We start from the raw sequence: 111,304 nt of genomic DNA on the forward strand, positions 1-111,304 counted from the left end.
GCGGGAGAAAATGATTTTATGGGGGCGATTTACGCCCGGCGCCCGATTATGGCCGGCGCAAGGCGCCGCTTGCGATCACCGGACCGGTCGCCTGGCCGGTCGGCGAGCCGCCGAAGGGTTCAAGGCTGACGGCCAGCGTTGCACCATCGGCGAGATGGCTGCGCAGATCGGCTGATATGACGAGTTCGCCGCTCTCGCCCGGCTGGAAGACGCCGAGCGATTTGGGCAGGCCGCTGCCCGGCACCAGCCAGAGTTCCAGCGACTTCTCCTCCGGCTTGCCGGCGGCGACCGGCACAATCTTCAGCCGGCCGCTCTGCAGCTCGTAGGAGGCAAGAAGGTTGATGGCGCTGTTTTGGCCGGAAAGCGAGGCCACCAGCGGTGTCGGCCCCTGCGGCTCAGGCACCACGCCGGAGGCGAAGATGACGGCGCTGACGGCGACGATGATGCAGGCGAAGGCGAATGAACGCCAGAAAACCGCCGAATTCCAGAGGCCTTGCGAAAAGGATGCAGGTTTCGCCGCATCGCCGAAAAGCCGCGCCTCGATCTGCTTGAAGGTTTCCCGGTTTGGAGAGGCGGTTTCATACTCGTCGTTGAAGGCGGAAAGGTTGGTCTCCCAGCGGCTGACGATCGCCGCAAAGGGCCGATCGTGGCGCATGCGCTCTTCCACCACCCGCCGGTCCTGCAGCGACAGAACGCCAAGCACATATTCGCCGGCGAGAACCTCGTCGCGGGAGCGGTCTCCCTTGCTTTTGTCGGGCGATGTCATCGTTCCATGCACTCTCTCAGTTTCAACAGGCTGCGCCTGAGCCAGGTCCGCATCGTGTTCAGCGGGACACCAAACTGATCGGCCAGTTCCTGATAGCTCAGCCCTTCGACATAAGCCCGTTTCACCGCGACCGCACGATCAGCTTCCAACTCTTCCATGCAGGTGTCAATCCGCCTTCCTTCATCCTTCGTCACCGTCTGCATTTCCGGGTCGGGTGCGGCATCGGCAAGATCGTAGGCACTGTCGAGTTCATCGGCGATAGGCTTGCGTGCCCTCAGCGCATCGATCGACCGGTTGCGGGCAATCGCCGAAAGCCACGCCGAGGACGAACCTGTGGCTGCCTGGAAACTTCCGGCCCTTTGCCAGATGCTGATATAGACTTCCTGCAGGGCTTCTTCGGCTTCCGGGCGATCCTTCAAGATACGCAGGCAGATGGCAAAAAGTTTCGGTCCGGTCTGATTGTAAAGGGCAATAAAAGCCCTGCGGTCGCCGAGCGCGACACGGCCGATCAGGTCTGCAATCTCATCGCCTTGCATGCCGTTCCTCATATCATGCTTAGGTGCGCCGGACGCTAAAGACCACCGGCTCCGCGCCAGATACGAAAAACTATTGCCCTCTGGATTATTCCCTCTGTCAGAAACTTGCGATAAAAGGCCGCGAACAATTCCGCGGGGTCCCCATGAACGAGTCCGAAAGCGAACTGCAGGCACGGCTTCTGGCCAAGGCACTGCCCTTCATGCAGCGTTACGAGAACAAGACGATTGTCGTCAAATATGGCGGCCACGCCATGGGCAATCCCGAGCTCGGCAAGGCCTTTGCCAGCGACATCGCGCTCTTGAAGCAATCGGGCGTCAACCCGATCGTCGTTCACGGCGGCGGCCCGCAGATCGGCGCCATGCTGAGCAAGATGGGCATCGAATCGAAATTCGAGGGCGGGCTTCGCGTCACCGACCAGAAGACGGTCGAGATCGTCGAGATGGTGCTCGCCGGCTCGATCAACAAGGAAATCGTCGCGCTCATCAACCAGACCGGCGAATGGGCGATCGGCCTTTGCGGCAAGGACGGCAACATGGTGTTCGCCGAAAAGGCGCGCAAGACCGTGAAGGATCCGGATTCCAACATCGAGCGCGTGCTCGATCTCGGCTTCGTCGGCGAGGTGGTCGAGGTCGATCGCACGCTGCTCGATCTGCTCGCGCGCTCCGAGATGATCCCGGTGATCGCCCCGGTCGCGCCCGGCCGTGACGGCGCCACCTACAATATCAATGCCGATACCTTTGCCGGCGCCATTGCCGGGGCGCTGAACGCCACCCGCCTGCTGTTCCTGACCGATGTGGCCGGCGTGCTCGACAAGAACGGTCAGCTCATCAAGGAGCTTTCCGTCGCCGAAGCACATGCGCTGATTGCCGATGGCACGATCTCGGGCGGCATGATCCCGAAGGTCGAGACCTGCATCGATGCGATCAAGGCCGGCGTCCAGGGCGTCGTCATCCTGAACGGCAAGACCGCCCATTCCGTCCTGCTCGAGATCTTCACCGAGCACGGGATCGGAACGCTGATCGTTCCCTGATCGAGGCGGCGCCCTTCACCAGTGAAGGGCGCATCTTCCAAGAAGAACCGAAATCAGAGCGGGCTATAGATTGCCGACGCGGCTTCCTTCAGCTTTTCCATCATCGCCCGGTATGGCCCAGGGCCGTAGCTGATGCGCGAGACACCGAGCTTTGCCAGCGCTGCCGGGTCAGGCGCGCCTGGCTTCATCATGATATTGACCGGCAAGCTGGAGGCGGCGCAGATTTTCTCGATCAGCGCCGGTTCGATGAGGCCGGGCACGAAGAAGCCGCTGGCGCCTGCCGCCGCGTAGGCCTTGCCACGCTCGATCGCCTCCCCCACCAGACCCGCATGCCTGGAACCGTCGCCTTCCTGAAGGAACAGGTCGGTGCGGGCGTTGATGAAGAAATCGATGCTCCTTGCCTCGGCCATCTCGCGGATGGCGCGGATGCGGGCTGCCTGTGCCTCCTGCGGATGAAGGCCGCCGTCGGCAATGTTTTGATCCTCGAAATTGATGCCGACGGCGCCAGCCTCGATCACTTTCGCCACATTGGCCGCGGCACCTGAAGGATCGGTCGAATAGGCGCCTTCGAAATCGACCGACAGCGGCAGTTCGTTGACGGCGGTGATCGAGCGCGCCGTCTCGAGCAGCACCGCCATCGGCAGTTTCTGGCCGTCGCCATAGCCTTGAGCGGCGGCGACCGACCAGCTTCCGGTCGCCAGCGCCTTGGCGCCGGCTTCCGTCACCGCCTTGGCCGTTCCGGCATCCCAGATGTTGTAAAGAATGACAGGATTGCCCTTGCGATGCAGCGCACCGAATGCCTTGGCCTTCTCAGTCTGGTTCATGCTGTCTCCTCCATCGTTGCTTGCATGCTGATCTTCTCTTCATGCCGCAGCAGCCATTGTTTGCGCCAGAGCCCGCCGCCATAGCCGGTCAACGATCCATCGGCCCCGAGCACGCGATGGCAGGGCACGATGATGGCAAGCTGGTTGGCGCCGTTGGCGCGGCCGACGGCACGCACGACTTCCGGCCTTTCCATCTGCCTTGCGAGATCGCCATAGGCGCGGGTCTGACCGACAGGGATATCGATGAGCTTTGCCCATACATGTTTTTCGAAGGGCGTGCCACTGAGCGCCAACGGCGTCGTGAAGACGGTGCGCCGCCCATCGAAATATTCGCGGATCTCCGCCTCGATCCGGTCGATCGCCGGTGTGTGGCCGATCGCGACCGAGGAGCGGACACGTTTCTGCAACGCCTCGAGCTCGCTCGAGAGCGCCTTGCGGTCGTGAAATTCGAGCAGATGCAGATACGTCTGATCGGCAACCGCGATCATCGGCCCGAGCGGCGTGTCGAACCAGTCGGCAAAGAGCAGTTGTCGATTCTGCGAAAACGCCGGCGCTTGGCCGACAAGCCGCTGGAAAGCCGTGCGAAAGCCGCTCGGAGACTCGTATCCGGCGTCGATCTGCGCATCGATGACGCGGGCGCCATCGGCAAGTTGCCGGGCGGCTTGCCCGAGCCTGATATAGCGGACGATGTCATGGAAGGTCATGCCGAGCGCCCGCTTGAAGGCGCGCCGCACCGTCGAGGGATCGTGGCCGCGGCGCATGAGTTCCTCCTCGGTCCAGCGAACCTGCGGCTCGCCGTCGAGCGCGGAAAGCAGTTGGTCGACGATCGGCTCGCTGCCCGGCTGCTCCAGCGGCCGGCAGCGCCGGCAGGGGCGAAAACCGGAATGCATGCAGGCCGCGATCGTCTCGAAGAACAGCGTATTCTCCCGCTTCGGCTTGCGCGCCGGGCAGGTCAGACGGCAGAAGATGCCTGTCGTCTTGACGCAGACATAGGCCTGGCCCTCATAATCGGCGCTGCGCGCGATCAGGGCATCATAGAGTGTATCATCGTTTGGGCGTTCGAAAAGCATGTCCGTTTTCTAGCATTCCGGGCCTGCCGCGTCCGCCGAAAATCGGGCGTCTATTTTATTCTTGTCGATTTCCTTGCGGCCGCACCCGTGCCATAAGTCCGCCATGACCAAGATCGACCGCACACCTGATAAAGCCGACTTCGCGCACGTCACAGACTGGGTCTTCGACCTCGACAACACGCTCTATCCGCATCACGTCAATCTCTTCGCGCAGATCGACAAGAACATGACCGCTTATGTCGCGGCGCTCCTGCAGATGGAGCGGGAAGAGGCGCGCAAGCTGCAGAAGCAATATTACCTCGAGCATGGCACGACGCTGCAGGGCCTGATGATCCATCACGGCATCGACCCGAACGACTTCCTCGAAAAGGCGCATGCGATCGACTACACGGCGCTGACGCCGCAGCCGGAACTCGGCGCGGCGATCAAGGCGCTGCCGGGGCGCAAGTTCATCTTCACCAACGGCAGCGTCAAGCATGCGGAAATGACGGCCGAAGCGCTCGGCATTCTCGAGCATTTCGACGACATCTTCGATATCGTCGCTGCCGACTATGTGCCGAAGCCGGCCCAGGCGACCTACGACAAATTCATGGCGTTGAAGCGCGTCGAAACCAGCAAGGCGGCGATGTTCGAGGATCTGCCGCGCAATCTGACCGTGCCGAAGGCGCTCGGCATGCAGACCGTGCTGCTGGTGCCGCGCAATCTCGAAGAGACGGTCGTCGAATGGTGGGAGAAGACCAGCGGCGAAGAGGATCATATCGATTTCGTCACCGACGATCTCGCCGCGTTTCTCGGCAGGATTACCGCTACGGGCTGATTTCGCCCGGGCTGACGGCATTACCAAAGTTTCATTCAGCTTACCGATGTTTAACTGGGTCTTTCCGGCCCGTTGCCATAGCTTTCTTCGTGAGGGGACACCTCACGAAAGGCAAATACGATGTACCGCAACAAGCTGATACTGGCAGCGCTTTCCTCAACCCTGATCTTCGGCGCAGCCGCCGGGGCAGGCCATGCCGCTCCCGGTGACGGGCCGCGTCAGCACGCCGGCATGCACGGTCCAGGGCCTGCCGCCTTCCGCGAAATCACCTACGTCAGAATGCTCAAGCAATTCGACGCGAACAAGGACGGGCAGGTTACCAAGGAAGAGGCAACCGCCGGCCTCGACAAGGTTTTCGCTGCGATCGACACCAACAAGGACGGCTCGCTAACCCCTGGCGAGATCCACGAATACCAGAAGACGCAGATGCAGGCGATGAAGGATCAGCGCAAGCAGGATGCCGGCGAAACCAAGAAGGCGGATACCGCAGCCGCGACACCTGAGGATAACGACCAGGCACGGCCGCCCCGCGGCGGGCACGACGGCCATGACGGACATCACTGGATGCGCCATGGCGGCAACTTCATGCGCGCCTCGATGATGATGCACCGGGTCGACACCGACCAGAACGGTCAGATTTCCAAACAGGAAGCCGTCGCCGCCTTCGACAAGCTGTTTGCGCGGATGGACCGCAATAAGGACGGCGTCATCTCGATCGACGACATGCCGGACCGGCCGCTTCTGTAAACCAGGACGAAGCATTGCTTCCCGCTCTTTCCCGCCCGATGGGGAAGGAGCGGGAATTCCAACCGCATTGCTGCGGGCGCTGCGCCCGGCCCTTACTCGCGATGTTCGTAGAAATCCTGGACGATCTTCCATGCGGCTTCAGCCGTGTCGACGAAGCTGATCAGCTTGACGTCGTCGGGCGCGATCGTGCCGAATTCGGCCAATGCGTCGAAATTGATGATGCTCCTCCAGAATGTCTCCCCGAAGAGGATCAGCGGCAGACGCTCCATGCGGCCGGTCTGGATCAGCGTCAGGCATTCGAAGAATTCATCGAGGGTGCCAAAACCGCCGGGAAACACCGCGATCGCCTTGGCGCGCACCATGAAATGCATCTTGCGGATGGCAAAATAGTGGAAGTTGAAGCTGAGTTCCGGCGTCACATAGGCGTTCGGGGCCTGCTCGTGCGGCAGCACGATGTTGAGGCCGATCGACGGGGCGCCCTCGTCGGCCGCGCCGCGGTTGCCCGCTTCCATGACACCGGGGCCGCCGCCGGTGACGATGACATATTCGTGGAAATCGAAGCTTGCCGAATATTTCGAGCAGAGCCGGGCAAATTTGCGCGCCTCGTCATAGTAGACCGAGGCCGCTTCCAGATTGACGCGCTGGACATCGTTGCGGGCGGCCCAGGCGCTCTGCCCGGGGGCGGGAATGCGGGCGCCGCCGAACATAACGACGGTCGACTTGATGCCACGTTCGGTCAGCATCATTTCCGGCTTCATCAGTTCCAGCTGCAGGCGGATCGGCCGCAGCTCCTCGCGGCAAAGGAAATCCTCGTCGACATAGGCAAGCCGGTAGGCAGGCGACATCGTCTGCGGCGTCTTCGGCACGGCCTCGGCGCGCTGCCTGTCGGTCGAACTGCTCTTCAGCGGGTCCCATACGCCATCCTTGCGCCGCGAACCGCCGTTCCGTCCCTTCGCCATCTCGAAATGCCTTTCAGTATTGCCGGCTACAAAGCCGGATATGTCGCTATAACGCCTTGAATCCAGATAGGATCTTGTCGGAAAAATCATTCCGTTCTACGGCTGCATGCTGTAGAGCAGGGAAAACCCCCGCCAACCGCCTTCCGGAGACTTCGCCGTCTCCACGATAAAGATCGAAGTTTAAGGAATTCTCATGAGCGCCACCGACCTCGCATCCCTCGAAAAGACCATCGAAGCCGCCTTCGACAATCGCGACAATGTGAACACGTCGACGAAGGGCGAGGTCCGTGATGCGGTCGAAGCCGCGCTCGATCTGCTCGACGCCGGCACGGTCCGCGTTGCCACGCGCGGCGCCGACGGCGCCTGGACGGTCAATCAATGGCTGAAGAAGGCCGTGCTCTTGTCCTTCCGCCTCAACGACATGGATGTGGTCAAGGGCGGTTCGGGCAATTCCACCTGGTGGGACAAGGTTCCCTCGAAATTCGAAAACTGGGGTGAGAACCATTTCCGCGCCGCAGGCTTCCGTGCCGTGCCGAACTGCGTCGTGCGCCGCTCGGCCTATATCGCCCCGAACGCCATCCTGATGCCCTCCTTCGTCAATCTCGGCGCCTATGTCGGCGAAGGCACGATGGTCGATACCTGGGCGACGGTCGGCTCCTGCGCCCAGATCGGCAAGCATGTGCATCTGTCCGGCGGCGTCGGCATCGGCGGCGTGCTGGAGCCGATGCAGGCGGGCCCGACGATCATCGAGGACAATTGCTTCATCGGCGCGCGTTCGGAAGTGGTCGAGGGCTGCATCGTCCGCGAGGGCTCGGTGCTCGGCATGGGCGTCTTCATTGGCAAGTCGACCAAGATCGTCGACCGCGCCACCGGTGAGGTGACCTTCGGCGAAGTGCCGCCCTATTCCGTCGTCGTCGCCGGTTCGATGCCGTCGGGCAATGCGACCATGGGCAACGGGAAGCCGGCGCCGCATCTCTACTGCGCCGTCATCGTCAAGCGCGTCGATGAACAGACCCGTTCCAAGACCGGCATCAACGAGCTGCTCAGAGATTGATGACACCAGGACATTGATCCGGTAAACAGACGGCGTCTTTTACGCGAGGCGTCGCCGCCTTGCCATGTCTTTGCCATTCCCGCCGGATAGTTCGACCGCCATGACCGCTACCGATCCCGTCGCCAATCTCCAGACGCTGATTCGCTGCCCCTCCGTGACACCAGCCGAAGGCGGCGCGCTGTCGGCGCTCGACGCCATGCTTGCGCCGCTCGGCTTCACTGTCGACAAGGTGAAGGCGAGCGAAGAGGGCACAGCCGATATCGAAAACCTCTATGCCCGCCTCGGCAAGGACGGCCCGCATCTGATGTTTGCCGGCCATACCGATGTCGTGCCGGTCGGCGACGAGGCCGCCTGGACGCATCCACCCTTTGCCGCCGAGATTGAGAAGGGCGAGCTGTTCGGCCGCGGCGCCGTCGACATGAAGGGCGGCATCGCCTGTTTCGTCGCCGCCGTCGCCCGCCATATCGAGAAAAACGGATCGCCCGCCGGCTCGATCTCCTTCCTGATTACCGGCGATGAAGAAGGCCCGGCGATCAACGGCACGGTCAAGCTCCTGCAATGGGCCACCGAGCGCGGCGAGCGCTGGGATGCCTGCCTGGTCGGCGAGCCCACCAACCCGGACAGGCTGGGCGACATGGTCAAGATCGGCCGGCGCGGCTCGCTATCTGGCCGGATCACAGTGCACGGCGTCCAGGGCCATGCCGCCTATCCGCATCTTGCCGACAATCCGGTGCGCGGCATGCTGCAGCTGACCCAAGCGCTGATGGACCCACCCTTCGACGGCGGCACCGACGACTTCCAGCCCTCGAACCTCGAAGTGACCACGGTCGATGTCGGCAATCCGGCAACCAACGTCATTCCGGCGAAGGCATCGGCAAGCTTCAACATCCGCTTCAACGACAGCTGGACAGCCGAGACGCTGCGCGCCGAAATTCTGCGCCGTCTGCAAGTTGCCGCCGGAGACGGCCGACTCCGGCCGGGCCGGGCGCCGGTAAAATACGATATCGTCTGGGCCGACCGGCCAAGCCACGTGTTCCTGACGCGTAACAATGGCTTGATCGCCTCGCTGTCATCGGCCGTCGAGAGCGTCACCGGCCAGTCGCCGGCACTTTCGACCACCGGCGGCACGTCGGATGCGCGCTTCATCAAGGATTATTGCCCGGTCGTCGAGTTCGGCCTCGTCGGCCAGACGATGCACATGGTCGATGAGCGCGTCACTGTCGCCGATCTGGAGATGCTGACGGCAATCTACGAGACCTTCATCGCGCACTGGTTCGCCAATGCCGGGGCTTAGGGAAGTCCAGTACTATCTGGCCGGCCTCTGGCTGCTGATCCGGCTGGATCCGCGCGGGTTCCGCTACCTCGACATGTCCGAGCGCGGCGTCAACCGCTCGTTCTGGGCGATGGCCTGGTGCCTGCCGCCGATGGGCATTTCCTGGCTCTGGTGGCGACAGGCCTTTCTGCTGTCGATGCCGCCGGAAGCCGATGTCGGCTTTGCCTTCTATATCAGGCTCGGCCTCGTCGAGGTTGCTAACTGGTTCGTGCCGCTGGTCTTTGCCGGGCTGCTGCTGCTGGCCTTCCGCATGGGTGAGCGTTTCGCCCCCGTCGTCGTCAGCGTCAACTGGCTGGGCGTGCCGCTCTCCTATATCAACGGGCTGATGCTGGCGCTGGTGTTCTTCCTTCCCGGCTCCGTCGGCTTCGTCTCGCTGCTGCTGCTTGCCTTCATGCTGGCGCAGGTCTTCGCGCTGGCGCGCATTATCCGGATGATCTGCCATGGTCACGCGCTGATGGTCGGGGCGCTGACGCTGGTGCTGCTGGTGCCGTCGATGATCCTTTCGGAATATCTGCAGCACTTCCTCGGCATCTATCCCGTCTGATCAACTTTACGACAGATCATCACTCTCATCGGTATCGGCATCGGGGACCGGCCTGCGGCGATCCGGGATCACGTTTGGATAATCCACCTGCATGAAATAGAGCCCGTCAGGCGGCGCCACCGGGCCGCAGGCCTTACGGTCGCGCGCTTCGAGGGCTGCCTCGACATCTTCAGGCGTCCATTTGCCTTCGCCGGCGAGCTTCAGCGTGCCGGCAAAAGAACGGATCTGGTTGTGAAGGAAGCTCTGCGCTGTGGCGCGGATCTCGATCAGCTCGCCGTTGCGGGTCACATCCAGCCGGTCGAGCGTGCGCACCGGGCTGTTTGCCTGGCAATGGGCGGCGCGGAAGGTGGAGAAATCGTGCCGTCCGACCAGCTTCTGGGCGGCGGCGTGCATGACCTCGTGATCGAGCACCTTCGGCACCCACCAGGCCCTGCCGGCTTCAAGCGCCAGCGGCGCCCGGCGGCTGAGGATGCGGTAGAGGTAATGGCGCCGCAGCGCCGAGAAGCGGGCGTCGAAGAAGTCGGGGGCCTCCAGCACATGGAGAATGGAGACAGGCTCGCCGGCGAGCCTGAGATGTGCGTTCAACGCGTTCTGCAGCTTGTAGGGCGACCAGTCCTTGGAAAGATCGGCATGGACCACCTGCCCCATGGCGTGGACGCCGGAATCGGTACGGCCGGCGCCGCGGACCAAAACCGTCTCGCCGGTCAGCGACCGTACCGCCGCTTCGATCGCGCCCTGCACCGAGTGACCGTTCTCCTGTCGCTGCCAACCGACATAGGGGCCGCCGTCATATTCGACGGTCATGCGAAAACGCGGCATCAGGAAAGCCTCGTGCCTGCGCCAAGCGGCGTGCCTCTGAGGAAATCGGCTGCCGCCAGCGGCTTGCCGCCGGCCTTCTGCAGCCGTGTCAGCCGCACCGCGCCCGACGCGCAGGCGACCAGAAGATCGTCGGTCAGCAATTGCCCGGCTATCCCCTGCCCTTCGGCCAGCTCGGAGCCCAGCACTTTCACCCGCTCCGGCTTGCCGCCGATCGCAAGCTCGAACCAGGCCCCCGGAAATGGCGCCAGGCCGCGGATGTGATTGTGCACATCGCTGGCATCCCTGGCGAAATCGATGCGTGTCTCGGCCTTGTCGATCTTGGCGGCATAGAGCACGCCTACTTCCGGCTGCGGCGTCAGCGGCAGGTCGTTCATCTCCAGCTTGACCATCGCTTCCGCCATTGCCTTGGCGCCGACCTGCATCAGCCGGTCATGCAACTCGCCTGCAGTCATGTTGCGGCCGATCTCGACTTTTCGGGTCAGGGCGACGGCGCCGGTATCGAGACCCTTGTCCATCTTCATCACCATCATGCCGGTCTGCTCATCACCGGCCATGATCGCCCGTTGGATGGGCGCGGCCCCTCGCCAGCGCGGCAGCAGCGAGGCATGGCCGTTATAGCAGCCATCGCGGGTTCCGTTCAAAACTGCCTCCGGCAGCAGCAACCCGTATGCGACCACGACGGCGACATCGGCATCGAATGCGGCAAATCTCTCGCGCTCGTCGGCATCCTTGAAATTGACCGGCGTGAAGACCGGAAGACCGAGCAGTTCGGCTGCCTGATGCACCGGCGATTTCTGCAGATCGAGCCCGCGCCGCCCGCCCGGCCGCGGCGGCTGCGTATAGACGGCGGCGATCCTGTGGCCGGCATCGACGAGCAGGCGCAGGGTCGGGACCGAGAACTCCGGTGTTCCCATGAAAATGATGCGAAGAGACATTTTATCTCGCCAATTGAGGATCAACCGTCTTCAAACGGGTTTACGAGCTTGAGATCAAGCCCCTCGAAATCTCTGGTGTTGCGGGTGGCGAGCGTCGCGCCGTTGGCAAGGCAAATGGCGGCAATCATTGCATCCTGGACCGAAATCGGCCGCCCTAAGCTTTCGCGTTTTGCCCGCAAGCGACCGGTTGCCATGGCCGTTTCCAGATCCCAGCCGGCGATACGGTCACGAAATTCGCCTTTCACTAAATTCTCGATAGCGCGAAAGAAGCGGTCCGATCCTGTCTTCAAAAGAACTCTTTCGGCCCCGTAAATCTGCTCCATTAAGCCAACGGTGCAAAGCCAGATTCTCGAGCCGTCCTGCCGCAATATCCAGGCCTTCACATTTTCGTTTGGCGATGGCCGAGCGAACTCGGAAACGACATTCGTATCGAGAACAATCATTCGAAATCCTCGAACGGCCGGCCGAAATCCTTTTTCCGAGCGGCCTCGATTTCTTCCATGATCGCAGCAAATTCATCGCCTACGGCGTCTTCTCTTTCGAAAGCGTCGCGTATTGCTGCAAACGCCGAGACAGCCTCAGGCTTTGCGTCGGTTTTTCTTTGAAGCGCTTCCCGCAAAAGCTCCTTGGCCTCGTCGGAAAGACTGTTTCCGCTCCGCTGCGCTGCTTCAGCAATGTCTCGCTTCATTGCGTCGGAAATATTTCTGATCAGAAAATCACCCATTCGGCGCCTCCATGATATCGGTGATATCATAGTGCCTTTCCGGTGAATTTTCAACGCAATGCTCAGAGCGCCTTCGACTTCGCCGCCTTGGTGAACTTCTTGATCACCATCTCCCGCTTCAGCCGCGAGATATAATCGATGAACAGCACGCCGTTCAGATGGTCGATCTCATGCTGCAGGCAGGTGGCGAGCAGGCCGTCGGCTTCCACCGTCTGCTCCTTGCCGTTGCGATCGAGATATTTGACCGAGACGATCGCCGGGCGCTCGACCTCGGCATAATAATCCGGGATCGACAGGCAGCCTTCCTCATAGACCGAGCGCTCGTCGGAGGATGTGACGATCTCCGGGTTGATGAACACCTGCGGCTGCCTTTCCTCGCCCTCGCGCGCAATGTCGATGACCAGCATGCGGCGCGGTACGCCGATCTGAACTGCCGCAAGGCCGATGCCCGGCGCGTCGTACATGGTTTCCAGCATGTCGTCGGCAAGGCGCTGCAAGTCGGCGTCGACCCGCTCGATCGGCTTGGAGCTCTGGCGGAGAACGGGATCGGGAAGAATGATGAGTGGCTTGATGGTCATGGCGTTCCCATAACCCATCTTTTCCGACTATGGAATTATCCGGCAGGCGGGGAAGACGCTTTTTTGCATCCCCGCCTGGAATTTCGCCATATTTGCCTCAGGCAACCGACAGGCAGCGGTGCCCGAACGACCGCACACAGCAGCAGGTGCCACGGCGTGCGAGGATATTGGCGTCGCCAATTTTGTTCATGCTTTGATCTATTTATTGCCGTCTCTTCTGGTAAGTTGCGGCATGACCGTCAATTCCGATTCGTTCACTGTGTCACTTACCTCGATCAGCCCCGCCATGCTGGCGCTTGCCGGCGGGGTCCTCTTGGCGTTTGTCCTGTTGGTGATCGTGCTGTTGCTGCGGGGCGCGAGCCTTCGCCGCGAGCAGGCGGAGGAGGCGAGCTTTCGCGCAGATGAAAGCGAAGCGCGCATGGCCGAGCTTCTCAGGATCCAGGCGGAGATGCAGGGCCGCATCGCGGCGATGACCGAGGTCTTCGGCGCGCGGCAGAGTGAACTCAACCAGACGATCAGCCAACGCCTCGACGGCATGTCGCAGCGCGTCAACTCGACGATCACCGAGCAGACCAAATCGACACATGAGAACCTGCAGCGGCTGCAGGAGCGGCTGGCAGTGATCGATGCCGCGCAGAACAATATCCAGACGCTCGCCAAGGATGTCGTCGGGCTGCAGGCCATTCTGTCCAACAAGCAGACACGCGGCGCCTTCGGCCAGTCGCGAATGGAAACCATCGTCGCCGACGGCCTGCCGATGGGTGCCTATGCCTTCCAGCAGACACTCTCGAACGGCTCACGGCCGGATTGCACGATCCGCATGCCGAATGGCGCGCCGCCGCTGGTGATCGACGCAAAATTTCCGCTCGAGGCCTGGAACGCAATCCGCGACGCCGGCAGCCCCGAGGCCGGCAAGATCGCCGGCCAGCAGTTCCGCCGCGACATGGAGGTCCATATCAGGGATATTTCCGAGAAATATCTGATTCAGGGCGAAACCCAGGATACGGCCTTTCTCTTCGTGCCGTCGGAATCGATCTTCGCCGAGATCCACGAAAACTTCGAGCCGGTGGTGCAGAAGGCGCATCGCGCGCGCATCGTCATCGTCTCGCCGTCGCTGTTGATGCTGTCGATCCAGGTCGTCCAGGCCGTGCTCAAGGACCAGCGCATGCAGGCGCAGGCACATCTGATCCAGGGCGAGGTGGCGATCCTGATGGACGATCTCGGTCGCCTCGACGAGCGGGTGCGCAAGCTGCAGGGTCATTTCGCCCTGGCGCAGAAGGATATCGACATGGTGGTCACCTCGGCCGACAAACTCACCAGGCGCGGCGCCAAGATCGAAGCGCTGGAATTCGAGGCAGGCGGCGAGGCCAAGCCTGCCCGCGACAGCGAACCCGCCGCCAAATCGGTGGAAAGCCGCACCGGCCTTCTCAAGCTCAGGGTGGTTGACGAGGAGTGACGGCTTCGGGCAGTGTCTCGCCCGCATGAAACAGCAGGAGCATGACGTCGCCCGCATGCCCCAAAAGACGGGACACCCCTGATGATCACAGTTTTTGGGTCCATCAACATGGACCTCATCGCCACGACCGAGCGCCTGCCGAAGCCCGGCGAAACGGTGGCCGGTAACGGTTTTGCCACAGCCGCAGGCGGCAAGGGCGCCAACCAGGCGCTGGCAGCGCGGCGCGCCGGCCGCTATGTGCATATGGCCGGTGCCGTCGGCAAGGATAGTTTTGCCGCCGATGCCCTTGCCCTGCTCGATGATGCGGGAACCGATCTTTCTCTTGTCAAACACGTCGACGGGCCCACAGGCACGGCGCTGATCCTTGTCGGCGGCGACGGCGAAAACATGATCGCCGTCGTTCCCGGCGCCAATGGCCTGGTCACACCTGTCGATGCCGAGACGGCGATCGGCGGCATGAAGGAAGGCGATATCCTGATGCTGCAGCTCGAAGTGCCGGCTGCTTCAGTCGAACGCGCCCTGTCGGCCGCCCGCGCCAAGGGCGTCACCAGCATCCTCAACCTTGCTCCTTTGATCCCCGATGCGCCGCGTCTCGGCCGGCTTGCCGATATCGTCATTGCCAACGAGACCGAGTTCGAACGGCTCGCCGGCCAAGACGGCATGGACGCTCAGGCGCGCGAGGCAGCCCTTACCCGCCTGCATGCCGAAACCGGCCAGACGCTGATCGTGACGCTTGGCGGCGACGGCGTCGTCGCCATCCGCGACGGGGCGATTTCAAGAGCGCAAGGTCTGAGGATCGAACCCGTCGATACGGTCGGCGCCGGCGACACCTTCTGCGGCTATTTCGCTGCGAGCCTCGACGAGGGCCTCGATTTTACCTCGGCGCTGCGGGGTGCGGCCGTTGCCGGCTCGCTCGCTTGCCTCAAATCAGGGGCGCAGCCATCGATCCCTTCGGGTGCGGACGTCGCAGCCAAGATATAGAGGCGTCTCTTTGCGAAACCGCCGGCGGAACTCCCTGTAATTCAGGCTGTTCCGGCGGTTTTCCCGGCCTCAATCGTTCGAGTTTCATTCAAATTTAAGAGATCTCCGGCGATGTTGCTGGTGGTCGACGGCTGCTCCTGGTTTGAGGTCCGCCGCCCACCACATATTCAAAGTGCTACGGCGTCGTTGCGCGTCTGAAACGACACGTGGCGCTGTAAGCGGCGGCTCCATGACGGGGCGATGCCTTTGCTCCTGTGCCGGAGAATGCCCGTTCGGCGCATCCTTTCCCGAGGATCCCATGCTCATTTTTCGAATGAAATCGCTTGCCGCGAAACTCATCGTCATCACCGGCATTGCCATCGCGCTTGTCCTCATCGTTTCGAACTTTTTCCTCATCGGCCAGACCCGGGATCGCGTTCAGACGCTGACGATGGATCAGGCCAACCTCGAGGCAAAGTCGATCGCCAATGAAATCGCCGCCAATGTCGGCGAGCTCGCCAGCGCGGCGCGCACCATGTCGGGCGTCGTCGGCCGCGGCCACGAAGGCAAATCGCTCGATCGCAAGGGCATGATCAACGTGCTGAAGGCCAACCTCGAACAGAACGCTTTCGCCTTCGGCAGCTGGTTCTGCGAGCAGCTCGGGGCGCTGGACGGCAAGTCGGCCGAGATCGCCAACAACAATGACGAAGGCACGAACAAAAACGGCGCCTTCACGCCCTACTGGTCGAAGACCAAGGACGGCGGCATCCAATATTCGACCTTCGACAATGACTACACCGCCGCATGGTGGAAGCTTGCGGCCGAGAGCGGCAAGGGGGCGATTACCACGCCTTACATGGCCGAGGGAACCGATGTTCCGACGCTCCTGACCTCGATTGCCTATCCGGTCATGTCTGATGGCAAGATGATCGGCGTCGCCGGCGTCGACATATCGCTGAAGTCGCTGACCGACAAGCTGCAGGCGCTGCATCCCTTCGGCTCCGGCCGCGTCACGCTGCTGTCGCAGGCCGGCAACTGGATCGTCGCGCCGATCCCCGACCTGATGACCAAGGAATATGACGGCGAAGGCGCCGACGTCGTCAAAACGGCGCTGTCAGCCAAGCAGCCCGGCCTCGTCAGAAACCTCACCTATGACGGCCTCGATCCCTTCGACCGGGTCGTCTATCCATTCGCGGTTCCGGGCGTCAACGCCACCTGGGTCGTACTCGTCGACGTGCCGCACACGGCGATCAACGCGCCGGTGCGGGACCAGACCTATATGATGATCGTCAACGGCCTGATCGTGCTCGGTGCCGTCATGCTCGCGCTCTATTTCGCTGTCCGCTCGTTCGTGCAGCGGCCGCTCGGCGGGCTCGTCGCCAGCGTCAAGGCGCTCAGCGACGGCAAATACGCAGAACCGGTCGCCGCCCAGGATCGCAGCGACGAAATCGGCTCGGTCGCCAAGGCGCTCGAAGGTTTCCGTTTCACGCTCGCCGACAGCCGGCGCCTTGAAGACGAGGCCGCAGACCAACGGCTGGCCGCAGAGACCGAGCGCAGCCGCTCCGAATCGGAACGCCAGGAATCGGTGTCGCTGCAGCGCCATATCGTCTCGATCGTCGGCGCTGGCCTTTCGGCGCTGTCGCAGGGCAATCTCAGTCACCGCATCACCGACGAATTCCCCGGTGAATACGGCAAGCTGAAACAGGACTTCAATGCCGCCCTTGCCAGTCTCGAAGAGACCATCCACACGATGAACCTTAGCGTCGCCAATATCGGCCTTGGCACCGGCGAGATCAGCAACAGCGCCTCCGACCTCGCCAAGCGTACCGAACAGCAGGCGGCAAGCCTCGAAGAGACGGCCGCCGCACTCAACGAGCTCACCGCGCAGGTCGATTCCAGCGCCGGGAATGCGCGCACGGCCGCCGACAACGTCAACCTTGCCTGCCAGGATGCCGAGAAGTCCGGCGAAGTCGTGCAGAAGGCGATCGCCTCGATGCACGGGATCGAGCAGTCTTCGACAGAGGTTTCGCGGATCATCGGCGTCATCGACGAGATTGCCTTCCAGACCAATCTGCTGGCGCTGAACGCCGGTGTCGAGGCGGCGCGGGCCGGGGAAGCCGGCAAGGGTTTTGCCGTCGTCGCCCAGGAGGTGCGTGAACTGGCGCAGCGCTCGGCCAATGCCGCCAAGGAAATCAAGACGCTGATCAATACCTCGGCGCTCCAGGTCAAGGAAGGCGTCGATCTCGTCGGGCGCGCCGGCGGCACGCTGCACAAGATCGCCGAACAGGTGATGGGCATCAACGACCTGATCCGGCAGATCTCGGCATCGGCCAGCGAACAGGCTGTCGGCCTGAAGGAGATCAACCAGGCCATGAACCAGATGGACCAGGTGACGCAGCAGAACGCGGCGATGGTGGAAGAAGCGACAGCAGCCAGCGTTGCCCTCAACGACGAGGCACAGACGCTGAAGGCGCTCGCCACACGCTTCAGGATCTCTGGTTCCGGCAACGCCGCGGCACTGACCTCGATGGCGCAGCGGATGCGTGCGCCGGCGGCCGCAGCCCCCGTGCATCGCGCTGCCACCCCGGCGGTCCGCCGCCCAGCTGCGCCATCACGCGGTTCGGCTGCCGTGGCGCAGGAGAGCTGGGAAGAGTTCTGACCGTTCAGTCCCTCATCACGTAATAGGCGCCAGGAAGACCCGGCGCTTTTGCATTTCAGGGATAAATGTCGCTTAGGCGGCGTTCGACGTCTGCTCTTCGTTGAGGAAGGCGTAGATCGCCGAAGCGGAATCGGTGGCGCGCAGCTTGGCGACCAGATCGTGATCGCGCAGCACGCGAGCAATCCGCGACAGGGCTTTGAGGTGATCAGCACCCGCGCCCTCCGGCGCCAGCAGCAGGAAGACGAGATCGACAGGCTGGTCGTCCAGGGCTTCGAAATCGACAGGCTGCTCCAGCCGGGCGAAGATGCCGACGATCGAATGAATGTTGATCAACTTGCCGTGAGGAATGGCGATGCCGTTGCCGACGCCGGTCGAGCCAAGGCGTTCGCGCTGCAGGATGACGTCGAAAATCTCCCGTTCGGAGAGCCCGGTGATCCTGGCAGCTCGTGCGGCCAATTCCTGAAGCAGCTGTTTCTTGGAATTTACTCTGAGGGCGGGAATGATTGCATCCTGATGGAGCAAATCTGCCAATGCCATTTCTTTTTCCTTCTGTCGCCTTGATCAAATGCAAGGAGCGGCGGCAACACCGCCGCTCACCGCCCTGATCTCAGCCTTTGATATTGGCTGAATCGATCCAGCCAATATTTCCGTCATGCCGACGGTAAACGATGTTCAAGTGTTCCTTGCCGGGGCTGCGGAACAGGAGAAGTGGCTCGTCGGTCATGTCGAGCGCCATCACGGCGGTGGCGACCGACATGGTCTTCAGCTGCTTCGTGCTTTCGGCGACGATCGCGGGCGCGAAATCGTCGGGGATTTCATCCTCGTGGTCAGGAACGGAATCCATGACCGTGTAGGCGACTTCTGCAAAACCGTTCAGATGGTTTCCGGCATGATGGTCCTTTAGCTTGCGCTTGTAGCGGCGCAGCCGTTTTTCGATGCGCTGGGAAGCGGCGTCGAAAGCCAGCTGCGGGTCCGTCGCCTCGCCCGCCGCATGCAGCACCACCCCACTGTCGAGATGAAGCTTGCAGTCTGCCGAGTAACGAGAACTCGCCTTTTCCACGGTCACCTGACCCGAATATCCCCCGTCGAAGTATTTCGTGATGGCCATACCAATTTGGTCCTCGATCTTTTGACGGAACGAGTCACCAATTTCCATATGTTTACCGGACACACGCACACTCATGGAGTTTCCCTTCTTATCGTCGTTTGCGGGTATCAGTTTACGCCAAGCCTCAGGTTCATCCAAGCACTTCGCGCAATCTCAAGCAAGATCGGCGTCAGCCTGCGGGTCCCTGATGCCCTTCTGATGCTGGGGATAACTCCAGACGCCGTTTGCGGCATCGATTGCGGCGGGCTTCTAGCCAGCCGTTGCCGAAAAGTCAATAGGGCGAAAAACTGCGATTGCTAATACGCGTACTGCGTGTGACAGGCGCCCGCAAACACAGTAACTGCCACCGGCCGCCAACCAATAACTTCTAGACACTTCTCGCCTTGATTGCACTCGCCCTTGCCGGGATGGTCATGGCTGCGACACCGAGGATGACGCAAACGAGTCCAATCCAGGCCGTCGGGCTCAGCCTTTCGCCGAGGAAAACGATGCCGATCGTGACTCCGATCGGCACCCTGAGGTAGGCTTGCGACGTCGTTCCGACCGAACCCAGCGTTTGGACGAGACGGAAATAGATCGCAAAGGCAAGGGCCGTCGAAAAGGCGGAGAGAGCCAGCAGCGCCAGAATCGATGCGGCCGAGGGATCGAGCGCCCACGGCCGGTCGACGACGAGGCTGACCGGCAAGAGAATGACCGCGCCTGAGATCAACGAGCCGGCCGCCGGCACGGCGGGATCGAGACCCTTGAAGTTCTTGCTGAAAATCGCCGCACCTGCATAACAGGCGGTCGCCAGGATGATGGCGAGCTGCGCCATCAGGCTTTCGCCGAGACCGCCGAGCACCTCGACGCCGATGACCAGGCAGATACCGGCAAGTCCTGATATAACGCCGAAAAGCTTTCGCGCCGTCACCTGCTCATGGCGGGCTATCAGTACGGTCAGCAGGAAGGTGAAGATCGGCGTTGCCGAATTGAGAATAACCGCCAGCCCGGCATCGACGGATTGTTCCGCCCAGGCAATCAGCGTGAAGGGAATGACGCTGTTCAGACAGGCCTGAACGAAAAACCGCCGCCACGTCGCGCGGTCGCTGGGCAGGCGGATTCGTCGGTAGCGGAGGACGACCAGCAGGATGCCGCCGGCAATCAGCGTGCGGACGGCGATCAACGTCACCGGCGGGATCGTCTCGACACCGATCTTGATGAAAGTATAGGAGGCCCCCCAAAGGGTCGCCAGCACCAGCAGCAGGAGAAGCTCCCTGGCAAGCTTCGGATTTGGCGGGGTCATGGTCGGCTTTCCCAAATTCGTTCAAGACGTCAGAGAAATAGCGGGGATCTGGAGCTGGATGCTTCGATCAAGACCGAAGCATTGCGGCGTCAGAAGCCGGCGACCTTGGCGAGCGCCCGCTTTTCGCGGCGCCGCTGGACCGAGGAGGCGATGTTCATTGCCTCCCGGTATTTCGCAACCGTGCGGCGGGCGAGATCCACGCCGCCCTTCTTCAGCATGTCGACAATATCGTCGTCGGAGAGCACTGCGTCAGGGCTCTCCTGCATGATCAGCACGCGGATCTTGTGACGCACGGCCTCGGCCGAATGGCTGTCGCCACCGGCGACAGCGCTGATCGAGACGGTGAAGAAATATTTGAGTTCGAAGAGGCCGCGCGGCGTCAGCATGTATTTGTTCGAGGTGACGCGGCTGACGGTGGATTCGTGCATCTTGATCGCCTCGGCGACCGTCTTCAGGTTCAGCGGACGCAGGTGGTCGACGCCGTACAGCAGGAAGGCGTCCTGCTGGCGGACGATCTCGCTGGCCACCTTCATGATGGTCTTCGCCCGCTGGTCGAGGCTGCGCGTCAGCCAGTTGGCGCTCTGCAGACAATCGGAGAGGAAGGCGTGATCCTCGCCATTCCGGGTCACGCGGGAAAAATAGGACTGGTTGACCAGTACACGCGGCAGCGTATCCGGATTGAGCTCGACCAGCCAGCCGGTATCCGAGGAGGCTCTGACGACCACATCAGGCATGATCGCTTCGGAAACACCGGCTTCGAAACCGCTGCCAGGCTTGGGATTGAGCTGGCGGATTTCGCCGAGCATGTCGAGAAGATCTTCCTCGTCGACGCCGCAGAGCCGCTTCAGCGTGGCAAAATCGCGCCGCGCCAGCAGTTCGAGGTTTTCGACGAGCGCCTGCATGGCGGGGTCGTATCGGTCCTTCTGCCTGAGCTGGATCGCCAGGCATTCCGAGAGACTGCGAGCGAAAACCCCCGGCGGATCGAGCGTCTGGAGGGCGGCAAGCACGCGCTCGGCCGCAGTCAGGCTGGTGCCCAGCCGCTCGCCGGTTTCGACGATATCGGCTTGAAGATAACCGGCGTCGTCGAGCTGATCGACGAAATTCTGCGCGATCAGCCGATCGGCGATGTCAGGCAGGACGAAGGGGATCTGCTGGGCGAGATGATCGCGCAGCGACACCTGGCCGGCGACGAAATCGTCGAGATCGTAATCGGCGCCCTCGCCACCGCTGCCCGGCATCGATTTCCACTGGCCGACGAGCTCCGGCGCATCGAGGCGCTGCGGCGCGCTGTCATCGGGAAAGACATTGGTATAGTTGGCGTCGAGCTCGTCGTTCAGCCGACTGGTGCTGGCGCTGCCGCCATTGTCGTACCAGTCGCTGGAGAGCGCTTCGGTGCGGTTGTCGTAGCCGTCGTCCGAGCCTGCATCCTCCGGCGGATGACCATAAGGCTCGTCTTCGGCTTCGCCGCGTTCGCCGCCTGCCTCGCCGTCATTCGACGGAAATTCGAGCAGCGGGTTCTTCTCCACTTCCTGGGCGATGAACTGGCTGAGTTCGACATGCGTCATCTGCAGCAACTGGATGGATTGCATCAGTTGCGGAGTCATCACCAGGGATTGGTTCTGGCGCAGGAAAAGACTGGCGGACAGTGCCATGACGGACGCGAAACTCCCTCAATTCCTCCGGGAAACCGCGTCCGATCAAGGCTTCAGGCCGCGGAAATCCAACTGGCCCAAAAATTGCTTTTTTATCTCATTTGGTCAAGCGGAACTGTGTCAGCGCGGTTAATTTCTGCGATGGGACAGGTGTCGCCGAAAGGCCTGCGCCGTTTCAGGACGACTGGGCGCACCTTCTCTATCTTGGCATCGTCCCCGTTCAGAGGCTGAAATTGTCGCCGAGATAGAGCCGGCGCACTTCCGGATTGTTGACGATGTCATTTGCCCGGCCATGGGTCAGCACCTCACCGGCATGGATGATGTAGGCCCGGTCGATCAGACCCAGGGTCTCGCGCACATTGTGGTCGGTGATGAGGACGCCGATGCCACGCGCGGTCAGGTGGTGGACGAGATTCTGGATATCGGCGACCGAGATCGGGTCGACGCCGGCGAAGGGCTCGTCGAGCAGCATGAAGGTCGGATCGGTCGCAAGGGCGCGCGCGATTTCGAGGCGGCGACGCTCACCGCCTGACAGGGCGACGGCGGCAGTCTTGCGCAGCTTCTGGATATGAAACTCCTCCAGCAGCTCGTTCAGCTTCTGCTCGCGCTCGGCCTTGTCCTTGACATGCACTTCGAGCACGGCGCGGATATTCTCTTCCACCGTCAAGCCACGAAAGATCGAGGCTTCCTGTGGCAGATAACCGACGCCGAGCCGCGAGCGGCGGTACATCGGCATGGTCGTGACATCGTTTCCGTCGATCTCGATCGTGCCTTCGTCCACCGGCACGAGGCCGGTGATCATATAAAAACAGGTGGTCTTGCCGGCGCCGTTCGGTCCGAGCAGGCCAACGGCCTCGCCGCGGCGCACCACCAGCGAGACGCCGTTGACGACCCGACGCGTCGCATAGGTCTTCGTCAGACCGCGTGCGATGAGCGTTCCCTGATAGCGGCTCTTGTCGGCGGCACCCGCAGCTTGTGGCCCGGGCTTGCCGAACATGGTGGATAGCGATGTTAATTTCACGTGGGAGGCCGGCTTCTCAGTTCTGCTTCTGCTGTGCATTCGGCTGCGATTTCGGATCGAGCTGAATCTGGACACGACCGCCGCAGCTTTCAAGCTCCGCCTGGCCGGTCTGCATGTGAACCGTCAATTTGCAGCCGGTAAAAACGTTCGGCCCATCCGACAGAATGACCTTATTGCCCTGATCCGCCGTCAGGATGAAAGTTTGCGAGGCCATGTCGAAAGCGCCGTCATCGGCGGTCGCGGTCTGCGTACCCGAGGTCAGCAGGACCTTGTCGGTGACGAGGATCTTGTCGATATCGGCATTTCCCGATGCGAGCGAGGCCGACTGCGGCGGCGGCGTTGCGGGCTGGGCTGCAGGTTGCGCCCCGTCCGCGGCCGGCTTTGCCGCCTTGTCCTTGTAATAGACGGTCATCTTGCCGGACTGCATCGTCGTCGTCCCCTGGACGACCTTGACCTTGCCGGTAAACAACGCGGTGTGTTCCTGGTCGTGGATCTCCAGCTTGTCGCTTTCGATCTGGATCGGCTGGTCGTTGGAAAGCTTCATGCCCGACATCGAGGCCGTCGCCTGCTGCGCGCCCGCGCCCGATGCCGTCAGAATAAGGGCAAATGCGCCGGCAATGAACGCCAGGCCAGTCTTGCAAGTGGAAATGCGACAATCTTTTGTCATGGATGACCCGGCTGGTTAGGTGCCCTGTTTATGGATGGTGGATGGATCGACATTCATGCGAACATTCCCCTCGAATGTGATCACCCGCCCCTTATCGGTTATCTCCAGCGTCTTCGCAACAATGGAGGCATTGTCCTTGGTGATGGTGACGGGGTCGTCGCTGCGCATGTTTCCGCCCTTGATGTCGAGATGGGCGGACTGGAAATTCGCGTTGAGGCCGCTGCTCAGCACCAGGGTGAAGGGGGCCGTCATATGCAGGCTGTCGGTGGCGCGATTGTAATCGGCCGTCGAGGCGACGACGCGGGCGATCAACCCGTCATTCATCGGCACGGCGGCCTTGATGGTCTCAAGCGTGATCAGATCGGGATTGCGGATATCCTGCAACGCCCTTTCGGCGAGCATCGAATAGTTGATGCCGTCGGAATTGCGTCCAGCGATCGCCGGCTTTTCCATCACGACCTTGCCGTTCTCGATCTTGGCACCTTCCATCTTGATGTTCTCGGGCAGATAGATGCTGACCAACGCTACCGCCGTAAGGCCAGCCGCGATGATGACGGCCGCCACCGGCAGCAGGATCTTCAGCCGCCGCACGCGGGCGGAATGGAACAACGCATCGCCATAAGCGCTCTTGCCGGACCCGGCATAGGCGGCATGTCCGTTGTTCTTCAGGGTATCGAGCATAGGCCTCGTCCATGTGCGGTGATCGCCGCGCCTTCATAACAAAGGCGGCCCGCCAATCACAGTTCGTTTCGCATTATTACATTGGCTTGCCAATATGGAATTTTTTCTGCAACAAGCAACAAAATGCAAAAACATCAAAAAGTGGCATTCGTGCACGCCGCTGCCACCTTTTCACCGGATCCATCGGCGGCAAGCCGAAGCCGGTGCCAGCGCTGGAGGTTTCTATGGACAGTTCGATGATTGCCGATCGCCGGCGGCTGCGCCGCAAGCTCTGGTTCTGGCGCCTGATCACGGTGGCGCTCGTCGTGGCACTCGGTTTCGCCTTCTACCGCTTCGCCCTCGGCGATGCCGGGATGGAGCGCCCGCACATCGCCCATGTGACGATATCGGGACTGATCGTCGACGATGACGAACTTCTGGAGCGGCTGAAGAAGGTCGAGACCAGCGACCAGGTAAAGGCCGTGGTGATTTCGATCTCCTCGCCGGGCGGCACGACCTATGGCGGCGAAAAAATCTTCAAGGCGATCCGAGCGATATCAGCCAAGAAGCCTGTCGTCTCCGATGTGCGCACGCTTGCTGCCTCGGCCGGCTACATGATCGCCACTGCCGGCGATACGATCATTGCCGGCGACAGCTCGATTACCGGCTCGATCGGCGTCATCTTCCAGTATCCGCAGATCCAGCCGCTGCTCGACAAGATCGGCGTCTCGCTGCAGGAGATCAAGTCCTCGCCGCTGAAGGCCGAGCCTTCGCCCTTCCACGAGGCGAGCGAGGAAGCCAAGGCGATGATCCGCAATATGGTGGTCGACAGCTATAATTGGTTCGTCGACCTGGTCGCCGACCGGCGTAAGCTGCCGCGCGACGAGGTGCTGAAGCTCGCCGACGGCACGATCTATACCGGCCGCCAAGCGCTGAAGGTGAAACTCGTCGATACGATCGGCGGCGAGGCGGAAATCCGTGCCTATCTCAAATCGCGCGGCGTCGACGCCGACCTGCCGATGGTGGACTGGGACAAGAAGAGCAATACGCCCTTTCTGCTCGCTGGGGCTGTTTCGCGGTTGATTACGATCTTCGGTTATGATGATCTCGTGAAAGGCCAGGATATCAACGGAATCCTGCCCCCAAAGTTGCTTCTTGACGGGCTGCTTTCAGTTTGGCAGGTTGGCCACGATTGATAAGAAATCAATAATTTAAGGGGGCGAACGTGATCAAGTCCGAATTGGTGCAGATTGTTGCGGCACGCAACCCGCATCTCTATCATCGCGACGTCGAGAATATCGTCAACGCGGTTCTCGACGAGATCACGGATGCACTGGCTGCTGGCAACCGCGTCGAATTGCGCGGCTTTGGCGCGTTTTCGGTGAAGAACCGCCCTTCCCGCTCCGGCCGCAACCCGCGCACCGGCGATACCGTCTTCGTCGAGGAGAAGTGGGTTCCCTTCTTCAAGACCGGCAAGGAGCTGCGCGAGCGGCTCAATCCCGGCCAGGCCGACGAAGAGGATTGAGTCTGAGCCGCCTGCGGCGAATCCGCACTTGAACTCGAAGGCCGTTTTCCTATTCTGCTTGCACATCGACCCCGAAAATCGGAATCGATTTTCGGGGTCGATGCGTCGATTAAAGGCTTGAAACGCGCCTGGAAAGACCGGCGCAATCTGGCATGTGGAGACCTCAAATGGCCAAGAAGATCGTCAACCTGTTGATTTTGCTGCCACTCGGCGTCATCCTCATCGTCTTTTGCGTCGCCAACCGGCAGAGTGCGACGCTCGCCTTCAACCCGTTCCGGCCTGACGATCAGGTGCTTGCGGTTTCCGCGCCCTTCTTCGTCTTCCTGTTCATTGCCCTGATCGCCGGCATGCTGATCGGTTCGGCCGCCACCTGGTTCAGCCAGGGCAAACACCGCAAGCGCGCCCGCACCGAAGCCAAGGAAGCTATCCGCTGGCAGGGTGAAGCCGACCGCCACAAGAACCGCGCCGAGGAAATCGCCGGGCAGCTGCCGTCGCGGTAAAGCCGGCTCGGTGTCGGGGACGCTTCGGCGGTCGCTCAATCCGGAAAAAAGCTCAGTTCCTGGTAGTCGCCCTCCGGCGACGTGCCGTTGCCGGTCACCTGGAAACCGTGGGCGAGGTAGAAGGCTTTCGCCCTGCCGTTCTTCACCAGGCATTTCAACCGGTACCGATGATGCGGCCATTCGGGCAGCGCCCGCAGCAGCGCCGTACCGGCACCAAAGCCCTGGAAGTCCGGGCTGATATAGAGCATGTGGATGAAATCATCGGCCGGCCAGAGCGACAGGAAGCCGGCTACTCCACCGTTTTCATGCTCGCAGACGAAAACCGTCTCACCATTGGTATGGGCGGCAAAATCCTCGCGGTAGAACTTGCCGGGATCGACCCAGACGAATGTTTGGCGGCGCACGGAAAGATAAATCTCCGCGAGCATTTCCTGGTCTTCCGCCCGCGGCGGCCTGATTGTCCACGTCATGACGTCGATTTAACCCAAGCCCCTATCCCCGCCAAGCCCAAAGCGCCCGATCAGCCGGCTGCCATCTTCGCGATGACGGCGGCATTGATATCGGAAAAGAACCGCTCGGCGAGCTTCTGCGAGGTCGAATCGAGCAGGCGTGCGCCGAGCTGGGCGAGCCTGCCGCCGAGTTCGGCTTTTGCCCGATAATGCAGGATGGTCTCGGCGCCGCTTTGCTCGAGCACGATATCGGCGCTGCCTTTGGCGAAGCCGGCAAGCCCCCCCTTGCCCTCGGCCGACAGCGTGTAGCTCTTCGGCGCATCGACATTGGAAAGCGTCAACAACCCATGGAAGGTGGCCGACAACAGGCTGAACTTGACCTTGACCGTCGCCTCGAAGGCATCCGGCGAAAGCCGCTCGATGCCCTGGCAGCCTGGAATGCAGCCGCGCATGATTTCGGGATCGTTGAGCGCTGCCCAGACGACGTCCCGCGGCGCGGCGATGCGTTCTTCGCCGGTGAAATCCATTCGATAGCCCCATCTCCGATTCGCTCATCTTATCCCAGTGGAAAAGCCTTTTGCCAAGGCGGGGAGGAATGTTATCTCGCTGGTTCCCAATCCGAGCGAGCGAGAAATTGACCGTGCGGCATTCTCCAACGCACCTCATACACGCCTCAATGCTGCTCCTTGCATTCATCCGACATCTGCGCACCCGCCTCGTCCTTCGAGGCCCCTGCGGGGCACCTCAGGATGAGGCTCTCTCTTGAGCCGCAGTCTGCATCTGCTAGGCTTCCAGCCACAGCTATCTACTGATCTTTGGCTTCGCAGGCAGTCGTCCGAAGGCTTGAAATGAATGCCATGCCGGCGCGCAGTTGATCCGGCACGGTTTTCTGGGCTACTGCATACTGCAAAGGGCGCTGTGAAGGACGCAGACCCAATTGACATACCCCGACAGAGACGCGGAAGAGCACGTTGAGACAGAGAGAACGCCGGCCGGGCCAGAAGAAGACGTCAGGTTCTTCCGGTGAAAGCCGCAGGGACGATCGGGTCAGCCGGCCACCGAAGCCGGTCGCGCAGCCTGCGGCCAGCCGCGAGATCGTGCGCGAGGCGGCTGTGCCTGCCGCTATCGAGCGTCCGCTGATGACCCGCAGCGGCGAGCGTCCGACCGAGCGCGTGCCCATCATCCTCGAATCGCTCGGAGCCGGCGACTTCCACCTGATCGACAGTGGCAACGGCGAAAAACTGGAGCAATACGGCCCTTACCGTATCATCCGTCCCGAGGCCCAAGCGCTGTGGCGGCCATCGCTACCGCCCCATGTCTGGGAAAAAGTCGATGCCGCCTTCACCGGCGATACCGACGAGGAAGGCACTGGCCGCTGGCGCTTCCCCAGGGAGGCGTTGGGCGAGGCCTGGCCGCTCAATCTGCTCGGCGTCGATTTCCTCGGCCGCTTCACATCCTTCCGCCATGTCGGTGTCTTCCCCGAGCAGATCGTGCACTGGAGCTGGATGAAAGAGCAGGTCGAAAAAGCCGGCCGGCCACTGAAGGTGCTGAATCTTTTCGGCTATACCGGCGTCGCCTCGCTGGTTGCCGCCGCGGCCGGCGCCGAGGTCACCCATGTCGACGCGTCGAAAAAGGCAATCGGCTGGGCGCGCGAAAACCAGGCGCTCGGGCGCATGGAGAAGCTGCCGATCCGCTGGATCTGCGAGGATGCAATGAAATTCATCCTGCGCGAAGAACGTCGCGGCAGCCAATACGACATCATCCTCACCGATCCACCGAAATTCGGTCGCGGCCCGAACGGCGAAGTCTGGCATCTCTTCGAGCATCTGCCATTGATGCTCGATGTCTGCCGCGAGATCCTGTCGCCCAAGGCGGTCGGCCTGGTGCTGACCGCCTATTCGATCCGCGCCAGCTTCTATTCGATCCACGAGCTGATGCGTGAGACGATGCGGGGCGCCGGCGGGGTGGTCGAATCCGGCGAGCTGGTGATCCGCGAAGCCGGCCTCGACGGCAGGACGCAGGGCCGCGCGCTTTCCACTTCCCTCTTTTCCCGCTGGGTGCCGAAATGAGCAAGGACTTCCACGATCAGGGACCGCGCAGGGTCGGACAGGTGAAGGAAGTCACCTCGCTTGCCAATCCCATCATCAAGGACATCAAGGCGCTGACGAACAAGAAGTCGCGGGAGGAAAGCGGGACTTTCCTGGCCGAAGGACTGAAGCTCGTCATCGATGCGATCGAACTCGGCTGGACGATCCGCACGCTGGTCTATGCCAAGGCGGCCAAGAGCAAGCCGCTGGTCGAGCAGATGGCGGCGAGGACCGTCGCCTCGGGCGGGCTGGTGCTCGAAGTCAGCGAAAAGGTGATCGCTTCAATCACCCGCCGCGACAATCCGCAGATGGTCGTCGGCATCTTCGAGCAACGCTGGAAGCCGCTGCGGGACATTCGGCCCAGGGACGGCGAGACCTGGGTGGCGCTCGACCGGGTGCGCGATCCCGGCAATCTCGGCACCATCATCCGCACAGCGGATGCAGCCGGCGCTTCGGGCATCATCCTGATCGGAGAGACGACCGATCCCTTTTCGCTCGAAACGGTGCGGGCCACCATGGGCTCGGTCTTCGCGGTTCCGGTCGCACGGGCGACGCCGGAGGAATTCGTCGTTTGGCGGAAATCGGCCGGCGTTTCCGTGGTCGCGACGCATCTTGCCGGCGCGGTCGATTACCGCACGATCGACTACCGGAAAAAGCCCGTCGTGCTGTTGATGGGCAACGAGCAATCCGGCCTGCCGGACCAACTGGCCAGAGAGGCCGATGCGCTTGCCCGCATTCCGCAGCAGGGCCGCGCCGATTCTCTGAACCTCGCCGTCGCCACCGCCGTCATGCTTTTCGAAGCCCGCCGCCATCTCCTCTCACTTGCCGAGGGCAAATGACCGAACAGATGTATGCCCGCCCCGCGCTGTTTTCGCGCCCGGCGCCGATCCTCTTCTTCATCGTCGTCGCCGTTCTCATCGACCAAGCCGTCAAGATCACTGTCGATCATTACCTGCCGCTGCAGGAGGCCGTGCCGGTTATTCCGATGCTGGCGCTCTACCGCACCTACAATCTCGGCGTCGCCTTTTCGATGCTGTCGGGGATGGACGGCTGGTTCATCGTCGGCATGCGGCTCATCATCGTCGCCTTCGTCATCTGGCTGTGGTACCGCACGGCGAAGGACCGCTGGCTCGCCCATCTCGGATATGCGCTGATCATCGCCGGGGCGATCGGCAATCTCGTCGACCGCTTCGCCTATGGCCATGTGATCGATTACATTCTTTTCCACACCGAAAGCTGGTCCTTCGCGGTGTTCAACCTCGCCGACAGCTTCATCACCATCGGCGCCGGCTGCGTCATTCTCGACGAGCTGCTGCTGCCGAAAAAGACCGGCCGCTAAAATCTTATCGAATTCCTGAAGGCATTCGGAAGAGGCCTCATGTTATCAAAATAGCATGCACAACCTGGGACAGTTGCAGGAAAGATTGTCCGCCGCCTTCGGCGGACCCACCGCCAAGCCGCATGAAGAGCGGATGGGGGGCTCCTCCTCGCGACCGGTCGCAACGGCGCCTCAGGCAGCCGATGACAGCAAGCTGAGGCCTGCAACGACACGGCGCCTGCTGTTCTACTGGCTTGGTGGCGCCGGCCTTATTGCCGCGATGATCCTGACGCTGCTTGCCCATGCCGGCGATCCGCTGCTGTTTTCGGGTGGCCTGGTCGTTCTCGGCCTTGCCGTCATCGCCAGCTACGCCGTCCTGATGGTTCGCCGGCGTATAGCCCGGCGCGGCGGCAAATCCCTGCCGGAATGGAACGATGGCGCAAAGCTGTTTGCCGACGTGCACGACGTGCTCGGCGACATCACCGTCAGCCGCAGCATGGACCGGCGCATCATCTCCGCCAACGACACGTTTCGCCGGCTGACCGGGCGGTTGCGTCCGGAAGGACGGAGCTGCGAGGAGATCGGGCTTGCCTTCCGCCCCGGCCCGATACCGCACTGCTTCGACGTCGAGATCTCGACGCCGGACGGCCAGCGCATCTTTCTCTGGCGCGACGTCGTCACCCGCGACCCGGCAAACGGCCGTCTGCTGCTGCAGAGCGTGGCGCGTGATGTGACCGACGAGCGGCTGATCGCCCAGAGCCGCGAGGCGGCTCGCCAGAAGGCCGAATATAACAGCGCCGCCAAATCGAGGCTGCTTGCCACCGTCAGCCACGAAGTGCGCACGCCGCTTTCCGGCCTGCTCGGCATGACGCATCTGCTCGCCGAGACGCGGCTGACGCAGGAACAGCAGAATTATCTCGCCAATATCCGCCAGTCCGGCCACGCGCTGACGCAGCTCGTCGAGGACCTGCTCGATTTCTCCACCATCGAGGTCGGCCGCTTTGCACTGCACCCGCGCTCGGAATCGCTGCGTAAGCTTCTGGAAAGCGTTGTCGAGATGCTCGCCCACCGGGCGCATGAAAAAGGGATCGAGATCGGCGCCACGGTGTCTTCAGACGTGCCGGAGAATATGAGCTTCGATCCGGCGCGGCTGCGCCAGGTGCTGTTCAACGTCATCGGCAATGCCGTGAAGTTCACTCAGGTCGGCGGCGTCTTCATTCGCGTGACGCTCGACGCGGACGACTTATCGATCACCGTCACCGATAGCGGTCCCGGTATGACGGCTGAGGAGCAGGCGCGCGTCTTCGGCGAGTTCGAGCAAGGCGGGACGGTTGCCGACAAGAGCAGCGGCACCGGGCTCGGCCTTGCCATCTCCGCCCGCATCATGCGCGAATTCAACGGCACGCTGACGATTGCCAGCGAAAAGGGCAGAGGCAGCGAATTCACCATCCGCTTCCCTGTCGATATCGGCAGCGAGCGCCCCGACAGGCGAAATACGCTGCTTGCCGGCAACAGCGTCGTGCTTTTGGCGCCGGCCGGTGCGGCGCGCACCGCCATCGCCGAGACGATCACCACGCTCGGCGGCCTCTGCCATCTCGTCGCCGACGGCGAGAGCGCGCGGGCAGCGCTGCTCGGCTTGGCAAACGGCGGACAGCGGCCGACCGATATCATCATCGACCATCGCATGTCGGCGGAATTTTCCGATCATCTTGCCGATCGCGCCGAGATCGCCGCCCTTGGCCTGCGCAAGGTCCTGCTCGTCAATCCGGAAGAGCGCAGCGCCCATCCGCTCGACCTCTTCGATGCCTGGCTCATCCGGCCGCTGCGCGAACAGTCGCTGATCGACGTGCTGCGCGGGCGCATGCGCGGCATGGAGAAGCGCGACGCGCTGAACGACAATCAGCCGGGATTTGGCCTTTCGGTGGCGGAGACGCTGGTTACAGCCAGCGGGCTCAACATCCTGCTTGGCGAGGACGATCCGATCAATGCCATGCTGGTGCGCGTCGTGCTCGAAAAGGGCGGGCATAAGGTGCGCCATGTCGAGGATTTCGAGGCGCTGCTCGATTGCGCTCTCTGCGAGGCGAATGCCCGGCCCGATATCATCATCAGCGACCTGTCGATGCCCGGCGGCAACGGCATCGACATGCTCGGACGCCTGCGCGGCCACGAAAGGCGGCTCGACCTTGCTCCGGTGCCGGTGATCGTGCTCACCGCCGACAAGAGCGACGAATCGCGTCGCCAGGTCTTGTTGAACGGCGCCAACCGCGTCATGGTAAAGCCCGTCGACCCGGTGCGGCTGCTGACCGAAGTTCAAGCGGTCGCCGCACTTTCCGCCCGCCGGGCAGAGGCGCGGTAACGTGCCGCGGGGCCGGCATGCGTCTTGCGCTGGGAAATCCAATATGTCACTTTCCTGTCGCAGAGAAGTGTTTTATGGCGTCGATAAGCCGGCAACGGGAGAATCGTCATGTCCGCCATCGACATCCTGAATCGTGACACCGCCGAGGCTGCACCGCCCCCGACGGCGGCTGCGCAAAAGCACGGCGATATCCTCGGCCGCATCGGCAATCTGGAAACCCGCCTTGCCCGCACGGCGCGCGAGATCGATGCCGCCCAGGCCGTGCGCTACCGCGTCTTCGTCGACGAAATGAAGGCGCAACTGCCGCTTGACGCCATGCGCCGCCAGCGTGATGTCGATGCCTATGACGCGGTCTGCGACCATCTTCTCGTTCTCGACCGCACGATCGAGGGTGACGCGGAAGACCAGATCGTCGGCACCTACCGGCTGCTCCGCCAGGATGTTGCCATTGCCAATGGCGGTTTTTACTCGGCTTCCGAATTCGAGATCGAGAGCCTCATTGCCAAACATCCGGACAAACGCTTCATGGAGCTTGGCCGTTCCTGCGTGCTGCCGGAATATCGCACCAAGCGCACGGTCGAACTCCTATGGCAAGGCAACTGGGCCTATGCGCTGAAGCACGGGGTCAGCGCCATGTTCGGTTGCGCCTCTTTCCCCGGCGTCTATCTGGAAAGCCATGCGCTGGCGCTGTCTTTCCTCTACCATAATGTGCTGGCGAAGAACGAGTGGGCCGTCAGCGCACTGCCGCATCTCGCCCGCAACATGGATCTGATGCCGGTCGAAGCGGTTAACCCGAAGCGGGCGCTGATGGCGCTGCCGCCGCTGATCAAGGGTTATATGCGCCTTGGCGCGATGGTCGGCTCCAGCGCGGTCGTCGATCATGCCTTCAACACCACCGACGTGCTGATCGTGCTGCCGATCTCCAGCATTTCCGACCGCTACCTCAACTATTATGGCGCCGACGCTGGCCGCTTCGCGAGCTAGCCTTTGGTTTCTCGCATGTCTTAGCGCAGACCCGCTGCACACCGATGGCGTGCCGTCATCTATTAAATCGCCTTCTCGTGTCCGACGGGTTCTCTCCGTAAGCCGCCCGATAGGTTGCCGCAAAACGGCCAAAGTGAACGAATCCCCACTTCAAGCAGACGTCCCGTAACGGTTGCCGGTTTGAAGGATCGCGTAGATCCTCTCGGACCGCTTGCAAGCGGATCGTCCTGAGGTAACCAGACGGTGTGGTTCCCTTGAAAGCACGAAAACCGACTTCAAGAGCGCGAATGGAAATGTCCGCTGCCTCCGCGACACTCTGCATTGTCAACGGCTGTGCGATGTTCGCATGCATAAATTCAATTGCGCGACGGACATGCCGCGGCGCGATCAGATGGATTTTCCTGTCAAGGAGATGCGAGAGCCGATGGGGAACCAAGCGCACCACCAGATCGGCAAACGCCTGCATCAGGTTCGACATGGCAATTGGCGAGTGAAGCAGCGGGCCGTTGTTGCGCATGCCGATGATCATCGTTTGGGCGAGATTGCCGATCAACTGTCCCGCTGCCGTGGAACGATCAACGACCGGCACCAGGTCCATCGGCCCGATCAGCGGGGTCTCCAACACGGCGGCGACGGTCTGAGCTATGATCGTCCAGTTCAGACTGAGTGTGTCTGACCGGTGAGGCGCCGCCCTCACGGAAACCCGTTCCAGCTCAAGATTGTTCGTCAAAAACAGGCGCCCGGGCGTAGCTTCGGCCACAGTCCGACCAAACGCTACATCGAGAGCACCCGTGCGCGGAACGATGATTGCCAGAGTTTCCGGCGTTCCATGTGTCGTTCTTGCACCCCAGCCGCCGGAATCCTGGTTGCTGACCAGCGACACCCTTTCATCGCCCCAAAACCCGACCTTCCAGTCGAGTGGTTTTTCTCGACCATTGCGCCATGCGTCGAACGAACCAAATCCCTCGGTCAGAGCCTCGACCATATCGTCGAAAGTTGCCCCCTGAAATCGGGCGATGAAATTGGGGGATGCATTTTCCGGCATGGGAACCCAAACGGCTGATGAAATATTAAGTTATGCCGCGCGTATGAGGCTATTGTATCAAAAGTATGACTTATCAGATCAACCCTTTCAACCATGCCCTCGGTGAGTAAGCCACAAAAAGCTGCGGCCGGCCGACGTGTTGTCGGCCGGCCGCAGAATGCCGACTCATATGGGAGGCGAGTTTACGAACCCGCGCCATAAGCAGCGATTGCCGCCATGTTGACGATGTCGCTGTCCTTGGCGCCCATCGAAGTGATCTGCACCGGCTTGTCGACGCCGACAAGGATCGGGCCGATCACCGTGGAGCCGCCGAGTTCCTGCAGCATCTTGGTCGAGATCGAGGCCGAGTGGAAAGCCGGCATGACCAGCACGTTGGCAGGACCCGAGAGACGGCAGAACGGATATTGCTCCATCACCTTGCGGTTCAGCGCGACATCGGCGGCCATCTCGCCGTCATATTCGAAATCGACGCGGCGCTTGTCGAGGATCTTCACTGCCTCGCGCACCCGCTCCGAGCGTTCGCCGGAGGGGTGGCCGAAGGTGGAATAGGCCAGCAGGGCGACACGCGGCGGATAACCCATGCGCCGCGCGAGACCAGCCGCCTCTTCGGCGATATCGGCAAGTTCCTCGGCCGTCGGCATGTCGTGTACGGCGGTATCGGCCACGAAGACCGTGCGGCCGCGGCAGAGCGCCAGCGATACGCCGATAATGCGATGGCCGGGCTTCTTGTCGATGCAGCGGCGCACATCTTCGAGCGCCGTCGAATAATTGCGGGTGATGCCCGTCACCATGCCGTCGGCGTCGCCGAGCGCCACCATGGTGGCGGCGAAATGGTTGCGGTCGTTGTGGATCAGCCGCTGGGCATCGCGGTAGAGATAACCCTGGCGCTGCAGCCTGGCATAGAGATAGTCGATATAGGCCTCGACCCGCGTCGAGATACGGGCATTGACGATCTCGAGGCCCGGCCGGTTGAGATCGATGCCGGCGCGTTCCGCCGTTGCCCGGATCAGGTCCTCGCGGCCGAGCAGGATGGCGGTGCCAAGCTGCTGGTTGGCGTAGGACATCGCGGCGCGCAGGACCTGTTCCTCCTCGGCCTCGGCAAAGACGATCCGCTTCGGGTGCCGGCGGACACGCTCGTAAAGCCGTGCCAAGGTCGAGGCGATCGGATCGCGGCGCGCCGAAAGCTCGCGGGCGTAACCGGCCATGTCGGTGATGACCTTGCGGGCGACGCCGCTTTCGATCGCGGCTTCAGCGACCGCGACCGGGATCGCCGAGATCAGCCTGGGATCAAAGGGAACGGGGATGATGTATTGCGATCCGAAACGCGGCCGGTTGCCCTGATAGGCCGCAACCACGTCATCGGGCACATCCTCGCGGGCAAGGTTTGCCAGCGCCTTGACGGCGGCGATCTTCATCGCGTCGTTGATTGTGGAGGCACGGACGTCGAGAGCGCCGCGGAAGATATAGGGAAAGCCGAGGACGTTGTTGACCTGGTTCGGGTAGTCCGAACGGCCGGTCGCCATGATGGCGTCATCGCGGATGCGGGCCACCTCTTCCGGGGTGATCTCGGGATCGGGATTGGCCATGGCGAAGATGATCGGCCGCTCGGCCATCGAGCGGATCATCTCGGCCGAGAAGGCGCCCTTCTGCGACAGGCCGAAAACGACGTCGGCGCCCTCCATCGCCTCCTCAAGCGTACGCGTGTCGGTCTTTGCCGCATGCGCCGACTTCCACTGGTTCATGCCCTCGGTGCGGCCCTGGTAGATGACACCTTTGGTGTCGCAGAGGATGATGTTCTCAGGCGCAAAACCCATCGCCTTGATGAGCTCGATACAGGCGATCGCCGCAGCACCGGCACCATTGCAGACGAGCTTCGTCGACTTCAGGTCGCGGCCGGTCAGCTCCAGCGCATTGATCAGGCCGGCGGCGGCGATGATCGCCGTTCCATGCTGGTCGTCATGAAAGACGGGAATATCCATCAGCTCGCGCAGCCGGCTTTCGATGACGAAACAATCCGGCGCCTTGATATCCTCGAGGTTGATGCCGCCGAAGGAGGGGCCGAGAAAGCGCACGCAGTTGATGAACTCGTCGACATTTTCCGTATCGATCTCAAGATCGATCGAATCGACGTCGGCGAAGCGTTTGAACAGCACCGCCTTGCCTTCCATGACCGGCTTGGAAGCCAGTGCGCCGAGATTGCCGAGACCGAGGATCGCCGTGCCGTTGGAAATGACCGCGACCATGTTGCCGCGCGCCGTGTAATCATAGGCCGTCTGCGGATCGGCAGCGATCGCCTTGACGGGAACGGCAACACCCGGCGAATAGGCAAGCGAGAGGTCGCGCTGCGTCGCCATCGGCTTGGTCGGGACGACTTCCAGCTTCCCCGGCCGGCCCATGGCGTGAAATTCAAGCGCCTCCTGGTCGGTAACTGATGTCGCCGGCCGGTCGTTCTTATCGATATCGGGCATAAATCCTCCAACGTCCTGTGGGCGACGCTTTGCTCTTCCTCAAATGCTGTTGTCATCTATAGCGGCGCGCGGATAGGGTTGGCACCTGTTTTTTTGGGAAAAACTCCACCTCCGTGAACGCACGAATAGACACAGAGAATGAAGCCTTTTCGGCTGCCGAGCTTGCCACGGCGGAAAGCCGTGCCTCGGCAACGCCGATGATGGAGCAATTCATCGAGATCAAGGCGAACAATCCGGGTTCGCTGCTCTTCTATCGCATGGGCGACTTCTACGAGCTGTTCTTCGAAGATGCGCTGGAAGCTTCCCGCGCGCTCGGCATCACCCTGACGAAACGCGGCCAGCACATGGGCCAAGATATCCCGATGTGCGGCGTTCCGGTGCATGCGGCCGACGATTATCTGCAGAGGCTGATTTCCCTCGGCTTCCGCGTCGCCGTCTGCGAGCAGATCGAGGATCCGGCCGAAGCGAAAAAACGCGGCGGCAAATCCGTCGTCAAGCGCGATGTCGTCCGCCTGGTCACACCCGGCACGATCACCGAGGAAAAGCTGCTTTCGCCCTCGGAATCCAACTATCTGATGGCGCTGACCCGCATTCGCGGCGGAGCCGAACCCTTGCTGGCGCTGGCCTGGATCGATATTTCCACAGGCGTCTTCCGGCTTGCCGAGACCGAAGCCTCGCGGCTGCTTGCCGATATCCTGCGCATCGATCCGCGCGAACTCATCCTGCCCGACACGATCTTCCACGATCCGGAACTCAAGCCGGTCTTCGACGTGCTCGGCCGCACCGCGGTGCCGCAGCCTTCCGTGCTGTTCGACAGCGCCAGCGCCGAAGGCCGGATCGCGCGTTATTTCGGCGTCGCGACGCTCGACGGATTCGGCACCTTCTCGCGCGCCGAATTGGCGGCAGCGGCCGCGGCGGTGGCCTATGTCGAGAAGACGCAGATCGCCGAGCGGCCGCCACTTGGAAAGCCGGAGCGGGAAAGTGCGGCGTCGACGCTGTTCATCGATCCCGCCACCCGCGCCAATCTGGAACTGGCCCGGACGCTGTCTGGCGACCGCAACGGCTCGCTCCTGAAAGCGATCGACCGCACCATTACCGGTGGTGGGGCGCGGCTTCTTGCCGAGCGGTTGATGTCGCCGCTGACCGACCCCGCCCGCATCAATGCGCGGCTCGATTCGATCGGCTTCCTGATCGACGAGCCCCTGCTCTGCGGCAATCTGCGCGACACGCTGAAACATGTGCCTGATATGCCGCGGGCGCTGTCGCGCCTGGCGCTCGACCGCGGCGGCCCACGCGATCTCTCAGCGATCGGCCAAGGCCTTCAAGCGGCGAGCGAAGTTGCGGCCATGCTTGCAAGCGCGATGCTGCCCGACGAGCTTGGCCAGGCGCTGTCCGAACTGCAAGCGCTTCCCGCGGGCCTGGACAAGCTGCTGGCCGAGACCCTTGCCGAGGAACTGCCGCTGTTGAAGCGCGACGGCGGCTTCCTGCGCGACGGCGCCAGCGCCGAGCTCGACGAAGTCCGGGCACTGCGGGACCAGTCGCGCCGGGTGATCGCCGGCCTGCAATTGCAATATGCCGAAGAGACCGGCATCCGGTCGCTGAAGATCAAGCACAACAATATCCTCGGCTATTTCATCGAGGTGACGGCCGGCAATGCCTCTCCGATGACCGAGACGGCGGAAGCCAAGGCCCGCTTCATCCACCGCCAGACGATGGCGAGCGCTATGCGCTTCACCACCACCGAACTTGCCGATCTCGAAAGCCGCATCGCCAACGCCGCCGATCGAGCGCTGACGATCGAACTCGCCGCTTTCGAGAAGATGACGGCGGCCGTGGTTGCGGAAGCCGAAGCGATCAAATCCGGCGCCCGGGCGCTTGCCATAATCGATGTCGCAGCAGGCCTGGCGCTTCTCGCCGAGGAGCAGGCCTATTGCCGCCCGCAGGTCGACGGCTCGAAGATGTTTGCCATCGAGGGCGGGCGCCATCCGGTCGTCGAGCAGGCGCTGCGGCGGCAGGCAGGCGGCCCCTTTGTCGCCAACAATTGCGATCTCTCGCCGAAATCAGGCGACAGGGACGGCGCGATCTGGCTGCTGACCGGGCCGAACATGGGCGGCAAGTCGACCTTCCTGCGGCAGAACGCGCTGATCGCTATCCTGGCGCAGATGGGCTGCTTCGTGCCGGCGACATCAGCCCATATCGGCATCGTCGACCGGCTTTTCTCGCGCGTCGGCGCCTCCGACGACCTGGCGCGCGGGCGCTCCACCTTCATGGTCGAGATGGTCGAAACCGCTGCGATCCTCAACCAGGCAAGCGACCGTTCGCTCGTCATCCTCGACGAGATCGGCCGCGGCACTGCCACCTTCGATGGCCTGTCGATCGCCTGGGCCTCCGTCGAGCACCTGCATGAAGCCAACCGCTGCCGCGGCCTCTTCGCCACGCATTTCCATGAGCTGACCGTGCTTTCGGAAAAGCTTGGCCGGCTATCGAACGCCACGATGCGGGTCAAGGAATGGGACGGCGACGTCATCTTCCTGCACGAGGTCGGGCCGGGTGCGGCGGACCGCTCCTACGGCATCCAGGTCGCGCGCCTTGCCGGGCTTCCGGCCTCGGTCGTGACACGGGCCCGCGATGTGCTGACCCGCCTGGAGGATGCCGACCGCAAGAACCCGGCGAGCCAGCTGATCGACGACCTGCCGCTCTTCCAGGTGGCGGTGCGCCGCGAGGACACGGCCCGCGGATCGTCCAAGGTCGAGGAGGCGCTGAAGGCGATGAGCCTTGACGACATGACGCCGCGCGAGGCAATGGATGCGCTTTACGACCTCAAGAAGAAACTGAAATAGGGCAGCGGTACGCGATGTTCATGGAAAAGCTGGTTCGCGAAACGGAGCGCCTCTCGCTCATCTGCTCGATGCTCGATACGATGCGGCGCGCCGATGCCGACCGCAACGCGCGCGGCTGGACGTCGCCGATCGGCATGCTGAAAATTACCCGCTGCTGCGCTATGATCTCGGAGCTCGGCACGTCGATCGCCAAGGCAGGCTATCGCGAATGCGACCGGCAGTCGCTTGAGGAGATCATGAGAGAGACACGGCAGGTGCTGCATTTGCTGAATGCGCGGGCCGCCCTTTGAGCTTTTCGGGAAAGCCGTCGTGCGGGCTTACCAACACCATTTCGCCAAATTTAAAGGTTCATGCAGTATGAAGGCCCGTGTCAATCGCGGGGCAAAGGGATTATAGCGCATGCAGACGAAACACGAGGCGAGCCAGGATCAGGCCGTCCGGCATGAACAGGAAACCGCCCCGGCGGCAGCGATGCGCGACCTCGATTTTTCCCATATCCTCGACGTCGAACTCTTGCAGAAGCAGTGCGACGCCGTTGCCGAGGCCAACCGCAACCGGCCCGACGTGCTGCGCGCCGATCTTCTGGCGGCCCTGAAAAAGGCAAGCGCCGAAGGCCGGCAGAAGGCGCGGGCCGCACTGATGGCCGATGGCGGCGGCCTGAATTGCGCCTACCGGATTTCCTGGCTGCAGGACCAGATCATCACCGTCCTCTACAATTTCGCCACCGCCCATATCTTTCCGCAGCAGAAGGACAAGTTCGCGGTCACCGCCGTCGGCGGCTATGGCCGCGACACGCTGGCGCCGGGCTCGGATATCGACCTGCTTTTCCTCTTCCCGCCGAGGCCGGCTGAGGAGACGCACAAGGCGGTTGAATTCATGCTCTACGTGCTCTGGGACATGGGCTTCAAGGTCGGCCACGCCACCCGCACGGTGGAGGAATGCATCGCGCTTTCCAAGTCGGACATGACGATCCGCACCGCCATCCTGGAGATGCGCTATATTTGCGGCCTGCAGCGGCTGGAAACCGAGCTCGAGACCCGCTTCGACAAGGAAATCGTCACCGGCACCGGCCCGGAATTCATCGCTGCCAAGCTTGCCGAGCGCGACGAGCGCCACCGCAAGGCGGGTGATACGCGCTATCTCGTCGAACCGAACGTCAAGGAAGGCAAGGGCGGGCTTCGCGACCTGCACACGCTGTTCTGGATCTCGAAATATTATTATCACGTGCGCGACCAGGCGGAACTGGTCAAGCTCGGCGTGCTGTCGAAGCACGAATATCGCCTGCTTGAGAAAGCCGACGATTTTCTCTGGGCGGTGCGCTGCCATATGCACTTTCTGACCGGCAAGGCCGAGGAGCGGCTGTCCTTCGACATCCAGCGGGAGATCGCCGAAGCCTTCGGCTATCACACCCGCCCGGGCCTTTCGGCGGTCGAGCGCTTCATGAAGCACTATTTCCTCGTCGCCAAGGATGTCGGCGATCTCACCCGCATCCTCTGCGCCGCGCTCGAAGACCAGCAGGCGAAGTCGATCCCCGGCCTCACCGGCGTCATCAGCCGCTTCACTCATCGCAATCGCAAGATCGCCGGCAGCGTCGAATTCGTCGAGGACCGCGGCCGCATCGCGCTTGCCGACGCCGAGGTGTTCAAGCGCGATCCGGTCAGCATCCTCCGGCTGTTCCACGTCGCCGACATCAACGGGCTGGAATTCCACCCGGATGCGCTGAAACGCGTCACCCGTTCGCTGGCGCTGATCGATAACAATCTGCGGGAAAACGACGAGGCGAACCGCCTGTTCATGTCGATCCTGACCTCGAAGCGCGATCCAGCGCTCATCCTGCGGCGGATGAACGAGGCCGGCGTGCTCGGCCGCTTCATTCCCGAATTCGGCAAGATCGTCGCGATGATGCAGTTCAACATGTATCACCACTATACGGTCGACGAACATCTGATCCGCACCGTCGACGTTCTCGCCGAGATCGACCAGGGACGCTCCGAGGATCTGCATCCGCTCGCCAACAAGCTGTTCTCAGGCATCGAGGATCGCGAGGCGCTTTATCTCGCCGTGCTGCTTCACGACATCGCCAAGGGCCGCCAGGAGGATCATTCGATCGCCGGCGCCCGCGTCGCCCGCAAGCTTTGCATCCGCTTCGGCCTGTCGCAGAAGCAGACGGAAATCGTCGTCTGGCTGATCGAGGAACATCTGACGATGTCGATGGTGGCCCAGACCCGCGACCTCACCGACCGCAAGACGATCACCGATTTTGCCGACCGCGTCCAGTCGCTCGACCGGCTGAAGATGCTGCTGATCCTGACGATCTGCGACATCCGCGCCGTCGGTCCGGGCGTCTGGAACGGTTGGAAGGGCCAGTTGCTGCGCACCCTCTACTACGAAACCGAGCTGCTGCTCGCCGGCGGTTTTTCGGAGGTCTCCCGCAAGGAGCGCGCCAATGCCGCTGCCGAGGCGCTGCATTCGGCACTCGCCGACTGGAGCCAGAAGGACCGCAACACCTATACCAAGCTGCACTATCAGCCCTATCTGCTCTCCGTGCCGCTGGAAGACCAGATCCGCCACGCCCATTTCATCCGCCAGGCCGACAAATCCGGCCAGGCGCTCGCCACGACGGTGCGCACCGACAGTTTCCACGCGATCACCGAGATCACCGTACTGTCGCCGGACCATCCGCGCCTGCTCGCCGTCATCGCCGGAGCGTGTGCCGCGGCCGGCGCCAACATCGTCGACGCGCAGATCTTCACGACATCGGACGGGCGGGCACTCGACACCATCCATGTCAGCCGCGAATTTACCGACGATGCCGACGAGCTGCGCCGTGCCGCGACAATCGGACGGATGATCGAGGACGTGCTGTCCGGCCGCAAGCGGCTGCCCGAGGTGATCGCCACGCGCGCGCGCCACCGCAAGAAGAACAAGGCCTTCGTCATTCCGCCGTCGGTCAACATCACCAACAGCCTGTCGAACAAGTTCACGGTCATCGAGGTCGAATGCCTCGACCGGCCGGGGCTGCTGTCGGAGATCACCGCCGTGCTATCCGATCTGTCGCTCGACATCCAGTCGGCCCGCATCACCACCTTCGGCGAGAAGGTGATCGACACTTTCTACGTCACCGACCTTGTGGGACAGAAGATCTCCGGCGACAGCAAGCGCGCCAACATCACCGCCCGGATGAAGGCCGTCATGGCCGAGGAGGAAGACGAGCTGCGCGAGCGCATGCCTTCCGGCATCATCGCGCCGGCCGCTACCGCCCGGACATTGCCCTCAGCCGAAAAGAAAGCCGATTCCCCCGCATGAGCGACCAAGCATGAGCCCCCACGAATGAGCCTCGTCAAGAAATTCGCAACCGTCGGCGGCGCCACCCTCGGCAGCCGCATCTTCGGCTTCGCCCGCGAAACGCTGATGGCGGCCGCACTCGGCACGGGACCGATGGCCGACGTCTTCTATGCCGCCTTCCGTTTTCCGAACCTCTTCCGCCGGCTGTTTGCCGAAGGCGCCTTCAACGCCGCCTTCGTGCCGCTTTTTGCCAAGGAGATCGAGGCGAACGGCACGGATGGCGCCAAGCGCTTTTCTGAGGAAGTCTTCGGCGTCCTGTTTTCGGTGCTGCTGCTCATCACCATCGTGATGGAGCTTGCCATGCCGCTCCTGGTGCGCTTCGTCATCGCGCCGGGTTTTGCCGACGACCCCGAGAAATTCTCGATCACCATCCGCATGGCGGCGGTGATGTTTCCGTATCTGATGTGCATGTCGCTGACGGCGATGATGAGCGGCATGCTGAATTCGCTGCATCATTTCTTCGCCGCCGCAATCGCGCCGGTTTTCCTCAACGTGGTGATGATCGGGGCCCTGTTTTATGCACTCCATACCGGTGCCGATCCGCTGACGACGGCCTGGTATCTCTCCTTTGGCGTTCTTGCCGCCGGCGTCCTGCAGCTCGCCGTCGTCTATGTCGGCGTGCTTGCTGCCGGCATGAGCATCGGCTTCCGCTTCCCGAAGATGACCCCGAACGTCAAGCGGCTGCTGATCCTGGCGGTGCCGGCTGCGGTGACCGGCGGCATCACCCAGATCAACCAGCTGATCGGCCAGGCGATCGCCTCCTCTCGCGAGGGCGCGATCGCAGCGCTGCAATATGCCGACCGGATTTACCAGCTGCCGCTCGGCGTCGTCGGCGTCGCCGTCGGTGTGGTGCTGCTGCCGGAACTTGCCCGGGCGCTGAAGGGCGGCAATCTGCGCGAAGCCGGAAACCTGCAAAACCGCTCGATCGAATTCGTGCTGTTCCTGACGATCCCCGCCGCCTTCGCGCTGTGGATCCTTTCCGACGAGATTATCCGCGTGCTCTACGAACGCGGCGCCTTCCATCAGGAAAACACCGCCGTCGTCGGCTCGATCCTGGCGATTTACGGCATCGGCCTGCCGGCCTTCGTGCTGATCAAGGCGCTGCAGCCGGGCTTCTACGCGCGTGAGGACACCAAGACGCCGATGCGCTTTTCGGCGATCGCAGTTGCCACCAACTGCGCCACGGCGCTGACCCTCTTTCCCTATATGGGCGCCCCCGGCATTGCCGTTGCCGAAGCCACCGCCGGCTGGATCAGCACCGTGCTGCTGTTCACCACGCTTTTGCGCCGCGGCCATCTGACATGGGAATGGGCGCTGGCAAAACGTACCGCCCTGTTGATCGTCGCCGCAGCCGTCATGGGTGGCGCCATCGTCTTCCTCAAGCAGCACTTTGCGCCTTCGCTGGCTTCCGGCGCGCCGCTTCTGACCAAGATCGGCACCCTCGGACTGCTGATTGCGATCGCCATGCTGGTCTATTTCGCAGCCGCCTTCCTGATCGGCGGAGCAAATCTCGGCATGATCCGGCGCAATCTGAACCGCAAGCCGGCGCCGGCAAAGGACGGTTAAGGCTAGGGAGATTGCTGAGAGAAGCCCCTCATCCGGCTGCCGCCACCTTCTCCCCGCGCGCGGGGCGAAGGGGATATGCGGCGACCTCTCCGTCCCTCGCAAACGTCTTGCGGGCACGTCCCCTCTCCCCGTTTTTTACGGGGAGAGGGTTAGGGTGAGGGGCAACCTTGAGGGCAAAACCCGGACAACCATTGCACACGGCCGAGCAGCGCTTGCATTAACAATCGACCCATCGCCGCTGCGGTCCGACGTCGACATGGACGATACCGTTGCAATAGGTGCCGATGCCGCCGATGCCCGGCGCGCTTCTGGCGGCTGCGATGATGGTGCGCTCGGAGAGGCCGGGCATCCTGATATCGGCCGCCAGGCATTTTCCGTGCAGGGACCCGTGACGGCGGGGATGCGGCCGGAGGCCGGAGGTGATCATCGGCCGGCGTCCGGTTTTTGCGGCAATATGCGACAGGACCGCCCGAAGACGCTCGGGAAAACAGCCGGCACGAACGCTGACGGTCTGGACTGTATAGGCAAGGCGGGCCTCATGCTTGGAAAGATGAAGGACCGGTCTTTTGCTGTCTTGACCGAAGGCGCTGGTTGCGGATTGTAGGGCGAAAAGGCCTGCCATGGCGAGCAAACTGGCGTTCTGCATGGTCCCCTCCGGGCGGTTGACACGGCGGCCATTGGGCCGATGCCGCGCGGTGGAGGATTCTCAGTTCAATAAAAGCTTTTCTGTGAAATTTTATACTCAATTGTGAGTAAGAAGCTTGATCACTTTGGCTTAAAATCAGAGATATGGCCGATCAAACTTGGAATAAACGTCTCAATCGGGAGATAGACCATGACGATCCAGTCGCTTTTCCTCGTCACCCTTGTGGTCGACGACTACGACCGCGCCAAGGCTTTCTATTGCGATTGCCTCGGTTTCGACTGCCTTCAGGATGAGACGCAGCCGGAGGGAAAGCGCTGGGTGGTGGTGAAGCCGAAGGGTGGGGCCAGGGTTGGAGACGGCGCCGCGTTTCTGCTGGCGCAGGCGGCAGATGCGACGCAGCGCGCGGCGATCGGCAACCAGACGGGCGGCCGTGTCGGCTTCTTTCTGAAGACCGACGATTTCGCCCGCGACCATGCCGCAATGCTTGCGGCCGGCGTACGCTTTCTCGAAGAGCCGCGGCATGAGGTCTACGGCACGGTTGCGGTGTTTGCCGATCCCTACGGCAATAGCTTCGATCTGATCCAGCATCACGCTGCCTGAACCTCTTGATTGCGGCCTGTTGCCCGTGCATAAGCCGCGGCGTTAGCAACATGGGCGAAAAGCCCTGCTGCAATGCAGCCATTTAAAGCTGTGGGCCCTCCACCAGCCTATTGAGGACGACATGAGCGAATTCAAGAAACTCGTATTCTCCGGCGTGCAGCCGACCGGCAATCTGCATCTCGGCAATTATCTCGGCGCGATCCGGCGGTTCGTGGCGCTGCAGGACGGCAATGACTGCATCTACTGCGTCGTCGACATGCATGCGCTCACCGCCCAACTCGTGCATGAGGACATGCCGAGCCAGACGCGCTCGATTGCCGCCGCTTTCATCGCCGCCGGCATCGATCCGGAAAAGCATATCGTCTTCAACCAGTCGGCCGTGCCGCAGCATGCCGAACTTGCCTGGATCTTCAATTGCGTCGCCCGCATCGGCTGGATGAACCGCATGACGCAGTTCAAGGACAAGGCCGGCAAGGACCGCGAGCAGGCATCGCTCGGTCTTTACGCCTATCCGAGCCTGATGGCCGCCGACATTCTCGTCTACCGCGCCACCCACGTGCCGGTTGGAGAGGATCAGAAGCAGCATCTGGAGCTTGCCCGCGACATCGCGATGAAGTTCAACCTCGATTATGCCGAGCACATCAGCAGGACCGTTTATGGCATCGACATCACCGTCGGCAACGAGCCGGTGCATGCCTATTTCCCGATGGTCGAGCCGCTGATCGGCGGGCCGGCGCCGCGCGTCATGTCGTTGCGCGACGGCACCAAGAAAATGTCGAAATCCGATCCTTCCGACCTCTCGCGCATCAATCTGATGGATGACGAGGACGCAATCTCGAAGAAGATCCGCAAGGCAAAGACCGATCCGGACGGCCTGCCGAGCGAGATCGACGGGCTGCAGGGCCGCCCGGAAGCCGATAATCTGGTGGCGATCTATGCCGCACTTGCCGACAAGTCGAAGGCCGACGTGCTTGCCGAATTCGGCGGCCAGCAGTTCTCGATCTTCAAGCCGGCACTGGTCGATCTCGCCATCCATGTGATGGCGCCGATCACCGGCGAGATGCGCCGGCTGATGGACGATACCAGCCATATCGACGCGATCCTGCGCAAGGGCGGCGAACGCGCCAGGGCACGCGCCGAAGTGACGATGAGCCAGGTGCGCGACGTCATCGGCTTCCTCTATTGAGGGTGATCTCTTCTTCCCCCGCTTGGGGGCGAAGGGAACCTTCTCCCGGGGGGAGAAGCGGAAAAACTGGGCTTGCAAATTTTCCGCTTCGGGTGTCAGAGTCCGCGCCATGGTATCGAAGCGACTCTCACGGCTCGAAGGTCATCGCCGCAAATTCATGGCGGTGATCGACGGTACACCCGAATGCCAACGCGCCGTTCATTATGCCGGCCGGCGCGCGAAGAATTCCAATGGCGGGCTGGTGCTGCTCTACGTCATCCCCGACGGGGATTTCCAGCAATGGCTCGGCGTCGAGGCGATCATGCGGGCCGAAGCCCGCGAAGAGGCCGAAGCCGTCGTTGCCAAGATCGCCCAGATCGTGCGCGAGACGATCGGCATCGAGCCTGAGGTCGTCATCCGTGAGGGCAGTGCGGCCGAACAGATCAACGCCGTGATCGAAGACGACCGCGATGTGGCGATCCTGGTTCTGGCTGCCGGTTCGGCGAAGGAAGGTCCAGGGCCACTGGTTTCGTCGGTTGCCGGCCGCGCGGCGGCGTTTCCGATCCCGGTGACCGTGCTGCCGGATACGCTGACCAACGAGGAAATCGACGCCCTCTGCTGATAATTTCTTGAGTAAAGATCTCTTGAATGGAACTGGCAATGGGCTTATCTTCTTTTGAAGAATTCTAAAGACGGCGAAGCCATGGGCCAGCCGCATGGAGACCCCGATGTTCATTCAGACCGAAGCCACGCCGAATCCCGCCACGCAGAAGTTCCTGCCGGGCAAGGTGGTGATGGAAAACGGCACCGCCGAGTTCCGCAGTGCCGAGGAGGCGGAGGCTTCGCCGCTCGCTGCCCGCCTGTTCGAAATCCCTGGCGTCACCGGCGTCTATTTCGGCTATGATTTCATTTCCGTCTCCAAGGACGATGCCGAATGGCAGCATCTTAAGCCGGCTATCTTAGGTTCGATCATGGAGCATTTCATGTCCGGCAAGCCGGTCATGGGCGATGCCTCCATCCTCTCGGAAGACGTCGATGCCGGCGACGAATTCTTCGACGAGGGCGATGAATCGATCGTGCTGACCATCAAGGAGCTTCTCGAGACCCGCGTGCGCCCCGCCGTTGCCCAAGATGGCGGCGACATCACCTTCCGCGGCTTCAAGGACGGCAAGGTCTATCTGAACATGAAGGGGTCCTGCGCCGGCTGCCCGTCTTCGACGGCAACGCTGAAGCACGGCGTCCAGAACCTGCTGCGCCATTTCGTCCCGGAAGTGCAGGAAGTGATTGCCGCTTAAAAAGCTTGGATCCGTCCGGCCGTTCATCTCTCGTTCGGCCGGACGGATTTATGATCAAGCGACAATAGATTTTTCGGAAATTGATGGCATGATTGTTCTGGCGCTCGACACGGCAGGTGTAGACTGCGCTGCCGCCGTTTACGACAGCGGCAGGAATACGATGCTGGGGGAGGCATCGGACATGATCGGCAAGGGGCATGCTGAGCATCTGATCCATATCGTCGATCGCGCGCTCGATCAGGCGGGGCTGGCACTTTCTCATATCGACCGCATTGCCGTCACCATCGGTCCCGGCTCGTTTACCGGTATCCGCGTCGGCGTTGCCGCAGCCCGCGGTTTTGCGCTTTCCCTCAATGTGCCTGCCGTCGGCGTCACCACGCTCGAGGTCATGGCATCAGCCCAGCGCCAAAAGACGCCCCATCGTGCCGTGCTGGCAGCAATGGATGCCAAGCGAGACGAAATCTACCTCCAGTCCTTTTCAGCCGACGGTTCATCCCTCGACGCACCTCGGGCGTTGAGCGTTGCGCAAGCGCAGGCTTTTGCCAGAGGCTTCGACGGCGAGATCACCGGTTCGGCGACGCCGCTGCTGAAGGCCGATGCCGGCGGCGATCACACCAACAGTTTCCCGATCTCCGTCGTGGCGCGCCTCGGTGCTGCCGCCTCCCCCGATGCCGGAAAGCCGAAGCCCCTTTATCTGCGCGGACCCGATGCCAAGCCGCAGGCCGGGTATGCGATCGCCCGACGAGTGTGACCATGCTGGAATCCTATCTGACGCTGAAGCCGGAATTCGAGATCATCGCCATGGAGCGCGAGGATTGCCGCGATGTCGCCGTGTTGCACGGGGAGCGCTTCGCCCGGCCCTGGGGCGATGGTGAATTTCACGGCCTGCTTATGCAGGACACCGTGTTCGGTTTCGTCGCGCGCCAGACCAATGCCTTCCTGAAGAAGCCGCTTCCCGGCTTTATCCTTGCCCGCCATGTCGCCGGCGAGGCGGAGATCCTGACGATCGCCGTACAGGCGAAAGTCGCCCGTGCCGGGCTCGGCTGGCGGCTGATGCAGGCGGCGATCAGGGAAGCCCGCGCGCGCGGCGGCGAGAGCATGTTTCTCGAAGTCGACAACGGCAATACCGCAGCCCTTGGCCTCTATCGCAAGCTCGGCTTCGAAAAGGTCGGCGAACGCAAGGGTTACTACAAGCAGGACAACGGCGCCCTCTCCACGGCGCTTGTCATGAAGCGCGTTCTTCGGTAGTTGCCTTGCAGCGAGATGACATGCAGGCCGGCGCAAGCGCCGTGCGGCGTTGTCGAAACATGGATATTTTACAGGCGGGCCATGTCTGATGTAGCCAAGACCCTTGAGGAGCTTTGCACCGAACGCGGCATGCGCATGACCGAGCAGCGCCGCGTGATCGCGCGCATCCTCGAAGATTCCGAAGACCATCCCGACGTCGAAGAACTCTATCGCCGCTCGGTGAAGGTCGATGCGAAGATCTCGATTTCGACCGTCTATCGGACCGTGAAACTGTTCGAGGATGCCGGCATCATCGCCCGCCACGATTTCCGCGACGGCCGCTCACGCTACGAAACGGTACCGGAAGAGCATCACGACCACCTGATCGACCTGAAGACCGGCACGGTCATCGAATTCCGCTCGCCGGAGATCGAGGCGCTGCAGGAACGCATCGCCCGCGAGCATGGCTTCCGGCTGGTCGACCACCGGCTCGAACTCTACGGCGTTCCGTTGAAGAAGGAAGATCTCTGAAGCAATGGCCGCCCGGGAGACCAGCATTTGATCGCCTGGCTGCGCATCACGCTTGCCGCGATCGTCATCTTCACCGTCAGCATCGTGCTCATGCCGCTGCAGGTGCTGGCGCTCAGTTTCGACTGGCGGCTGCGCCGCAGGCTGCCGCGCGTCTGGCACCGTATCGTCTGCTATTGTCTCGGTATCCGCGTTCGCGTCAGCGGCAGGCTGGAAGAGCGCCGGCCACTGATGCTCTGCTCCAACCACTCGTCCTGGCTCGATATCATGGTGATGTCGGCGGTTGCCGACGTCGCCTTCATCGCCAAGATCGAGGTGGCCGACTGGCCGATCTTCGGCACGCTCGCCAAGCTGCAGAAGAGCGTCTTCGTCGTGCGCGAGGAGAAGCGCAGGACCGGTCACCAGGCCAACGAGATCGCCGGGCGCATGGCCGACGGCGAGATCGTCGTGCTTTTCCCGGAAGGGACGACTTCCGACGGCAACCGGCTGCTGGAGGTCAAATCCTCGCTGTTCGGCGCCGCGGCGATGGCCGTGCCCGCTTCGCCGACGGGAACCGTCGTGGTGCAGCCGGTGGCGATTGCCTATACCAGGGTGCACGGTATCGCCATGGGCCGCTATCACCGGCCGCTCGCCGCCTGGCCGGGGGATATCGAGCTGCTGCCGCATCTGATCGATATCGTGCGATGCGGCGCGATCGACGCCGAGGTTTGCTTCGGCGAGGCGGTGGATTACCGCGCCGACACCAATCGCAAGGAAGTGAGCGGTACGATCGCATTGCGCATCCGCAACCTGTTGAACAGCTGCCTGCGCGGGCGGGAAATCTCTTAGCTCGCTGCTAAAACAAGATTTCGATTTTCTCGGACGGCAAAAACCACTAAATAGCGCGCCATGACACAGGACAGCGCCCTTTTCCAAGCCCCGGAGCCGATCGTCGCCGACGGCAGCAACAGCCGCAAGGTCTTCATCAAGACCTATGGCTGCCAGATGAACGTCTATGATTCGACGCGCATGAGCGATGCGCTCGCCCGCGACGGTTACGAACCGACGGAAGATATGGAAGAGGCGGACCTGGTCCTGCTCAACACCTGCCATATCCGCGAAAAGGCGGCCGAAAAGGTCTATTCGGCGCTCGGACGGCTGCGCGACATGAAAAAGAGGAAGGCAGCGGACGGAAGGGAGATGATGATCGGCGTTGCCGGCTGCGTTGCCCAGGCCGAAGGCGAGGAGATCCTGCGCCGCGCGCCTGCCGTCGACGTCGTCATCGGCCCGCAGACCTATCACCGCCTGCCGGAGGCGCTGCGCCGGGCCAAAGAGGGCCAGCGCGTCGTCGATACGGAATATGCGCTCGAGGACAAGTTCAAGCATCTGCCGATCGCCGAGAGCCGCAAGATCCGCGCCCGCGGCGTCACCGCCTTCCTGACGGTGCAGGAGGGCTGCGACAAGTTCTGCACCTTCTGCGTGGTGCCCTATACGCGCGGCTCGGAAGTGTCGCGGCCGGTTTCTCAGATCGTCGAGGAAGCCGAAAAGCTCGCCGACAGCGGGGTGCGCGAAATCACCCTGCTCGGACAGAACGTCAATGCCTGGCACGGCGCCGGGCCGCAGGGCGAGGCATGGAGCCTCGGCGATTTGCTCTACCGCCTTGCCGAGATCCCCGGCCTTGCGCGGCTGCGCTATACCACAAGCCATCCGCGCGACATGGACGACCGGCTGATCAACGCCCATCGCGACCTCAGGGCGCTGATGCCCTATCTGCACCTGCCGGTGCAATCGGGCTCCGACCGTATCCTCAAAGCGATGAACCGACGCCACACGGCAGCCGAATATCTGACGCTGATTGCGCGCATCCGTGCGGTGCGGCCCGATATCGCGCTGTCGGGCGATTTCATTACCGGCTTTCCGGGGGAGACAGACGCCGATTTTGAGGATACACTCCGGCTTGTGGAGGAGGTCCGTTATGCACAGGCCTTCTCGTTCAAATACTCGACACGGCCGGGCACGCCCGGCGCGGAGCTGAAGGACCAGGTGCCGGAAGAGATCAAGGCAGAACGGCTGGAACGCCTGCAAGCGCTTCTCGTGAAGCAGCAGCAGGAATTTGCCGAATCCTGCATCGGCAAAGAGATCGATCTGTTGCTCGAAAAGCCCGGTCGCATGCCGGAACAGCTAATCGGCCGTTCTCCCTGGCTTCAATCCGTGAATGTTGATGCAAAAGCATCGCAAATCGGTGACATTATTAAAGTGCGAATCACCGGAACCGGAAACAACAGCCTGTTTGCCGAACGCGCAGAGGCTGCGGTTTAACCCAAGGAGCCCGACCGCTTGAACGGACAAGAATTGGTTTCTTCTTCACCGCGCCACCCCCGCACGCCAAGCGACTCCAATCACTTTGTCCTGACGTTCGAGAACAACCGCTTCGCCAGCGAGCTTTTCGGTCAATTCGACCAGAACCTCAAGCTGCTCGAGGAACGGCTCAACATCGATGCGCGGGCGCGCGGCAATTCGGTCGTCATATCAGGCGATGTCGTGACCACCAACCAGGCGCGGCGCACGCTCGACTATCTCTACGAAAAACTTCAGAAAGGCGGCAGCGTGGAACGATCCGACGTCGAGGGCGCAATCCGCATGGCGGTCGCCGCCGACGATCAGCTCAGCCTTCCCACGATGGAGCGCAAGGCCAAGTTGACGATGGCACAGGTTTCCACCCGCAAAAAGACGATCATCGCCCGCACGCCGACGCAGGACGCCTATATCAGGGCGCTGGAACGCGCCGAAATGGTCTTCGGCGTCGGCCCGGCCGGCACCGGCAAGACCTATCTCGCCGTCGCCCATGCCGCCCAGCTGCTGGAGCGCGGTGCCGTCGAAAAGATCATTCTGTCGCGCCCTGCCGTCGAAGCGGGCGAGCGCCTCGGCTTCCTGCCCGGCGACATGAAGGAAAAGGTCGACCCCTACCTTCGCCCGCTCTATGACGCACTCTACGACATGATCCCCGCCGACAAGGTCGACCGGGCGATCACCGCCGGCGTCATCGAAATCGCGCCGCTCGCCTTCATGCGCGGCCGCACCCTGGCCAACGCCGCCATCATCCTCGACGAAGCGCAGAACACGACATCGATGCAGATGAAGATGTTCCTGACGCGTCTCGGCGAAAATGCCCGGATGATCATCACCGGCGACCCGAGCCAGATCGACCTGCCGCGCGGCATCAAATCCGGTCTCGTCGAGGCGCTGCAGCTGCTGAACGGCGTCGAGGGCATCTCGATCGTGCGCTTCAAGGATACCGACGTCGTCCGCCATCCGCTGGTCGGGCGCATCGTCAGGGCCTATGATTCGACCTATGCCGTCGAAACCGAAGCAGTCAGCCGGCAGGACTGATGGCCGACCTCGACATCCAGATCAGCGTCGAGGACATCGGCTGGCCGGGCGAGGAGACGCTGCTGTCGTTTTGCGAACGCGTGCTCGGCGCAGCCGTGGTCTATCTCCGCGACAGCGAGAAGCAACCGTTCCCGACGATGCCCCCCGAGGTTTCGCTTGTCTTCACCGACGACGCCTCGATCCAGGACATCAACGCCGAATGGCGCGGCAAGGACAAGGCGACCAATGTGCTGTCGTTTCCGGCCTTTCCGGTTCAGCCCGGCAAGATGCCCGGTCCGATGCTCGGCGACATCATTATCGCCCGGGAGACGGTGGAGCGGGAAGCCGACGAGCTCGAAAAGAGTTTCGACGACCACCTGACCCATCTTCTGGTGCACGGTTTCTTGCATCTTCTCGGCTACGACCATATGAATAGTGCCGAAGCCGAAACTATGGAGGGGCTGGAGACTCGCATTTTGGCGCAGCTCGGCCTATCTGATCCCTACGAGGGTCAAGACCTTAAAATGGAACCATGAGCGACTTTACGACGAAGCCGGCGGCAGACGCCAAGGACTCCGAGCCATCCTCCTCTTCGGACGAGGCAGGCAGTAGTCGGCCATCTGGCCGATCCCAATCCTTCTGGTCGCGCGCCGCGCGCATTCTCCGTCCGCAGCAGGGCTCGCTGCGTGAGGATCTTGCCGACGCGCTGATGACCGATGCGCATGGCGACGACGCCTTTTCGCCCGACGAACGGGCAATGCTGCACAACATCCTGCGCTTTCGCGAGGTGCGCGTCGCCGACGTGATGGTGCCGCGCGCCGATATCGAGGCGGTCGACCAAAATATCACCATCGGCGAACTGATGATCCTGTTTGAGGAATCCGGCCGCTCGCGCATGCCCGTCTATGCCGATACGCTCGACGATCCGCGCGGCATGGTGCATATCCGCGACCTGCTCTCCTATGTCGCCAAGCAGGCGCGCAACAAGCGCCGCGGCGCGACGAAACCGGCCGTTAGCCTGCCGGCGCTACCGGCGATCGAGGTTGCGCCCGAAAATATCCAGAAGACCACACGTGCGGCCAAGACCAATCTGGATCTCGCCCGCGTCGACTTGCAGAAGACGCTGACGGAAGCCGGCATCATTCGCAAGATCCTGTTCGTGCCGCCATCGATGCTGGCGTCCGACCTGTTGCGGCGCATGCAGGTGAACCGCACGCAGATGGCGCTCGTCATCGATGAATATGGTGGCACCGACGGGCTCGCCTCGCATGAGGACATCGTCGAAATGGTGGTCGGCGACATCGACGACGAACATGACGACGAAGAGGTGATGTTCAAGCGGGTCGCCGAAGACGTGTTCATCGCCGACGCCCGCGTCGAACTGGAAGAGATCGCCGCGGCGATCGGGCCGGATTTCGACATCAGCGAGCAGGTCGACGAGGTCGATACGCTGGGCGGCCTGATCTTCTCCGCGCTCGGCCGCATCCCGGTGCGGGGTGAGGTCGTCCAGGCGCTGCCGGGCTTCGAATTCCACATCCTCGACGCCGATCCGCGCCGCATCAAGCGGCTGCGCATCACCCGCAAGCGCCATGCAATCCGCCGCCGCGCCAAGGCGGATGGCGACATCACGCCCGGCTCCGACGCCGGCGACGACCGGTCGGCGGAATCGACCGCCAACTAAAGTTGGTTGTTTTGTGCATGTCGTTATCCCGGAACGGCTGCACACTTCAGGGCGATCTGTTCTCAACTAAGGAGTCAGAGCATAGTGTCGCCCGAAAACCGCTCACACTTTTCGGCATCATGCTCTAGCAGGACAAAGAGCCGCTTTTTTGAAAGACTGCGGATGGGTTGATTCGCGGTTTGATGGGAGTGCGCATGGAGCGGCTTGCGGACAGGGTTATCCTCGTCTGGGGTTTCAAACGGTCGCTGCTGGCCATCGCCGCCGGGGCATTCGCGGTTCTGGCGCTGCCGCCCATCGGCTTTTTCGCGGCGATGTTCGTTTCCTTCACCCTGCTCGTCTGGCTGATCGACGGGGCGGCGGCTTCGCCTGAAAGCGGCCTGATGGGCAGGCTGTGGCCGGCCTTTGCCACCGGCTGGCTGTTCGGCTTCGGTTATTTCGTCGCCGGCCTCTGGTGGGTTGGCCATGCGCTTCTGGTCGATCAGGAAGAATTCGCCTGGGCGCTGCCCTTGGCAATTCTCGGGCTGCCGGCCTGTCTTGCGATTTTCTACGGACTGGCGGCCGCCCTTGCCCGCATCTTCTGGTCCGATGGCATGGGACGGATCGCCGCACTTGCGGCCGGCTTCGGGCTGATGGAATGGCTTCGAAGCGTCATCCTGACCGGCTTTCCCTGGAACGCCATCGGTTACGGCATGATGCCGGTTCCGCTGATGATGCAGTCGGCGCATCTGATCGGGGCAATGGGGGTGACGGCCCTTGCCGTCTTCGTCTTTTCCGCACCTGCCCTTGCCGGGACGCGGCAAGGGGCGCGGCCGGGCATCGCGTTCGCCGTCCTGCTCTTTGCCGCCCATCTCGGTTATGGCGCTTACGCTCTCCATCTTGCGCCGCGACCGGACATATTGCCTGAGGACAAGCGGCCGGTGGTGCGGCTGGTGCAGCCGGCCATCGACCAGACAGCCAAGATGGACAACGACGTCGACCGCAACGCGATCTTCGAGACGCATCTGAAGCTGTCGGCCGAAGCGCCCAGGAATGGCGGGCGCAAGCCCGATATCATCGTCTGGCCGGAAACCGCGATCCCCTTCATCCTCACCGACAATCAGGATGCGCTGACGCGGATCGCCGACACGCTCGACGACAGTCAGATCCTGATTGCCGGCGCCGTCCGCGCCGAAGAGATGGGACCGGGTACGCCGACGCGCTATTATAATTCCATCTACGTCATCGACGGCCGCGGTCAGATCATCGCCGCCTCCGACAAGGTGCATCTGGTACCCTTCGGCGAATACCTGCCCTTCGAGGACCTACTCTCCGAATTCGGCATCCAGAACATCGTCGAGATGCCGGGCGGGTTTTCGGCGGCGGCGAGCCGGCATCTGCTGGCGCTGCCCGGCGGGCTCAATCTCTATCCGCTGATCTGCTACGAGATCATTTTCCCCGATGAAATGACCGGCGACATAAAAGACGCCAATGCGATCCTCAACATCACCAATGATGCCTGGTTCGGTGCGACACCCGGCCCCTATCAGCACTTCCAGCAGGCGCGGATCCGGGCGGTCGAAACCGGTCTGCCACTGATTCGCGACGCCAATAGCGGCATTTCAGCAATTGTGAATGCACAAGGGGAAGTAATTGCGGGCCTCGGTCTCGAAGAAACCGGCTTTATTGATGCAACTCTCGATAGGTTAGGGGGAGAAGCTGGAACGACATTTCCCCTGCAAACACACTTCTGGTTGACCGAGGCGCTGCTCATTTTGATTGCGCTGGTTTCTCGTAGAGGTTTTATTTCCGGGTTGAATTGACCAAAAACCCCTAAAATTGCATAGTGATGACAATCGGCGTTCCGAACGTATGTTCAAAGGTGGGTTCTCACTGCTTGCAACGTGGCGTTTGGGATGGATCAGGGGCATGCCGGTTAAACAGGTTGAAATTCTTAGCTAGGGCACGACCATGATTGAAAATAAAAAGAAGCCGAATCCGATCGACATCCACGTTGGCAGCCGTATTCGCCTTCGCCGAACAATGCTGGGCATGAGCCAGGAAAAACTCGGGGAAAGCCTCGGCATCACCTTCCAGCAGATCCAGAAATACGAAAAGGGCACCAACCGCGTCGGCGCAAGCCGTCTGCAAAATATCTCGAACATCCTCAATGTTCCGGTTTCCTTTTCTTCGAGGACGCGCCTGGCGAAAATTCTGGCGCCGCCGGCGGCATGGAAACCTCCAGCTCGAATTACGTCGTCGATTTCCTCTCTTCCTCGGAAGGCCTGCAGCTCAACCGCGCCTTCGTCAAGATTTCCGATCCCAAGGTTCGCCGCAAGGTCGTGGAGTTGGTGAAGGCTTTGGCCGCTGAGGCCGACGCCGACTGAACCAGCTCCGTCGCAGAATCCCAAAGGCGGCCGAAAGGCCGCTTTTTTGCGTTTTTGGGGCAAAATTTGTCACTTTGCCGCAGATATAAAGATATATTTATGTCCTTCTGCGCTTGTCATGGAGCCTCGAACTGAGTACCTACTAGCGAGATTTTGTTCTTTGAGGGGAATCCCGGAATGCGCGCGAATTATCTCTTTACCAGCGAATCTGTTGCCGAAGGTCATCCTGACAAGGTCTGTGACCGCATCTCCGACGAGATCGTCGATCTGGTCTACCGCGAAGCGGCCAAGACCGGCGTCAATCCGTGGGGCGTGCGTATTGCCTGCGAAACGCTGGCAACGACCAACCGCGTCGTCATCGCCGGTGAAGTCCGCCTGCCGCCGAGCCTGATGAAGAAGGATAAGGATGGCAAGGACGTCATCAATCCTTCCAAGTTCAAGGCCGCTGCCCGCCGCGCCATCAAGGATATCGGCTACGAGCAGGACGGCTTCCACTGGAAGAAGGCAAAGATCGACGTGCTCTTGCACTCGCAGTCGGCCGACATCGCGCAGGGCGTCGACAGCGCCGCCGACCAACAGGGTGACGAAGGCGCCGGCGACCAGGGCATCATGTTCGGTTACGCCTGCCGCGAAACGCCGGACCTGATGCCGGCTCCGATCTATTACTCCCACAAGATCCTGCAGTTGCTCGCAACGGCCCGCAAGAAGGGCGACGGCGACGTCGCCAAGCTTGGTCCCGACGCCAAGAGCCAGGTGACGGTGCGCTACGTCGACGGCAAGCCGTCGGAAGCAACCTCGATCGTACTTTCGACCCAGCATCTCGACGAGAGCTGGGATTCGAAGAAGGTCCGCGCCGTCGTCGAGCCCTATATCCGCGAAGCGCTCGGCGAACTGAAGATCGCTGACGATTGCAAGTGGTACATCAACCCGACCGGCAAGTTCGTCATCGGCGGACCGGACGGCGATGCGGGCCTGACCGGCCGCAAGATCATTGTCGACACCTACGGCGGCGCGGCTCCGCATGGCGGCGGTGCATTCTCCGGCAAGGACACGACGAAGGTCGACCGTTCGGCTGCCTATGCCGCCCGCTATCTTGCCAAGAACGTCGTCGCCGCCGGCCTTGCCGATCGCTGCACGATCCAGATCTCCTACGCGATCGGCGTTGCGCAGCCGCTGTCGATCTATGTCGACCTGCACGGCACCGGCAAGTTCACCGAAGATCAGGTCGAGGCGGCGATCCGCAAGAATATGGACCTGTCTCCGACCGGCATCCGCCGCCATCTCGACCTCAACAAGCCGATCTATGCGAAGACCTCCGCTTACGGCCATTTCGGCCGCAAGGCCGGCCGCGATGGTTCGTTCTCCTGGGAGCGCACGGACCTCGTGAAGGCGCTCAAGGAAAGCGTGAAGGCCTGAGATAAAGCATGACGGATATGGAACGCCGCGGCCGCGCGACCGAAGCCTTCTTCGGTCGCCGTAAGGGCAAGGCCCTGCGCGAACAGCAGGCCGAGACGCTGAACAGTCTGCTGCCGGCCTTCCTTATCGATCTTTCAGCGGCTCCCCCGGAGCCGCTGGCATCGCTCTTCCCGGTTCCGGTCGAGAGATTGCGGCTGGAAATCGGTTTCGGCGGCGGCGAACACCTGATCCACCGCGCCCTCGAGACACCCTCGACCGGCTTTATCGGCGTCGAGCCCTTCGTCAATTCCATGCAGAAACTGCTGTCTCGCGTCGACGAGACCGGCGCGCGCAATATCCGCGTCTATAATGACGACGCGACGCAGCTGCTCGACTGGCTGCCGGCCGCTTCGCTCGATCAGATCGATCTGCTCTATCCCGACCCCTGGCCGAAACGGAAACACTGGAAGCGGCGCTTCGTCTCGAAGACCAATCTCGACCGCTTCCATCGCGTGCTGAAGCCCGGCGGCCTGTTCTGCTTTGCCTCCGACATCGACACCTATGTGAACTGGACGCTGCTCAAATGCCGCGACCATGGCGGCTTCGACTGGATGGCCGACAATGCAGCCGACTGGCTGACGCCCTATCAGGGTTGGCCGAGCACGCGCTACGAGGCCAAGGCGCGCCGCGAGGGCCGGTCCTCGGCCTATCTGACGTTCAGGAAGATCTGAGTTTCAGCGAAGTCGGCAAAGGCGCTCATAAACGGCGTGCCGTGTGGCCCCCTCATCCGACCCTTCGGGCCACCTTCTCCCCGCTTGGGAGAAGAGGGAGCAAGCTGCTTCGTTATCGATCCCATTGGATGCCGTGCTTTTGAACAGCCGGGTTCATTTGGGCAGCATCGGCGCGGCATTCTCCCCTCTTCTCTCCAGCGGGGAGAAGGTGGCCCCCATGGTCGGATGAGGGGGGCCACAGGCACAGCACCAAAGGCGATTAACCTATCCTGAAGCAGCGTCCGACAATTAGGCACTCTCAGTGCAGGCTGACCGTCTTCAACTCGTCCTCGGCGGCCTTGAAGAAGGTGCTGGAGCGATTGTCCGTCAGAAGAATCGGCGTGCCGTCGGCGCCGAAGAGTGCCCAGAGGTCGACGTTCGGATCGATATCCGGCGCCTCGGGAAAGCACTTGGCGACCTCTTCGGTGCGCATTTTTCTGATATAGGCGACCTCGCCGCTGCCGATGTGGGCAAGCTCGGATTTGGTCAAGTGAGACGTGGCTTCTTTCATCAACATTCCTGTTCCTCCGGAAGAAGGGACCAACGGTTCGACACACCGTTGTGCTACTGTGAGACCGAAATGTTAATTTTCTTGACCATGCGCGCGGGTTCCGGACGAATTAGATCGACGGAGAGCAGACCGTTCTTCAGGCCGGCTCCCAGCACCTGCATGCCATCGGCCAGAACGAAGGTGCGCTGGAACTGGCGGGCGGCGATGCCGCGATAGAGATAATCCCGTTCACCCTGCTCCACCTGGCGGCCGCGGATCAGAAGCTGGTTTTCCTCGATGGAGACATCGAGTTCCTCCTCGCCGAAACCGGCCACCGCAAGCGTGATGCGCAGACGTTCCGGCGCGGCGCTATCGGCGCCGATGCGTTCGATATTATAGGGCGGATATCCGTCGCTCGCCTTGGAAATGCGCTCCAGCGTCTTTTCCATGGCATCGAAGCCCAGAAGCAACGGGCTGGCGAAAGGGGTAATGCGGCTCATCTTTTTTCAAGTCCTTGATGCAAGCGACCTTCCCGGACCTTACGGGCAGCATCCGGATGCCGCTAATATGGGGACAGCATCCCGGCGCTGCAAGACGCAGGCGACGTCCCGGCCGCACCCTCAATTTTAAGGTGGTGGCGGCCGGCTGCTTGACAAAGCGCCTGCTGCCTCGCATCAAAACGTGCCGGCGCTGAATGTGCCGATTTGTGACGAGAAATGAAGAAAACGGTGCATCGGATGGCAAACGCAAGAAAGATCATCATCGACACGGATCCCGGTCAGGACGACGCGGCCGCCATCATGCTGGCTTTCGGCAGCCCCGAGGAGTTGGAGGTACTGGGCATCACCACCGTCGCCGGCAACGTGCCGCTTTCGCTCACCAGCCGCAATGCACGCATCGTCTGCGAGCTCTGCGGCCGGACGGAGACGAAGGTTTTCGCCGGCGCCGACGCGCCGATTGCCCGCAAGCTGGTGACCGCCGAACATGTGCACGGCAAGACCGGCCTCGACGGCCCTGAGCTCGCCGAGCCGACGATGGCGCTGCAGCCCGGCCATTCCGTCGACTTCATCATCGAGACGCTGCGCCTGGAGCCGGAAGGCACGGTGACGCTCTGCACGCTTGGGCCGCTCACCAATATCGGCATGGCCTTGCAGAAGGCACCCGATATCGCCCCGCGCATCCGAGAGTTGGTGATGATGGGCGGCGGCTTCTTCGAGGGCGGCAACATCACGCCGGCGGCCGAATTCAACATCTATGTCGACCCCGAGGCAGCCGATATCGTCTTCCGCTCGGGCGTACCGATCGTGATGATGCCGCTCGACGTGACGCACCAATTGCTGACCCGCAAGGACCGGGTCAAGCGCATGGCCGAGATCGGCACGGCGCCGGCAAAGGCCATGGTCGAGATGCTGGAATTCTTCGAGCGCTTCGACATCGAGAAATACGGCTCCGACGGCGGGCCGCTGCATGACCCCACAGTCGTCGCCTACCTGCTGAAGCCGGAGCTTTTCCAGGGCCGAGACTGCAATGTCGAGATCGAAGTTCAGTCCGAACTCACCGCCGGCATGACGGTGGTCGACTGGTGGCATGTCACCGAGCGCAAGCGCAATGCGAAAGTCATGCGCCACGTCGATGCGGACGGCTTCTTCGATCTGCTGATCGAACGCTTCGCCCGCATCTGATTTTTTGAATGTCCTTCTCCTGACGAGAGGACAACGGCAGCCTCAGGCGTCCTTCTCGTCGAAGACCGAATTGGTCTCGGCTTCGGCCGCCTTCGGGCCGCCCTTGGCAACGCCGACCATGGCCGGGCGCAGCACGCGCTCGCCGATGGAAAAGCCTGCCTGCACGACCTGAACGACGGTGTTGTTCGGCACGTCGGGGTTCGGCACCTCGAACATCGCCTGATGGAAATTCGGGTCGAATTTCTGGCCGACCGGCTCCAGCTTGCGAACGCCATGGCGTTCGAGAGCCGACAGCATGGCGCGCTCGGTCATCTCGACACCCTCGATCAGCGTCGTCAGGCCGGCATCGGCCGCGTCCTTGAGCTCTGGAGGGATGGCGTCCAGCGCCCGGCGCAGATTGTCCGAGACGGCAAGCATGTCGCGCGCGAAACCGGCAACGGAATAGGACTTGGCATCCTTGACCTCGCGCTCGGTGCGCCGGCGCAGATTGTCCATCTCTGCAGCAAGGCGCAGATAGCGGTCGCGCAGTTCGCCGTTTTCGGCTTTCAGAAGCTCGAGCGGGTCCGGCTGGGTGGCCTCTTCCTGCGCAATATCGTTCTCGACGTAGGCGGCAGCGTCGGCTGCGGCATCGGCCACAGTTGCGTCAGGTCCGTTTTTCGTCGTGTCATCGGTCATGACGGTCTCCGGTTGGTGTCTTCAGATGCGCCCGATATCGAGGTTTGACCGAAAAAAATCAAGCCTGCGTGACAAAGAAGCGAAAATTCCGCCCCTGTACAGCGCCGCTCCTGTCAGATGCATAAGGACGCCGTCGCACTTCAGGGCTTCGGCATCAAAGCGGATTGCGCGAAAGCCGGGAGACGAGCTGGGCGGTGTAGTCCACCATCGGCACAATGCGGGAATAATTCAGCCGCGTCGGACCGATGACGCCGACGGCACCGACGATCCGATCGTCGTCGTCACGATAGGGCGCGACGATAAGCGAGGAGCCGGACAGCGAGAAGAGCTTGTTTTCCGAACCAATGAAGATACGCACGCCCGAACCGGTTTCGGCGAGATTGAGGATCTCGATCAGGCTGTCCTTCTTTTCGAGATCGTCGAACAGCAGCCGCAGCCGGTCGAGATCCTCGGCGCCGGCAAGTCCCTCGAGCAGGTTGGCGCGGCCGCGGATGATCAGCTGCGTCGGCTTTCCCTCGTCCGGGCTGCCGGCCCAGACCGCGATGCCGCGCTCGACGAGATCGCGCGACAAAGCATCGAGTTCGTGACGAACGTTATCCTTCAGCTGGCTCAATTGTTTGCGGAGTTCCGGCAGCGTCTGGCCGGACATGTGGGCATTGAGAAAATTCGCCGCCTCGGCCAGCTGCGAGGAGGTGACGCCCGCCGGCAGCTCGATGATGCGGTTTTCCACCTGGTCGTGGTCGCCGACGAGCACGGCCAGCGCCTTTGTCGGTTCGAGCCGGATGAACTCGACATGTTTCAGCACCGGATCGCTTTTCGAGGTGATGACCAGGCCGGCGCCGCGCGAAATGCCGGACAGCATGCGGCTGGCCTCGTTCATCATCGATTCCACCGGATTGCCGCCGCGTTCGGCCCGCACCTGCCGATCGATATTGGCGCGGTCCTCGGCGGACAGATCACCAACCTGCATGAAGGCATCGACGAAGAAACGCAGGCCGATCTGGGTGGGCAGCCGGCCGGCGCTGGTATGCGGCGAATAGATCAGGCCGAGATCTTCGAGATCGCTCATGACGTTGCGCACCGAGGCCGGCGACAGCGACATCGGCAGCAGGCGGGACAGATTGCGCGAACCGAGTGGCTCGCCGCTCTCCAGATAACCTTCGACGATGCGGCGAAAAATTTCCCTGGAGCGCTCGTCCAGTGCAGCAACGGCATCCGAAACCGACGTCGACCTGATGCCCATGAACCTCTCGAACCCGCGCTGATGATATTTCCCGAAAGTAAGTCAAACTCGCAGCCGTGGCAAAAGGGAATTTGCAAATGGGCGCCGCCAATCGTAGAAGCGGTCAACAAACCCCAGGAGATAAGAATGCGGCCTTCAGGCAGAAAAATCGACCAGATGCGCAAGGTCTCGTTCGAGCGCAATTTTTCCAAGCATGCGGAAGGCTCGTGCCTGGTGAAGTTCGGCGATACGCATGTGCTCTGCACGGCCAGCCTCGAAGAAAAGACACCGCCATGGCTGCGCAATTCCGGCAAGGGCTGGGTCACGGCCGAATACGGCATGCTGCCGCGGGCGACCGGCGAGCGCATGAAGCGCGAGGCCGCCGCCGGCAAACAGGGCGGCCGCACCCAGGAAATCCAGCGGCTGATCGGCCGGTCGCTGCGCGCCGTCGTCGACCTGCAGGCGCTCGGCGAACGGCAGATCACACTTGATTGCGACGTCATCCAGGCCGATGGCGGGACCCGGACGGCTTCGATCACCGGCGGCTGGATTGCGCTTTACGACTGCCTGAAATGGATGGAAAGCCGCAACATGATCAAGGTCGACCGGGTCCTGAAGGATCATGTCGCCGCCATCTCCTGCGGTATCTTCGCCAGCCAGCCGGTGATTGATCTCGATTACCTCGAGGATTCCTCGGCCGAGACCGATGCCAACTTCGTGATGACCGGCACCGGCGGGATCGTCGAGATCCAGGGCACCGCCGAAGGTACACCGTTCAGCGAGGGCGAATTCACCTCGCTGATGCAGCTTGCCAGAAACGGCATCGGCGAACTCGTCGCGCTGCAGAAGCAAGCCGTCGAAGGATGAACTCCATGCTGGAAGGCATGTTGGAAACGGCGCTCTATGCACGCGATCTCGACCAGGCCGAGGCGTTTTACGAAGACGTTCTCGGACTCGAAAAGATCACCCGCGCCGCCAACCGGCATGTCTTCTTCCGCTGCGGCCCCGGCGTTCTCCTGATCTTCAATCCCGAGGAAACGGTGAAGCCGCCGGCGTCTGACGCGCTGCAGGTGCCGCCGCATGGCACGACCGGACAGGGCCATGCCTGCTTTCGGGTGTCCGGCCGCAACATCGACGCGATGACTGAGCGGCTGAAAGCGGCCGGTGTGGCGATCGAATCCGAAGTGCACTGGCCGAATGGCGGCCGCTCGATCTATTTCCGCGATCCTGAGGGTAACAGCCTGGAATGCGCGGAGGCGAAAATCTGGGGCATCGAATAGGATATCTGAATGCGCAAGCTCGAAACGAAGACCATCGTCGTCGCCAGCCACAATGCCGGCAAGATCCGCGAGATCCAGGAATTGATCGGACCGCTCGGCTTCACCGCCAAATCGGCCGCCGAGCTGAACTTCGTCGAACCTGAGGAAACCGGCACCAGCTTCGAGGAAAATGCGACGATCAAGGCCATCGCCTCGGCCAACGCCGCCGGCATGCCGGCGCTTTCGGACGATTCCGGGCTGGTCGTCGATGCGCTGGACGGCGACCCCGGTGTCTACACCGCCAATTGGGCCGAGACATCAGACGGCACGCGCGATTTCGACATGGCGATGGCGAAGGTGGAGAACGCGCTGCAGGATGCCGGCGCGACCAAGCCCGAACAGCGTACTGCGCGTTTCGTCAGCGTACTCTGCCTTGCCTGGCCGGACGGTCACACGGAGCTGTTTCGCGGCGAGGTGGAAGGCAGCGTCGCCTGGCCGCCGCGCGGCGCCCAGGGCTTCGGCTACGATCCGGTCTTCCAGCCCGAGGGTTACGACATCACCTTCGGGGAAATGAGCAGCGAGGAAAAACACGGCTGGAGCGTCGGCAAGCCGCAGGCGCTGTCGCACCGGGCTCGCGCCTTCAAACTCTTTGTCGAAACCTGCCTGGAGGCATAGGATCACTCCGTGGACAATTTCGACACGCCAAGCCTTTCGCGCGACGCTGCACTGCTGCCCGATACCGGCGAGCCCGGCTTCGGCGTCTATGTGCATTGGCCCTTCTGCGCGGCGAAGTGTCCCTATTGCGACTTCAACAGCCATGTGCGCCACCAGCCGGTCGATCAGGAGCGCTTTACATCAGCCTTCCTGAGGGAGATGGCGACCGTGCGGGCGATGAGCGGGACGAAGACGGTGACGAGCATCTTCCTCGGCGGCGGCACGCCCTCGCTGATGAAACCGGAAACGGTCTCCGCCATTCTCGACGGCATTGCGCGGCACTGGCATGTGCCCGCCGGCATCGAGATCACCATGGAGGCCAATCCTTCGAGCGTCGAAGCCGAACGCTTCCGCGGCTACCGGGCGGCCGGCGTCAATCGCGTCTCGCTCGGCGTGCAGGCGCTGAATGACCGGGATCTAAAATTCCTCGGCCGGCTGCATGACGTCGCCGATGCGCTGAAGGCGATCCGGCTGGCGCGCGACATTTTTCCGCGCATGTCGTTCGATCTGATTTACGCCCGACCAGACCAGACGGTCGAGGAATGGGAAAAGGAGCTGAGGCAAGCGATCTCCTATGCGGTCGACCATCTTTCGCTCTATCAGTTGACCATCGAGGAAGGCACGCCCTTCTACGGCCTGCATAAATCAGGCAAGCTGGTCGTGCCGGATGGCGAGCAATCGGCAGTGCTCTACGAGGCGACGCAGGAGATCACCGCGCGCGAGGGCATGCCCGCCTATGAGGTTTCCAACCATGCCCGGCCGGGTGCCGAAAGCCGGCATAACCTGACCTATTGGCGCTACGGCGACTATGCCGGTATCGGCCCGGGCGCCCACGGCCGACTGACGCGTGGCCCGGAGAAGCTCGCGACGGCGACCGAGCGCAAGCCGGAAGCCTGGCTCGACATGGTCGAGCGCGACGGTCACGGCATCCTCGACGAGGAGCGGCTCGGCTACGAGGAACAGTCCGACGAGTTGCTGCTGATGGGACTGCGGCTCAGGGAGGGCGTCGATCTTGCCCGTTGGCAGCAGCTTTCCGGCCGCGATCTCGACCCGAAACGCGAGGAATTCCTGCTCGAACACAAATTCGTCGAGCGGATCGGCAATTCGCGCCTGCGCTGCACCCCGTCCGGCATGCTGATCCTCGATTCCGTCGTCGCCGATCTCGCCTGCTGACAACGGGTTGTTTCCAGCGCGGTCGACACCGCCCGCGCCGGAAAGCATATCTCAGCCGTGGCTGGTAGCGCCGGCCTTGAACAGGCTGCCGGTTGGCGTCTTCAGGAACATCTCCAGCGGAATATGCTCCTGGTGCAGGAAACCGGTCGTCGGCAGCAGGCCGTCGCGGACCATTTCGATGACGGCAACGACGGAGGCCGACGTCGTCCAGGCGATCGCCGTGCGGCGCGCGCCGGCAATCTCGATCGGGTAATAGGCGCGCACGAACTCCTTGCGGCGCAGGCTGCCGTTCTCCATGCCTTCGGCGGCGACGTGGACATAGACGACATCGTCTTCCACAGGCGGCTTGGCATTGGTCAGGATCTCGCCGGCAAGCTTGCGCTTGTCGCGCATTAAAAGCTCGTGGAAGAAGAAATTCATCAACTCCATATGGCCGGGATACCGCATGGTCTTGTAATCGAGATTGTCGATCTTGCCGAGCATCGTGTCGCACATGGTGCCAAGACCGCCAGACGTCGTGAAGGCTTCGAGCTTGACGCCGCCGACATAGACGGTCTCGTGCCACTCCATCGGCGAGACGAGCTTGCGCACTCCGCCCTCGATGACCTCGCAATCGTTCAGATATTCGTTGACGACGCCCTCAGGCGACCAGTTGAAGGCGTAACCGAGAAGGCCCGTCGGATGCTGCGGCAGGGCGCCGACACGCATGCGGATCGAACGGCAGCGATCGAAGCCGTCGGCAAGACTTGCGCCGACGATGCCGACGAAACCCGGCGCCAGGCCGCATTGCGGCGCCATCAGGCCGCGGGCGGTCTTTGACAGTTCGATGATGAAATTGGTGGTGGGAACGTCTTCGGTCAGGTCGAAATAATGAATGCCGGCCAGGTGGGCGGCGCGCGCCAATTCGATGTTCAAATGATACGGCAGGCAGGAGAGCACCGCCTCGACGCTCGAGAGCAGTTCGCCGACCACCTGAGGATCGGAAATATCGCCGGTGCGGCACTTGAAGGGAACGTCGCTCAGCGGCAATTGCGCATCGACGCCGATGACCTCGAAGCCGCCTTCATGCAACAGCGTCGCCGCCAGCCGTCCGACCTTGCCCAGGCCGATTACGGCAATCTTTCTAAAACTCATTCACTATCCTCCCATGCGCCCTCTCGGCGCTTCAGTCCTTGTCCGACGCACGCCGCTCCAAATCGGACATGCGCGGGATGGCCGGAGGTATAGAATAAAAAGCTTATAAAGCAAAACGGCCGGAATCGCTTCCAGCCGTCCAAGTTCTCCGAAAATCGGGTGGTTATTCGTTGATCAGCCGCTTGAGAAGCTCGACTTCGTGCGAAAGCTTGTTGTCGCCCGAAATCAGCTCCTCGATCTTGCGCACGGCATGCAGCACGGTCGTGTGATCGCGCCCGCCGAAACGGCGGCCGATCTCAGGGAAGGAGCGCGGCGTCAGCGTCTTCGCCAGATACATGGCGATCTGGCGCGGCTTGACGATGACGCGGGTGCGGCGGTTCGAAACCAGTTCCTGACGCGAGACGTTGTAGTGCCTGGCGACGATGCGCTGGATGTCCTCGATGCGCACACGGCGGGGCTCGCCCGAGCCAACGAGATGGGCAAGCAGCTCGTCGACGCGCTCGATCGACAGGTTCGGCTCGAAGGAGCGCCGGAAGACCAGCTGGTTGAAAGCGCCTTCGAGTTCGCGGCCGCTGGCCGTGACGTTGCGGGCGACGTGCTGGAGCAGGTCGGCCGGAATTTCCAGCGACGGATCTTCAAGCCGGGCGGCAGCGAGGCGACGCTTGAGGATTTCGAGACGCATCTCGTAATCCGGCGCGTCGAATTCGATCGCGACACCGCCCTGCAGGCGCGAGCGGACACGTGGGTCGAGCGATTCCAGCTCCCAGGGCGCCCTGTCGGCGGCGACGACCACCTGCTTGGCGCTGTCGAGCAGCATGTTGAGGAGATGGCAGAATTCATGCTGGATCATCTTGCCCTGCAGGAACTGCATGTCGTCGATGATCAGCAGATCGATGTTGCGCAGCGAATCCTTCAACGTCAGCGCATCATTGTCGCGGATCGCGGTGGCGAAGCGCCACATGAAATATTCGGCCGTCAGATAGACGACGCGCAGAGCCCGCGGGTTCTGCACTGCCGCATTGGCAATTGCCTGCAACAGATGGGTCTTGCCGAGGCCGACCGTCGAATGGATGAAGAGCGGGTTGAAGCGCACGGCGCCGGAACCGGCTTCGGCGATCGTCTTCGCCGCTGCAAGTGCTACGCGGTTCGAGCTGCCTTCGACGAAGGTGTCGAAGGTGAAGCGGCTGTCGAGCGGCGAACCAAAGAGCGGTGATCCAAAGCTTGCGGGCCTTGCCGCAGCAACTGAGGAAACCGCCTGCTGGACGGCCTGGCCGGCCGGCTGGGCACTTGCGGGACGGCGCGCCTGGGGCGCAGCGACCGGCTCGGGCTGAGCCGCCTCATCGAGCGCCTTCGTGCCGTTGCGCGTTGCCGTGCGCACCAGGACTTCGATCTTCAGGATTTCCGGATCCTCGGCCTGGAACAGACCGGTGATGAGATCGAGATAACGATTGTTGATCCATGACTTCAGGAAGGTGGTGGGAACCGAGAGGCGCACCACGCTCTTCGATACCGAATGCAGCTTCAGCCTGGCGAACCAGCTGGCATAGACGTCAGGACCAACCTGAGCCTTCAAGCGCGCGCTGACGCGCTCAAACAGGATGCTGTGCTTGATTTCCGCCTTTGCTTCTCCCACTTCGAGGCGAATGGAGCCAAACGTCTGCGGTGCCACATCCCCATTGTCGGGACCGCCCGTCGTCATCGTATTCATCTGCATAATGCCGCCTTTCAATTCCACCGGGCGGCTTCCGCTAAAATAGCCGCCCGATCATTCCCCGCTTTGGCGGGCTAACGGCATCCTCATGAAGCCGCTTTACCTGCCGGTTCACTCAAACACTGCCCCCGAAGGGACCGGCACAAAATTCCGTTGCAGGGACCGCATTCATGCGGCAACCTTCATCGGCATTCCGTGCCAGGCTGGCGGTCAATCCTCGTTTTCGACCGATCAGCCCGAACGCAATATTACTTTAACCTTCCCCGGCGGCCTCGCCTTAAACGTGTGGCCACTGAAGGCACAAAACATCCCTGCCCGTAACAGCCACGTTACGGCCCAAATCCGTCGAGTGCTTGAAAAAACGGAAGCGCAAAGCTCCGTAACAAATGGCACGAACCAATCGCCCTGCCGACGTGGCAGTTAAGACCGAGCCTCTGCAGGTGATGTCCGCGCCCTTTGTTGGAGGCCATTTAGGCAGGATCAAAAGGCAATATCAACGATGAATTTTACGCAAAATTAACAAGCGGCCATTGACTCCGCCTGCCCTTTTCGGGCGTCACACCAGCGTCAAAAAAGAATCGCTTTTGAATCAAGGAGATTCCCCGTTCGGGCTATTTTGACACGCAGGGAAAGAAAAAAAATAATAATCTTCTTGACTCCCCCCTGGTCCCGGAAGCGTGGGGCAGAGTCGCGTAGCGTGAAAGCATCCTTGCGCAAGTCTTTGTTTTTAAACAATTTTTCCTGTCATGGTGCTGACACGAAACGGCCGCAAGATTAACCATACAGGGTCTGATCAGCGGAATCGAAAAAGCCCGGTAAAATTACCGGGCTAATCATAACGAGGAAGTCGTTAATGGAAGATTACGCGGTCGCAGTGACCGAAAGAGCCTTCACACGAGCGGCCAAACGCGAAACCTTGCGCGATGCCGTGTTGGCGTGCAGCACGCCCTTGCTGGCGGCGCGAGCAAGCTCGGGCTGAGCAGCCAGGAAAGCTTCCTTCGCCTTGGCGGCGTCACCGGATGCGATGGCCTCTTCGACCTGGCGAACGAAAGTACGAACGCGCGAGCGACGAGCCTTATTGACGTCGGTACGGCGGGCGATCTTGCGGGTCGCTTTTTTCGCCGAAGTTGTATTGGCCATGGATGCCTCTCTCAAGAATTCGAACAAACTCCGCCATTACCGCGGGCCCTGCGGCCACAAAATCCAGCAATGCGGGAGCAATCGCGGAAAACCAAACCGGCTTTCCGAACCGTGGGCGGGCATATAACTCTAAAGCCGGCCCACGTCAACGCGGATTTTCAAGCTTTGCGGCTGGAACCATCTAAAAGCATTCAACGGTGCGTAAAAGCCGGTTTGCGCTTTTCGACGAAGGCCGCCATGCCTTCCTTCTGGTCGTCGGTAGCAAAGAGACTGTGAAACAGCCGCCGTTCGAAGCGAAGCCCCTCCTCCAGCGTCGTCTCGAATGCACGGTTGACCGCCTCCTTGGCCATCAAGACCGAGGGGCGCGACAGCGAGGCGATCTTTTCGGCCGCGGCTAGCGCCTCGTCGAGCAGACGCTCGGGCGCCACCACACGCGAAACGAGTCCCGATCGTTCGGCCTCGGCCGCATCCATCATCCGGCCGGTCAGGACGAGGTCCATCGCCTTCGCCTTGCCGACGGCACGCGTCAGCCGCTGCGAGCCGCCCATGCCGGGAATGACGCCGAGGGTGATTTCCGGCTGGCCGAACTTCGCCGTCTCCGCGGCGATGATGAAATCGCACATCATGGCGAGCTCGCAGCCGCCGCCGAGCGCAAACCCGCTGACGGCGGCGATCACCGGCTTGCGCGCCTTGGCAACTTCATCCCAGCCGCTGATGAAATCACTCTTATAGATATCGGCGAACTCAAGCGGCTGCATCTCCTTGATATCGGCGCCGGCCGCAAAGGCGCGCTCGGAACCGGTGAGCACGATCGCGCCGACCGCCTCGTCGGCATGGAAGGCGGCATAGGCCTCTCTCAATTCCTTGAGGACGATGGAATTCAGCGCGTTCAGCGCCTGCGGTCGGTTCAGCGTGACGAGGCCGACATTGCCTCGGGTTTCGACGATCAGGGTTTCATAGGCCATGCTGTTCTCCCGGTTCCGGATCTTACTTCTGGCAGGTGGCGCAATAGAACGTCGAGCGGCCGGCCTGGACTATGCGGGCGACCGTACCGCCGCAACCGGGCGTGCGGCAAGCCTGACCTTCGCGATCATAGACGGAGAAGGAATGCTGAAAATAGCCGAGCGATCCGTCGGTCTGGATATGATCGCGCAGCGACGATCCACCGGCGGCGATCGCATCGGCGATGACGTCGCGGATTGCAGCGACGAGCAGGTCAAGCTGCTCCTTCGGCCGCCCGCCTGCCGTTACCAGCGTGCCGGCGGCGCGGATCGGCGAAAGATGGGCGCGCCACAGCGCCTCGCAGACATAGATATTGCCGAGGCCGGCGATGTTCTTCTGGTCGAGCAGCGCACTCTTCAATGGCTGCGCCTTGTTCCGGAAGCGCTCGGCGAGATAGGCGGCGCCAAGCTCGTTTCCGGTCGGCTCCGGGCCGAGATCACGGAAGAATGGATGGGCGGCAAGATCGGCGCGCCCCACCATATCCATGAAGCCGAAACGGCGCGGGTCGTTGTAGACGACGCGGCGAGGACCACCTTGACCTTCCAGATGAAAGACGACGTGATCGTGCTTCTCGTCCTTCGAACGGGCATGATGGAATTCGCCCGGCGTGGCGGCTGCGGCGCCTTCCTCGATGCGGAAAGAACCGGACATGCCGAGATGGGAAATCAGCGTGTTGCCGTCGTCGAGATCGACCAGCAGATATTTGGCCCGGCGGCCAAGACTGACGATGGTGCGGCCGGAAACCCTGTCGGAAAAAGCCTCGGGAAAGGGGAAGCGCAGATCGCCGCGGCGCAGCTCCAGCCTGGCGATGCGGGCCCCCTCCATCGCCGGCGCCAGGCCGCGTTTCACCGTTTCGACTTCTGGCAATTCCGGCATCTTAACCCATCTATATCTAACGTGTTTCAACCGAGGACGATGTGCGCTATAGCGCCAGTGTGCCGCGCAGAGTGCGGCCCTGTGATAACGTCGCGCGCGGTCTTTCGCTATGGCCGCCGCGCCCGAATCTTAAGGAATGGAGCAGCCTGATGTCAGAAAGCCGCACTTCCGCCGATGGCGGCATGGAGACCTCCTACGGCTTCCGTGAGGTGTCTGACGGCGAGAAGCAGGGCCTCGTCAACCAGGTGTTCCACAAGGTCGCCAAGCGCTACGACATCATGAACGACGTCATGTCGATGGGCATGCACCGCGCCTGGAAAGATGCGATGATCTCGGCGCTGAACCCGCGCAAGGAGCCGGGTTACAAGGTACTGGACGTTGCCGGCGGCACCGGCGACATCGCCTTCCGCATCGTCGAAGCCTCCGGCCGGCAGGCGCATGCGACCGTGCTCGACATCAACGGCTCGATGCTCGGCGTCGGCGCCGAGCGGGCGGAAAAGAAGAAACTTTCCGGCAATCTCACCTTCGTCGAGGCGAATGCCGAGGAACTGCCTTTCGAGACCGGCAGCTTTGACGCCTATACGATCGCCTTCGGCATCCGCAACGTGCCGAGGATCGATGCGGCGCTATCGGAGGCTTATCGCGTGTTGAAGCGCGGCGGACGTCTGCTGGTGCTGGAATTTTCCGAAGTGGATATGCCGCTTCTCGACAAGATCTATGACGCCTGGTCGTTCAATGCCATTCCGCAATTCGGCAAGGCGATCACCGGCGAGGCCGAGCCCTATCAATATCTGGTGGAATCGATCCGCAAGTTCCCGAACCAGGAGAATTTCGCGGCAATGATCCGCCAGGCCGGCTTTTCGCGCGTCACCTACACCAATTATACCGGCGGCATCGCCGCGCTGCATTCCGGCTGGAAGCTTTGAGGGAATGAGGCAAGAAAACACCAACCTCGGCCGGCGGGGCAGTGCAGCATGAGCACGTTCGGGGCCTATTTCCGCCTTTGGCGCGTCGGCTGGGTGCTTGTGCGCGAAGGCGTCGTGTCGGCTCTTCCATCCGAAGGTCTGCCGCCTCCGGTCGCACTCGCCAAATCCTTCGTGACAATTTTCGAGCGGAGCAAAGCGCGGCATCAGAAACGCAGCGACCGTTTGGCGCAGGCCGTCGAACGGCTCGGCCCTTCCTATGTGAAGATCGGCCAGTTCCTGGCGACACGGCCGGATGTCGTCGGCGTCGAATTCGCCAACGACCTGTCGCAGCTTCAGGATCGGATGGCGTTCTTCCCCTCGGCTGCCGCCAAGGCCAATATCGAAGGCTCGCTCGGGCGGCCGATCGGCGAACTCTATGCGAGCTTCGGCGAGCCGATCGCCGCTGCCTCGATCGCCCAGGTACATCCGGCTGAGGTCGAGACATCAGAGGGCCGCAAGAAGGTCGCCGTCAAGATCGTGCGACCCGGCGTGCGCCAGCGTTTTGCCCATGACATCGAGGCGATGTATCTCGTCGCCCGTATGCAGGAACGTTTCCTCGCCTCCACCCGACGGCTGCGACCGATCGAGGTGACGAAGACGCTGGAGCAGACGACGAAGGTGGAGATGGACCTTCGCCTGGAGGCGGCCGCCCTTTCCGAGATCGCCGAGAATACCGAAAAAGACCCGGGCTTCCGGGTGCCGAAGGTCGACTGGGAGCGGACCGGACGCGACGTCATTACCATGGAGTGGATCGACGGCACGCGCATGTCCGACGTCGAGGGCCTGCGCGCCGCCGGCCACGATCTCAACCTGCTCGCCGATACGCTGATCCAGTCGTTCCTACGCCACACGCTGCGCGACGGCTTCTTTCATGCCGACATGCATCCGGGCAATCTGTTCGTCGATGCGGGGGGCATGATCGTCGCCGTCGACATGGGCATCGTCGGGCGGCTCGGCAAAAAGGAGCGGAGGTTCCTCGCCGAAATCCTCTACGGCTTCATCACCCGCGATTATATCCGCGTCGCCGAGGTGCATTTCGAGGCGGGTTATGTGCCCGGACACCACAATGTCGAGAGTTTTGCCCAGGCGATCCGGGCAATCGGCGAGCCGATCCATGGACAGCCGGCCGAGACGATCTCGATGGGCAAGCTGCTGACGCTGCTTTTCGAAGTAACCGAACTGTTCGACATGGCGACACGGCCGGAGCTGGTGATGCTGCAGAAGACCATGGTTGTGGTCGAGGGCGTGTCGCGTATGCTCAATCCGCGCTTCAATATGTGGAAGGCATCCGAGCCGGTTGTCGGCGACTGGATCCGCACCAATCTCGGCCCGAAGCGGATCGCTACCGACATCAAGGACGGACTGAAGGCGGCTGTCAAACTCGCCGAAGCCGTGCCCGAAATCGCAGCGAAAACCGAAAAATTCCACCATCAGCTTCTGCATATGAGCGAACACGGGCTGCGCTTCGACGCGCAGACGGCAGACGCGATCGGCAAGGCCGAGGCACGGCACAACCGCTCGGCCAGGATCGCCCTTTGGGTCATCGCATTGACGCTTCTCTATATTGCCTGGATGGTGAACTGATCCGCCAGTCAAAAACATCCTGTGTTCGGCATTTAGGATATCCCATGTAACGGAGCCTCCGCTTAGTCTCACTGTTTAGGAGATATGGCACATGCATCACGAACGGCCTGGCATCGAACTTTCCGGACAACCGCTGGGTTTTGCCCAGATGGTGACGATCGGTGCGGGCAAGGCGACGATTTCGGCGTCGGCGACCGGCATGGCCCGCATCGCGATTGCCCGCGAGGTCGTCGAGGATGCGATTGCCTCCGGCATGCCCGTCTACGGCGCGACGACCGGCGTCGGCGCCATGAAGGATGTGGAATGGTCGGCCGACGAACTCGATACCTTCAACCTCGGCCTGGTGCGCGCCCATCATTTCGGCACCGGCACACCGTTTTCCTGCAATGTCGTGCGCAATGCCATGGCGATCCGCGTCAATACGGCGCTGACCGGCCAGGTCGGCTGCACGCCGGAGCTGATCCAGGCCTATATCAGGATGCTCGAGGCCGACCTCATCCCGGTCGTGCGCCGCACCGGCTCGATCGGCTGTGCAGATATCGGCCTGATGGGACAGATCGGCGCGGTGCTGACCGGCGTCGGCGAAGCGATCTATCGTGGCAACCGGATGCAGGCGGCAGAGGCTTTCCGGGCCGCCGGATTGGAGCCGGTGCGGATGGCGCCGCGCGACAGCCTCGCCTCGCTTAGCATCAATGCAGTGAGCTTTGCCTCGGCAGCGGAAACGACGCGCAATGCTGCGGCTTCGATCCGCATCCTGCTGGCGACGGCGATGATGGCGGCCGGCGCGCTCGGCGCGTCCCGCGATCCCTGGAAGGCGGTCCGCCATGTCGGCACGGCGCGCGAGGCGCTGATCGGCGCCTGGCTCTGCAACGCCTCCGACGAATGGAACTGGCCGGTCGCCACGCATGTGCAGGATCCGCTCAGCCTGCGGATGATCGCCCAGGTGTTCGGCGCGGTGATCGAAAACTTGTTGTCGACCGGCCACAAGATTCTTGCCGCCACCGGCCGCTCGGACGACAATCCGGTCGTCGTCGAAGGCCGGGTGATGACCTCGGGCGGCTCGCTGCCGCTCGATGTGACGATCCTGCTCGAATCGGCGGCGCTCTGCATGGCGCATGCGGCGCGCAATGCCTTCAACCGCTGCGTCATTCTCGGCAATGGCCAGCGGCGCGACCTGCCGGTCAATCTCGTGCCGCCGGGGCGGATCGCCACCGGTTTCGGGCCGATCATCAAGCTTGCCGGCGAGATTTTTTCGCGCGTGCTGTCGATGTCCAATCCGGTGTCGGCACAATCGCTTGTCGTCGCGGCCGGGCTGGAGGACGAGGCAGCCTTCCTGCCGCTGGTCATCGAGCGCTTCGACCGGCAGATGCGGGCGCTGAAGCGTCTCGCGGCGCTCGAGGCGCTGCTGTCTGCCCAGGCGATCGACATTCTCGGCGACGAACCGAAGGGCGTGGCCGCCATGCTCTATGAGGTGGTGCGCAAACATGCGGATTTTTATACCGTCGACCGGCCGCTTTCGGCCGAGGTAGAGGCGATCGAGGAGGAACTTGGATCGGACGACTTCGTTTCGAGGCTGACCGAGCAGGTTCCGATCGCCTCCTTCGACGACTTCTTCGCCCTCGGCTCGCTGGAGCGCATCGAGGAGCGGCTGAGCCGCCACGAGCCGGCGGCCGTCTGATTTCGGCTGAGGGAGGGAAGCATTATGGACTTCGATCTCGTTCTGCAGGGCACGGTGGTGCTGCCGGACGGCATTGTCGAAGCGGGGTATGTTGCCGTACGTGACGGCCGCATCGCCGAGGTCGGCCTCGGCGTGCCGCCTGCGGCGCGCGAACGGCATCTGCTCGGCAAGGCGCTGATCCTGCCCGGCGCGATCGACGCGCAGGTGCATTCGCTCTCCCAGAAGGACCAGGAGGATTTCATCTGGTCGACGCGCTCGGCAGCGGCCGGCGGCGTGACAACAATCGTCGACATGCCCTATGACGAGGGCGACCTCGTCTGCTCGGCAGCGGCAGTGAAGCGCAAGATCGATCATGCCGGCCCGCAGGCCCGTGTCGATTTCGCGCTCTACGGCACGGTCGATCCAGACGAAGGCGCGGCGCGGATTGCCGAAATGGTCGAGGCGGGTGTTGCGGCCTTCAAATTCTCGACCTTCGGCACCGACCCCAAGCGTTTTCCGCGCATTCCCCCGGCCCTGCTCGACGCCTGCTTTGCGGCGATCGCACCGACGGGGCTGACGGCTGGTGTGCACAATGAGGACGACGAGGCGGTCCGCACCTATATGGCGCAGGTGAAGGCGAGCGGCATCACCGACTGGCGGGCGCACGGCCTGTCGCGGCCGCCGATTACCGAGCTGCTGGCGATGCATACGATTTTCGAGACCGGTGCTGCGACCGGCTGCCCCTCGCATGTGGTGCATTGCTCGCTCGGGCGCGGCTACGATATTGCCCGTTCCTATCGCCGCGACGGTTTTGCCGCGACGGTCGAGTGCTGCATCCACTATCTGACGCTCGACGAGGAAAACGACGTGAAGCGCCTCGGCGGCAAGGCGAAGATCAATCCGCCGGTGCGGCCGCGCGCTGAGGTGGAAAAGCTCTGGCGGAAGGTGGCGCAGGGCGATGTCTGGCTGGTTTCGACCGATCACGTCAGCTGGTCGGAGAACCGCAAGACCAATCCCGACATGCTTGCCAACGCCTCCGGTGTTCCTGGTCTTGAGGTGATGGTGCCGCTTTTTATCAAAGGCGCCAGCGAGCGCGGCATTCCGCTCAGCTGGGCGGCCAAGCTGATGGCGGAAAATCCGGCCAGGCATTTCCGGCTCGACCATATCAAGGGGGCGCTGACCCCCGGCAAGGATGCCGATATCGTCGTTTTGGAGCCGCGGGAAAGCGTCTATGACGCCGCCGCAAGCGGCAACAACGTCGTCGGCTGGAGCCCTTATAACGGCATCCGCCTGCCCTGGACCGTTGCCGCTACCTATCTGCGCGGCGAGAAGATCGCCGAGGGCGGGAAGGTGCTGGCTGAACCCGGCACCGGCCGGTTCGTGCGGCCACTGCCGAGCCAGGTCATTGCAGGAGCCGGTGCATGAGCCGAAATCTTCCCGTCGATGCCGGCCGGATCGCTGGAGATATCGAGGCGCTGGCAGGGATGACCGAGCCGGGTCATCCTTGGACGCGGCGGGCCTTCACGCCGCTCTTTCTCGAAGGCCGGGCCTATATCGAAGCGCGGATGAAAGCGGCAGGACTGGAAACGCGGATCGACGCCGCCGGCAATCTGATCGGCCGGCGCACTGGCCGCAAACCCTGGCTCGGCACGATCATGGTCGGTTCGCATTCCGACACGGTGCCGGATGGTGGCCGCTTCGACGGCATTGCCGGAGTGATCTCGGCACTGGAGGTAGCGCGTGCGCTGGGTGAGCAGGGCGTGGAACTCGACCACGATCTGGAGATCGTCGATTTTCTTGCCGAGGAGGTGAGCATCTTCGGCGTGTCCTGCGTCGGCAGCCGGGGGATGACCGGGCAATTGCCGGAGGCCTGGCTGTCGCGCGTCAGCGACGGGCGCGACCTGGCCGAAGGCATCGCTGAGGTCGGGGGCAGTCCGGACGTTCTGGCACAGCAGAAGCGGCCCGATCTGGCAGGTTTCCTCGAGCTTCATATCGAACAGGGGCCGGTGCTCGAAGCCGAAAAAGCCGATATCGGCATCGTCACCGCGATCTCGGGCATCACCCGCCTGGAGATCATCGTCGAGGGCCGGGCCGACCATGCCGGCACGACGCCGATGGACCGGCGGGCCGACGCGCTGGTGGCGGCCTCGCAACTGGTGCTCGACATCCGCAATGCCGCCGCCGAGCTTGCCAAGATGCCGGGGCATTTTGCAGCGACGGTCGGCGAGTTCCGGATCGAACCGAATGCCGCCAATGTCGTGCCGTCGAAAGTGGTGCTGCTGATCGATGGGCGTGCGGAAATCCGCGCCGACATGGAGGCTTTCTGCCGCTGGCTCGACGGCCATGTCGAAAAGCTCGCGGACGCCTATGGCGTGACGATCAAGGCGCCGAACCGGGTGTCCGACAATCTGCCGACGCCGGGCGATGCCGGGCTGCTGTCGACCTTGGAGGCTGCCTGCGAACGTGTCGGTGCAAAACATCGGCGCATGGCCTCCGGTGCGGGACACGACACGGCCTGGATCGCCAAGGTGGCGCCGGCGGCGATGATTTTCGTGCCTTGCCGGGACGGCCGCAGCCACTCAGTCGACGAATGGGCTGACAATGACGACATCGCGCTCGGCGCCGCCGTGCTGTTCGAGGCGGTGCGCGAGATGGACAGAAATTCGAACCAGGAGAAGCCGGATGGGACGCATACTGGTTGAGAAGGACGTTGAAGCGGCCGTCAAGGGTGGCTCCGTCTATGCCGCCGGCGGCGGCGGCTGGGCCGATCACGGGCGGATGCTCGGGCTTGCGGCCGTCAATGTCGGCAAGCCGGAGCTAGTCTCGATCGACGAGTTGCGCGACGAGGACTGGATCGCCACTGCGGCGGCAATCGGCGCTCCGGCCTCGACGACGCCCTGGGAAATGCAAGGCATCGACTATGTCAAGGCCGTGCAGCTGCTGCAGGAAGCGCTGGGCGAAAAGCTTTCCGGGCTGATCATCGGCCAGAACGGCAAATCTTCGACGCTGAACGGCTGGCTGCCGTCGGCGATCCTCGGCACCAAGGTGGTCGATGCGGTCGGCGATATCCGTGCCCATCCCACCGGCGACATGGGCTCGATCGGCATGGCAGCCTCGCCCGAGCCGATGATCCAGACCGCCGTCGGCGGCAATCGGTCCGAGAACCGTTATATCGAACTGGTGGTCAAGGGCGCGACGGCGAAGATCTCGCCGGTGCTGCGCGCCGCCGCCGATCAATCCGGCGGCTTCATCGCCAGCTGCCGCAATCCTCTCCGGGCCTCCTATATACGCAGCCATGCAGCGCTCGGGGGGATCTCGATGGCGCTTGCGCTTGGCGAGGCAATCATTGCGGCGGAGAGGAAGGGCGGATCAGCCGTCATCGACGCGATCTGCAAGACGACGGGCGGGCATATCCTTGCGGAGGGGATCATTACCCGCAAGGACGTCGTCTACACCAAGGAAGCCTTCGACATCGGCACGATCACCGTCGGCACGGGCGAGAAGTCGGTGACCCTGCATGTGATGAACGAATATATGGCGGTGGACGATGCGGGTGGCGGGCGGCTTGCCACTTTCCCCGCCGTCATCACCACGCTGTCACCCGAAGGCGAGCCGCTCAGCGTCGGTCAGCTCAGGGAGGGCATGCATGTCTTCATCCTGCATGTGCCCAAGGACCTCATCCCGCTGTCGGCAAGCGTGCTCGATCCCACAGTCTATCCGGTCGTCGAAAAGGCGATGGGGGTCGAGATCGCACGTTATGCACTGGCCACGAGGGCTTGAGCCATGGCGCGCGATCCCGGCCTCGAAGAATTGCTGCGCGAGGAACTCGGCGATCGGCCGGGCCTTGCCGAAAAATCGATGTTCGGCGGCTCCGCCTTCATGCTGAACGGCAATCTTCTCTGCGGTGCGCGCCACGACGGCATGCTGGTCCGTCTCGGCAGAGGCAATGACGGCTGGGCGCTGGCGCTGCCGGGCGTGATCCAGATGCTGTCCGGCGAGCGGGTGATGCAGGGCTGGGTGCGGGCGACGGCTGCGGTTTATGGCGACGATGCGCTCAGACGGCGTTTGCTCGATGCGGCACTCGCCTATGTGGAGTCGCTGCCGGGCAAATAACCTGCGACTCCCCTTCTCCCCAGCGGGGAGAAGATGTCCGAAGGACAGATGAGGGGGTGAGCGGCAGGGCCGGGAATGCCTTGAGCGCAAGCGAAGGCAAGCAAAGACGTACCGTGTGGCCCCCTCATCCGGCCCTACGGGCCACCGACCGGGGTCGAGCCACAGGTCTCGACCCGTCCTTCGGACCCCCGCTGGGGAGAAGGGAAAAGTTGAGAACCAAACGAGGAGCCCACGATGCCGAAGGCCAATCCACGTCATCCGAACTTTCCGATTCCCGGCGGGCCGCAGTTGCGTGCCAAGGGTTGGCGGCAGGAGGCGTTGCTGCGGCTGCTCGAAAACGTGCTGTCGGTCGGCGAGGATCCCGAAAACCTGATCGTCTATGCCGCACTCGGCAAGGCGGCCCGTAGCTGGGCCGCGCATAAGGGCATCGTCAAGGCGCTGACCGAGATGGACGAGGACCAGACGCTGCTGATCCAGTCCGGCAAGCCGATCGGACTGGTACGAACACACGCCAAGGCGCCGCTGGTCATCATGGCGAACTGCAATATCGTCGGGCAATGGGCAAAGGCCGAGGTGTTCTACGAGCTGCAGCGCAAGGGGCTGATCTGCTGGGGCGGGCTGACGGCCGGCGCCTGGCAATATATCGGCAGCCAGGGCGTCATTCAGGGCACTTACGAGATCTTCATGCGCATCGCCGAGCGGCGCTTCGGCGGCGATCTTTTCGGCCGGTTCGTGCTGACCGCCGGCCTTGGCGGCATGGGTGGGGCGCAGCCGCTCGCCGGTCGCATGGCGGGGGCCGCGATCCTCTGTGTCGACATCGACCCGGAGCGGGCTCGCAAGCGCCAGCAGATCGGTTATCTCCAGGAAATCGCCCCCGATCTCGATACCGCCCTTCAGATGATCGATGCGGCGGTGAAGGACAAGCGGGCGCTGTCGGTTGGGCTGGTCGGCAATGCGGCCGAGGTCTATCCCGAGATCGCCCGGCGCGGCATCGTGCCCGACATCGTCACCGACCAGACCTCGGCGCACGACCTGGTCTATGGCTACGTGCCGAAGGGCATGAGCCTCGACCAGGTCCGGGGCCTGCGCGACGACGGCCAGGGCCAACTTATGGCGGCAAGCCGCGCCTCGATAGTCGATCATGTGACGGCGATGCTGGAATTCCAGAAGCGTGGCTCTGAGGTCTTCGACAACGGCAATCTGATCCGCACCCAGGCGAAAGAGGGTGGCGTCGCCAATGCCTTCGACATTCCGATCTTCACCGAGGCCTACCTCAGGCCGCTGTTTGCCCGGGCGATCGGTCCGTTCCGCTGGATGGCGCTGTCGGGCGAGGAGAGCGATATCGCCCGCATCGACGACCTGCTGCTGGAACTATTCCCCGACAACAAGATCATCACCAACTGGATCCGGCTGGCGCGCCAGCATGTGCCTTTCGAAGGGCTGCCGGCCCGCATTGCCTGGCTCGGCCATGGCGAACGTACGCTGCTCGCCCGGCGCGTCAACGCGCTGGTCGCAGGCGGCGAACTCAAAGGCCCGGTCGCCTTCTCCCGCGACCATCTCGATGCCGGCGCCATGGCGCATCCCAATATCATGACCGAGCGGATGAAGGACGGTTCCGACGCGATCGCCGACTGGCCGCTGATCGACGCGATGATGCTCTGCTCGTCGATGGCCGATCTCGTCGTCGTCCATTCCGGCGGCGGCGGCTATGCCGGCTACATGACAAGCTGCGGCGTCACCGTTATCGCCGACGGCACCGATGCCGCCGACGAACGGCTCGACCACGCCCTGACCAACGACACCGCCCTCGGCGTCATGCGCTATGCCGATGCCGGTTATGAGGAGGCGCTGGACGAGGTGACGAAGAAGGACGTGCCCTATATCAGGCTCGGTTGATGTGGGCCGTCAGCCGATCGGATTCGAAACTTCGATAAGATTGCCGTCGGGATCCCTGAAATAGACCGAGCGCAGACGTCCGGTCGCGCCTGTACGTTCGACCGGGCCTTCTTCGATCACAACGCCAGACGCCTGCAGATGGGCGATGACATCGGCAAGCGGCGTTTCGGCGATGAAGCAGAGGTCGCCGGAGCCAGGGGTAGCATATCTCGCCTTGGGTTCGAATTCGTGACCGGCCTGATGCAGGTTGATCTTTTGTCTGCCGAATTTCAGCGCCCTGCGGCCTTCCGCAAAGGTTTCGACCGACATGCCGAGGATGCGGGAATAGAAATCGCATGTGGCTGCGATATCGGCGACGGTGAGCACGAGATGGTCGAGACGGTCTATGCGGATCATGCTTTTCTCCTCGCGAGGTGCTGCGCAAAACAGGCGGAGACAAAGGCCAGCGCCAACATGGCAAGCGTCAAGAGGACGACGGCGGCCCAGCCTTCCATCGCATAGAACCAGCCTCCGGCCGAACCGATGAGGCTGGAGAGGAGCTGCCGGCCGTGGCGCACCTCGCTCGCCGGTCACCAAGAACCCGATCAGCCTGCGGGGCTCATGCGCTAACCCGCCGGATCCCAATAGGGCGGATCGCCAAAACGCGTCTTCAGGTGATCGGCAATGGCGCGGAGCTTGGCCGAGGGATTGCGTCCCTCGGGATGGGCCATATAGATATATTCGGCCTCCGGTCTGTGGCCGACATCGATTTCGACAAGCCGGCCCTCGCGGATCGCCGGGCCGGCGATGAAGGCTGGCAGCAGCGCGATGCCGAGACCGGCAATCGCGGCGTCACGAAGCATGTCGCCATTGTTCATGCCGAGCGCCAGTTTGGCGCGGACGACGATCGCACCGTCGGGCGTCTGGAAGCGCCAGTCGGCAATGCCACGATTGGTGTAGAAGATGCCGCGATGGGTACCGAGATCCGCCAGCGACGCCGGCACTCCGGCCCGCGCGAGATAATCCGGCGAAGCGCAGAGCAGTCGGCGGCTTGGCGCAAGCTTCCAGGCGACCAGCCGGCTATCGGCGATCGGGCCGTTGCGGATGACGGCGTCGTAGCCGTCCGAAGCCGCATCGACGCGCCGGTCATCGATATCAAGCGTCAGTTCAATCTCCGGATGTTCGGCAAGGAAGGGATAAAGCGCCGGGCCGAGATGCATGCGGCCGAAGGTGACGGGCGCGGCGATGCGGATCGGCCCGGACAGTGTCCCGCGCCGCTCGGCCATATCGGCTGCGGCCTCGTCGATCTCGCGCACGATGCGCGCGGCGCGCTCCAGAAAGACCGCGCCGTCCTCCGTCAAGGTGAGCTTGCGCGTCGTTCGATGCAGCAGCATGCCGCCCAGCGACTTCTCCAGTTCCGCCAGCCTTTCGCTGACGACGGATTTGGAGAGCCGCAGGCGGCGAGCCGCCTCGCTAACCGAGCCCGCCTCGACGACGGCGACGAACGCCGCAATCCCTTCGATCCTGATCATCGTTCGGCTTTTCCGAATTCGAGTTCCTTGATCTGGAGACTAATCCGAACGAAAGGAAACTGCCATCTTCCAATCATCGAAAAGGACGGCAGGGCCGCCTCACCGAAAACCCAGGAGATGGACGCATGAACCGCTTGAACAACAAGGTCGCAATCGTCACCGGCGCAAGCTCCGGCATCGGCCGCACCACGGCAAAGCTCTTCGCCGCCGAGGGCGCCAAAGTCGTCGTCGGCGCCCGGCGCGAGCGCGAACTCGACAGCCTCGTCGCCGAGATCAAGGCGGAGGGCGGCGACGCCATCGCGATTGCCGGCGACGTCCGCTCGGAGGATTATCACAAGGCGCTGGTCGTCGCCGCCGTGACGAATTACGGCAAGCTCGACATCGCCTTCAACAATGCCGGCACGCTCGGCGAAGCCGGTCCGAGCACAGCTGTTTCGGAAGCAGGTTTCAGCAAGGCGCTGGCGATCAACCTGACCGCCTCCTTCCTCGCCGCCAAACACCAGATTGGCGAAATGGTGAAAAATGGCGGCGGGTCGGTGATCTTCACCTCGACCTTCGTCGGCTACAGCTTCGCCTTTCCCGGCGTCGCCGCCTATGCCGCCAGCAAATCCGGCCTGATCGGCCTGACCCAGGCGCTCGCGGCCGAATACGGCCAGCAGGGCGTGCGCGTCAACGCCATCCTGCCGGGTGCGGTCGATACCGACATGTATCGGGAGATGAACGATACTTCAGACAAACAGGCCTTCGTCACCAATCTGCATGCACTGAAGCGTGTCGCAGCGCCCGAGGAACTCGCCCGCTCCGTTCTTTACCTCGCCTCCGACGATGCGAGCTTCGTCACCGGCACGGCGTCGCTGGTCGATGGCGGCGCCTCGATCACCCGCACCTGACGCCAGCTCGCTGGATGATCGCGCCCGTTCTCCGGCGCATCCTCCCATTGACCAATAACGGGCTGCGGCCCCAGTATCCGATTAAAGGAACGTCATCATGTCACGTCTGCAGAACAAGACAGCCCTTATCACCGGCGGCACCAGCGGCATCGGCATCGAAACCGCCCGCCAATTCATCGCCGAAGGCGCCCGTGTCATCGTTACTGGCAGCAGCGCCGCAAGCGTCGAAGCCGCCCGTAGCGACCTCGGCGACAAAGCGATCGTCATCCAGGCCGATGCCGGCAATGCGGCCGGCCAGCAGGCCGTCGCCGATGCGGTGAAGCAAGCTTTCGGCACGCTCGACATCCTCTTCGTCAATGCCGGCGTTGCCGAATTCGGACCGCTGGAACAATGGAGCGAAGCCGCCTTCGACAAGTCGGTTGCTATCAACGTCAAGGGACCGTTTTTCCTGATCCAGTCGCTGCTGCCGATCTTTTCGAGCCAGGCCGCAATCGTGCTCAATACCTCGATCAACGCACATATCGGCATGCCGAACTCCAGCGTCTATTCCCTGACGAAGGGCGCATTGCTGACGCTTGCCAAGACGCTGTCGGGCGAACTCATCGGTCGCGGCATCCGCGTTAACGCCGTCAGCCCGGGCCCGATTGCCACGCCGCTCTACAGCAAGCTTGGAGCCTCGGAAGCCCAATCCAAAGCAATGGCCGCTGAGATCCAGTCCCAGATCCCCGTCGGCCGCTTCGGGAACCCCAGCGAGGTCGCAAAGACGATCGTCTTTCTCGCCTCCGACGAGGCCGCCTATATCGTCGGCAGCGAACTCGTCATCGACGGCGGGATGAGCAACCTCTAAGCCGACGAAATGACGGCTGACGTCATCAACGGGGCGGCACCGGCCGAGCGCAGCGATGTCTGCCGTCCCGCGATTGCATGTTCTCCACCAAAGGCTTAGGGTCAGAAAAAAGGCGACGGGTAGAAAGCCATGGCTCTCAGCGGCAAACGCATCCTCCTCATCATCTCCGGCGGCATCGCGGCCTATAAGAGCCTGGATCTGATCCGCCGGTTGCGCGAGCGCGGCGCCAGCGTGCGCCCGGTGATGACCAAAGGCGCCCAGGAATTCGTCACGCCGCTGGCCGTCGGCGCGCTGGCGGCGGACCATGTCTTTCTCGATCTGTTTTCGCGCCAGGACGAACAGGATGTCGGCCATATCCGGCTGGCGCGCGACTGCGACCTGGTGATCATTGCCCCCGCCACTGCCGACCTGTTGGCGAAGATGGCGAACGGGCTTGCCGACGATCTCGCCTCAACCGTGCTTTTGGCAACGGAGAGGCCGGTGCTGGCCGCACCGGCGATGAACCCCCGCATGTGGGCGCATCCGGCGACGCGACGCAATGCGGCGAGGCTTAGGGACGATGGTGTCCGTTTTGTCGGGCCGATGGCAGGCGAGATGGCGGAGAGCCGGGAGGCAGGGCTCGGCCGGATGGCGGAACCGCTTGACATCGTCGCGGCCGCCGAAACCATGCTCGACGACGGAGAAAAGCCGCTGAAGGGACGCAGGGCAATCGTCACCTCGGGACCGACGCACGAGCCGATCGATCCGGTGCGCTACATCGCCAACCGCTCTTCCGGCCGGCAGGGGCATGCGATCGCCGCCGCCCTTGCCAAGCTCGGGGCGGAGGTGACGCTGGTCTCGGGGCCGGTGACGATCGCCGACCCCGTCGGCGTCAACGTCGTCCACGTCGAGCGGGCGGAGGAAATGCGGGATGCCGTGCTGGCGGCGCTGCCGGCCGATATCGCGGTGATGGTCGCGGCGGTGGCGGACTGGCGGGTGGCCTCGGCCGCCGACCAGAAGCTGAAGAAACATCCAGGCGAATCCATTCCGACGCTGGCGCTGACCGAGAATCCGGACATCCTGAAAACCGTCGGCCATCATACGATGCGGCCCAAACTGGTGATCGGCTTTGCCGCCGAGACGCAGGACGTGGAAAGCAATGCGAAGGCGAAACTCGAGCGCAAGGGCGCCGACCTGATCGTCGCCAATGACGTCTCTTCGGCCACCGGCATCATGGGCGGCAGCCGCAACAGCGTCAAACTCATTCGCCGCGACGGCGTCGAGCAATGGCCTGACCTGGCGAAGGAAGAGGTTGCCGCAAGGCTGGCGGCGCTGATCGCCAAGCAGTTCAGCTAGGGCGCTTCAAGCCGGAATAGCCACACGCTGTGGCTTGGCGGCGCTTCGCTTTCCCGGCCGGAAGTCGGCGACATCGATGCCGTTCTTGCCGACGGTGACGGCACTGCCGTTCGGAATTTCCGCCCAGGCGTCGACATCGTCGTTCAGCGGCTCGGAGACCAGGCAATAGCCGGCGCCGACAGGAGAGGCATAAAGCGTCGGTGCCTTGCGATCCGTTGCATAGCGAATGGCATAGAGCGTGTTGCCGTCGGAGAAGGCGGCGGTGAAGCGCAGCAGGATCGAGCCGAGAATGCTTTCGGCCAGATCCTCGACGAAGCCGACCATTTCAGCCATTGCGGCGACCGGCGCCTCGCGCAGGCCGAATTGCAGCGCCAGCAGGAACATCAGCTCGGAATCGGTCGTGCCGCCGCGGGCGTTGAACAGGTCGTCGTCGAGCATCGCCTCCATCGGCCGGCGCAGGCGCTCGAAACCGGAGATCTGGCCGTTGTGCATGAAGGACCAGGTGTCATGGGTAAAGGGGTGGCAATTGTCGCGGCGCGTGCCGCCGCCGGTGGCGGCGCGGACATGGGCGAGGAAGAGCGGCGAGCGGATCTGCCGCGCCAGGCTCTTCAGATTGCAATCCGACCAAGCCGGCAGGATATCGCGATAGCGGCCGGGCTCGGGCCTGTCGCCATACCAGGCGATGCCGAAGCCATCGCCATTCGTCGCCGTCTTGGCGCGGGTGGCGCAATGGGACTGCTCGATCAGCGAATGGGCGGGCGAGGATACCAGCTCCTCGAGATAGAGAGCGTCTCCGCGATAGGCTGCCCAGCGACACATGGTTTTCTTGCTCCGGGACCCGCCGCCGCATCGGCGGGCATGCTGAAATTGTCTGACGTCGCGGCTAATAACAGCTTAACGCGCCTCCGGTTTGCAAGCGCAAGATGACGGTTTCGTGGCGCCTTAGATGTTCAAATTCGGCGAAAGCTTGTGTTCTTTTGTGAACACTGCGTTGTCCGCAGGGCAGGCTTCGCGCTCACCGGCCGGGCCGCTATAGTTGCCGCCAAGATGAACCTTCAAGAGGACGCCATGTCGATCCGCCCCGTCAAACATGAAAGTACCGCCACACCGACCATGGAAGGCGCGGGCGTCAAGCTGCACCGCGTCTTCGGCTTCGGCGATCCTGCGATGACCGATCCCTTCCTGATGATGGACGATTTCCGCAACGACAATCCGGCGGAATATATTCGCGGTTTCCCATGGCACCCGCATCGCGGCATCGAGACGATCACTTATGTGCTTGCCGGTACCGTCGAGCATGGCGACAGCCTTGGAAACCGTGGCCTGCTCGGCGCCGGCGATATCCAGTGGATGACGGCCGGCAGCGGCATCATGCACCAGGAAATGCCGAAGGGTGATTTCGCCGGCCGCATGCACGGTTTCCAGCTCTGGGCAAATCTGCCCTCCTCGCTGAAGATGACAGCACCGCGCTATCAGGACGTCAAATCCGCCGACATCCCTGTCGTCGTCGATGATGACGGCACGGCCGTGCGGGTGATATGCGGCGATTTCTGGGGCAAGGCCGGTCCCGTCGACGGCGTCGCCGCCGAGCCAATCTATCTCGACGTCTCGGTACCACCAGGCAGGAAGAAGCGTCTGCCGGTTGATACCTACCGCAACGCCTTCGCCTATATCTTCGCCGGCTCCGGCACCTTTCGCGATGCGTCGAAACCCTTCGGCGTGCGCGTCGAGAAGGAGGTCGACGGCGAGGAGTTGAACATTCGCGACATGTCCGGCAACCGCACGCTGGTGGTCTTCGACAGCGGCGAGGAGGTGACGGTGCAGGCGGGGGACCAGGGCATCCGTTTCCTGCTTGTCTCAGGCAAGCCGATCGAGGAACCGGTCGCATGGCACGGCCCGATCGTGATGAATTCGCGCGAGGAAATCATGCAGGCGATGCGCGAGCTGCAAAACGGCACCTTCATCAAGGCGGCGCATTGATCGCATTTCTCTCTTGCATCTCAAAAGAATCGGCCTACCTTTGAGCTATCAGCAACAGAACGAAAGGAAGGTGATCCAATGTCTAATGAGATTTCGGACCTCGTAACGGGCATGGGAGAAGTGATGAAAGCGAGGCAGCCCTCGCACTAATCCCGCCTTCCTGGGGCTGCATAGACAGTCCAGGCCCGTTAGAGGCCAAACTCATGGAAAGGGTCGCTGAGGCGACCCTTTTTTATTGCCCTGATTTGACACCGTTGACGGACAATCGAAATCACACTACTCATAAAGTCATCTGATGACTTTATGAGTAGTGTGATGCACGCAATCAGCAGGACCAATCTCGCCGATGACGCTGTCGAGGCGATCCGCAGCGACATTCTCGGCAAACGCTGGGCGGTCGGCGAGAAATTACCCAACGAAGCCTCGCTGTCGGCCATGCTTTCCATCAGCCGCGGCACTGTGCGCGAGGCGGTGCGGGTGCTGGTTTCCCAAGGTTATCTCGAAACCCGCCAGGGTTCGGGTACCTATGTGCGCGCGACCAGCGATGCCGGCCGGCCGTTGACGATGGCGCGGCGCGCCAGCCTGCGTGACCAGTTCGAAGCGCGCCTGGCGCTCGACGTCGAGGCCGCCCGGCTGACGGCGGTGCGCAAGAGACCGGAGACGGTTGCCGAGCTTCGCCGGCTGCTTGCCGAACGCGGCAGTTACGACGGCGGCAACCAGGTCGCCTTCATCGAACGCGACCTTGCCTTCCACAAGGCCGTCATTGCCGCTTCCGGCAACCGGGCGATGATCGAGATCTACGATTTCTTCTCGGCCTCGATCGCCGATACCATCGCGGCCACACTCGGCAGGGATATTCCCGAACCGGATATGCAGGCGCATGCCGATATCGTCGACGCTATCGAAACCGGCGATCCCGACAATGCCGATGCGGCGGTACGCCGCTTCATGGTGCCGGTTCTTGCCGCCCTCGACCGGATGATCCTGTCATGACCACACCGTCCGCCGATGCCGTCACCGCGCTCGACGCGTCCGACGAACTGCTTGTAGACGCCGAGGCCGGCAGCCTGCCGCCGCCACAGGCAACACCGGTGCGCGGCGCTGCAGATCGTTTCCTGCTTGGCGCCAGCCTGGTGCTGATCGCCTTCAACCTGCGCCCGGTCTTTTCGAGCGCTTCGGCGCTGCTGCCGGAAATCCGTGCGGAACTTGGCCTCAGCGCGCTTGGCGCCAGCCTGCTGACGACGCTTCCGGTCGTCTGCCTCGGCGCCTTTTCGCCGCTTGCGCCACGTCTTGCCCAGCGCCTCGGCACGGAACGCACGCTGCTCGGCGTCATCCTGCTTCTGGCCCTCGGCACTGCATTGCGCGGGTTTTCCTCGGTGCCGCTGCTGTTCATCGGCACTGCCTTGGCTGGCGCCTGCATTGCCGTCGGCAACGTGCTGCTGCCGGGACTGGTGAAGCGGGATTTTGCCGGGCGCGCCGCGCTGATGACCGGCTTCTACACGATGGCGCTCTGCGCCGGTGCGGCCAGTGCGGCCGGGTTGACGCTGCCGATCGAACACGCGCTCGGCGGCTCTCTCGACGGCGCGCTCGCCGCCTGGGCCCTGCCGGCGCTCGCCGTCGGCCTGCTCTGGCTGCCGCAGGTTCTACGCAGCGGCAGGCATGCCAGGCGAAACGGTTTTCGCGTCGAGGGGCTCTGGCGCGACCGGCTCGCCTGGCAGGTGACGCTGTTCATGGGGTTGCAATCGGCGCTTGCCTATTGCGTCTTCGGCTGGCTGGTTCCGATCCTGCGCGAACGCGGCCTCGACGGTGTCACCGCTGGGGCAATCGTTTCGCTGTCGGTAATGGTGCAGGCGGCATCCTGTCTCATCGTGCCGCATATCGCCGTGCGCGGCAAAGACCAGCGGCTGATCAATGCGAGCCTTTGCGGCGTCGCCGTCACCGCCCTGCTCGGCCTGCTGTTTGCGCCGCTGTCAACGGTCTGGCTATGGGCAGTGCTGCAAGGCATCGGCCAGGGCGGGCTGATCGCGGCGGCGATGACGACGATCGTGCTGCGCTCGCGCGATCCCGATGTCGCCGCCCATCTTTCCGGCATGGCGCAATGCGTCGGTTACCTGCTTGCATCAATCGGCCCGCTCATCGTCGGCCTCATCCGCGGCTGGACCGGCAGCTTTTCCTGGTGCGCCGCCCTCTTCGTCGCGCTCGGGCTCGGAGCGGCGATCAACGGCTGGAGGGCCGGCCGCTCGGTCGAGATCAACGTCCATGCGGTGGAGAAGGCTAGAACAGGATGATTTTAGGCCCGGTCGGCCTAAAATCTGAATCCTGTTCTAAATTAAAGCGTTAGAGCATGATGTCATAAGAAACCGCTCACACTTTTCGGCCATCATGCTCTAGCTGAGCCCTCACCGGCCCATCACCATCTCTTGATGCCGGTCGCCGGCGGCGGATGCTACGCTATCTCAGCCCACATTACCCACCGCCGGAGAAGCATCTTGCGCCTACGAACCCTGTTTCTGCTTGCTGCGCTTGCGGCGTCGCTGACCCCTGGCCTTTCCCTCGCGCAGGAAACCGGCGAAGGCTCGGCGAATGTCGAGCGCAATGCGCGCGACGGCGTGCTGAAACTGCTGCCGGCCGATTCCGTCACCGAGCACGAATTGACGATCGGCGGCCGGAAGATTGCCTATACCGCGACCGCCGGCACGCTGGATCTTTTCGGCCAGGACGGCGCGCCGGCCGGCGCGATCTTCTACACCGCCTATGTTGCTAAAGACGCAGGGCCGGACCGGCCGCTGACCTTTGCCTTCAACGGCGGGCCAGGTGCGGCGTCCGCCTTCCTGCATCTCGGGCTGGTCGGGCCAAAGGTGCTCGACTTCGGGCCTCAAGCACGTGACGGCGCGCATGCGCAGCTCGTCGACAACCCGCAAAGCTGGCTGGATTTCACCGATCTGGTGCTGATCGACCCGATCGGCACCGGTTGGAGCCGGACGGCAAAGGCGGACGACGCCTCCAACTATTACAACGTCACGTCAGACGCCCAGAGCATCGCCAAGGCGATCGCGCTCTATGTCGCGCATAACAACCGTTCCAACGCGCCGAAATATCTTCTCGGCGAAAGTTATGGCGGCTTCCGCGCCGCCAAGGTCGCTTCCACGTTGCAGGAAAGCCAGGGCATTATCGTCGCCGGCGCGGTGATGCTTTCGCCCTTGCTCGAGGGACAGTTGATGTTCAATGCCGATCAGTTCGCGCTCGGCGCCGCACTTGAGCTGCCGTCGATGGCGGCGGCCGAACTCGACCGGCACAACGCCTTTGACGAAGAGAAGCAGCGCGAGGCCGAAACCTTCGCGCTCGGAGACTATCTGACGACGCTCGCCGGTCCGCCGCCGACAGGCGCCGAGGCCGCATCCTTCTATGGCAGGATCGCCGGGCTGACTGGTATTCCCGAGGATATCGTCACCCGCAACCGCGGCTTCCTCGGCAATTCCTTCGTCAAACACTCGGATTCGGGCCGCGGCACGGTGACAAGCCCTTACGACGCCGCCTTTGCCACCCCCGATCCCTATCCGGAATCGGATTACGACCGGGGCGACGACGCCATCCTCGACGGCTTCACCCGCGCCTATGGCGGCGCCTTTGCCGATTACGCCCGCAACGCGCTCGGCTTCAAAACCGAGATGACCTATTCTCTGCTCGACGGTGATATCAGCCGGCGCTGGGAATGGGGCGGCGGGCGCGGCGGCGGATCGCGCCTCCAGGCGAGTGCCACCGACGACATCCGACAATTGCTCGCCGCGAACCCGGCCTTCCACCTGTTGATCGCGCATGGCTACAGCGATCTGGTGACGCCCTACGGCGTCAGCCGCTACGTGGTTGACCACCTGCCGGCCTCGCTCACCGGCGGCCGTGTCGGGCTGAAACTTTATCGCGGCGGCCATATGTTCTACACGAAGGCCGATCAGCGGGCCGCCTTCACCGCGGATGCCAAGGCCTTCTACGCCACGCGCCCGGCGGCACAGCCGGCGGATTGAGGAGTTGCCGATGCATATCACCGGAGGATGCCATTGCGGCGCGATCCGCTATCAGGCCGAGATCGATCCGGAGCGGGTGTCGATCTGCCATTGCACCGATTGCCAGCGGCTGACCGGCTCTGCCTATCGCATCACCGCGCCGGCGCGGCCGGGAAGTTTCGAGCTCACCTCGGGCGAGCCGCGCGGCTATGCAAAATACGGCGACAGCGGCGGCCTCAGCCGGCAGTTCTTCTGTGCAAATTGCGGATCGCCGCTCTACCGCACCAATGGCGACGGCGGCTCGATCGGCATCCGCCTCGGGGGCATCGACCAGCGGCGGGAACTCACGCCGAGGAAGCAGATATGGTGCCGCTCGGCTTTGCCCGGCGTGGAGAATATCGAGCTGCTGTCGCGATTTGATCGAGAGGACTAGCAGGCCGGTAGGCTTACTTCAGGTGGCACGCACAACGACCAGCCCTCATCCTGAGGTGCCCCGCAAGGGGCCTCGAAGGACGGGGGCGGGTGGCTGAATACCGCTCAGCATCTGCATTTGCCGAGACCGGTGGCCAGCCCCCTCCTTCGAGGCTCCGGCCTTTGGCCTACGCGCCTCAGGATGAGGCTGGAGAGAGGGGGCGCCAACCATTGCCCGCTGGTATCACGCCGCCTTGGCGGCGTGATATTCCTTGATGGCGACCATCTTGATTGCCGGATGGCGCTCGGACTCATAGCGCAGTGAGAAACCGTCCTGGGCGAGGAAGACCGGATCGCCGTCGAGATCGCGGGCGATATCGCCGCGTTTAACGGTGAGGAATTTGTCCAGATCGGCCGGCTGATCGGACGAGATCCAGCGGCAGACCGAGAAACGCGACATTTCGAAGGAGACCGGCAGGCCGTATTCGGCCATCAGCCGCTCCTTCAAGACGTCGAGCTGCAGGGCGCCGACGACGCCGACGATCGCCGGCGAGCCGTCCTCAGGCGAAAACAGCTGGACGACGCCTTCTTCGGCCATCTGCTGCAGGGCTTCCTTGAGCTTCTTCGCCTTCATCGCGTCTTCCAGGCGCACGCGGCGCAGGATCTCGGGCGAGAAGTTCGGCACGCCCTGGAAGACCAGCGATTCGCCTTCGGTCAGCGTATCGCCGATGCGGAGCGTGCCGTGGTTCGGAATGCCGACGACATCGCCGGCATAGGCGGTGTCGGCAAGCTGGCGCTGCGAGGCGAAGAAGAATTGCGGCGCCGTCAGGCCGAGCTGTTTGCCGGTGCGGGCAAGCCTTGCCTTCATGCCGCGCTCGAGCTTGCCGGAGCAGATGCGGGCAAAGGCGATGCGGTCGCGGTGGTTGGGATCCATGTTGGCCTGGATCTTGAAGACGAAGGCGGTCATCTTGTCGTCGGTCGCGTGCACGGTCCTGGTGTCGGCGACCTGGTCGCGCGGCGGCGGCGCGAAATCGCCGAGCGCGTTGATCAGGTCGCGAACGCCGTAGTTGCGCAGCGCCGAGCCGAAGAAAACCGGCGTCATATGACCTTCCAGGAAGGATTGGCGGTCGAAGGGACGGCAGGCTTCGATCGCCAGTTCCGTCTCCTCGACGAAGACCTGGCGCTCGTTTTCCGGCAGCCGGCCGGCAACGCTTTGCGGACCGTTGACCGGCGTTCCCTCGATTTCGGTATCCGAGCCGCGCACCGTATTGGCGGCAATATTGTAGGAGCCGCAGAAGGTCTTCGAGCGGCCGATCGGCCAGGTGATCGGCGCCGTATCCAGCGCCAGCTTCTCTTCCACCTCGTCGAGGATCTCGAAGGGATCGCGGCTTTCGCGGTCCATCTTATTGATGAAGGTGATGATCGGGATATCGCGCATGCGGCAGACTTCGAAAAGCTTCAGCGTGCGTGGCTCGATGCCCTTGGCGGCATCGATGACCATGACGGCGGCGTCGACGGCGGTCAGCGTGCGATAGGTGTCGTCGGCGAAATCCTCGTGGCCCGGGGTGTCGAGGATGTTGAAGACGTTATCGTTATATTCGAAGGTCATCACCGAGGTGACGACGGAGATGCCGCGCTCGCGCTCGATCTTCATCCAGTCGGAGCGCGTCTGCATGCGATCCTTCTTCGCCTTGACTTCGCCGGCAAGCTGAATGGCGCCGCCGAACAGCAGCAGCTTTTCGGTGAGCGTCGTCTTGCCCGCATCCGGGTGGGCGATAATAGCGAATGTGCGGCGGCGGGAAACCGCCTCGGCGAGACTTTCGGCCATGCTGTGAATCCTGTGGAATTGCCGCGTATCTAACGATTAAAGCCCGGCTTTGCAATTGACCTCGGCGCTCCGGGCGCAAAGTAATGGGCCATGACCATTCATCACGATGTAAGACCGACGCTGAACCTCATCCGCTTGGCCAATGGCGAAGGCCTCGAGCTGCCCGGCTATGAAAGCAAGGGGGCGGCCGGCATGGACCTGCGCGCCGCCGTCGACGCGGCGGCACCGCTGACGCTTTTGCCCGGCAAACGGGCGCTGGTGCCGACCGGCTTCATCTTCGAAATCCCCGAGGGGTTCGAGGGCCAGGTGCGGCCGCGCTCCGGTCTTGCCTTCAAACACGGCATCACCTGCCTGAATTCGCCGGGCACCGTCGACAGCGACTATCGCGGCGAGGTGAAGGTGCTGCTCGCCAATCTCGGCGACGAACCTTTCATCATCGAGCGCGGCATGCGCATCGCCCAGATGGTGATCGCGCCGGTGACCCAGGCGCGGGTGGCCGAGAGTGCCGCGGCAAGCGAGACGACACGCGGCGCCGGCGGCTTCGGCTCCACCGGCGTGTGATGAATAAGCCCCCCGACAGCGCGGGCCTCACCTACCGGCAGGATTATTTCGGTGACCGGGCCGGCTGGGCGGCCTTGGTCTGCCTGCTCCAGGATATTTTCGGCATCGATATCGGCCCGCTACAGCAGCTCGGCGGACACGATCCCACCAGCATGCCGTTTGGCTGGTTAGATGCCGAGGGCGCGCTTGCGGCCAATATCTCGGCCTTTGCGCTGCCCTTCGTCCTCAACGGCAGGGTCGTCCATGCCGCCGGGCTGCAATCGGGTGCGGTGCGGCCGCCATGGCGGGGCCGCGGGCTCTATCGCGACGTGACAGTGAAAGCGCTCGACTGGTGCGAGCGGCAGGGTTTTGAAGCCGTCATCCTCTATACCGACAAACCGTCGCTCTACGAGCCCTACGGTTTCCGCGCGATACCGCAGCATCGATATCAGGGAGCGGCACCAGACCCCTCGATTTTCGCCGGACCCGCCCGGCTGCTTACGCCGAGCAACACCGACGATCTTGCCCTGCTGCAATCGCTGCTGAAAGTGCGAAGCCCGGTTTCGACGTCGCTCTCGGTCACCGTCAATGCGGCGATGTTTCTCATCAACACGCAGCTCGATCCCGATGTCCGCGTCAGCTTGCTGGAAGACCAGCAGGCGGTCATCGCCTGGAAATTGGATGAAGCGGGCCGCCTCAGCCTTCTCGATGTCGTGGCGACGGAGATCCCGACGTTTGGAGCGATCCTCGGCGGGCTCGACATCGCCTCCGCCGCCGTCGAGGTGTTTTTCCGCCCCGATAAGCTCGACTGGACGGGTGCTCCGCAGCCGGTGGAAAGCGGCACGGTACTGATGCTGCGCGGGCTCGGCGATGAGGCCCCGCATTTTCCGGCGATGCTGTCGCCGATGGCGGATTTCTAAAGCTCTTTGTTTTGGTGCATGTCGTTGGGAATCGCTGCACACTTCCGGGCGACATGCACTCGTCGCCGAGTTTACTTTTTCCGTGACAGCGGTGGCAGGCGGCGCTTGACGGGCGAGGCCTTGATCATCGCGGTGTTGGTTTCCGCCCGCTCGGCGACCCTGTCCAGCAGGCCGTCGAGCTCCGCCATCGATCGGATGACCAGGCGGGCGATAAAACAATCCTCGCCGGTCACCTTGTCGCATTCGACGATTTCAGGAATTTCCTGAATGAGGCGCTCGACGATATGCAACTGTCCCGGCAACGGCCGCACGCGGACGATCGCCTGCAGGGGATAACCGACGGCGGCGGGGTCGAGATCGATGGTGAAGGCCTTGATGACGCCGCGCTCCTCCAGCCGGCGCAGACGCTCGGCAGCACTCGGCGAAGAAAGCCCCACCTGCTGCGCCAGCTCCTTCAGCGAGATGCGCGCATTGCCGGCCAGGGCTTCCAGAATGGCCTGATCGATGTCGTCGAGCGATTGCGCATCATTAGCCATGGCGCCAGCTTTACCTCTCATGATTAGGCTATAGCGATAATCGTCCTTTTTATCATTATATAATTTTGCTAGCCACTGCAATATTCTGATGCCAACGAAATGGAGGCAATCATGAGCGGCGACATCAGAAGAGGCACGGCGGAAATGACGGCAGCGATGCTGATCTCGGGGACGATCGGCTGGTTCGTCGTCATCTCGGGCCAGCCGGTCAGCGGCGTGGTCTTCTGGCGCTGCCTGTTCGGCGCGCTCACCCTGCTCGTCATCTGCGGCGCTCTCGGACTACTGCGGCCAGGCATTCTCACGTTGCGCACCTTCGCCATCGCCGTCTTCGGCGGCGTCGCCATCGTCTTGAACTGGCTGCTGCTGTTTGCCTCCTACTCGCATGCGACGATCTCGATCGCCACGACCGTCTACAACACGCAGCCCTTCATGCTGCTGGTGCTCGGCGCGCTGTTTCTCGGCGAGAAGATCACCGCGACCAAGCTGTTCTGGCTGGTGCTCGCCTTCGCCGGCATGATAGCGATCGTCCAGGGGAAGCCAGGTGGCAGCGGCGATACATTGGACGGCTACGGCCTCGGCATCCTGATGGCGCTGGGCGCCGCCTTCTTCTACGCGCTGGCAGCGCTTGCCGCGAAATGGCTGAAGGGCACACCGCCGCATCTGATTGCGCTGATCCAGGTCGCGACCGGCATGCTGATGCTGGCGCCGATGACCGACTTCTCGCATCCGCCCGTGGATGCGGGGACGTGGGCGATCCTCATCACCGTCGGCGTCGTCCATACCGGGCTGATGTATGTGCTGCTCTATGGCGCCATCCAGCGGCTGCCGACGCACCTCACCGGCGCCCTGTCCTTCCTCTATCCGATCGCGGCGATCCTCGTCGACCGGCTGGCCTTCGGCCACGCGCTGCAGCCGATGCAGATCGCAGGCGCCGCAATCATCCTCATTGCCGCCGCCGGCATGAACCTCGGTTGGAGCCCAAGATGGCTGCGGCCAAGGGCGGTCGAGAGCTGAAGTCGGGGTGCCGGCATCGGTGGCCGGCACGCCCGTTTGCCGGTCTTACTTCTGGCGGCGCGTCGTTTCGAACAGGAACCAGGTGCGGCGCTCACCCTCGTCGATCCAGTTCTCGATCAGGCTGGCGGTTGCAACATCATTATGCTCGTCGCAGAGACCATGCACCTCGCGCAGCAGCGAAACGAGCTGGGCATTGTCCTCGCGCAGTTCCGACAGCATGTCCTCGGCCGTGACGAAATCGGCGTCATTGTCGGCAATGCGCTGCTGGCGGGCGATCTGGCCGATGGAGCGCAGCGTCACGCCGCCGATCTTGCGGGCGCGCTCGGCAATATCGTCGGTCATGGCGAAGATCTGCGCTGCCTGTTCGTCGAGCAGCAGATGATAATCGCGAAAATGCGGGCCGGACATGTGCCAGTGGAAGTTTTTGGTCTTCACATAAAGCGTGAAGACATCGGCGAGCAGCGCGGTCAGCGCCGCCGAAATATCGGTGACGGCATTGGTCGGCAGGGTGGAAGGGGTCTTGAGCGGCGAAAGCCTGCGGGTCTCGGCTGATGAAGGGGACATTCATTTTCTCCTTGGTGATGAAATCTCGACGGCGCCGTCGATCTTTTCGGGAAGCGCAAAGGATGCTGATGGCGCGCGTGCAGAGAGAAAACTAGCAAGGCCGGATCGCTTTCCAAGTGGCCTATCGTTCAGCAGACCTATTCCTTATGGTTATGGATCGATCAGCGCCGACGCATTGATGAGGCGGCGAGGCGCGCCTATAGAGAGGTCGCGCAATCCAGTGGATATCAAAGATGAGCCTCGCCGCACTGATCACCTATGCCGGAGCGCTGTTCATCGCCGCCGCCATTCCCGGGCCGGGGATTACCGCGATCGTCGCCCGCGCGCTCGGCTCGAATTTCCGCGAGACCTTCTTCATGGGCCTCGGCCTGGTGCTCGGCGACATGACCTATCTCACCGCGGTCATTCTCGGCCTGGCCTTCGTGGCGCAGACCTTCACCGAGGTGTTCATCGTCATCAAGATCGCCGGCGCCCTCTATCTCGGTTACATCGCCTGGAAACTCTGGACGGCGGGCCTGCTGCCGCAGGACATCGCGGCGAAGAAATCCAGCAATGTCGGCCTGTCCTTCCTCTCCGGCCTGCTGGTGACGCTCGGCAATCCGAAGACGATGCTGTTCTATGTCGCGCTGGTGCCGACGCTGATCGATATCGGCAATATCAGCTTACGCGACTATGCGATGCTGCTTGCGGTGACCTTCGTGGTGCTGATCGCCGTGCTGGTGCCCTATATGCTGCTGGCCTCGCGGGCCCGGACGATGCTGAAGCGACCGCGCGCGCTCCAAACGCTGAACCGGGTCGCTTCAGGCATCCTGGCCGGCACGGCGGCCTTCATCGCCACCCGGGCGGCCTGAAATAAACGTCCGGCAAGAAACGGTTTTCAAAGGTTTTTTTCTCCCGCCCCGCTCCCTCGGGGTGATCGCGGTCTGGCCTCTTCAGGCCTTTGACCCTATTCTCCTCCTCGATTTCAGAAGCAGGATTTCAAAGGGAGTCACTCATGTCGCACAAGCCCGGCCGCGGCCGCATCTATTCCTCGATCACCGAGACCATCGGCAACACGCCGCTCGTGCGCTTCGACAAGCTGGCGCGGGAAAAGGGCGTGGTGGCGAACCTGATCGGCAAGCTCGAATTCTTCAACCCGATCGCCTCGGTCAAGGACCGCATCGGCGTGGCGATGATCGAAAGCCTGGAAGCGCAGGGCAAGATCACCCCTGGGAAGACGGTGCTGATCGAGCCGACCTCCGGCAATACCGGCATCGCGCTCGCCTTTGCCGCCGCCGCCAAGGGTTACCGGCTGATCCTGACCATGCCGGAAACCATGTCGGTCGAGCGCCGTAAGATGCTGGCGCTGCTCGGCGCCGAGCTGGTGCTGACCGAGGGACCGAAGGGCATGAAGGGCGCCATCGCCAAGGCCGAGGAACTGGCGGAGTCGCTGCCCGACGCCATCATTCCGCAGCAGTTCGAAAACCCCGCCAATCCCGAAATCCACCGCAAGACCACGGCCGAGGAAATCTGGAACGACACCGACGGCACGGTCGATATTGTTGTCTCCGGCATCGGCACCGGTGGCACGATCACCGGCGTCGGCCAGGTGCTGAAAAGCCGTAAACCGGAAATCCAGATCATCGCCGTCGAGCCCGCCGATTCACCGATCCTCTCCGGCGGCAATCCCGGCCCGCACAAGATCCAGGGCATCGGCGCCGGCTTCGCCCCAAAAATCCTCGACACCGGCATCTATGACGAGGTGGTCACCGTCACCAATGACGAGGCCTTCGAACAGGCGCGCCTGGTCGCAAGGCTCGAAGGCGTGCCGGTGGGGATCTCTTCGGGTGCGGCACTGGCCGCCGCCATCAAGGTCGGCAGCCGACCGGAGAATGCCGGCAAGAACATCGTCGTGATCATTCCGTCCTTTGCGGAGCGTTATCTTTCGACGGCGCTGTTTGAAGGGCTGGGGAGTTGAGGCTGGCTTTCCCCGGGGCTTCTCCGGTCATCTAATCTCCGCAGAGTATCGGGGCGCTTCGGCGCCCTGTCAGGCTGTTGACAATGTCGGTCAAGTTCTTTCGTCATGCTCGGCACAAGGGCGGAGGTGTCCTCTTCAGAGCGCTCCGCTCCACAATTCTCTATCGGATAATATCTGCTTTCACGAAAGCAGTAGGCAGCATCAAACCCCTATCGATTTTTTATCGAATTGTTGGGTTTGATGCGTCATTCGACCTAGCTGTGCAATTGCGTCAAAGCACAATTCGAACGAGCTATTTTGAGAGGATGTAAGGTGGCGGTCTATCTTCCCAATCCGGTAACCGAGGCCTGATACATCGAACTGATGGACAAGGAGGCTTATGATAGCGCAGTCGTAGCAAACGACGTCATGTTCTATACGGGCACGAGGAAACACGAAGAGCTATCGAAGTACGACCGTCGCGACCCAAACATCTACATGCCGGCTTTCAAAGATGCGATCAAGGAAGCGAAGAAGTGCGCAAAAGCCTAATTTTCTTACTCTTTCACGGATTTCAGCGAAGATGATTTCCGCGACATCGTGGTCGCGATCAAGAACAGATACATCGAACACAAAGGCTCTCATATCGCTGCTATTAAAATCGAGCGCAGTGATGGCGACGCGCGCGCTTTGATCGTTGTGCATTTTGCCGACGACGAGAATGCAGCGGCTTGGCAGAAGAAGTATGAGAATCAAGAGATGAACGACTAATTTCGGTCGAGGCCAAACCCGAGAGGTACCAGATGAAAGATCCCGTTCGTATCGGTGCTCTCGTAGCAGCGCCAATTCTCTTGGCGCTGTTCGTCTATTTTCTGTTTATCGACGCGCCCGGTCGTTACACTGCTGTTGGTTTTATGATCGCCTTCGCCGTATTGGCGACCCGCTTACGCGACTTAAAGAATCTGGACTTCGGCACGACCGGCATTAAAGCGGAACTTGAACAGAAATTGGCGGAAGCTCAGGCGACCATCACACAGTTACAGCGGATAGCCGAGCTGTTCGGGAAAATCAGTGTCGAGCAGATTTCGATGAGCAACCGAATGACCGGTCTGTCCTCCGAGAAAAAGCGCGAGTTCATATCCAACATCAATAGTGAACTGAGGGCAATTGGCATTCCTGACGAACGCGTGAAGGATGCAATTTCTTCGCAACGAGCCTTCGACATCTACGACTACTATTGGTGGGTTTCTCAGGCGCTTCAGGCAAATCCATCGCTGAGCGAATTCGAGGCGTTCAAGAATTTCCATCAGGAATTCCCACACGTGGATATCGGCTCGACCCCTTCGCCGTCAGAAGTCTCGGCATATCTGGCGCGTTACGGCATCACGCAGGGTGAAGGTATCGAGCGGCTGAAAGACTGGAGACACTACGAGGAAACTGGCCAACATCGTCGCGTGAAACTGTGGGATGCACGACACTATTCGTGAGTGCTTCAGCGCCTCTTCCTTACGCCGCCGCCGTCAACCTCTCACCAGCGATCCTATAGGAGATCGCTTCGGCCAGATGCAGGCGGCCGACGGTCGGTTTGCCGTCGAGATCGGCGAGGGTGCGGGCGACCTTGAGGACGCGGTGGTAGCCGCGGGCGGAGAATTTCATTTTTTCGGCAGCGTCGCGCAGCAGTTGCAGGCCGCCGGCGTCGGGTTCGGCGAGTTTCTCGATCATTGCGGTGGAGCAGCGGGCATTGGTGCCTATGCCCTTGGCGCCGGCGGCCTCGAAACGCTGCTGCTGCAATTCGCGGGCGCGGGCAACGCGGCGGGCGACGTCGGCGCTGGCTTCGGCCGCCATCGGCCGGATCAGATCGGCGGCGGAGACGGCCGGAACGTCGATGCGGATATCGATGCGATCCATCAGCGGGCCGGAGATGCGGGCCTGGTAATCGCTCATGCAGCGCGGGCCGCGGGCGCAGGTACGACCGGGTTCGCCGGCCATGCCGCAGCGGCAGGGATTCATTGCTGCGATCAGCTGGAATTTCGCCGGATAGGAGACGCGGTGATTGGCACGGGCGATGACGCACTCGCCGCCTTCGAGCGGCTGGCGCAGCGCATCGAGCGCCTGCGGGGTGAATTCGGGAAATTCGTCGAGGAAGAGCACGCCGTGATGGGCAAGCGAGGCCTCGCCGGGACGGGCGCGGATGCCGCCGCCGACCAGCGCCGCCATGGTGGCGGAATGATGCGGGGTGCGAAACGGCCGGCGGTCGGACAGCTTACCGCCGGAGAGCTGGCCGGCGATCGAATGGACCATCGAAACCTCGAGCAGTTCGGCGGCCGACAGCGGCGGCAGGATCGACGGCAGTCGTGCCGCCAGCATCGACTTGCCGGAGCCGGGAGGCCCGACCATCAAGAGATTATGGCCGCCGGCGGCCGCCACTTCGAGCGCCCGCTTGGCGCTTTCCTGGCCCTTGATCTCGGCGAGATCCGGCAGGTTGGCGGCATTGGCGCGGATCGACGCTTCCGGCCTGGACAGCACCTGCGTGCCGCGGAAATGATTGGCAAGGGCAATCAGGCTGCGGGGGGCGAGAATATTGACCTCGGCGCCGGCCCAGGCGGCCTCTGCGCCGCTTTCGGCCGGGCAGATCAGCCCCTTGCCGAGCCCATTGGCGCCGATCGCCGCCGGCAGCGCGCCTGAAATGGCGGCAATCGTGCCGTCGAGGTTAAGTTCGCCGACGACGACATAGTCCGCCAACGCATCGGCGGGGATGGCGCCGAGCGCGGCCATCAAGGCCAGCGCGATCGGCAGGTCGAAATGCGAGCCTTCTTTCGGCAGATCGGCCGGCGCCAGATTGACCGTTACCCGCTTGGCCGGCAGCGCCAGGCCGGAGGCGTGAAGGGCCGCTTGCACACGCTCGCGGCTTTCGGCCACCGCCTTGTCAGGCAGGCCGACGATCTGCATGCCGACCTTGCCGGGAGCGACCATGACCTGAACCTCGACCGGCACACCTTCGATGCCCTGAAATGCCACCGTACTGACACGCGCGACCATAAACCCATCCCCCTGCCCGCAAACTCTTATACCGCCTGCAACCCGTCAGGGCCAGCAGTTGCAATCTGGCATGGGAGCAGGAATAAAACAAGAACAATGAAGGAACGAAGTCGGAGATAGACTGTGACCGGGGTTGTGCCCGGTCACAGCAAGCACGTGAGGTCGCGCGGCAGGATCAGCCGCGCTTGCGCTCGATCGCATCCCAGAGCAGGCTTGCGATATCGGCGCCGCCGAACTTCTTGACCTCGCGGATGCCTGTCGGCGAGGTGACGTTGATCTCGGTCATGTAATCGCCGATCACATCGATGCCGACGAGCAGGAAGCCGCGTTCTCTGAGCGCCGGGCCGATACGGTCGCAGATCTCCTGTTCGCGCGCCGTCAGCTCGGTCGCCTCGGCGCGGCCGCCGACATGCATGTTGGAGCGGCTGTCATGCTCGGCCGGCACGCGGTTGATGGCGCCGGCGAATTCGCCGTCGACCAGAATGATGCGTTTGTCGCCCTTGCGCACGTCGGGCAGATATTGCTGGGCGATGAAGGGCTCGCGGAACAGCTGGCCGAACATCTCCAGCAGCGACGAGAGATTGCGGTCGTCGCGGGTCGAATGGAAGACGCCGGCGCCACCATTGCCATAAAGCGGCTTCAGGATGATATCGCCCATCTCGTCGCGGAAGCGGCGGATTTCGGCGGCATCCTTGGTGATCAGCGTCTTCGGCATCAGGTCGGCGAATTCGGTGACGAAGATTTTTTCCGGCGAATTGCGTACCCAGGCCGGATCGTTGACGACCAGCGTCTTCGGGTGGATGCGCTCGAGCAGATGCGTCGAGGTGATATAGGCCATGTCGAAGGGCGGGTCCTGGCGCAGCAGCACCACGTCCATGGTGGAGAGATCTACGCGCTCCGGGGCGCCAAGCTCGAAGTGATCACCCTTGACGTCGCGCAGCAGCATCGGCTCGACGCTGGCATAGAGATTGCCGTCGCGGAAGCTCAGGCGCTCGGGCGTGTAATGGAACAGCCGGTAGCCGCGGGCCTGGGCTTCCAGGCTCATGGCGAAGGTGGAATCGCCTGCGATATTGATGCCGGCGACATGGTCCATCTGGACCGCTACATTGGTGATCTTGGCCATTTCCGTCCCTCGCTGAATGCCGGACAGATGTAGGTCGGAGAGATATCAAACGCAACGGCCAATCAGGGACTTCCGGCGCTACAGCGCCGCGCGTCTTTCCAGACGCACAAGCGGCGCTGCAGGAGCTTGAATGCTGATCACCGGGTTTCGAGGATGCGCATCAATCGGCCCCGATAGCTGTCGAGAATGACGGCAAGCACGATGACGGCGCCGATGACGATCGGCTTGATATTATCGTCGGCGCCCAGCAGCTGCAATCCGGTCGACAGGACCTGCAGAATGCAGGCGCCGACCAGCGTGCCGATGATCGAGCCTTTGCCGCCCGAGAGGCTGGTGCCGCCGATGATGACGGCGGCGATGGCATTCAGCTCGTAGCCGATGCCGGCAACCGGGCTGCCGACATTGAGGCGGAGCAAATAGACCATGGCGGCGATGCCGGCGGTCAGCCCGGAAATGGTGAAGACCGCGATCTTGTATTTTTTCGGCTGATGTCCGGAGAGCCGGACAGCCTCTTCATTGGTGCCGATGGCGAAGACGAAACGGCCGAAGACGGTGTAGCGCAGCACGAACCAGCCGATGAGGACGACGGCGACCGCAATCAGGAAGATCGATGGGAGTATGCCCCAGAAGATCAGGTTGCCGAAATCGACGAAGGGCTGCGGCAGGCCGGTGATGGTCGAATTGTCACTGACGACGCGGGCCAGGCCGCTGGCGACGTTGAGCATGCCAAGCGTGACGATGAAGGAGGGAAGCTTCCACTTCTCGCAGATCCAGCCGTTGACGGCGCCAAGCACAGCACCGGTGCCCATCGAAGCCAGGCAAGCGAGAACAATCGCCTGCCAGGGCGAAAAGGCCGGATTGATCATGATCGTTGCGCCGATCACCGTGCAAAGCGCAAGCAGCGAACCCACCGAAAGATCGATGCCGCCGACCAGGATGACGAAGGTCATTCCGGCAGCAAGGACGGTGTTGATGGCAATCTGCACGAAGATCTTCAGGAAATTCTCCGGCGTGGCGAAATAGGGCGCCGTCGCCGAGAAAAACGCCAGGATCAGAATGAGGGCAATGGCGACGCCCGCTTCCTTCATCGAGATCCGGATCAGCTTGTCCCAGAAGCGCGCCTCTTTTGCCTCGGTCTGTTTTTCAATGTTGGCGGACACGACTGTACTCCTTGTAGGCGAGCGACAGGATCCTGCTCTCGTCAAATTGTTCGCGAGCGATTTCGCCGGATATTTTGCCGTCGGAGAAAACGATGATGCGATGGCAAATGCCGATCAGCTCCGGCAGGTCCGAAGATACCACCAGCACACCTTTTCCTTCGGCGGCAAATTTCCACAACAGCTCGTAAATCTCCGCCTTGGCACCGACATCGATGCCGCGGGTCGGCTCATCGAAGATCAGCACCTTGGGGCCGCGGAACAGCCATTTGGCAATGACGACCTTTTGCTGGTTGCCGCCGGAAAAAGTCCTCACCGCCTGATGGATGGAGGGGGTCTTGATCCGCAGCTCACGCACCAGCCGCTGGGCGTGATCATCCTCCGTTTTGCTGCTGATCAGGCCGTTGCGGGAGATCTTGGCGAGGTCGGTAATGGTGGCGTTTTCGGCGCAGCTCATGTCGAGCATCAGGCCCTGCATCTTGCGGTCTTCGGTTGCCAGGCAAAGGCCGGCGGCAACGGCATCCCTCGGTGAATTGATTTCGACTGGCTGGCCATTCAGGCGGATTTCGCCTGATGCCTTGAGGTCGGCGGCGAAGAGAGCGCGAACCGCCTCGGTGCGGCCGCTGCCGACAAGGCCGGCAATGCCGACGATCTCGCCCTTGGCGACGGAAAAGGACAGTTCCGGACTATTGCGCGTCACCTTCAGGCCGGAAACGCCGAGCGCTTCGCCTGATACGATGCTGTCGCCTTTGAAAATGCCGTGATCGGAAAGCTTGCGCCCGACCATCAGTTCGACGATGTCTGGGATCGCCAATCCTGCCAGCGGACGGGTGATCACGTGCTGGCCGTCGCGCAGCACCGTCACATCGTCACCGACGTCGAAGATCTCCTCCAGCCGGTGCGAGATATAGAGCGTGGTGACACCACGCCGCTTCAGGCGCTTCAAAATTTCGAAGAGACGATCGACCTCCTTGGAGGTCAGGGTTGCCGTCGGTTCATCGAGAACGAGAAGCTTGCTTTCGTAACAAAGCGCCTTGGCGATCTCGACCAGCTGCAGCTGCGCGACGCTGAGGCTGCTTGCCAGCGTCGTCGGGGCGACGTCGAGGCCGACCTCTTCGAGGAGTTCGGCCGCCCTGGCGTTCATCGCCTTATAGTTCACCAGGCCGTAGCGGCGCGGCAGATGTTCGAACAGCAGGTTTTCGGCCACCGTCAGGTTGGACAGCGGGTGCAGCTCCTGGTGAATGACGCGGATGCCGGCCCGGAACGCTTCCAGCGGCGAGGAGGGATGGTAGGGCTTGCCGTCAAATAGAATATGGCCGTCATCCGGCCTGAAGACGCCGCCGAGCAGATTGATCAGCGTCGACTTTCCGGCCCCATTTTCGCCGAGGAGAACATGCCCCTTGCCGCGGCCGACCCGCATCGAGACATCCTTGAGCGCCACGACGCCGGGGAAGCGCTTGCCGATCCCTTCCAGTCTCAGGATGTCGTCATCTGCTGCGTCTGACACGTCGACCTCATGCACGATTAGGCGATCCTCCACGAGAGGCGCATCGGAGAGGCTCGCAAGCAAGCCTCGTCCGGAGCGATCAACGCGTCGATCGGCGGGTGGTCGTTGGCGCCGGCAGCAAGCCGGCGCCTCTTTGCCTTGTCGTCGGTAATCCCGATTATTTCAGATCGGCTGCCGTGACGAGCTTGACGTCGGTCTTGACCCAGCCGGTGAATTTTTCGCCGGCAAGTTCGCGCATGCCATAGTCGATGCCCATGACGGCCATCTGCGCGCCGTACTGTTCGACGGTGGCGAGCATCTTGCCATCCTTGATCAGCGGCTGAACGGGCGGGATGTTGTCGAAGCCGACAACCTTGATCTTGCCGGCCTGGCCGGCCGCATCGAGAGCCTTGACGACGCCGAGGGCCATCGAGTCGTTGGCGGCCATGACGCCCTTGATATCCTTATATTTCGTCAGGAAATTGGTCATGACGGTGTTGGCTTCCTCGGTCTCCCAATGGGCGGTCTTGCTGTCGAGAAGCTCAAGCTTGCCTGACTTGATGGAGCCCATGAAGCCTTCCTTGCGTTCCTTGCCATTGTCGGCCTCGGGGTTGCCCTCGAGGATGACCACCTTGGCGCCGGGTCCGAGATCCTTGGCAAGCGCATCGCCGGCAAGCTTTGCGCCTTCCTTGTTGTCAGGCCCGAAGAAAGCCAGATCGATACCGGCCTTCTTCTTGGCCTCGGCATCGAGCGGCACGTCGATGTTGATGACCTTGACGCCGGCCTTGACGGCCTTTGCCAGCGGCGTGGCCATCGCCTTTGAATCGGCCGGTGCTACGACGATGATATCGTATTTCTGGGTGACGAAGTTCTCGACGGCGTCGACCTGCGAGGCGAAGTCACGCTCGTCCTTCATGCCGACGGCCTTGAAATCGAACTTGTCCTTGTTTTCGGCGGCATATTTGTCGGCGCCGGCCTTCATCTGCTTAAAGAACTCATTCGACAGGGATTTCATGATCAGGCCGACCTTCGGCTTCTCGGCCGCAAAGGCCGGCGACACGCTGCAGGACAGCGCCAGCACCAAGCTGCCGGCAAGGCCGAACTTCAGGGCCGCACGGCGCGGTGCATTGATCAACACGGATTCACGCTTAAAATTGGACATTTTTTCCTCCCGAACGGCTCAGGGCTCAGCTCCATCTGAGTTGCCCGCGGCAAATGAACCGTTTCCAACACGCATTGGGTAGCATGCCCCTATGAATTGTCAAGATGCCTTTGATGAGGCAAGTAGCTCAAAGAAGCGGCAATATTCGGCTCCTTGGTGGCGTGTATGATGAACCGGTTCCATTGAGTGACCCATTGCCGTCGTGCTATGAGAGATGGCCATGATGAGTGACGTGCCGCCCTTTGACTGGGGCGGCAAAGACCGTTAGCTGGAAGCCGCGGTCAGGCGCCCTCGGGCGTTTGCGAAGGCGAAGATGAAGGGCAACTGTTTCTGTCATGTCGAAAGTCGGGATTAGAGAGGTTGCCACGCTTGCGGGCGTTTCCACCGGCACCGTTTCGAGGGTTTTGAACGATCATCCCTCGGTGACCAAGGAGTTGCGGGCGCGTGTCACCGGGATCATCAAAGACCTCGGCTATATGCCCGACCCGTCGGCGCGAAGCATGCGCAGCAAGGTCAGCCGCCTGATCGGCATCGTCATTCCGGATCTGACCAATCCGTTCTTCTCGGAACTTGTGCAATCGGCGGAACAGGCGGCGGCCAATCACGGCTACAATATCATCGTCATGACCTCGCTTGATCATGCCGCCAAGGAAGCCGATCGCATCCGGCAGCTGACGAGCCGCAAGGTCGACGGGATCATCCTCGTTCCGAGCAATGATTTCCATACGATCAAGCTGCCGAAGGGATTGCCGATCGTCGTCGTCGACCGTCTAATGCCCGGATATTCCGGCATTGCCGCCGATCACCGTAATGGCGTTCGCCTTGGCGTCGAGCATCTTGTCAAGCTCGGACATCGCCGCATCGGCTTCATCTCAGGGCCTGGACATTCCGTCCCCGCCAACGATCGCCTCATGGGGTATCTCGATGCACTGGAGCAGATGGACGGCGGCGCAAAGATGGCAGGGCCGCCCCTGATTGCCGAGGCGGCCTTCGACTATGAGAGCGGTCGTTCGGCGGGAAATTACCTTCTGGCCCGGGCCCGCAACGAGCGGCCGACGGCGATCTTTGCAAGTTCGGACCAGCAGGCAATCGGCTGCATGCGGGCCGCGCATGATCTCGGAATCCCGATCCCTGCCGCGCTCTCGATCATGGGCTTCGACGGTATCCCGCTCGCCAGCATGACGACGCCGCGGCTGACGACGGTAAAGCAGCCGATTCAAGACGTGGCCGCGGCCGCGGTGGCCGTTCTGTTGAACAAGCAGACCGCGCCCGAACTCGACAATCCGATCCTGTTTGCCTGCGAGGTTCTAAACGGCGAAACGACCGCCCCGCCGCAGCCGGATTAAAAGCAATTCCAGGAAAAGTGTGAAGCGGTTTTCCCAGGCAAAGCGCGAAGCGCTTTTGCCGGGAATTGCGTAAAAACAAAAAGCACAACTCGCAGCACTACTTAGGCGGCGATGCCCTGGTTGCCGCTATTGCGCAGCATGTTGCGCAGGCGATAGGCGATCGCCAAGGGCTTGGGAAACGGCTTGCGCAGGAAGGCGACCTTGCGGACATAATTGTCGACCCGCCAGCTCGCCCAGGTCCCGCCGGCGAAAAAGGCGACGTCGCCGGCGCATAGCGTTCGTTCAGTGCCGTCCTCGGCGGTGATATGGACCTCGCCTTCGAGGATCATCACCGTCTCGTCCCAGCCGAAGCGCCAGCGGAATTCGCCTGATGTGCAGTCCCAGATCGCCGTCAGCGAGGCCTCGTCATGGCCGCGCGAATGTTCGGCGGTGCGGGCCTGCGGATTGCCGCTGACGATCCAGTCCGGATTGATCGGCGAAGGCTTGAGCGGCAGCAGGTCGCTTGCATGGGCGACGAAAGATTTCCCGGCCGGCTTTACCACGGCATAAGGCACCGAGCGCGCGGCCATGGCGACCGCACTTGCAAGCATCAGCTTCCAAGCCATGAAATAACCCCCAATTGTTACCCTTGCCGAGGGGGTAGCAGACAGTCGTAAGAAGCTGGTTCACGCGGGCGTTAAAA

General features: G+C 62.4%; 109 protein-coding genes and 2 pseudogenes. 67 read left to right on the forward strand and 44 right to left on the reverse strand.

What is annotated here, in order from left to right:
* Positions 1 to 46: 46 nt before the first annotated feature.
* The gene (locus tag RCCGE510_RS22250; protein WP_007633709.1) at positions 47 to 766 is read right to left on the reverse strand and encodes an anti-sigma factor; all 720 of its coding nucleotides are present in this window, start codon (positions 764 to 766) and stop codon (positions 47 to 49) included.
* Entirely contained in the window at positions 763 to 1,302 is a 540-nt protein-coding gene (locus tag RCCGE510_RS22255; protein ID WP_007633710.1) for a sigma-70 family RNA polymerase sigma factor, read from the reverse strand. Before RCCGE510_RS22255 ends, RCCGE510_RS22250 begins: the two co-directional genes overlap by 4 nt.
* Before the next feature lie 143 nt (positions 1,303 to 1,445).
* Here RCCGE510_RS22255 and argB point away from each other — a divergent pair, with 143 nt between their 5' ends.
* On the forward strand, positions 1,446 to 2,333 hold the full coding sequence (gene argB, locus RCCGE510_RS22260; RefSeq protein ID WP_007633711.1) for an acetylglutamate kinase: 888 nt from the start codon (positions 1,446 to 1,448) through the stop codon (positions 2,331 to 2,333).
* Between the two features lie 53 nt (positions 2,334 to 2,386).
* Here argB and RCCGE510_RS22265 read toward each other — a convergent pair whose 3' ends face one another.
* Both RCCGE510_RS22265 and RCCGE510_RS22270 read right to left on the reverse strand, forming a co-directional pair.
* A complete protein-coding gene (locus tag RCCGE510_RS22265) occupies positions 2,387 to 3,157 on the reverse strand; it encodes an isocitrate lyase/phosphoenolpyruvate mutase family protein (protein ID WP_007633712.1) in 771 nt (256 codons plus the stop codon).
* Positions 3,154 to 4,227 carry a trifunctional transcriptional activator/DNA repair protein Ada/methylated-DNA--[protein]-cysteine S-methyltransferase gene (locus RCCGE510_RS22270; RefSeq protein WP_007633713.1) on the reverse strand — a complete coding sequence of 358 codons (1,074 nt, stop codon included), beginning with the start codon at positions 4,225 to 4,227 and terminating at the stop codon, positions 3,154 to 3,156. Before RCCGE510_RS22270 ends, RCCGE510_RS22265 begins: the two co-directional genes overlap by 4 nt.
* 103 nt (positions 4,228 to 4,330) lie before the next feature.
* Here RCCGE510_RS22270 and RCCGE510_RS22275 point away from each other — a divergent pair, with 103 nt between their 5' ends.
* The gene (locus tag RCCGE510_RS22275) at positions 4,331 to 5,044 is read left to right on the forward strand and encodes a pyrimidine 5'-nucleotidase (RefSeq protein WP_007633714.1); all 714 of its coding nucleotides are present in this window, start codon (positions 4,331 to 4,333) and stop codon (positions 5,042 to 5,044) included.
* A 120-nt stretch (positions 5,045 to 5,164) separates the two neighbouring features.
* Positions 5,165 to 5,791, forward strand: a complete 627-nt coding sequence (locus tag RCCGE510_RS22280) for an EF-hand domain-containing protein (protein WP_007633716.1) — start codon at positions 5,165 to 5,167, stop codon at positions 5,789 to 5,791.
* A gap of 92 nt (positions 5,792 to 5,883) precedes the next feature.
* Here the strand turns inward: RCCGE510_RS22280 and RCCGE510_RS22285 are convergent, their stop codons facing one another.
* Positions 5,884 to 6,750: an LOG family protein gene (locus RCCGE510_RS22285; RefSeq protein WP_007633718.1), complete on the reverse strand. Its 867-nt coding sequence runs from the start codon at positions 6,748 to 6,750 to the stop codon at positions 5,884 to 5,886.
* A 193-nt stretch (positions 6,751 to 6,943) separates the two neighbouring features.
* Here RCCGE510_RS22285 and dapD point away from each other — a divergent pair, with 193 nt between their 5' ends.
* The 3 genes from dapD (at position 6,944) to RCCGE510_RS22300 (ending at position 9,681) form a co-directional block, all read left to right on the forward strand.
* Positions 6,944 to 7,804 (forward strand): 2,3,4,5-tetrahydropyridine-2,6-dicarboxylate N-succinyltransferase, encoded by an 861-nt coding sequence (gene dapD / locus RCCGE510_RS22290; RefSeq protein WP_007633719.1) that lies wholly within the window; start codon positions 6,944 to 6,946, stop codon positions 7,802 to 7,804.
* 100 nt (positions 7,805 to 7,904) lie between these two features.
* On the forward strand, positions 7,905 to 9,098 hold the full coding sequence (gene dapE / locus RCCGE510_RS22295; protein WP_007633720.1) for a succinyl-diaminopimelate desuccinylase: 1,194 nt from the start codon (positions 7,905 to 7,907) through the stop codon (positions 9,096 to 9,098).
* Positions 9,085 to 9,681 carry a hypothetical protein gene (locus RCCGE510_RS22300; protein WP_007633721.1) on the forward strand — a complete coding sequence of 199 codons (597 nt, stop codon included), beginning with the start codon at positions 9,085 to 9,087 and terminating at the stop codon, positions 9,679 to 9,681. The genes dapE and RCCGE510_RS22300 overlap by 14 nt, the downstream gene beginning before the upstream one ends.
* Before the next feature lie 6 nt (positions 9,682 to 9,687).
* On the opposite strand, the gene truA is transcribed toward RCCGE510_RS22300, so the two are convergent.
* The 5 genes from truA to def all read right to left on the reverse strand — a co-directional run bounded on the left by truA (position 9,688) and on the right by def (position 12,737).
* Entirely contained in the window at positions 9,688 to 10,500 is an 813-nt protein-coding gene (truA, locus tag RCCGE510_RS22305) for a tRNA pseudouridine(38-40) synthase TruA (protein ID WP_007633722.1), read from the reverse strand.
* Positions 10,500 to 11,435 (reverse strand): methionyl-tRNA formyltransferase, encoded by a 936-nt coding sequence (gene fmt, locus RCCGE510_RS22310; RefSeq protein ID WP_007633723.1) that lies wholly within the window; start codon positions 11,433 to 11,435, stop codon positions 10,500 to 10,502. Before fmt ends, truA begins: the two co-directional genes overlap by 1 nt.
* A 20-nt stretch (positions 11,436 to 11,455) precedes the next feature.
* A complete protein-coding gene (locus RCCGE510_RS22315) occupies positions 11,456 to 11,878 on the reverse strand; it encodes a type II toxin-antitoxin system VapC family toxin (protein ID WP_007633726.1) in 423 nt (140 codons plus the stop codon).
* Entirely contained in the window at positions 11,875 to 12,159 is a 285-nt protein-coding gene (locus tag RCCGE510_RS22320; RefSeq protein ID WP_007633728.1) for a hypothetical protein, read from the reverse strand. Before RCCGE510_RS22320 ends, RCCGE510_RS22315 begins: the two co-directional genes overlap by 4 nt.
* A 62-nt stretch (positions 12,160 to 12,221) precedes the next feature.
* Positions 12,222 to 12,737: a peptide deformylase gene (gene def / locus RCCGE510_RS22325; RefSeq protein WP_007633730.1), complete on the reverse strand. Its 516-nt coding sequence runs from the start codon at positions 12,735 to 12,737 to the stop codon at positions 12,222 to 12,224.
* Positions 12,738 to 12,969: 232 nt separating this feature from the next.
* Here def and RCCGE510_RS22330 point away from each other — a divergent pair, with 232 nt between their 5' ends.
* From RCCGE510_RS22330 to RCCGE510_RS22340, 3 genes are all read left to right on the forward strand, one after another.
* Entirely contained in the window at positions 12,970 to 14,193 is a 1,224-nt protein-coding gene (locus RCCGE510_RS22330; RefSeq protein WP_007633732.1) for a DNA recombination protein RmuC, read from the forward strand.
* Positions 14,194 to 14,274: 81 nt separating this feature from the next.
* Complete coding sequence (locus RCCGE510_RS22335) at positions 14,275 to 15,174, forward strand: ribokinase (protein WP_007633734.1); 900 nt, start codon at positions 14,275 to 14,277, stop codon at positions 15,172 to 15,174.
* A gap of 298 nt (positions 15,175 to 15,472) precedes the next feature.
* Positions 15,473 to 17,812, forward strand: coding sequence for a methyl-accepting chemotaxis protein (locus RCCGE510_RS22340; RefSeq protein ID WP_007633736.1), 2,340 nt, complete (start codon positions 15,473 to 15,475; stop codon positions 17,810 to 17,812).
* A 72-nt stretch (positions 17,813 to 17,884) separates the two neighbouring features.
* Here the strand turns inward: RCCGE510_RS22340 and ptsN are convergent, their stop codons facing one another.
* From ptsN to lptC, 7 genes are all read right to left on the reverse strand, one after another.
* A complete protein-coding gene (gene ptsN, locus RCCGE510_RS22345) occupies positions 17,885 to 18,349 on the reverse strand; it encodes a PTS IIA-like nitrogen regulatory protein PtsN (RefSeq protein ID WP_007633738.1) in 465 nt (154 codons plus the stop codon).
* Between the two features lie 70 nt (positions 18,350 to 18,419).
* Positions 18,420 to 18,995 carry a ribosome-associated translation inhibitor RaiA gene (gene raiA, locus RCCGE510_RS22350; protein ID WP_007633740.1) on the reverse strand — a complete coding sequence of 192 codons (576 nt, stop codon included), beginning with the start codon at positions 18,993 to 18,995 and terminating at the stop codon, positions 18,420 to 18,422.
* Positions 18,996 to 19,287: 292 nt separating this feature from the next.
* Entirely contained in the window at positions 19,288 to 20,202 is a 915-nt protein-coding gene (locus RCCGE510_RS22355; RefSeq protein ID WP_007633741.1) for an EamA family transporter, read from the reverse strand.
* Positions 20,203 to 20,291: 89 nt separating this feature from the next.
* The gene (gene rpoN / locus RCCGE510_RS22360) at positions 20,292 to 21,854 is read right to left on the reverse strand and encodes an RNA polymerase factor sigma-54 (RefSeq protein ID WP_007633743.1); all 1,563 of its coding nucleotides are present in this window, start codon (positions 21,852 to 21,854) and stop codon (positions 20,292 to 20,294) included.
* A 220-nt stretch (positions 21,855 to 22,074) separates the two neighbouring features.
* The gene (lptB, locus tag RCCGE510_RS22365; protein WP_007633745.1) at positions 22,075 to 22,851 is read right to left on the reverse strand and encodes an LPS export ABC transporter ATP-binding protein; all 777 of its coding nucleotides are present in this window, start codon (positions 22,849 to 22,851) and stop codon (positions 22,075 to 22,077) included.
* A 40-nt stretch (positions 22,852 to 22,891) separates the two neighbouring features.
* The gene (locus RCCGE510_RS22370) at positions 22,892 to 23,542 is read right to left on the reverse strand and encodes an LptA/OstA family protein (RefSeq protein WP_007633746.1); all 651 of its coding nucleotides are present in this window, start codon (positions 23,540 to 23,542) and stop codon (positions 22,892 to 22,894) included.
* A gap of 15 nt (positions 23,543 to 23,557) precedes the next feature.
* On the reverse strand, positions 23,558 to 24,223 hold the full coding sequence (gene lptC / locus RCCGE510_RS22375; protein WP_007633747.1) for an LPS export ABC transporter periplasmic protein LptC: 666 nt from the start codon (positions 24,221 to 24,223) through the stop codon (positions 23,558 to 23,560).
* A gap of 224 nt (positions 24,224 to 24,447) precedes the next feature.
* On the opposite strand from lptC, the gene sppA reads away from it, so the two are divergent.
* The 3 genes from sppA to RCCGE510_RS22390 all read left to right on the forward strand — a co-directional run bounded on the left by sppA (position 24,448) and on the right by RCCGE510_RS22390 (position 26,227).
* Positions 24,448 to 25,398 (forward strand): signal peptide peptidase SppA, encoded by a 951-nt coding sequence (gene sppA, locus RCCGE510_RS22380; RefSeq protein ID WP_007633748.1) that lies wholly within the window; start codon positions 24,448 to 24,450, stop codon positions 25,396 to 25,398.
* A 29-nt stretch (positions 25,399 to 25,427) separates the two neighbouring features.
* Positions 25,428 to 25,727, forward strand: coding sequence for an integration host factor subunit beta (locus RCCGE510_RS22385; RefSeq protein WP_003544934.1), 300 nt, complete (start codon positions 25,428 to 25,430; stop codon positions 25,725 to 25,727).
* Between the two features lie 167 nt (positions 25,728 to 25,894).
* Positions 25,895 to 26,227 (forward strand): LapA family protein, encoded by a 333-nt coding sequence (locus RCCGE510_RS22390; protein WP_007633749.1) that lies wholly within the window; start codon positions 25,895 to 25,897, stop codon positions 26,225 to 26,227.
* A 35-nt stretch (positions 26,228 to 26,262) separates the two neighbouring features.
* On the opposite strand, the gene RCCGE510_RS22395 is transcribed toward RCCGE510_RS22390, so the two are convergent.
* Together RCCGE510_RS22395 and RCCGE510_RS22400 are read right to left on the reverse strand one after the other, a co-directional pair.
* Complete coding sequence (locus RCCGE510_RS22395; RefSeq protein WP_037079437.1) at positions 26,263 to 26,697, reverse strand: GNAT family N-acetyltransferase; 435 nt, start codon at positions 26,695 to 26,697, stop codon at positions 26,263 to 26,265.
* A 50-nt stretch (positions 26,698 to 26,747) separates the two neighbouring features.
* A complete protein-coding gene (locus RCCGE510_RS22400; protein WP_007633752.1) occupies positions 26,748 to 27,203 on the reverse strand; it encodes a carbon monoxide dehydrogenase subunit G in 456 nt (151 codons plus the stop codon).
* A gap of 444 nt (positions 27,204 to 27,647) precedes the next feature.
* Between RCCGE510_RS22400 and RCCGE510_RS22405 the strand changes: the two genes are divergently transcribed.
* The 5 genes from RCCGE510_RS22405 to RCCGE510_RS22425 all read left to right on the forward strand — a co-directional run bounded on the left by RCCGE510_RS22405 (position 27,648) and on the right by RCCGE510_RS22425 (position 33,421).
* The gene (locus RCCGE510_RS22405; RefSeq protein WP_007633753.1) at positions 27,648 to 28,745 is read left to right on the forward strand and encodes a class I SAM-dependent methyltransferase; all 1,098 of its coding nucleotides are present in this window, start codon (positions 27,648 to 27,650) and stop codon (positions 28,743 to 28,745) included.
* Entirely contained in the window at positions 28,742 to 29,602 is an 861-nt protein-coding gene (locus RCCGE510_RS22410; RefSeq protein ID WP_007633754.1) for an RNA methyltransferase, read from the forward strand. The genes RCCGE510_RS22405 and RCCGE510_RS22410 overlap by 4 nt, the downstream gene beginning before the upstream one ends.
* On the forward strand, positions 29,599 to 30,102 hold the full coding sequence (lspA, locus tag RCCGE510_RS22415) for a signal peptidase II (RefSeq protein ID WP_007633755.1): 504 nt from the start codon (positions 29,599 to 29,601) through the stop codon (positions 30,100 to 30,102). The genes RCCGE510_RS22410 and lspA overlap by 4 nt, the downstream gene beginning before the upstream one ends.
* A 55-nt stretch (positions 30,103 to 30,157) precedes the next feature.
* A complete protein-coding gene (locus RCCGE510_RS22420) occupies positions 30,158 to 32,437 on the forward strand; it encodes an ATP-binding protein (protein ID WP_007633756.1) in 2,280 nt (759 codons plus the stop codon).
* A gap of 108 nt (positions 32,438 to 32,545) precedes the next feature.
* Positions 32,546 to 33,421, forward strand: coding sequence for a GNAT family N-acetyltransferase (locus RCCGE510_RS22425; RefSeq protein WP_007633758.1), 876 nt, complete (start codon positions 32,546 to 32,548; stop codon positions 33,419 to 33,421).
* Between the two features lie 55 nt (positions 33,422 to 33,476).
* Here the strand turns inward: RCCGE510_RS22425 and RCCGE510_RS22430 are convergent, their stop codons facing one another.
* Together RCCGE510_RS22430 and RCCGE510_RS22435 are read right to left on the reverse strand one after the other, a co-directional pair.
* A complete protein-coding gene (locus RCCGE510_RS22430; RefSeq protein ID WP_007633759.1) occupies positions 33,477 to 34,466 on the reverse strand; it encodes a helix-turn-helix transcriptional regulator in 990 nt (329 codons plus the stop codon).
* Between the two features lie 182 nt (positions 34,467 to 34,648).
* Positions 34,649 to 36,934 carry an NADP-dependent malic enzyme gene (locus RCCGE510_RS22435; RefSeq protein ID WP_007633760.1) on the reverse strand — a complete coding sequence of 762 codons (2,286 nt, stop codon included), beginning with the start codon at positions 36,932 to 36,934 and terminating at the stop codon, positions 34,649 to 34,651.
* Positions 36,935 to 37,047: 113 nt separating this feature from the next.
* Between RCCGE510_RS22435 and mutS the strand changes: the two genes are divergently transcribed.
* The 4 genes from mutS (at position 37,048) to murJ (ending at position 44,685) form a co-directional block, all read left to right on the forward strand.
* Positions 37,048 to 39,774, forward strand: coding sequence for a DNA mismatch repair protein MutS (gene mutS, locus RCCGE510_RS22440; RefSeq protein ID WP_007633761.1), 2,727 nt, complete (start codon positions 37,048 to 37,050; stop codon positions 39,772 to 39,774).
* A gap of 14 nt (positions 39,775 to 39,788) precedes the next feature.
* Positions 39,789 to 40,064, forward strand: a complete 276-nt coding sequence (locus RCCGE510_RS22445; RefSeq protein WP_007633762.1) for a hypothetical protein — start codon at positions 39,789 to 39,791, stop codon at positions 40,062 to 40,064.
* A gap of 109 nt (positions 40,065 to 40,173) precedes the next feature.
* Positions 40,174 to 43,080, forward strand: coding sequence for a [protein-PII] uridylyltransferase (locus RCCGE510_RS22450; RefSeq protein ID WP_007633763.1), 2,907 nt, complete (start codon positions 40,174 to 40,176; stop codon positions 43,078 to 43,080).
* 24 nt (positions 43,081 to 43,104) lie between these two features.
* Positions 43,105 to 44,685, forward strand: coding sequence for a murein biosynthesis integral membrane protein MurJ (gene murJ, locus RCCGE510_RS22455; RefSeq protein ID WP_007633764.1), 1,581 nt, complete (start codon positions 43,105 to 43,107; stop codon positions 44,683 to 44,685).
* A gap of 217 nt (positions 44,686 to 44,902) precedes the next feature.
* On the opposite strand, the gene RCCGE510_RS22460 is transcribed toward murJ, so the two are convergent.
* Positions 44,903 to 45,331, reverse strand: a complete 429-nt coding sequence (locus RCCGE510_RS22460) for a D-Ala-D-Ala carboxypeptidase family metallohydrolase (protein WP_007633766.1) — start codon at positions 45,329 to 45,331, stop codon at positions 44,903 to 44,905.
* Between the two features lie 189 nt (positions 45,332 to 45,520).
* Here RCCGE510_RS22460 and RCCGE510_RS22465 point away from each other — a divergent pair, with 189 nt between their 5' ends.
* The 16 genes and pseudogenes from RCCGE510_RS22465 to RCCGE510_RS22540 all read left to right on the forward strand — a co-directional run bounded on the left by RCCGE510_RS22465 (position 45,521) and on the right by RCCGE510_RS22540 (position 59,664).
* Positions 45,521 to 45,931 (forward strand): VOC family protein, encoded by a 411-nt coding sequence (locus RCCGE510_RS22465; RefSeq protein ID WP_007633767.1) that lies wholly within the window; start codon positions 45,521 to 45,523, stop codon positions 45,929 to 45,931.
* A gap of 121 nt (positions 45,932 to 46,052) precedes the next feature.
* Entirely contained in the window at positions 46,053 to 47,117 is a 1,065-nt protein-coding gene (gene trpS / locus RCCGE510_RS22470; protein ID WP_007633768.1) for a tryptophan--tRNA ligase, read from the forward strand.
* A 109-nt stretch (positions 47,118 to 47,226) separates the two neighbouring features.
* The gene (locus RCCGE510_RS22475) at positions 47,227 to 47,718 is read left to right on the forward strand and encodes a universal stress protein (RefSeq protein WP_007633769.1); all 492 of its coding nucleotides are present in this window, start codon (positions 47,227 to 47,229) and stop codon (positions 47,716 to 47,718) included.
* A gap of 106 nt (positions 47,719 to 47,824) precedes the next feature.
* Positions 47,825 to 48,391 (forward strand): NifU family protein, encoded by a 567-nt coding sequence (locus tag RCCGE510_RS22480; protein WP_003588987.1) that lies wholly within the window; start codon positions 47,825 to 47,827, stop codon positions 48,389 to 48,391.
* A gap of 88 nt (positions 48,392 to 48,479) precedes the next feature.
* The gene (gene tsaB / locus RCCGE510_RS22485) at positions 48,480 to 49,142 is read left to right on the forward strand and encodes a tRNA (adenosine(37)-N6)-threonylcarbamoyltransferase complex dimerization subunit type 1 TsaB (protein WP_007633770.1); all 663 of its coding nucleotides are present in this window, start codon (positions 48,480 to 48,482) and stop codon (positions 49,140 to 49,142) included.
* Positions 49,143 to 49,144: 2 nt separating this feature from the next.
* The gene (locus RCCGE510_RS22490) at positions 49,145 to 49,639 is read left to right on the forward strand and encodes an N-acetyltransferase (RefSeq protein ID WP_007633772.1); all 495 of its coding nucleotides are present in this window, start codon (positions 49,145 to 49,147) and stop codon (positions 49,637 to 49,639) included.
* Between the two features lie 81 nt (positions 49,640 to 49,720).
* The gene (locus tag RCCGE510_RS22495; protein WP_007633774.1) at positions 49,721 to 50,149 is read left to right on the forward strand and encodes a Fur family transcriptional regulator; all 429 of its coding nucleotides are present in this window, start codon (positions 49,721 to 49,723) and stop codon (positions 50,147 to 50,149) included.
* Positions 50,150 to 50,176: 27 nt separating this feature from the next.
* Positions 50,177 to 50,974 (forward strand): 1-acyl-sn-glycerol-3-phosphate acyltransferase, encoded by a 798-nt coding sequence (locus RCCGE510_RS22500; RefSeq protein WP_007633776.1) that lies wholly within the window; start codon positions 50,177 to 50,179, stop codon positions 50,972 to 50,974.
* 60 nt (positions 50,975 to 51,034) lie between these two features.
* Complete coding sequence (gene miaB / locus RCCGE510_RS22505) at positions 51,035 to 52,444, forward strand: tRNA (N6-isopentenyl adenosine(37)-C2)-methylthiotransferase MiaB (protein WP_007633778.1); 1,410 nt, start codon at positions 51,035 to 51,037, stop codon at positions 52,442 to 52,444.
* A gap of 18 nt (positions 52,445 to 52,462) precedes the next feature.
* The gene (locus RCCGE510_RS22510; protein WP_007633781.1) at positions 52,463 to 53,515 is read left to right on the forward strand and encodes a PhoH family protein; all 1,053 of its coding nucleotides are present in this window, start codon (positions 52,463 to 52,465) and stop codon (positions 53,513 to 53,515) included.
* The gene (gene ybeY / locus RCCGE510_RS22515) at positions 53,515 to 54,030 is read left to right on the forward strand and encodes an rRNA maturation RNase YbeY (protein ID WP_007633782.1); all 516 of its coding nucleotides are present in this window, start codon (positions 53,515 to 53,517) and stop codon (positions 54,028 to 54,030) included. The genes RCCGE510_RS22510 and ybeY overlap by 1 nt, the downstream gene beginning before the upstream one ends.
* Positions 54,027 to 55,175: a hemolysin family protein gene (locus RCCGE510_RS22520; protein ID WP_007633783.1), complete on the forward strand. Its 1,149-nt coding sequence runs from the start codon at positions 54,027 to 54,029 to the stop codon at positions 55,173 to 55,175. The genes ybeY and RCCGE510_RS22520 overlap by 4 nt, the downstream gene beginning before the upstream one ends.
* 194 nt (positions 55,176 to 55,369) lie before the next feature.
* Positions 55,370 to 56,974, forward strand: coding sequence for an apolipoprotein N-acyltransferase (lnt, locus tag RCCGE510_RS22525; protein WP_007633784.1), 1,605 nt, complete (start codon positions 55,370 to 55,372; stop codon positions 56,972 to 56,974).
* A gap of 148 nt (positions 56,975 to 57,122) precedes the next feature.
* A pseudogene (locus RCCGE510_RS22530) lies at positions 57,123 to 57,538 on the forward strand (helix-turn-helix domain-containing protein).
* Positions 57,539 to 57,715: 177 nt separating this feature from the next.
* Positions 57,716 to 58,954: a methionine adenosyltransferase gene (gene metK / locus RCCGE510_RS22535; protein ID WP_007633787.1), complete on the forward strand. Its 1,239-nt coding sequence runs from the start codon at positions 57,716 to 57,718 to the stop codon at positions 58,952 to 58,954.
* 8 nt (positions 58,955 to 58,962) lie between these two features.
* Positions 58,963 to 59,664: a tRNA (guanosine(46)-N(7))-methyltransferase TrmB gene (locus tag RCCGE510_RS22540; RefSeq protein ID WP_007633789.1), complete on the forward strand. Its 702-nt coding sequence runs from the start codon at positions 58,963 to 58,965 to the stop codon at positions 59,662 to 59,664.
* 298 nt (positions 59,665 to 59,962) lie between these two features.
* On the opposite strand, the gene RCCGE510_RS22545 is transcribed toward RCCGE510_RS22540, so the two are convergent.
* On the reverse strand, positions 59,963 to 60,220 hold the full coding sequence (locus RCCGE510_RS22545) for a DUF1150 family protein (protein WP_003570822.1): 258 nt from the start codon (positions 60,218 to 60,220) through the stop codon (positions 59,963 to 59,965).
* A 47-nt stretch (positions 60,221 to 60,267) separates the two neighbouring features.
* Positions 60,268 to 60,693, reverse strand: coding sequence for an Hsp20 family protein (locus tag RCCGE510_RS22550; protein WP_007633791.1), 426 nt, complete (start codon positions 60,691 to 60,693; stop codon positions 60,268 to 60,270).
* Between the two features lie 237 nt (positions 60,694 to 60,930).
* On the opposite strand from RCCGE510_RS22550, the gene RCCGE510_RS22555 reads away from it, so the two are divergent.
* Positions 60,931 to 61,875: a nucleoside hydrolase gene (locus tag RCCGE510_RS22555; RefSeq protein WP_007633793.1), complete on the forward strand. Its 945-nt coding sequence runs from the start codon at positions 60,931 to 60,933 to the stop codon at positions 61,873 to 61,875.
* A gap of 42 nt (positions 61,876 to 61,917) precedes the next feature.
* Here RCCGE510_RS22555 and grpE read toward each other — a convergent pair whose 3' ends face one another.
* Positions 61,918 to 62,550, reverse strand: coding sequence for a nucleotide exchange factor GrpE (grpE, locus tag RCCGE510_RS22560; protein ID WP_007633794.1), 633 nt, complete (start codon positions 62,548 to 62,550; stop codon positions 61,918 to 61,920).
* A 154-nt stretch (positions 62,551 to 62,704) separates the two neighbouring features.
* Positions 62,705 to 63,793: a heat-inducible transcriptional repressor HrcA gene (gene hrcA, locus RCCGE510_RS22565; RefSeq protein ID WP_007633795.1), complete on the reverse strand. Its 1,089-nt coding sequence runs from the start codon at positions 63,791 to 63,793 to the stop codon at positions 62,705 to 62,707.
* A gap of 126 nt (positions 63,794 to 63,919) precedes the next feature.
* Here hrcA and rph point away from each other — a divergent pair, with 126 nt between their 5' ends.
* From rph to hemW, 4 genes are read left to right on the forward strand one after another with little or no spacing between them, the layout of a single operon-like run.
* Positions 63,920 to 64,639, forward strand: a complete 720-nt coding sequence (gene rph, locus RCCGE510_RS22570; RefSeq protein ID WP_007633796.1) for a ribonuclease PH — start codon at positions 63,920 to 63,922, stop codon at positions 64,637 to 64,639.
* Positions 64,636 to 65,052 carry a VOC family protein gene (locus tag RCCGE510_RS22575; protein WP_037079439.1) on the forward strand — a complete coding sequence of 139 codons (417 nt, stop codon included), beginning with the start codon at positions 64,636 to 64,638 and terminating at the stop codon, positions 65,050 to 65,052. The genes rph and RCCGE510_RS22575 overlap by 4 nt, the downstream gene beginning before the upstream one ends.
* Positions 65,053 to 65,061: 9 nt before the next feature.
* Entirely contained in the window at positions 65,062 to 65,706 is a 645-nt protein-coding gene (rdgB, locus tag RCCGE510_RS22580) for an RdgB/HAM1 family non-canonical purine NTP pyrophosphatase (protein WP_007633798.1), read from the forward strand.
* 9 nt (positions 65,707 to 65,715) lie between these two features.
* Positions 65,716 to 66,918: a radical SAM family heme chaperone HemW gene (gene hemW / locus RCCGE510_RS22585; protein ID WP_007633799.1), complete on the forward strand. Its 1,203-nt coding sequence runs from the start codon at positions 65,716 to 65,718 to the stop codon at positions 66,916 to 66,918.
* Positions 66,919 to 66,969: 51 nt separating this feature from the next.
* Here the strand turns inward: hemW and RCCGE510_RS22590 are convergent, their stop codons facing one another.
* Both RCCGE510_RS22590 and dnaA read right to left on the reverse strand, forming a co-directional pair.
* Positions 66,970 to 68,052, reverse strand: coding sequence for a saccharopine dehydrogenase C-terminal domain-containing protein (locus RCCGE510_RS22590; protein ID WP_007633800.1), 1,083 nt, complete (start codon positions 68,050 to 68,052; stop codon positions 66,970 to 66,972).
* Between the two features lie 163 nt (positions 68,053 to 68,215).
* Positions 68,216 to 69,766, reverse strand: a complete 1,551-nt coding sequence (dnaA, locus tag RCCGE510_RS22595) for a chromosomal replication initiator protein DnaA (protein WP_007633801.1) — start codon at positions 69,764 to 69,766, stop codon at positions 68,216 to 68,218.
* 85 nt (positions 69,767 to 69,851) lie between these two features.
* Here dnaA and RCCGE510_RS34860 point away from each other — a divergent pair, with 85 nt between their 5' ends.
* Positions 69,852 to 70,187 (forward strand): hypothetical protein, encoded by a 336-nt coding sequence (locus RCCGE510_RS34860; protein WP_157179931.1) that lies wholly within the window; start codon positions 69,852 to 69,854, stop codon positions 70,185 to 70,187.
* A 437-nt stretch (positions 70,188 to 70,624) separates the two neighbouring features.
* Here RCCGE510_RS34860 and rpsT read toward each other — a convergent pair whose 3' ends face one another.
* The 3 genes from rpsT to mutM form a co-directional block, all read right to left on the reverse strand.
* The gene (rpsT, locus tag RCCGE510_RS22600; protein WP_003570835.1) at positions 70,625 to 70,903 is read right to left on the reverse strand and encodes a 30S ribosomal protein S20; all 279 of its coding nucleotides are present in this window, start codon (positions 70,901 to 70,903) and stop codon (positions 70,625 to 70,627) included.
* Positions 70,904 to 71,094: 191 nt separating this feature from the next.
* Positions 71,095 to 71,868 (reverse strand): enoyl-CoA hydratase, encoded by a 774-nt coding sequence (locus RCCGE510_RS22605; protein WP_007633805.1) that lies wholly within the window; start codon positions 71,866 to 71,868, stop codon positions 71,095 to 71,097.
* A gap of 22 nt (positions 71,869 to 71,890) precedes the next feature.
* Positions 71,891 to 72,781, reverse strand: a complete 891-nt coding sequence (gene mutM / locus RCCGE510_RS22610; protein WP_007633806.1) for a bifunctional DNA-formamidopyrimidine glycosylase/DNA-(apurinic or apyrimidinic site) lyase — start codon at positions 72,779 to 72,781, stop codon at positions 71,891 to 71,893.
* A 149-nt stretch (positions 72,782 to 72,930) separates the two neighbouring features.
* On the opposite strand from mutM, the gene ubiE reads away from it, so the two are divergent.
* The 8 genes from ubiE to RCCGE510_RS22650 all read left to right on the forward strand — a co-directional run bounded on the left by ubiE (position 72,931) and on the right by RCCGE510_RS22650 (position 82,996).
* Positions 72,931 to 73,707, forward strand: a complete 777-nt coding sequence (ubiE, locus tag RCCGE510_RS22615; RefSeq protein WP_007633807.1) for a bifunctional demethylmenaquinone methyltransferase/2-methoxy-6-polyprenyl-1,4-benzoquinol methylase UbiE — start codon at positions 72,931 to 72,933, stop codon at positions 73,705 to 73,707.
* Between the two features lie 48 nt (positions 73,708 to 73,755).
* Positions 73,756 to 75,330, forward strand: a complete 1,575-nt coding sequence (gene ubiB, locus RCCGE510_RS22620; RefSeq protein WP_007633808.1) for a 2-polyprenylphenol 6-hydroxylase — start codon at positions 73,756 to 73,758, stop codon at positions 75,328 to 75,330.
* Between the two features lie 91 nt (positions 75,331 to 75,421).
* Complete coding sequence (locus tag RCCGE510_RS22625; protein ID WP_007633809.1) at positions 75,422 to 77,008, forward strand: aromatic amino acid lyase; 1,587 nt, start codon at positions 75,422 to 75,424, stop codon at positions 77,006 to 77,008.
* Positions 77,009 to 77,032: 24 nt separating this feature from the next.
* Positions 77,033 to 78,412, forward strand: coding sequence for an amidohydrolase family protein (locus tag RCCGE510_RS22630; protein ID WP_007633810.1), 1,380 nt, complete (start codon positions 77,033 to 77,035; stop codon positions 78,410 to 78,412).
* Positions 78,409 to 79,689, forward strand: a complete 1,281-nt coding sequence (locus RCCGE510_RS22635) for a Zn-dependent hydrolase (protein WP_007633812.1) — start codon at positions 78,409 to 78,411, stop codon at positions 79,687 to 79,689. The genes RCCGE510_RS22630 and RCCGE510_RS22635 overlap by 4 nt, the downstream gene beginning before the upstream one ends.
* A complete protein-coding gene (locus tag RCCGE510_RS22640; RefSeq protein WP_007633814.1) occupies positions 79,670 to 80,767 on the forward strand; it encodes a DUF917 domain-containing protein in 1,098 nt (365 codons plus the stop codon). Before RCCGE510_RS22635 ends, RCCGE510_RS22640 begins: the two co-directional genes overlap by 20 nt.
* 3 nt (positions 80,768 to 80,770) lie before the next feature.
* Positions 80,771 to 81,100 (forward strand): TfoX/Sxy family protein, encoded by a 330-nt coding sequence (locus tag RCCGE510_RS22645; protein ID WP_007633816.1) that lies wholly within the window; start codon positions 80,771 to 80,773, stop codon positions 81,098 to 81,100.
* 234 nt (positions 81,101 to 81,334) lie between these two features.
* Positions 81,335 to 82,996 carry a urocanate hydratase gene (locus RCCGE510_RS22650; protein ID WP_007633818.1) on the forward strand — a complete coding sequence of 554 codons (1,662 nt, stop codon included), beginning with the start codon at positions 81,335 to 81,337 and terminating at the stop codon, positions 82,994 to 82,996.
* A gap of 9 nt (positions 82,997 to 83,005) precedes the next feature.
* Here the strand turns inward: RCCGE510_RS22650 and RCCGE510_RS22655 are convergent, their stop codons facing one another.
* From RCCGE510_RS22655 to RCCGE510_RS22660, 3 genes and pseudogenes are all read right to left on the reverse strand, one after another.
* Positions 83,006 to 83,392 carry a VOC family protein gene (locus RCCGE510_RS22655; RefSeq protein ID WP_007633820.1) on the reverse strand — a complete coding sequence of 129 codons (387 nt, stop codon included), beginning with the start codon at positions 83,390 to 83,392 and terminating at the stop codon, positions 83,006 to 83,008.
* Positions 83,389 to 83,529: pseudogene (locus RCCGE510_RS34865) on the reverse strand (MFS transporter); the annotation flags it as partial. The pseudogene RCCGE510_RS34865 and the gene RCCGE510_RS22655, both read right to left, overlap by 4 nt.
* Positions 83,530 to 83,601: 72 nt before the next feature.
* Positions 83,602 to 84,507, reverse strand: coding sequence for a LysR family transcriptional regulator (locus RCCGE510_RS22660; protein WP_007633824.1), 906 nt, complete (start codon positions 84,505 to 84,507; stop codon positions 83,602 to 83,604).
* Between the two features lie 125 nt (positions 84,508 to 84,632).
* On the opposite strand from RCCGE510_RS22660, the gene RCCGE510_RS22665 reads away from it, so the two are divergent.
* The 3 genes from RCCGE510_RS22665 (at position 84,633) to coaBC (ending at position 87,579) form a co-directional block, all read left to right on the forward strand.
* A complete protein-coding gene (locus RCCGE510_RS22665) occupies positions 84,633 to 85,397 on the forward strand; it encodes an SDR family oxidoreductase (RefSeq protein WP_007633826.1) in 765 nt (254 codons plus the stop codon).
* 97 nt (positions 85,398 to 85,494) lie between these two features.
* On the forward strand, positions 85,495 to 86,244 hold the full coding sequence (locus RCCGE510_RS22670; RefSeq protein ID WP_007633828.1) for an SDR family oxidoreductase: 750 nt from the start codon (positions 85,495 to 85,497) through the stop codon (positions 86,242 to 86,244).
* 129 nt (positions 86,245 to 86,373) lie between these two features.
* The gene (gene coaBC / locus RCCGE510_RS22675; RefSeq protein ID WP_007633830.1) at positions 86,374 to 87,579 is read left to right on the forward strand and encodes a bifunctional phosphopantothenoylcysteine decarboxylase/phosphopantothenate--cysteine ligase CoaBC; all 1,206 of its coding nucleotides are present in this window, start codon (positions 86,374 to 86,376) and stop codon (positions 87,577 to 87,579) included.
* A 6-nt stretch (positions 87,580 to 87,585) separates the two neighbouring features.
* On the opposite strand, the gene RCCGE510_RS22680 is transcribed toward coaBC, so the two are convergent.
* Positions 87,586 to 88,398 carry a class II glutamine amidotransferase gene (locus tag RCCGE510_RS22680; protein ID WP_007633833.1) on the reverse strand — a complete coding sequence of 271 codons (813 nt, stop codon included), beginning with the start codon at positions 88,396 to 88,398 and terminating at the stop codon, positions 87,586 to 87,588.
* 249 nt (positions 88,399 to 88,647) lie between these two features.
* Between RCCGE510_RS22680 and RCCGE510_RS22685 the strand changes: the two genes are divergently transcribed.
* The 5 genes from RCCGE510_RS22685 (at position 88,648) to RCCGE510_RS22705 (ending at position 93,993) form a co-directional block, all read left to right on the forward strand.
* Complete coding sequence (locus tag RCCGE510_RS22685; RefSeq protein WP_007633835.1) at positions 88,648 to 89,559, forward strand: pirin family protein; 912 nt, start codon at positions 88,648 to 88,650, stop codon at positions 89,557 to 89,559.
* Positions 89,560 to 89,874: 315 nt separating this feature from the next.
* Positions 89,875 to 90,552, forward strand: a complete 678-nt coding sequence (locus tag RCCGE510_RS22690) for a FadR/GntR family transcriptional regulator (RefSeq protein WP_007633837.1) — start codon at positions 89,875 to 89,877, stop codon at positions 90,550 to 90,552.
* Positions 90,549 to 91,847 (forward strand): MFS transporter, encoded by a 1,299-nt coding sequence (locus RCCGE510_RS22695; RefSeq protein WP_007633839.1) that lies wholly within the window; start codon positions 90,549 to 90,551, stop codon positions 91,845 to 91,847. Before RCCGE510_RS22690 ends, RCCGE510_RS22695 begins: the two co-directional genes overlap by 4 nt.
* A 201-nt stretch (positions 91,848 to 92,048) precedes the next feature.
* Positions 92,049 to 93,581, forward strand: a complete 1,533-nt coding sequence (locus RCCGE510_RS22700; protein ID WP_007633841.1) for a carboxypeptidase — start codon at positions 92,049 to 92,051, stop codon at positions 93,579 to 93,581.
* 10 nt (positions 93,582 to 93,591) lie between these two features.
* Positions 93,592 to 93,993, forward strand: coding sequence for a GFA family protein (locus tag RCCGE510_RS22705; RefSeq protein WP_007633844.1), 402 nt, complete (start codon positions 93,592 to 93,594; stop codon positions 93,991 to 93,993).
* A gap of 222 nt (positions 93,994 to 94,215) precedes the next feature.
* On the opposite strand, the gene RCCGE510_RS22710 is transcribed toward RCCGE510_RS22705, so the two are convergent.
* On the reverse strand, positions 94,216 to 95,799 hold the full coding sequence (locus RCCGE510_RS22710) for a peptide chain release factor 3 (protein ID WP_007633846.1): 1,584 nt from the start codon (positions 95,797 to 95,799) through the stop codon (positions 94,216 to 94,218).
* Positions 95,800 to 95,889: 90 nt separating this feature from the next.
* On the opposite strand from RCCGE510_RS22710, the gene dut reads away from it, so the two are divergent.
* Together dut and RCCGE510_RS22720 are read left to right on the forward strand one after the other, a co-directional pair.
* Positions 95,890 to 96,360 carry a dUTP diphosphatase gene (dut, locus tag RCCGE510_RS22715; protein WP_007633849.1) on the forward strand — a complete coding sequence of 157 codons (471 nt, stop codon included), beginning with the start codon at positions 95,890 to 95,892 and terminating at the stop codon, positions 96,358 to 96,360.
* Positions 96,360 to 97,259, forward strand: coding sequence for a GNAT family N-acetyltransferase (locus RCCGE510_RS22720; protein ID WP_007633851.1), 900 nt, complete (start codon positions 96,360 to 96,362; stop codon positions 97,257 to 97,259). The genes dut and RCCGE510_RS22720 overlap by 1 nt, the downstream gene beginning before the upstream one ends.
* A gap of 71 nt (positions 97,260 to 97,330) precedes the next feature.
* Here RCCGE510_RS22720 and RCCGE510_RS22725 read toward each other — a convergent pair whose 3' ends face one another.
* Complete coding sequence (locus RCCGE510_RS22725; protein WP_007633854.1) at positions 97,331 to 97,795, reverse strand: Lrp/AsnC family transcriptional regulator; 465 nt, start codon at positions 97,793 to 97,795, stop codon at positions 97,331 to 97,333.
* A gap of 99 nt (positions 97,796 to 97,894) precedes the next feature.
* On the opposite strand from RCCGE510_RS22725, the gene RCCGE510_RS22730 reads away from it, so the two are divergent.
* Positions 97,895 to 98,809, forward strand: a complete 915-nt coding sequence (locus RCCGE510_RS22730) for a DMT family transporter (RefSeq protein WP_192815340.1) — start codon at positions 97,895 to 97,897, stop codon at positions 98,807 to 98,809.
* A gap of 45 nt (positions 98,810 to 98,854) precedes the next feature.
* On the opposite strand, the gene RCCGE510_RS22735 is transcribed toward RCCGE510_RS22730, so the two are convergent.
* Entirely contained in the window at positions 98,855 to 99,373 is a 519-nt protein-coding gene (locus RCCGE510_RS22735; RefSeq protein WP_007633856.1) for a DNA starvation/stationary phase protection protein, read from the reverse strand.
* Between the two features lie 233 nt (positions 99,374 to 99,606).
* Here RCCGE510_RS22735 and RCCGE510_RS22740 point away from each other — a divergent pair, with 233 nt between their 5' ends.
* From RCCGE510_RS22740 to RCCGE510_RS22750, 4 genes are all read left to right on the forward strand, one after another.
* The gene (locus RCCGE510_RS22740) at positions 99,607 to 100,224 is read left to right on the forward strand and encodes a LysE family translocator (RefSeq protein WP_007633857.1); all 618 of its coding nucleotides are present in this window, start codon (positions 99,607 to 99,609) and stop codon (positions 100,222 to 100,224) included.
* 143 nt (positions 100,225 to 100,367) lie between these two features.
* On the forward strand, positions 100,368 to 101,330 hold the full coding sequence (gene cysK / locus RCCGE510_RS22745) for a cysteine synthase A (protein ID WP_007633858.1): 963 nt from the start codon (positions 100,368 to 100,370) through the stop codon (positions 101,328 to 101,330).
* A gap of 579 nt (positions 101,331 to 101,909) precedes the next feature.
* Positions 101,910 to 102,080, forward strand: a complete 171-nt coding sequence (locus tag RCCGE510_RS34870) for a hypothetical protein (RefSeq protein ID WP_157179932.1) — start codon at positions 101,910 to 101,912, stop codon at positions 102,078 to 102,080.
* A gap of 32 nt (positions 102,081 to 102,112) precedes the next feature.
* On the forward strand, positions 102,113 to 102,796 hold the full coding sequence (locus RCCGE510_RS22750) for a hypothetical protein (protein ID WP_007633859.1): 684 nt from the start codon (positions 102,113 to 102,115) through the stop codon (positions 102,794 to 102,796).
* 19 nt (positions 102,797 to 102,815) lie between these two features.
* Here the strand turns inward: RCCGE510_RS22750 and RCCGE510_RS22755 are convergent, their stop codons facing one another.
* From RCCGE510_RS22755 to RCCGE510_RS22775, 5 genes are all read right to left on the reverse strand, one after another.
* Positions 102,816 to 104,348, reverse strand: a complete 1,533-nt coding sequence (locus RCCGE510_RS22755; protein ID WP_007633860.1) for a YifB family Mg chelatase-like AAA ATPase — start codon at positions 104,346 to 104,348, stop codon at positions 102,816 to 102,818.
* Between the two features lie 175 nt (positions 104,349 to 104,523).
* Positions 104,524 to 105,471: a glutathione synthase gene (gshB, locus tag RCCGE510_RS22760; RefSeq protein ID WP_007633862.1), complete on the reverse strand. Its 948-nt coding sequence runs from the start codon at positions 105,469 to 105,471 to the stop codon at positions 104,524 to 104,526.
* Between the two features lie 137 nt (positions 105,472 to 105,608).
* Complete coding sequence (locus RCCGE510_RS22765) at positions 105,609 to 106,631, reverse strand: ABC transporter permease (protein ID WP_007633863.1); 1,023 nt, start codon at positions 106,629 to 106,631, stop codon at positions 105,609 to 105,611.
* Positions 106,615 to 108,135, reverse strand: coding sequence for a sugar ABC transporter ATP-binding protein (locus tag RCCGE510_RS22770; RefSeq protein ID WP_037079558.1), 1,521 nt, complete (start codon positions 108,133 to 108,135; stop codon positions 106,615 to 106,617). Before RCCGE510_RS22770 ends, RCCGE510_RS22765 begins: the two co-directional genes overlap by 17 nt.
* Positions 108,136 to 108,292: 157 nt before the next feature.
* On the reverse strand, positions 108,293 to 109,276 hold the full coding sequence (locus RCCGE510_RS22775) for a sugar ABC transporter substrate-binding protein (protein ID WP_007633867.1): 984 nt from the start codon (positions 109,274 to 109,276) through the stop codon (positions 108,293 to 108,295).
* Positions 109,277 to 109,611: 335 nt separating this feature from the next.
* Here RCCGE510_RS22775 and RCCGE510_RS22780 point away from each other — a divergent pair, with 335 nt between their 5' ends.
* Entirely contained in the window at positions 109,612 to 110,622 is a 1,011-nt protein-coding gene (locus RCCGE510_RS22780; RefSeq protein WP_007633870.1) for a LacI family DNA-binding transcriptional regulator, read from the forward strand.
* A 101-nt stretch (positions 110,623 to 110,723) separates the two neighbouring features.
* On the opposite strand, the gene RCCGE510_RS22785 is transcribed toward RCCGE510_RS22780, so the two are convergent.
* On the reverse strand, positions 110,724 to 111,227 hold the full coding sequence (locus tag RCCGE510_RS22785; RefSeq protein WP_007633872.1) for a cupin domain-containing protein: 504 nt from the start codon (positions 111,225 to 111,227) through the stop codon (positions 110,724 to 110,726).
* Positions 111,228 to 111,304: the final 77 nt, after the last annotated feature.

It is taken from the genome of Rhizobium sp. CCGE 510 (assembly GCF_000292525.1).
GTDB lineage: Bacteria > Pseudomonadota > Alphaproteobacteria > Rhizobiales > Rhizobiaceae > Rhizobium.

Bases quoted from the DNA above. Each gene is read 5' to 3' on its own strand.
- RCCGE510_RS22250 (WP_007633709.1), bottom strand. From the start codon at position 766: ATGACATCGCCCGACAAAAGCAAGGGAGACCGCTCCCGCGACGAGGTT.
- RCCGE510_RS22255 (WP_007633710.1), bottom strand. From the start codon at position 1,302: ATGCAAGGCGATGAGATTGCAGACCTGATCGGCCGTGTCGCGCTCGGC.
- argB (WP_007633711.1), top strand. From the start codon at position 1,446: ATGAACGAGTCCGAAAGCGAACTGCAGGCACGGCTTCTGGCCAAGGCA.
- RCCGE510_RS22265 (WP_007633712.1), bottom strand. From the start codon at position 3,157: ATGAACCAGACTGAGAAGGCCAAGGCATTCGGTGCGCTGCATCGCAAG.
- RCCGE510_RS22270 (WP_007633713.1), bottom strand. From the start codon at position 4,227: ATGCTTTTCGAACGCCCAAACGATGATACACTCTATGATGCCCTGATC.
- RCCGE510_RS22275 (WP_007633714.1), top strand. From the start codon at position 4,331: ATGACCAAGATCGACCGCACACCTGATAAAGCCGACTTCGCGCACGTC.
- RCCGE510_RS22280 (WP_007633716.1), top strand. From the start codon at position 5,165: ATGTACCGCAACAAGCTGATACTGGCAGCGCTTTCCTCAACCCTGATC.
- RCCGE510_RS22285 (WP_007633718.1), bottom strand. From the start codon at position 6,750: ATGGCGAAGGGACGGAACGGCGGTTCGCGGCGCAAGGATGGCGTATGG.
- dapD (WP_007633719.1), top strand. From the start codon at position 6,944: ATGAGCGCCACCGACCTCGCATCCCTCGAAAAGACCATCGAAGCCGCC.
- dapE (WP_007633720.1), top strand. From the start codon at position 7,905: ATGACCGCTACCGATCCCGTCGCCAATCTCCAGACGCTGATTCGCTGC.
- RCCGE510_RS22300 (WP_007633721.1), top strand. From the start codon at position 9,085: ATGCCGGGGCTTAGGGAAGTCCAGTACTATCTGGCCGGCCTCTGGCTG.
- truA (WP_007633722.1), bottom strand. From the start codon at position 10,500: ATGCCGCGTTTTCGCATGACCGTCGAATATGACGGCGGCCCCTATGTC.
- fmt (WP_007633723.1), bottom strand. From the start codon at position 11,435: ATGTCTCTTCGCATCATTTTCATGGGAACACCGGAGTTCTCGGTCCCG.
- RCCGE510_RS22315 (WP_007633726.1), bottom strand. From the start codon at position 11,878: ATGATTGTTCTCGATACGAATGTCGTTTCCGAGTTCGCTCGGCCATCG.
- RCCGE510_RS22320 (WP_007633728.1), bottom strand. From the start codon at position 12,159: ATGGGTGATTTTCTGATCAGAAATATTTCCGACGCAATGAAGCGAGAC.
- def (WP_007633730.1), bottom strand. From the start codon at position 12,737: ATGACCATCAAGCCACTCATCATTCTTCCCGATCCCGTTCTCCGCCAG.
- RCCGE510_RS22330 (WP_007633732.1), top strand. From the start codon at position 12,970: ATGACCGTCAATTCCGATTCGTTCACTGTGTCACTTACCTCGATCAGC.
- RCCGE510_RS22335 (WP_007633734.1), top strand. From the start codon at position 14,275: ATGATCACAGTTTTTGGGTCCATCAACATGGACCTCATCGCCACGACC.
- RCCGE510_RS22340 (WP_007633736.1), top strand. From the start codon at position 15,473: ATGCTCATTTTTCGAATGAAATCGCTTGCCGCGAAACTCATCGTCATC.
- ptsN (WP_007633738.1), bottom strand. From the start codon at position 18,349: ATGGCATTGGCAGATTTGCTCCATCAGGATGCAATCATTCCCGCCCTC.
- raiA (WP_007633740.1), bottom strand. From the start codon at position 18,995: ATGAGTGTGCGTGTGTCCGGTAAACATATGGAAATTGGTGACTCGTTC.
- RCCGE510_RS22355 (WP_007633741.1), bottom strand. From the start codon at position 20,202: ATGACCCCGCCAAATCCGAAGCTTGCCAGGGAGCTTCTCCTGCTGCTG.
- rpoN (WP_007633743.1), bottom strand. From the start codon at position 21,854: ATGGCACTGTCCGCCAGTCTTTTCCTGCGCCAGAACCAATCCCTGGTG.
- lptB (WP_007633745.1), bottom strand. From the start codon at position 22,851: ATGTTCGGCAAGCCCGGGCCACAAGCTGCGGGTGCCGCCGACAAGAGC.
- RCCGE510_RS22370 (WP_007633746.1), bottom strand. From the start codon at position 23,542: ATGACAAAAGATTGTCGCATTTCCACTTGCAAGACTGGCCTGGCGTTC.
- lptC (WP_007633747.1), bottom strand. From the start codon at position 24,223: ATGCTCGATACCCTGAAGAACAACGGACATGCCGCCTATGCCGGGTCC.
- sppA (WP_007633748.1), top strand. From the start codon at position 24,448: ATGGACAGTTCGATGATTGCCGATCGCCGGCGGCTGCGCCGCAAGCTC.
- RCCGE510_RS22390 (WP_007633749.1), top strand. From the start codon at position 25,895: ATGGCCAAGAAGATCGTCAACCTGTTGATTTTGCTGCCACTCGGCGTC.
- RCCGE510_RS22395 (WP_037079437.1), bottom strand. From the start codon at position 26,697: ATGACGTGGACAATCAGGCCGCCGCGGGCGGAAGACCAGGAAATGCTC.
- RCCGE510_RS22400 (WP_007633752.1), bottom strand. From the start codon at position 27,203: ATGGATTTCACCGGCGAAGAACGCATCGCCGCGCCGCGGGACGTCGTC.
- RCCGE510_RS22410 (WP_007633754.1), top strand. From the start codon at position 28,742: ATGAGCAAGGACTTCCACGATCAGGGACCGCGCAGGGTCGGACAGGTG.
- lspA (WP_007633755.1), top strand. From the start codon at position 29,599: ATGACCGAACAGATGTATGCCCGCCCCGCGCTGTTTTCGCGCCCGGCG.
- RCCGE510_RS22420 (WP_007633756.1), top strand. From the start codon at position 30,158: ATGCACAACCTGGGACAGTTGCAGGAAAGATTGTCCGCCGCCTTCGGC.
- RCCGE510_RS22425 (WP_007633758.1), top strand. From the start codon at position 32,546: ATGTCCGCCATCGACATCCTGAATCGTGACACCGCCGAGGCTGCACCG.
- RCCGE510_RS22430 (WP_007633759.1), bottom strand. From the start codon at position 34,466: ATGCCGGAAAATGCATCCCCCAATTTCATCGCCCGATTTCAGGGGGCA.
- RCCGE510_RS22435 (WP_007633760.1), bottom strand. From the start codon at position 36,934: ATGCCCGATATCGATAAGAACGACCGGCCGGCGACATCAGTTACCGAC.
- RCCGE510_RS22445 (WP_007633762.1), top strand. From the start codon at position 39,789: ATGTTCATGGAAAAGCTGGTTCGCGAAACGGAGCGCCTCTCGCTCATC.
- RCCGE510_RS22450 (WP_007633763.1), top strand. From the start codon at position 40,174: ATGCAGACGAAACACGAGGCGAGCCAGGATCAGGCCGTCCGGCATGAA.
- murJ (WP_007633764.1), top strand. From the start codon at position 43,105: ATGAGCCTCGTCAAGAAATTCGCAACCGTCGGCGGCGCCACCCTCGGC.
- RCCGE510_RS22460 (WP_007633766.1), bottom strand. From the start codon at position 45,331: ATGCAGAACGCCAGTTTGCTCGCCATGGCAGGCCTTTTCGCCCTACAA.
- RCCGE510_RS22465 (WP_007633767.1), top strand. From the start codon at position 45,521: ATGACGATCCAGTCGCTTTTCCTCGTCACCCTTGTGGTCGACGACTAC.
- trpS (WP_007633768.1), top strand. From the start codon at position 46,053: ATGAGCGAATTCAAGAAACTCGTATTCTCCGGCGTGCAGCCGACCGGC.
- RCCGE510_RS22475 (WP_007633769.1), top strand. From the start codon at position 47,227: ATGGTATCGAAGCGACTCTCACGGCTCGAAGGTCATCGCCGCAAATTC.
- RCCGE510_RS22480 (WP_003588987.1), top strand. From the start codon at position 47,825: ATGTTCATTCAGACCGAAGCCACGCCGAATCCCGCCACGCAGAAGTTC.
- tsaB (WP_007633770.1), top strand. From the start codon at position 48,480: ATGATTGTTCTGGCGCTCGACACGGCAGGTGTAGACTGCGCTGCCGCC.
- RCCGE510_RS22490 (WP_007633772.1), top strand. From the start codon at position 49,145: ATGCTGGAATCCTATCTGACGCTGAAGCCGGAATTCGAGATCATCGCC.
- RCCGE510_RS22495 (WP_007633774.1), top strand. From the start codon at position 49,721: ATGTCTGATGTAGCCAAGACCCTTGAGGAGCTTTGCACCGAACGCGGC.
- miaB (WP_007633778.1), top strand. From the start codon at position 51,035: ATGACACAGGACAGCGCCCTTTTCCAAGCCCCGGAGCCGATCGTCGCC.
- ybeY (WP_007633782.1), top strand. From the start codon at position 53,515: ATGGCCGACCTCGACATCCAGATCAGCGTCGAGGACATCGGCTGGCCG.
- RCCGE510_RS22520 (WP_007633783.1), top strand. From the start codon at position 54,027: ATGAGCGACTTTACGACGAAGCCGGCGGCAGACGCCAAGGACTCCGAG.
- lnt (WP_007633784.1), top strand. From the start codon at position 55,370: ATGGAGCGGCTTGCGGACAGGGTTATCCTCGTCTGGGGTTTCAAACGG.
- metK (WP_007633787.1), top strand. From the start codon at position 57,716: ATGCGCGCGAATTATCTCTTTACCAGCGAATCTGTTGCCGAAGGTCAT.
- RCCGE510_RS22540 (WP_007633789.1), top strand. From the start codon at position 58,963: ATGACGGATATGGAACGCCGCGGCCGCGCGACCGAAGCCTTCTTCGGT.
- RCCGE510_RS22545 (WP_003570822.1), bottom strand. From the start codon at position 60,220: ATGTTGATGAAAGAAGCCACGTCTCACTTGACCAAATCCGAGCTTGCC.
- RCCGE510_RS22550 (WP_007633791.1), bottom strand. From the start codon at position 60,693: ATGAGCCGCATTACCCCTTTCGCCAGCCCGTTGCTTCTGGGCTTCGAT.
- RCCGE510_RS22555 (WP_007633793.1), top strand. From the start codon at position 60,931: ATGGCAAACGCAAGAAAGATCATCATCGACACGGATCCCGGTCAGGAC.
- grpE (WP_007633794.1), bottom strand. From the start codon at position 62,550: ATGACCGATGACACGACGAAAAACGGACCTGACGCAACTGTGGCCGAT.
- hrcA (WP_007633795.1), bottom strand. From the start codon at position 63,793: ATGGGCATCAGGTCGACGTCGGTTTCGGATGCCGTTGCTGCACTGGAC.
- rph (WP_007633796.1), top strand. From the start codon at position 63,920: ATGCGGCCTTCAGGCAGAAAAATCGACCAGATGCGCAAGGTCTCGTTC.
- RCCGE510_RS22575 (WP_037079439.1), top strand. From the start codon at position 64,636: ATGAACTCCATGCTGGAAGGCATGTTGGAAACGGCGCTCTATGCACGC.
- rdgB (WP_007633798.1), top strand. From the start codon at position 65,062: ATGCGCAAGCTCGAAACGAAGACCATCGTCGTCGCCAGCCACAATGCC.
- RCCGE510_RS22590 (WP_007633800.1), bottom strand. From the start codon at position 68,052: ATGAGTTTTAGAAAGATTGCCGTAATCGGCCTGGGCAAGGTCGGACGG.
- dnaA (WP_007633801.1), bottom strand. From the start codon at position 69,766: ATGCAGATGAATACGATGACGACGGGCGGTCCCGACAATGGGGATGTG.
- RCCGE510_RS34860 (WP_157179931.1), top strand. From the start codon at position 69,852: ATGAAGCCGCTTTACCTGCCGGTTCACTCAAACACTGCCCCCGAAGGG.
- rpsT (WP_003570835.1), bottom strand. From the start codon at position 70,903: ATGGCCAATACAACTTCGGCGAAAAAAGCGACCCGCAAGATCGCCCGC.
- RCCGE510_RS22605 (WP_007633805.1), bottom strand. From the start codon at position 71,868: ATGGCCTATGAAACCCTGATCGTCGAAACCCGAGGCAATGTCGGCCTC.
- mutM (WP_007633806.1), bottom strand. From the start codon at position 72,781: ATGCCGGAATTGCCAGAAGTCGAAACGGTGAAACGCGGCCTGGCGCCG.
- ubiE (WP_007633807.1), top strand. From the start codon at position 72,931: ATGTCAGAAAGCCGCACTTCCGCCGATGGCGGCATGGAGACCTCCTAC.
- ubiB (WP_007633808.1), top strand. From the start codon at position 73,756: ATGAGCACGTTCGGGGCCTATTTCCGCCTTTGGCGCGTCGGCTGGGTG.
- RCCGE510_RS22625 (WP_007633809.1), top strand. From the start codon at position 75,422: ATGCATCACGAACGGCCTGGCATCGAACTTTCCGGACAACCGCTGGGT.
- RCCGE510_RS22630 (WP_007633810.1), top strand. From the start codon at position 77,033: ATGGACTTCGATCTCGTTCTGCAGGGCACGGTGGTGCTGCCGGACGGC.
- RCCGE510_RS22635 (WP_007633812.1), top strand. From the start codon at position 78,409: ATGAGCCGAAATCTTCCCGTCGATGCCGGCCGGATCGCTGGAGATATC.
- RCCGE510_RS22640 (WP_007633814.1), top strand. From the start codon at position 79,670: ATGGGACGCATACTGGTTGAGAAGGACGTTGAAGCGGCCGTCAAGGGT.
- RCCGE510_RS22645 (WP_007633816.1), top strand. From the start codon at position 80,771: ATGGCGCGCGATCCCGGCCTCGAAGAATTGCTGCGCGAGGAACTCGGC.
- RCCGE510_RS22650 (WP_007633818.1), top strand. From the start codon at position 81,335: ATGCCGAAGGCCAATCCACGTCATCCGAACTTTCCGATTCCCGGCGGG.
- RCCGE510_RS22655 (WP_007633820.1), bottom strand. From the start codon at position 83,392: ATGATCCGCATAGACCGTCTCGACCATCTCGTGCTCACCGTCGCCGAT.
- RCCGE510_RS22660 (WP_007633824.1), bottom strand. From the start codon at position 84,507: ATGATCAGGATCGAAGGGATTGCGGCGTTCGTCGCCGTCGTCGAGGCG.
- RCCGE510_RS22665 (WP_007633826.1), top strand. From the start codon at position 84,633: ATGAACCGCTTGAACAACAAGGTCGCAATCGTCACCGGCGCAAGCTCC.
- RCCGE510_RS22670 (WP_007633828.1), top strand. From the start codon at position 85,495: ATGTCACGTCTGCAGAACAAGACAGCCCTTATCACCGGCGGCACCAGC.
- coaBC (WP_007633830.1), top strand. From the start codon at position 86,374: ATGGCTCTCAGCGGCAAACGCATCCTCCTCATCATCTCCGGCGGCATC.
- RCCGE510_RS22680 (WP_007633833.1), bottom strand. From the start codon at position 88,398: ATGTGTCGCTGGGCAGCCTATCGCGGAGACGCTCTCTATCTCGAGGAG.
- RCCGE510_RS22685 (WP_007633835.1), top strand. From the start codon at position 88,648: ATGTCGATCCGCCCCGTCAAACATGAAAGTACCGCCACACCGACCATG.
- RCCGE510_RS22690 (WP_007633837.1), top strand. From the start codon at position 89,875: ATGCACGCAATCAGCAGGACCAATCTCGCCGATGACGCTGTCGAGGCG.
- RCCGE510_RS22695 (WP_007633839.1), top strand. From the start codon at position 90,549: ATGACCACACCGTCCGCCGATGCCGTCACCGCGCTCGACGCGTCCGAC.
- RCCGE510_RS22705 (WP_007633844.1), top strand. From the start codon at position 93,592: ATGCATATCACCGGAGGATGCCATTGCGGCGCGATCCGCTATCAGGCC.
- RCCGE510_RS22710 (WP_007633846.1), bottom strand. From the start codon at position 95,799: ATGGCCGAAAGTCTCGCCGAGGCGGTTTCCCGCCGCCGCACATTCGCT.
- dut (WP_007633849.1), top strand. From the start codon at position 95,890: ATGACCATTCATCACGATGTAAGACCGACGCTGAACCTCATCCGCTTG.
- RCCGE510_RS22720 (WP_007633851.1), top strand. From the start codon at position 96,360: ATGAATAAGCCCCCCGACAGCGCGGGCCTCACCTACCGGCAGGATTAT.
- RCCGE510_RS22725 (WP_007633854.1), bottom strand. From the start codon at position 97,795: ATGGCTAATGATGCGCAATCGCTCGACGACATCGATCAGGCCATTCTG.
- RCCGE510_RS22730 (WP_192815340.1), top strand. From the start codon at position 97,895: ATGGAGGCAATCATGAGCGGCGACATCAGAAGAGGCACGGCGGAAATG.
- RCCGE510_RS22735 (WP_007633856.1), bottom strand. From the start codon at position 99,373: ATGTCCCCTTCATCAGCCGAGACCCGCAGGCTTTCGCCGCTCAAGACC.
- RCCGE510_RS22740 (WP_007633857.1), top strand. From the start codon at position 99,607: ATGAGCCTCGCCGCACTGATCACCTATGCCGGAGCGCTGTTCATCGCC.
- cysK (WP_007633858.1), top strand. From the start codon at position 100,368: ATGTCGCACAAGCCCGGCCGCGGCCGCATCTATTCCTCGATCACCGAG.
- RCCGE510_RS22750 (WP_007633859.1), top strand. From the start codon at position 102,113: ATGAAAGATCCCGTTCGTATCGGTGCTCTCGTAGCAGCGCCAATTCTC.
- RCCGE510_RS22755 (WP_007633860.1), bottom strand. From the start codon at position 104,348: ATGGTCGCGCGTGTCAGTACGGTGGCATTTCAGGGCATCGAAGGTGTG.
- gshB (WP_007633862.1), bottom strand. From the start codon at position 105,471: ATGGCCAAGATCACCAATGTAGCGGTCCAGATGGACCATGTCGCCGGC.
- RCCGE510_RS22775 (WP_007633867.1), bottom strand. From the start codon at position 109,276: ATGTCCAATTTTAAGCGTGAATCCGTGTTGATCAATGCACCGCGCCGT.
- RCCGE510_RS22780 (WP_007633870.1), top strand. From the start codon at position 109,612: ATGTCGAAAGTCGGGATTAGAGAGGTTGCCACGCTTGCGGGCGTTTCC.
- RCCGE510_RS22785 (WP_007633872.1), bottom strand. From the start codon at position 111,227: ATGGCTTGGAAGCTGATGCTTGCAAGTGCGGTCGCCATGGCCGCGCGC.